The sequence below is a fragment of the Geomonas ferrireducens genome, from assembly GCF_004917065.1.
Classification (GTDB): domain Bacteria; phylum Desulfobacterota; class Desulfuromonadia; order Geobacterales; family Geobacteraceae; genus Geomonas; species Geomonas ferrireducens.
The window spans coordinates 584,620-699,962 of the sequence record NZ_SSYA01000001.1 but is presented as its reverse complement, the minus strand read 5'-3'; the positions used below and the strand labels follow the sequence as shown (position 1 = coordinate 699,962).

At 63.3% G+C, this 115,343-nt stretch carries 88 protein-coding genes, 2 tRNA genes, 1 other RNA gene and 1 riboswitch (2 of these 92 only partly in view); of the genes, 67 read left to right on the top strand and 24 right to left on the bottom strand.

Features of this window, described 5'->3' with window-relative positions; genetic code table 11:
- The 3 genes from E8L22_RS03075 to E8L22_RS03065 form a co-directional block, all read right to left on the bottom strand.
- Nucleotides 1-647, bottom strand: partial view of an MBL fold metallo-hydrolase gene (locus E8L22_RS03075; RefSeq protein ID WP_198420110.1) — the 5' portion only. 433 nt of this gene lie to the left of the window's left edge; the window shows 647 of its 1,080 coding nt (coding positions 1-647); its start codon is at nucleotides 645-647; its stop codon lies off the left edge, out of view.
- A 146-nt stretch (nucleotides 648-793) separates the two neighbouring features.
- Nucleotides 794-1,852, bottom strand: a complete 1,059-nt coding sequence (locus E8L22_RS03070; protein ID WP_136523788.1) for an NAD(P)-dependent alcohol dehydrogenase — start codon at nucleotides 1,850-1,852, stop codon at nucleotides 794-796.
- A 29-nt stretch (nucleotides 1,853-1,881) separates the two neighbouring features.
- Nucleotides 1,882-2,892: an aldo/keto reductase gene (locus tag E8L22_RS03065; RefSeq protein ID WP_136523787.1), complete on the bottom strand. Its 1,011-nt coding sequence runs from the start codon at nucleotides 2,890-2,892 to the stop codon at nucleotides 1,882-1,884.
- Between the two features lie 297 nt (nucleotides 2,893-3,189).
- On the opposite strand from E8L22_RS03065, the gene E8L22_RS03060 reads away from it, so the two are divergent.
- Nucleotides 3,190-4,107, top strand: a complete 918-nt coding sequence (locus E8L22_RS03060) for an AraC family transcriptional regulator (RefSeq protein ID WP_136523786.1) — start codon at nucleotides 3,190-3,192, stop codon at nucleotides 4,105-4,107.
- A 368-nt stretch (nucleotides 4,108-4,475) separates the two neighbouring features.
- Here the strand turns inward: E8L22_RS03060 and E8L22_RS03050 are convergent, their stop codons facing one another.
- From E8L22_RS03050 to trxA, 3 genes are all read right to left on the bottom strand, one after another.
- Nucleotides 4,476-4,670 carry a hypothetical protein gene (locus tag E8L22_RS03050; RefSeq protein ID WP_136523784.1) on the bottom strand — a complete coding sequence of 65 codons (195 nt, stop codon included), beginning with the start codon at nucleotides 4,668-4,670 and terminating at the stop codon, nucleotides 4,476-4,478.
- Nucleotides 4,671-4,888: 218 nt separating this feature from the next.
- A complete protein-coding gene (locus tag E8L22_RS03045) occupies nucleotides 4,889-5,401 on the bottom strand; it encodes a TlpA family protein disulfide reductase (protein ID WP_135868565.1) in 513 nt (170 codons plus the stop codon).
- 15 nt (nucleotides 5,402-5,416) lie between these two features.
- Nucleotides 5,417-5,746: a thioredoxin gene (gene trxA / locus E8L22_RS03040; RefSeq protein ID WP_129128190.1), complete on the bottom strand. Its 330-nt coding sequence runs from the start codon at nucleotides 5,744-5,746 to the stop codon at nucleotides 5,417-5,419.
- A gap of 211 nt (nucleotides 5,747-5,957) precedes the next feature.
- Between trxA and E8L22_RS03035 the strand changes: the two genes are divergently transcribed.
- The 6 genes from E8L22_RS03035 (at nucleotide 5,958) to hemB (ending at nucleotide 12,579) form a co-directional block, all read left to right on the top strand.
- Nucleotides 5,958-6,632, top strand: a complete 675-nt coding sequence (locus E8L22_RS03035; protein ID WP_136523783.1) for a precorrin-2 dehydrogenase/sirohydrochlorin ferrochelatase family protein — start codon at nucleotides 5,958-5,960, stop codon at nucleotides 6,630-6,632.
- Nucleotides 6,629-7,444, top strand: a complete 816-nt coding sequence (gene ccsB / locus E8L22_RS03030; protein WP_136523782.1) for a c-type cytochrome biogenesis protein CcsB — start codon at nucleotides 6,629-6,631, stop codon at nucleotides 7,442-7,444. Before E8L22_RS03035 ends, ccsB begins: the two co-directional genes overlap by 4 nt.
- A gap of 28 nt (nucleotides 7,445-7,472) precedes the next feature.
- Nucleotides 7,473-8,774, top strand: a complete 1,302-nt coding sequence (gene hemA, locus E8L22_RS03025) for a glutamyl-tRNA reductase (protein WP_129128193.1) — start codon at nucleotides 7,473-7,475, stop codon at nucleotides 8,772-8,774.
- Between the two features lie 48 nt (nucleotides 8,775-8,822).
- Nucleotides 8,823-9,779, top strand: coding sequence for a hydroxymethylbilane synthase (hemC, locus tag E8L22_RS03020; RefSeq protein WP_136523781.1), 957 nt, complete (start codon nucleotides 8,823-8,825; stop codon nucleotides 9,777-9,779).
- Between the two features lie 176 nt (nucleotides 9,780-9,955).
- On the top strand, nucleotides 9,956-11,494 hold the full coding sequence (cobA, locus tag E8L22_RS03015) for a uroporphyrinogen-III C-methyltransferase (protein WP_136523780.1): 1,539 nt from the start codon (nucleotides 9,956-9,958) through the stop codon (nucleotides 11,492-11,494).
- Nucleotides 11,495-11,559: 65 nt separating this feature from the next.
- On the top strand, nucleotides 11,560-12,579 hold the full coding sequence (gene hemB, locus E8L22_RS03010; protein ID WP_136523779.1) for a porphobilinogen synthase: 1,020 nt from the start codon (nucleotides 11,560-11,562) through the stop codon (nucleotides 12,577-12,579).
- A gap of 130 nt (nucleotides 12,580-12,709) precedes the next feature.
- On the opposite strand, the gene E8L22_RS03005 is transcribed toward hemB, so the two are convergent.
- Nucleotides 12,710-13,561, bottom strand: a complete 852-nt coding sequence (locus tag E8L22_RS03005; RefSeq protein WP_136523778.1) for a rod shape-determining protein — start codon at nucleotides 13,559-13,561, stop codon at nucleotides 12,710-12,712.
- A 207-nt stretch (nucleotides 13,562-13,768) separates the two neighbouring features.
- Nucleotides 13,769-14,101 (bottom strand): cupin domain-containing protein, encoded by a 333-nt coding sequence (locus E8L22_RS03000; RefSeq protein ID WP_136523777.1) that lies wholly within the window; start codon nucleotides 14,099-14,101, stop codon nucleotides 13,769-13,771.
- Between the two features lie 102 nt (nucleotides 14,102-14,203).
- Between E8L22_RS03000 and E8L22_RS02995 the strand changes: the two genes are divergently transcribed.
- Together E8L22_RS02995 and E8L22_RS02990 are read left to right on the top strand one after the other, a co-directional pair.
- The gene (locus E8L22_RS02995) at nucleotides 14,204-15,283 is read left to right on the top strand and encodes a ribonuclease Z (protein WP_136523776.1); all 1,080 of its coding nucleotides are present in this window, start codon (nucleotides 14,204-14,206) and stop codon (nucleotides 15,281-15,283) included.
- 159 nt (nucleotides 15,284-15,442) lie between these two features.
- Nucleotides 15,443-15,805 carry a translation initiation factor Sui1 gene (locus tag E8L22_RS02990; protein WP_136515666.1) on the top strand — a complete coding sequence of 121 codons (363 nt, stop codon included), beginning with the start codon at nucleotides 15,443-15,445 and terminating at the stop codon, nucleotides 15,803-15,805.
- A 2-nt stretch (nucleotides 15,806-15,807) separates the two neighbouring features.
- On the opposite strand, the gene E8L22_RS02985 is transcribed toward E8L22_RS02990, so the two are convergent.
- Nucleotides 15,808-16,005 carry an RNA-binding S4 domain-containing protein gene (locus tag E8L22_RS02985; protein WP_136523775.1) on the bottom strand — a complete coding sequence of 66 codons (198 nt, stop codon included), beginning with the start codon at nucleotides 16,003-16,005 and terminating at the stop codon, nucleotides 15,808-15,810.
- 95 nt (nucleotides 16,006-16,100) lie between these two features.
- Between E8L22_RS02985 and E8L22_RS02980 the strand changes: the two genes are divergently transcribed.
- The 4 genes from E8L22_RS02980 to E8L22_RS02965 all read left to right on the top strand — a co-directional run bounded on the left by E8L22_RS02980 (nucleotide 16,101) and on the right by E8L22_RS02965 (nucleotide 17,819).
- Nucleotides 16,101-16,664, top strand: coding sequence for an elongation factor P (locus E8L22_RS02980; protein ID WP_135868552.1), 564 nt, complete (start codon nucleotides 16,101-16,103; stop codon nucleotides 16,662-16,664).
- Between the two features lie 223 nt (nucleotides 16,665-16,887).
- A tRNA-Phe gene (locus E8L22_RS02975) sits at nucleotides 16,888-16,963 on the top strand.
- Nucleotides 16,964-17,056: 93 nt separating this feature from the next.
- Nucleotides 17,057-17,494: a nucleotidyltransferase substrate binding protein gene (locus E8L22_RS02970; protein WP_136523774.1), complete on the top strand. Its 438-nt coding sequence runs from the start codon at nucleotides 17,057-17,059 to the stop codon at nucleotides 17,492-17,494.
- Nucleotides 17,487-17,819 carry a nucleotidyltransferase family protein gene (locus tag E8L22_RS02965; RefSeq protein WP_136523773.1) on the top strand — a complete coding sequence of 111 codons (333 nt, stop codon included), beginning with the start codon at nucleotides 17,487-17,489 and terminating at the stop codon, nucleotides 17,817-17,819. The genes E8L22_RS02970 and E8L22_RS02965 overlap by 8 nt, the downstream gene beginning before the upstream one ends.
- Before the next feature lie 30 nt (nucleotides 17,820-17,849).
- Here E8L22_RS02965 and E8L22_RS02960 read toward each other — a convergent pair whose 3' ends face one another.
- Nucleotides 17,850-20,753, bottom strand: a complete 2,904-nt coding sequence (locus tag E8L22_RS02960) for a PAS domain-containing sensor histidine kinase (protein WP_136523772.1) — start codon at nucleotides 20,751-20,753, stop codon at nucleotides 17,850-17,852.
- A 274-nt stretch (nucleotides 20,754-21,027) separates the two neighbouring features.
- Between E8L22_RS02960 and E8L22_RS02955 the strand changes: the two genes are divergently transcribed.
- The 4 genes from E8L22_RS02955 (at nucleotide 21,028) to E8L22_RS02940 (ending at nucleotide 29,468) form a co-directional block, all read left to right on the top strand.
- Complete coding sequence (locus E8L22_RS02955) at nucleotides 21,028-23,187, top strand: hybrid sensor histidine kinase/response regulator (protein WP_136523771.1); 2,160 nt, start codon at nucleotides 21,028-21,030, stop codon at nucleotides 23,185-23,187.
- A gap of 212 nt (nucleotides 23,188-23,399) precedes the next feature.
- A complete protein-coding gene (locus E8L22_RS02950; RefSeq protein WP_136523770.1) occupies nucleotides 23,400-25,916 on the top strand; it encodes an ATP-binding protein in 2,517 nt (838 codons plus the stop codon).
- Nucleotides 25,913-27,175, top strand: a complete 1,263-nt coding sequence (locus tag E8L22_RS02945) for a hybrid sensor histidine kinase/response regulator (protein ID WP_136523769.1) — start codon at nucleotides 25,913-25,915, stop codon at nucleotides 27,173-27,175. Before E8L22_RS02950 ends, E8L22_RS02945 begins: the two co-directional genes overlap by 4 nt.
- A gap of 13 nt (nucleotides 27,176-27,188) precedes the next feature.
- Nucleotides 27,189-29,468, top strand: a complete 2,280-nt coding sequence (locus tag E8L22_RS02940) for a response regulator (RefSeq protein WP_136523768.1) — start codon at nucleotides 27,189-27,191, stop codon at nucleotides 29,466-29,468.
- Nucleotides 29,469-29,541: 73 nt separating this feature from the next.
- Here the strand turns inward: E8L22_RS02940 and E8L22_RS02935 are convergent, their stop codons facing one another.
- Complete coding sequence (locus E8L22_RS02935) at nucleotides 29,542-32,448, bottom strand: hybrid sensor histidine kinase/response regulator (RefSeq protein ID WP_246044531.1); 2,907 nt, start codon at nucleotides 32,446-32,448, stop codon at nucleotides 29,542-29,544.
- Between the two features lie 156 nt (nucleotides 32,449-32,604).
- Here E8L22_RS02935 and E8L22_RS02930 point away from each other — a divergent pair, with 156 nt between their 5' ends.
- A complete protein-coding gene (locus tag E8L22_RS02930; protein ID WP_136523767.1) occupies nucleotides 32,605-34,101 on the top strand; it encodes a hypothetical protein in 1,497 nt (498 codons plus the stop codon).
- On the opposite strand, the gene E8L22_RS02925 is transcribed toward E8L22_RS02930, so the two are convergent.
- The 8 genes from E8L22_RS02925 to E8L22_RS02890 form a co-directional block, all read right to left on the bottom strand.
- Entirely contained in the window at nucleotides 34,073-34,663 is a 591-nt protein-coding gene (locus tag E8L22_RS02925; protein WP_136523766.1) for a DUF4337 domain-containing protein, read from the bottom strand. The genes E8L22_RS02930 and E8L22_RS02925 overlap by 29 nt on opposite strands.
- A gap of 14 nt (nucleotides 34,664-34,677) precedes the next feature.
- Nucleotides 34,678-35,469 carry a PTS sugar transporter subunit IIA gene (locus E8L22_RS02920; protein ID WP_136523765.1) on the bottom strand — a complete coding sequence of 264 codons (792 nt, stop codon included), beginning with the start codon at nucleotides 35,467-35,469 and terminating at the stop codon, nucleotides 34,678-34,680.
- A 2-nt stretch (nucleotides 35,470-35,471) separates the two neighbouring features.
- Nucleotides 35,472-38,153 (bottom strand): magnesium-translocating P-type ATPase, encoded by a 2,682-nt coding sequence (gene mgtA / locus E8L22_RS02915; protein ID WP_136523764.1) that lies wholly within the window; start codon nucleotides 38,151-38,153, stop codon nucleotides 35,472-35,474.
- A 393-nt stretch (nucleotides 38,154-38,546) separates the two neighbouring features.
- A riboswitch (M-box (ykoK) riboswitch) is annotated at nucleotides 38,547-38,716 on the bottom strand.
- 217 nt (nucleotides 38,717-38,933) lie between these two features.
- A complete protein-coding gene (locus tag E8L22_RS02910; protein WP_136523763.1) occupies nucleotides 38,934-41,516 on the bottom strand; it encodes a sigma 54-interacting transcriptional regulator in 2,583 nt (860 codons plus the stop codon).
- 195 nt (nucleotides 41,517-41,711) lie between these two features.
- Complete coding sequence (locus E8L22_RS02905; RefSeq protein ID WP_136523762.1) at nucleotides 41,712-42,947, bottom strand: hypothetical protein; 1,236 nt, start codon at nucleotides 42,945-42,947, stop codon at nucleotides 41,712-41,714.
- Nucleotides 42,944-43,750, bottom strand: a complete 807-nt coding sequence (locus E8L22_RS02900) for an outer membrane lipoprotein-sorting protein (protein WP_136523761.1) — start codon at nucleotides 43,748-43,750, stop codon at nucleotides 42,944-42,946. Before E8L22_RS02900 ends, E8L22_RS02905 begins: the two co-directional genes overlap by 4 nt.
- An 88-nt stretch (nucleotides 43,751-43,838) precedes the next feature.
- The gene (locus tag E8L22_RS02895; RefSeq protein ID WP_136523760.1) at nucleotides 43,839-46,391 is read right to left on the bottom strand and encodes an ABC transporter permease; all 2,553 of its coding nucleotides are present in this window, start codon (nucleotides 46,389-46,391) and stop codon (nucleotides 43,839-43,841) included.
- On the bottom strand, nucleotides 46,388-47,077 hold the full coding sequence (locus tag E8L22_RS02890) for an ABC transporter ATP-binding protein (RefSeq protein ID WP_136523759.1): 690 nt from the start codon (nucleotides 47,075-47,077) through the stop codon (nucleotides 46,388-46,390). The genes E8L22_RS02895 and E8L22_RS02890 overlap by 4 nt, the downstream gene beginning before the upstream one ends.
- A 264-nt stretch (nucleotides 47,078-47,341) precedes the next feature.
- Here E8L22_RS02890 and E8L22_RS02885 point away from each other — a divergent pair, with 264 nt between their 5' ends.
- The 14 genes from E8L22_RS02885 (at nucleotide 47,342) to E8L22_RS02820 (ending at nucleotide 67,978) form a co-directional block, all read left to right on the top strand.
- On the top strand, nucleotides 47,342-47,755 hold the full coding sequence (locus E8L22_RS02885) for a hypothetical protein (RefSeq protein WP_136523758.1): 414 nt from the start codon (nucleotides 47,342-47,344) through the stop codon (nucleotides 47,753-47,755).
- A gap of 85 nt (nucleotides 47,756-47,840) precedes the next feature.
- Nucleotides 47,841-51,443, top strand: coding sequence for a translocation/assembly module TamB domain-containing protein (locus tag E8L22_RS02880; protein ID WP_136523757.1), 3,603 nt, complete (start codon nucleotides 47,841-47,843; stop codon nucleotides 51,441-51,443).
- Between the two features lie 106 nt (nucleotides 51,444-51,549).
- Nucleotides 51,550-52,152: a DUF1318 domain-containing protein gene (locus E8L22_RS02875; protein WP_246044530.1), complete on the top strand. Its 603-nt coding sequence runs from the start codon at nucleotides 51,550-51,552 to the stop codon at nucleotides 52,150-52,152.
- Nucleotides 52,149-60,428, top strand: a complete 8,280-nt coding sequence (locus E8L22_RS02870) for a CHAT domain-containing protein (protein WP_136523755.1) — start codon at nucleotides 52,149-52,151, stop codon at nucleotides 60,426-60,428. The genes E8L22_RS02875 and E8L22_RS02870 overlap by 4 nt, the downstream gene beginning before the upstream one ends.
- 39 nt (nucleotides 60,429-60,467) lie before the next feature.
- The gene (locus tag E8L22_RS02865; RefSeq protein WP_136523754.1) at nucleotides 60,468-60,968 is read left to right on the top strand and encodes an SH3 domain-containing protein; all 501 of its coding nucleotides are present in this window, start codon (nucleotides 60,468-60,470) and stop codon (nucleotides 60,966-60,968) included.
- A gap of 12 nt (nucleotides 60,969-60,980) precedes the next feature.
- The gene (locus tag E8L22_RS02860; protein ID WP_136523753.1) at nucleotides 60,981-61,871 is read left to right on the top strand and encodes a M48 family metalloprotease; all 891 of its coding nucleotides are present in this window, start codon (nucleotides 60,981-60,983) and stop codon (nucleotides 61,869-61,871) included.
- 297 nt (nucleotides 61,872-62,168) lie between these two features.
- Nucleotides 62,169-63,164 carry an ABC transporter substrate-binding protein gene (locus E8L22_RS02855; RefSeq protein WP_136523752.1) on the top strand — a complete coding sequence of 332 codons (996 nt, stop codon included), beginning with the start codon at nucleotides 62,169-62,171 and terminating at the stop codon, nucleotides 63,162-63,164.
- Nucleotides 63,161-65,107, top strand: a complete 1,947-nt coding sequence (locus E8L22_RS02850; protein WP_136515700.1) for a sensor histidine kinase — start codon at nucleotides 63,161-63,163, stop codon at nucleotides 65,105-65,107. Before E8L22_RS02855 ends, E8L22_RS02850 begins: the two co-directional genes overlap by 4 nt.
- A gap of 12 nt (nucleotides 65,108-65,119) precedes the next feature.
- Nucleotides 65,120-65,770 (top strand): response regulator transcription factor, encoded by a 651-nt coding sequence (locus E8L22_RS02845; RefSeq protein ID WP_136515701.1) that lies wholly within the window; start codon nucleotides 65,120-65,122, stop codon nucleotides 65,768-65,770.
- Between the two features lie 108 nt (nucleotides 65,771-65,878).
- Entirely contained in the window at nucleotides 65,879-66,106 is a 228-nt protein-coding gene (locus E8L22_RS02840) for a hypothetical protein (RefSeq protein WP_136523751.1), read from the top strand.
- A gap of 240 nt (nucleotides 66,107-66,346) precedes the next feature.
- On the top strand, nucleotides 66,347-66,526 hold the full coding sequence (locus E8L22_RS02835; RefSeq protein ID WP_129127382.1) for a CsbD family protein: 180 nt from the start codon (nucleotides 66,347-66,349) through the stop codon (nucleotides 66,524-66,526).
- Nucleotides 66,527-66,675: 149 nt separating this feature from the next.
- Nucleotides 66,676-66,867: a Thivi_2564 family membrane protein gene (locus tag E8L22_RS02830; RefSeq protein ID WP_129127381.1), complete on the top strand. Its 192-nt coding sequence runs from the start codon at nucleotides 66,676-66,678 to the stop codon at nucleotides 66,865-66,867.
- Nucleotides 66,868-66,922: 55 nt separating this feature from the next.
- Complete coding sequence (locus E8L22_RS02825) at nucleotides 66,923-67,072, top strand: lmo0937 family membrane protein (RefSeq protein ID WP_136515703.1); 150 nt, start codon at nucleotides 66,923-66,925, stop codon at nucleotides 67,070-67,072.
- 81 nt (nucleotides 67,073-67,153) lie between these two features.
- Nucleotides 67,154-67,978, top strand: coding sequence for a hypothetical protein (locus E8L22_RS02820; RefSeq protein ID WP_246044585.1), 825 nt, complete (start codon nucleotides 67,154-67,156; stop codon nucleotides 67,976-67,978).
- A 73-nt stretch (nucleotides 67,979-68,051) separates the two neighbouring features.
- Here the strand turns inward: E8L22_RS02820 and E8L22_RS02815 are convergent, their stop codons facing one another.
- Nucleotides 68,052-70,628 carry a bifunctional diguanylate cyclase/phosphodiesterase gene (locus E8L22_RS02815; protein ID WP_136523750.1) on the bottom strand — a complete coding sequence of 859 codons (2,577 nt, stop codon included), beginning with the start codon at nucleotides 70,626-70,628 and terminating at the stop codon, nucleotides 68,052-68,054.
- 253 nt (nucleotides 70,629-70,881) lie between these two features.
- Between E8L22_RS02815 and E8L22_RS02810 the strand changes: the two genes are divergently transcribed.
- The 5 genes from E8L22_RS02810 (at nucleotide 70,882) to E8L22_RS02790 (ending at nucleotide 76,682) form a co-directional block, all read left to right on the top strand.
- The gene (locus E8L22_RS02810) at nucleotides 70,882-72,408 is read left to right on the top strand and encodes a mercuric reductase (protein WP_246044528.1); all 1,527 of its coding nucleotides are present in this window, start codon (nucleotides 70,882-70,884) and stop codon (nucleotides 72,406-72,408) included.
- A gap of 64 nt (nucleotides 72,409-72,472) precedes the next feature.
- Complete coding sequence (locus tag E8L22_RS02805; protein ID WP_136523749.1) at nucleotides 72,473-73,156, top strand: TVP38/TMEM64 family protein; 684 nt, start codon at nucleotides 72,473-72,475, stop codon at nucleotides 73,154-73,156.
- A 224-nt stretch (nucleotides 73,157-73,380) separates the two neighbouring features.
- The gene (pdhA, locus tag E8L22_RS02800) at nucleotides 73,381-74,436 is read left to right on the top strand and encodes a pyruvate dehydrogenase (acetyl-transferring) E1 component subunit alpha (RefSeq protein WP_136523748.1); all 1,056 of its coding nucleotides are present in this window, start codon (nucleotides 73,381-73,383) and stop codon (nucleotides 74,434-74,436) included.
- A gap of 1 nt (nucleotide 74,437) precedes the next feature.
- Complete coding sequence (locus tag E8L22_RS02795) at nucleotides 74,438-75,400, top strand: alpha-ketoacid dehydrogenase subunit beta (RefSeq protein WP_136523747.1); 963 nt, start codon at nucleotides 74,438-74,440, stop codon at nucleotides 75,398-75,400.
- A 46-nt stretch (nucleotides 75,401-75,446) separates the two neighbouring features.
- Complete coding sequence (locus E8L22_RS02790; protein WP_136523746.1) at nucleotides 75,447-76,682, top strand: dihydrolipoamide acetyltransferase family protein; 1,236 nt, start codon at nucleotides 75,447-75,449, stop codon at nucleotides 76,680-76,682.
- 59 nt (nucleotides 76,683-76,741) lie between these two features.
- Here E8L22_RS02790 and E8L22_RS02785 read toward each other — a convergent pair whose 3' ends face one another.
- Nucleotides 76,742-77,833, bottom strand: coding sequence for a Glu/Leu/Phe/Val family dehydrogenase (locus tag E8L22_RS02785; RefSeq protein ID WP_136523745.1), 1,092 nt, complete (start codon nucleotides 77,831-77,833; stop codon nucleotides 76,742-76,744).
- Nucleotides 77,834-78,058: 225 nt separating this feature from the next.
- Here E8L22_RS02785 and E8L22_RS02780 point away from each other — a divergent pair, with 225 nt between their 5' ends.
- The 4 genes from E8L22_RS02780 (at nucleotide 78,059) to bfr (ending at nucleotide 81,702) form a co-directional block, all read left to right on the top strand.
- Complete coding sequence (locus E8L22_RS02780; protein WP_136523744.1) at nucleotides 78,059-78,889, top strand: rhomboid family intramembrane serine protease; 831 nt, start codon at nucleotides 78,059-78,061, stop codon at nucleotides 78,887-78,889.
- A 140-nt stretch (nucleotides 78,890-79,029) separates the two neighbouring features.
- Nucleotides 79,030-79,659 (top strand): uracil phosphoribosyltransferase, encoded by a 630-nt coding sequence (upp, locus tag E8L22_RS02775; RefSeq protein ID WP_136523743.1) that lies wholly within the window; start codon nucleotides 79,030-79,032, stop codon nucleotides 79,657-79,659.
- 64 nt (nucleotides 79,660-79,723) lie between these two features.
- On the top strand, nucleotides 79,724-81,001 hold the full coding sequence (locus E8L22_RS02770; protein WP_136523742.1) for a uracil-xanthine permease family protein: 1,278 nt from the start codon (nucleotides 79,724-79,726) through the stop codon (nucleotides 80,999-81,001).
- 233 nt (nucleotides 81,002-81,234) lie between these two features.
- On the top strand, nucleotides 81,235-81,702 hold the full coding sequence (gene bfr, locus E8L22_RS02765) for a bacterioferritin (protein WP_136523741.1): 468 nt from the start codon (nucleotides 81,235-81,237) through the stop codon (nucleotides 81,700-81,702).
- 73 nt (nucleotides 81,703-81,775) lie between these two features.
- On the opposite strand, the gene E8L22_RS02760 is transcribed toward bfr, so the two are convergent.
- Nucleotides 81,776-82,219 (bottom strand): PAS domain-containing protein, encoded by a 444-nt coding sequence (locus E8L22_RS02760; RefSeq protein ID WP_136523740.1) that lies wholly within the window; start codon nucleotides 82,217-82,219, stop codon nucleotides 81,776-81,778.
- Between the two features lie 230 nt (nucleotides 82,220-82,449).
- On the opposite strand from E8L22_RS02760, the gene E8L22_RS02755 reads away from it, so the two are divergent.
- Nucleotides 82,450-84,531: a methyl-accepting chemotaxis protein gene (locus E8L22_RS02755; protein WP_136523739.1), complete on the top strand. Its 2,082-nt coding sequence runs from the start codon at nucleotides 82,450-82,452 to the stop codon at nucleotides 84,529-84,531.
- Nucleotides 84,532-85,172: 641 nt separating this feature from the next.
- Nucleotides 85,173-86,771: an acetyl-CoA hydrolase/transferase C-terminal domain-containing protein gene (locus E8L22_RS02750; protein WP_129127366.1), complete on the top strand. Its 1,599-nt coding sequence runs from the start codon at nucleotides 85,173-85,175 to the stop codon at nucleotides 86,769-86,771.
- A gap of 215 nt (nucleotides 86,772-86,986) precedes the next feature.
- Here the strand turns inward: E8L22_RS02750 and xerC are convergent, their stop codons facing one another.
- On the bottom strand, nucleotides 86,987-87,865 hold the full coding sequence (gene xerC, locus E8L22_RS02745; RefSeq protein ID WP_136523738.1) for a tyrosine recombinase XerC: 879 nt from the start codon (nucleotides 87,863-87,865) through the stop codon (nucleotides 86,987-86,989).
- 60 nt (nucleotides 87,866-87,925) lie between these two features.
- On the opposite strand from xerC, the gene E8L22_RS02740 reads away from it, so the two are divergent.
- From E8L22_RS02740 to E8L22_RS02720, 5 genes are all read left to right on the top strand, one after another.
- Complete coding sequence (locus E8L22_RS02740) at nucleotides 87,926-89,062, top strand: DUF362 domain-containing protein (protein WP_136523737.1); 1,137 nt, start codon at nucleotides 87,926-87,928, stop codon at nucleotides 89,060-89,062.
- 416 nt (nucleotides 89,063-89,478) lie between these two features.
- Nucleotides 89,479-90,966, top strand: a complete 1,488-nt coding sequence (locus E8L22_RS02735) for a lytic transglycosylase domain-containing protein (RefSeq protein WP_136523736.1) — start codon at nucleotides 89,479-89,481, stop codon at nucleotides 90,964-90,966.
- A 66-nt stretch (nucleotides 90,967-91,032) separates the two neighbouring features.
- Entirely contained in the window at nucleotides 91,033-91,761 is a 729-nt protein-coding gene (locus tag E8L22_RS02730; RefSeq protein ID WP_136523735.1) for a tetratricopeptide repeat protein, read from the top strand.
- A gap of 106 nt (nucleotides 91,762-91,867) precedes the next feature.
- Nucleotides 91,868-93,673, top strand: a complete 1,806-nt coding sequence (gene typA, locus E8L22_RS02725) for a translational GTPase TypA (protein WP_136523734.1) — start codon at nucleotides 91,868-91,870, stop codon at nucleotides 93,671-93,673.
- A 68-nt stretch (nucleotides 93,674-93,741) separates the two neighbouring features.
- Nucleotides 93,742-94,530, top strand: coding sequence for an outer membrane protein assembly factor BamD (locus E8L22_RS02720; protein WP_136523733.1), 789 nt, complete (start codon nucleotides 93,742-93,744; stop codon nucleotides 94,528-94,530).
- Between the two features lie 58 nt (nucleotides 94,531-94,588).
- On the opposite strand, the gene E8L22_RS02715 is transcribed toward E8L22_RS02720, so the two are convergent.
- Nucleotides 94,589-95,878, bottom strand: a complete 1,290-nt coding sequence (locus E8L22_RS02715; RefSeq protein ID WP_136523732.1) for a sensor domain-containing diguanylate cyclase — start codon at nucleotides 95,876-95,878, stop codon at nucleotides 94,589-94,591.
- Nucleotides 95,879-96,257: 379 nt separating this feature from the next.
- Between E8L22_RS02715 and E8L22_RS02710 the strand changes: the two genes are divergently transcribed.
- The 19 genes from E8L22_RS02710 to murB all read left to right on the top strand — a co-directional run.
- Complete coding sequence (locus E8L22_RS02710) at nucleotides 96,258-97,409, top strand: THUMP domain-containing class I SAM-dependent RNA methyltransferase (RefSeq protein WP_136523731.1); 1,152 nt, start codon at nucleotides 96,258-96,260, stop codon at nucleotides 97,407-97,409.
- Between the two features lie 48 nt (nucleotides 97,410-97,457).
- Nucleotides 97,458-97,534 (top strand) — tRNA-Ile (locus E8L22_RS02705).
- 120 nt (nucleotides 97,535-97,654) lie between these two features.
- On the top strand, nucleotides 97,655-98,773 hold the full coding sequence (locus tag E8L22_RS02700; protein ID WP_136523730.1) for a Nif3-like dinuclear metal center hexameric protein: 1,119 nt from the start codon (nucleotides 97,655-97,657) through the stop codon (nucleotides 98,771-98,773).
- A gap of 46 nt (nucleotides 98,774-98,819) precedes the next feature.
- Nucleotides 98,820-99,536, top strand: coding sequence for a zinc ribbon domain-containing protein (locus E8L22_RS02695; RefSeq protein WP_136523729.1), 717 nt, complete (start codon nucleotides 98,820-98,822; stop codon nucleotides 99,534-99,536).
- 151 nt (nucleotides 99,537-99,687) lie between these two features.
- An RNA gene (gene rnpB / locus E8L22_RS02690) (RNase P RNA component class A) lies at nucleotides 99,688-100,109 on the top strand.
- Nucleotides 100,110-100,349: 240 nt separating this feature from the next.
- The gene (locus E8L22_RS02685) at nucleotides 100,350-100,844 is read left to right on the top strand and encodes a hypothetical protein (RefSeq protein WP_136523728.1); all 495 of its coding nucleotides are present in this window, start codon (nucleotides 100,350-100,352) and stop codon (nucleotides 100,842-100,844) included.
- Nucleotides 100,845-100,862: 18 nt separating this feature from the next.
- Entirely contained in the window at nucleotides 100,863-101,192 is a 330-nt protein-coding gene (locus tag E8L22_RS02680) for a hypothetical protein (RefSeq protein ID WP_136515724.1), read from the top strand.
- Between the two features lie 274 nt (nucleotides 101,193-101,466).
- Nucleotides 101,467-101,949 carry a division/cell wall cluster transcriptional repressor MraZ gene (mraZ, locus tag E8L22_RS02675; protein WP_136523727.1) on the top strand — a complete coding sequence of 161 codons (483 nt, stop codon included), beginning with the start codon at nucleotides 101,467-101,469 and terminating at the stop codon, nucleotides 101,947-101,949.
- The gene (rsmH, locus tag E8L22_RS02670) at nucleotides 101,950-102,888 is read left to right on the top strand and encodes a 16S rRNA (cytosine(1402)-N(4))-methyltransferase RsmH (protein ID WP_136523726.1); all 939 of its coding nucleotides are present in this window, start codon (nucleotides 101,950-101,952) and stop codon (nucleotides 102,886-102,888) included. It begins immediately after the preceding gene.
- A 16-nt stretch (nucleotides 102,889-102,904) separates the two neighbouring features.
- Nucleotides 102,905-103,240 (top strand): cell division protein FtsL, encoded by a 336-nt coding sequence (ftsL, locus tag E8L22_RS02665; RefSeq protein ID WP_129127351.1) that lies wholly within the window; start codon nucleotides 102,905-102,907, stop codon nucleotides 103,238-103,240.
- Nucleotides 103,237-105,201 carry a penicillin-binding protein gene (locus E8L22_RS02660; RefSeq protein WP_136523725.1) on the top strand — a complete coding sequence of 655 codons (1,965 nt, stop codon included), beginning with the start codon at nucleotides 103,237-103,239 and terminating at the stop codon, nucleotides 105,199-105,201. The genes ftsL and E8L22_RS02660 overlap by 4 nt, the downstream gene beginning before the upstream one ends.
- A gap of 13 nt (nucleotides 105,202-105,214) precedes the next feature.
- Nucleotides 105,215-106,732, top strand: coding sequence for a UDP-N-acetylmuramoyl-L-alanyl-D-glutamate--2,6-diaminopimelate ligase (locus tag E8L22_RS02655; RefSeq protein WP_136523724.1), 1,518 nt, complete (start codon nucleotides 105,215-105,217; stop codon nucleotides 106,730-106,732).
- A 168-nt stretch (nucleotides 106,733-106,900) separates the two neighbouring features.
- Nucleotides 106,901-108,310, top strand: a complete 1,410-nt coding sequence (locus E8L22_RS02650) for a UDP-N-acetylmuramoyl-tripeptide--D-alanyl-D-alanine ligase (RefSeq protein ID WP_136523723.1) — start codon at nucleotides 106,901-106,903, stop codon at nucleotides 108,308-108,310.
- Nucleotides 108,310-109,386, top strand: a complete 1,077-nt coding sequence (gene mraY, locus E8L22_RS02645) for a phospho-N-acetylmuramoyl-pentapeptide-transferase (RefSeq protein ID WP_136523722.1) — start codon at nucleotides 108,310-108,312, stop codon at nucleotides 109,384-109,386. The genes E8L22_RS02650 and mraY overlap by 1 nt, the downstream gene beginning before the upstream one ends.
- A 133-nt stretch (nucleotides 109,387-109,519) precedes the next feature.
- Nucleotides 109,520-110,884 (top strand): UDP-N-acetylmuramoyl-L-alanine--D-glutamate ligase, encoded by a 1,365-nt coding sequence (murD, locus tag E8L22_RS02640; RefSeq protein WP_136523721.1) that lies wholly within the window; start codon nucleotides 109,520-109,522, stop codon nucleotides 110,882-110,884.
- A 20-nt stretch (nucleotides 110,885-110,904) separates the two neighbouring features.
- Nucleotides 110,905-111,984, top strand: a complete 1,080-nt coding sequence (ftsW, locus tag E8L22_RS02635; protein ID WP_198420133.1) for a putative lipid II flippase FtsW — start codon at nucleotides 110,905-110,907, stop codon at nucleotides 111,982-111,984.
- Nucleotides 111,981-113,060 (top strand): undecaprenyldiphospho-muramoylpentapeptide beta-N-acetylglucosaminyltransferase, encoded by a 1,080-nt coding sequence (gene murG / locus E8L22_RS02630; RefSeq protein ID WP_136523719.1) that lies wholly within the window; start codon nucleotides 111,981-111,983, stop codon nucleotides 113,058-113,060. Before ftsW ends, murG begins: the two co-directional genes overlap by 4 nt.
- 179 nt (nucleotides 113,061-113,239) lie before the next feature.
- Complete coding sequence (gene murC, locus E8L22_RS02625; RefSeq protein ID WP_136523718.1) at nucleotides 113,240-114,625, top strand: UDP-N-acetylmuramate--L-alanine ligase; 1,386 nt, start codon at nucleotides 113,240-113,242, stop codon at nucleotides 114,623-114,625.
- Nucleotides 114,622-115,343: the 5' portion of a UDP-N-acetylmuramate dehydrogenase gene (gene murB / locus E8L22_RS02620; protein ID WP_136523717.1), read on the top strand. Its footprint extends 184 nt past the window's final position; only the first 722 of its 906 coding nucleotides appear in the window; it begins with the start codon at nucleotides 114,622-114,624; its stop codon lies off the right edge, out of view. Before murC ends, murB begins: the two co-directional genes overlap by 4 nt.

Genomic DNA, 115,343 nt, shown 5'->3' with positions numbered 1-115,343 from the left:
ATCACCCAGGAACCCCACTGGGTTTTGTTTCTGCCGAAGAGGCCGCGGCCGGAGAAGTGCTGCGAAGGTGTTGCGGCGAAAAGGACGCCGCCGATCTTGATCGACTGCCACCAGTCCAGCTGCCTGATCTTGACGGAGGGGACGCCCCACTCGGTTATGATGTCGCCCACTCCGGGCGGCGTCATGAAGTATTCCGTTTTCTCGGCCAGTGCAACGATGGAGCGCCGGTCCAGGTGGTCGTAGTGATCGTGGGAGATGATCACACCTTTTATCGGGGGGAGCTCTTCGATGCTGATCGGCGGCTTGTGAAACCTGAGCGGCCCGGCGAAGGGAATCGGCGATGCGCGGTCGGAAAATACCGGATCGGTGAGCCAGAACGCGTTCTGAAGCTTCAAAAGAACGGTCGAGTGACCGAGACGGAAGACCGTGTTGTCGGGTGCCGCGAGCAACTGCTCACGGGACATCTTACGGACCGGAATTTCCCCGGTGGGAACGGTGCCGGCGGGCTTGTTGAAGAAGAAGTTCCACATCACCCGGGCGCTTTCAATGAAGCTCCCCGTCGACATCACCGCCGCGTTCTGTTGCGGAGAGTGGTTCGGGCTTTTCTGCCCGGATGCGCTGCTGTCGTTGATAGATGCTGCCGCCATGGCGGTTAGGCCTCCAATACACAATACGGTGAAGACGTATCTTCCCGCCAGGGAGCCGGGATCGGTCCGGGCGGGAAGAAGATGGGGGCGGCGCCGGGGCCATTGGCGGACCCGGCGCCTCACTGCGTGCAGTAACCACATGGGGATTATTCGGATTTGAGGGAGGCCATGTCGATGGAGAAACGGTACTTCACGTCCGACTTCACCAGCCTCTCGTACGCCTCGTTGACCCGCTGGATCGGGATGATCTCCACGTCGGAGGTGATGTTGTGCTTGCCGCAGAAATCGAGCATTTCCTGGGTCTCGGCAAGCCCACCGATCAGCGAACCTGAGACGCTGCGCCTACCGAACAGAAGGGCGAAGGAGGAGAGCGCGAGCGGTTTGTCCGGCGCGCCGACCAGGGTGATGTTCCCTTCAAGTCCGAGCATGTTGATGTACGCGTTCAAGTCATGATCTGCCGCGACGGTGTCCAGGATGAAGTTGAAGGTCCCCGCGTGCTGTTTCATCTGCTCGGCGTCGGTGGAGATGATCACCTCGTCGGCACCCAGGCGCAGCGCATCCTCCTTCTTGCCGGGGGAGGTGGTGAATACCACGACGTGGGCGCCGAAGGCCTTGGCGAACTTGACCCCCATGTGCCCCAGGCCGCCAAGACCGACCACGCCGACCTTTTTCCCCTTGATGTCGCCCCAGCGGTGGATCGGGGAATAGGTGGTGATCCCGGCGCAAAGTAGCGGTGCGACTCCGGCGAGCTCCAGGTTCGCCGGGACGTGCAGTACGAAGTGCTCGTCTACGACGATGCTGTCCGAGTAGCCGCCGTAGGTGACGCCGCCTAGGTGCTTGTCGGGGGAGTTGTAGGTGAAGGTCGCGTTGCCGCAGAACTGCTCGAGGTCCGCCTTGCAACTGGGGCAGGTGTGGTCGGAGTCGACCAGGCAGCCGACGCCCGCGAGGTCTCCGGGTTTGAATTTTGTGACCGCGGAGCCGACCTTGGTTACGCGCCCTACGATCTCGTGTCCCGGAACGCAGGGATAGATGGTGGGCATGACGCTGTTCCACTCGTCGCGCACCGTGTGCAGGTCGGAGTGGCAGATGCCGCAGTAAAGGATTTCGATCTGGACGTCGCGCTCGGTCGGTTCCCGGCGCTGAATGACCGTGGATGCCAGCGGTGCGGTCGCGCTTGCGGCGGAGTAGGCTTTTGCTTTGTACATGGTTTATCCTCCTGTTCTTTCTCTTTGCGTTAGCGGTTGGTCAGCTTTTCCAGCATCTCGGGATAGCGGCCGCCTTCCACGTGGATCTTCGCCGCCGCACCGTTGATTTCACTTAGATCGTCGGCGCTCAGGCTGATTTGGGTGGCGCCGATGTTCTCCTCCAGGCGCTCGAGCTTCGTGGTACCCGGGATTGGGACGATCCACGGTTTCTGTGCCAGCAGCCAGGCGAGGGCGATCTGCGCCGGGGTGGCCTGCTTCTTCGCGGCGATGGTGCCTAGCAGGTCGACCAGCGCCTGGTTCGCCTGGCGTGCTTCCGGCGTGAAGCGGGGGAGGGTGGTGCGGAAGTCGGTGCTGTCGAAGGTGGTGCTCGCATCGATTTTGCCGGTGAGGAACCCCTTGCCGAGCGGGCTGTAGGCGACAAGGCCGATGCCGAGTTCTTCAAGGGTGGGAAGGATCTCCTCCTCGGGGCGCCTCCACCAGAGCGAGTACTCGTTTTGCAGCGCCGCAACCGGCTGTACCGCATGGGCGCGACGGATGGTCTGGACCCCGGCCTCGGAGAGCCCGAAGTACTTAACCTTACCTTCCTGGATCAGTTCCTTCACCGCGCCCGCCACCTCTTCGATGGGGACATCCGGGTCGACGCGGTGCTGGTAGAAGAGGTCGATGGTATCGATCCTGAGCCGCTTCAGCGAGGCCTCAGCAACCTCCCTGATGTGTTCGGGACGGCTGTTCAGCGCGGGCGTCGCCCCCTTCATCCCCCTCGGGTCCTTACCCGGTGCTATGTCGAAGCCGAACTTGGTGGCGATCACCACCTTGTCGCGCAGCGGGGCTAGCGCCTCGCCCACCAGCTCCTCGTTGATGAAGGGGCCGTACACCTCGGCCGTGTCGAAGAAGTCTATGCCGCGCTCCACTGCTGTCCGCAGCAGGGTGATCATCTCCTGTTTGTCCTTCGGGGGGCCGTACGAGAAGCTCATTCCCATGCACCCGAGGCCGAGCGCCGAAACCTCGAGGCCGCTTTTACCCAATTTTCTCTTTTGCATTCGTTTCTCCTTTTGTCGGACTCAAAACCGTCGGGTGCCGGAGGGCGCCCGGCACATCCGCAAATTCTACCGCAGTGCGCGTTATGCTCCATCCCGCAACGCCGGATAATCCCCTTTTGAGGATGATCAGATCCTACTACCGAGAAAGAGAAGGGAGGTAGACCGATCCTGCCTATTTTTTGCCTGATCCTGCGAATGCTGCGAAAAAAGTTGTCAAGCCGGTGGAGGGTGAGTAGTATGCCTTCAGGGGAGTTGCAAGTAAAACGACTGGTTACGCAGGTGATGAGGGGCTGCAAGATGGACACAGCGATCGAGAATTTGAAACTTAATATTGCACGATGGACCGAAGCAGGGGAGCTTTTTGATACTGCGATCCCTGGACTGTCCCTCTTCAAGCGGGAGGAAGTGACCGAGCCGGTGAGCGGCATGTACGAGCCGAGTGTCTGTCTCGTCGTGCAGGGGGCCAAGCGTGTGAAGCTTGGAGAAGAAACCCTCGTTTATGACGCCAGGCATTTCCTGATCACCTCGGTGCATCTCCCCACGGTGGTCCAGGTCATCGAGGCGAGCCCCGAAAAGCCGTATCTCGGGTTGCGGCTGATGCTCGATCTGCGCGAGGTCTCGCAGCTGATGCTCGACAGCAACCTTCCGCAACCGCGCGCGCAGCAGTCGAGTCGCGGCATGGCGGTCGGCGAAGTGACTCATCCTCTCGTCAGCGCCTTTGAACGGCTGGTCGACCTTTTGGAGGATCAAAACGACATCCCCATACTCGCACCGATGATCCAGCGGGAAATCATTTACCGCCTCTTGGTGGGAGACCAGGGGGCACGTCTGCGTCAGATGGCTTCGGCAGGGAGCCAGAGCCGGCAGATCGCGCGGGCCATCGACTGGCTGAAAGGGAACTTCACCACCCCGCTGCGTATCGACGACCTGGCGACACGGGTCAACATGAGCACGTCGACCTTCCACCACCATTTCCGGACCCTGACGGCGATGAGCCCGTTGCAGTACCAGAAGATGCTGCGCCTCAACGAAGCCCGGCGCCTGATGCTTGCCGAGCGTGTCGACGCCACCACTGCCGCATTCACCGTCGGTTACGAGAGCGCCTCCCAGTTCAGCCGGGAGTATGGTCGGCTGTTCGGAGCGCCCCCTTTGCGTGACATTAACCATCTGCGCCGAATGGCTACCGGTGACATTCCAATCTCGGTTTCAGCCTAATCTGCCCAAATTTTGGGAAGAATCACTCGCGTCTCCCAATAAACCACCCCGGTCTCCAGACAAATCGCGCAACTTTTAGGACCATCGTCCGAGTCTTCGGACCAACCACCCAAGTCTTCGGACCAACCGCCCAAGTCTTCGGACCAACCACCCAAGTCTTCGGACCAACCGCCCAAGTCTTCGGACAAACCACCCAAGTCTTCGGACCAACCACCCAAGTCTTCGGACAAACCACCCAGGTCTTCGGACAAACCACCCAAGTCTTCGGACCAACCACTCAAGTTTTCGGACCAACCACTCAAGTTTTTGGACAAACTACCCAGTCTTTCCCCAAATCAGTCAATTCTATTCAAGTCCCTGCAAAAACGTTATTGCTGGTCTTCGACGTTCCACTGTGGAGAGGCGTCCTGCAGAGTTGCTGATCTGTCTTTGGTCACGATAACCAGTTCCACGTCTTCGCCTACATGGGATCTGATCTTCCGGGCTTCATCGCCGCTTTTCAGCTCAAGGATCGTGTGACCTACCTGGTCCAGCCCTATGACACCCTTTGTTCTCAGTTCCATGGCTACCTCCCCTTATCCTGACGTTTCACCGTTCGAGCACCAACGAATCCTGCCATCTGATTAGAAAAAGTCAATGGCGATCCGCGGGACGATTGGGGAGAGAGCTTCGGTAAGGGGAAAGGGAGCGGCAGAATAAAAAAAGAGCGGTCGCCTGTGCTGCGACACTTTGAGGTGTCGCAGCAGACGCCGCTCTTTTCGTTTTTCAGGTCCGGCTTGGCCTATTCGGCGAGAAGCCTTTTTACGGTCTCTTCCAGTCCCCTTGCGGTCTGGTCCGAGAAACCCTGGAACCTTTCCACCACGATGCCCTTTTTGTTGATCACGAACAGGGTGGGGATGGAGCGCAGCCCGTATTCGGTCTGCAGGTCCTCACCGGCAATGGCAACCGGGTAACTGACCTTTCTCTCCGCGATGAAGTTCTTGACGTCACGATCGCTCCCCTCATCGACGCTTACACCGAGTACCTGTAGCCCCTGCTTGCCGTATTTGGCACGCAGCGAGTTCAGGTGCGGGATCGCTTCCTTGCAGGGGATGCACCAGGTAGCGAAGAAATCCATTACCAGGACGTAGCCCTTGTAGTTGTTGAGCGTGATCTGCTGTCCTATGGTGGTGGTCAGCTTGATCGGGGGGGCGGGATCCCCTTTCTGCAAGATGGCTGCTGCAGGCTGGCTGGAGAGCAAAAGCCCTGCGAGTGCCAGGGGGACGGCTTTCATCGCGAACTTCTTGAACAACATCAGCTTTTTCCTTTTTTAGAGAGCTTTCTTGATCAGGGCGTCGAGCTGTGCCTTGGGAATAGCGCCGACAACCTGGTCTACTACCTTGCCGTCTTTGATGAGGATCACGGTGGGGATGCCGCGCACGCCGTATTTGCCGGGTGTCGCCGGGTTGTCGTCCACGTTGACCTTGCCTACTTTGACGCGTCCTTCGTATTCGGACGCTACCGTATCGATGAGGGGCGCGATGGCTTTGCAGGGGGCGCACCAGGTGGCCCAGAAGTCTACCAGTACCGGGATGTCGGACTGCAGTACTTCTTTCTCAAAATTGTCATCGGTAAAGGTTTGTACGTTTTCGCTGGCCATTGACCTTCTCCTTTATTAAAAAAGTGGTTTCTACTATAAATGAGCGGATGAAAAAAGCAAGGAGTAATTGCCCGCGCGGAGAGCGGGAAAGAATACCAGTGAAACCCGCTGCATCGTTCATGTATTCAGCATTGACACTCTTTCCGGTTCGGGCCATATTAGCGCCGGTTGAGGTTGTCATGGCTCTTTATTTCCACACTGGAGAAACATGGTGCGCCACTATCCTATCAACATGAACCTCGAGGGCCGGCTCGTGGTGATCGTAGGCGGCGGCAGGGTGGCGGAACGTAAGGCTAAACGGCTGGTGGGAGCAGGCGCGAAGCTTGTCGTTGTGTCCCCGGTCCTTACCGGGCCGCTTGCCCTTCTTGCCGCAGAGGGAAAGCTGCTGCACCTTTGCCGCGCCTACCAGCCCGGCGACCTGACCGGCGCCGTGCTCACCTTCGCCGCCACCGACGACCCGGGTGTCAACCGCATGGTCGTGGAAGAGGCGCGGGCCCTCAACGCACTTATAGATAGTGTCGATGCGCCGCGTGAAAGCGACTTCGCCACCCCGGCCGTTTTACAACAGGGAGAACTGCTCATAACTGTTTCGACCGGTGGCGCCAGCCCAGCACTGGCACGGCGTATCGTCGAACAGCTTGAGCCTCTCTTCGGTCCTGAATACAGTGAAGCAGTATCTCTTTTAGGAACGGTCCGTGAAAAGCTATTGACTGAAAAGGTGGGGAACGCATACAATGACCCGGTTTTTGCAGCGCTTGCCGCGCTGGATCTACCCGCGCTGATCAGGACCGGGCAGAGAGATGCCATAGACCAGATACTCCAGAAGCTCTCAGCTACCGGGGCCACATCGGGCTCGGTAGGAGCAGGAAAAAAGGACCCTTCATGAACGCCTTGCTCTTCAACAGCACCCTGGTCATCTACGCGGTTGTCACCGCCATCTACCTCCTGTACTTGCTCAAGCCGAAGGATTCGCTGGGCAAAACAGGCCTGTGGCTCACCCTCGCGGGCTTCGTCGTGCACTGCGGCTTCACGGTCAATCGCTACCTCGAGGCCGGGCACACACCGATCACCAACCTGCACGAATCGCTTTCCTTCTTCAGCCTCGCCATCGTCGGCATCTTCATTCTTTTCGAAAGGCGCTACAAGATCAGCATCCTCGGCTCCTTCATGATGCCGCTTGCGCTTTTGGTCATGGCTATCTCCGCCTCGTTCTCCAGCGTCATACCGCCGCTCAACCCGGCGCTTAAGAGCAAGTGGCTCGCCGTTCACACCATCATGGCCTTCCTGGGCTACGCTGCTTTCGCCATCTCCTTCGGCGTCAGCATCATGTACCTGATCCAGTCGCACTTCCTGAAGACGCGCCGACTCGGGCCCATGTTCCAGAAGCTTCCCGCGCTCGACCTTCTTGACGACATCAGCTACCGCTGCCTCACCTTCGGTTTCCCACTGCTCACCTTCGCGATCATCTCCGGCGCCATCTGGGCCGAGACTGCGTGGGGGACTTACTGGAGCTGGGATCCCAAGGAGACCTGGTCGCTCATCACTTGGTTCATCTACGCCGCTCTCTTGCACGGCAGACTGACCACCGGTTGGCGCGGCAGGAAGGCCGCCATGCTCTCCATCTTCGGCTTTGTCATCATGCTCTTCACCTTCCTCGGCGTAAACCTGTTGCTGCCGGGACTGCACAGCTACAAGTAAGGGATTTCCCCAAGGGGCAGGCATTGTTATGAACATTATTGTGGTAGGCCTTTCGCATAAAACTGCCGGCGTTGAAATAAGGGAAAAAATCGCCTTTTCTCCCACCCAGATGGAGAAACCGCTCAAGACCCTCGTAGAGCTGCCGGACATAACCGAGGCGGTGATCGTCTCCACCTGCAACCGCGTCGAGATTTACGCCACCACCCGCGACGTTGCAGGCGGGATGGCGCGCCTGAAGCGTTTCCTTGCTGATTATCACAACTTCCCTCTGGAGACGCTGGAGAAGCACCTCTACAGCTACCACGGTGAGGACGCCACCCGTCACGTGTTCCGCGTCGCCTCGAGCCTCGACTCCATGGTGGTGGGCGAGCCGCAGATCCTCGGGCAGATCAAGACCTCCTATGGTTATGCCGCCGAGTTCAAGAGCTCCGGCATCATCCTGAACCGTTTCCTCCACAAGGCGTTCTCCGTGGCGAAACGCGTGAGGACCGAGACGAAGATCGCCTCCTCCGCCGTTTCCGTCGCCTTTGCCGCAGTGGAACTCGCCAAGAAGATCTTCGGCGAGCTCGGCGACAAGACCGTTCTGCTCATCGGCGCAGGCGAGATGTGCGAGCTGGCTGCGAAACACTTCATCAACGTCGGCGTGCGCGGCGTCATGGTCACCAACCGGACCTACGAGCGCGCCGAGAAACTCGCCGAGGAGTTCGACGCCAAACCGGTCCGTTTCGAAGACCTGATGGATCATCTCCCGAAGGCGGACATCATCCTCTCCTCGACCGGCGCTCCTCACTTCATCATCCGTGAAAACGACATGGAGGAGGTGCTGCGTCGCCGCAAGCATAAGCCGATGTTCTTCATCGACATCGCCGTGCCGCGCGACATCGATCCCAAGGTGAACGACGTAGAGAACTGTTACCTCTACACCGTCGACGACCTGAACGGTGTCGTCGCCACGAACCTGGAGCAGCGCAAAATCGAGGCTGCCAAGGCCGAGGCAATCGTCGAGCAGGAAATCGGCCAGTTCTTCAAGTGGCTCGCCTCCCTCGACGTGACACCGACCATCGTGGCGCTCAGAAGCCATTTCGACGAGATCAGGAAGGCGGAGCTCGCGAAGACCCTGTCGAACTGGAAGGACCTTCCCCCCGGTGCGGAGAAGAAGCTGGAGGCCCTAACCAACGCCATCATGAACAAACTGCTGCACCAGCCGACGAGCACCCTGAAAAGGACCGACCAGGGAAGCCGCAACGACCTCTACGTCGACGCACTGCGCAGCCTGTTCGACCTGCAGACGGAAACGGAGCAGGAGAACCTGATGGAGCTGGAAGACTAACCGGATAAAGAAACAGGCACACATACAGATAAAGGAGAAACGGACAAAATGGCGCTGAAGGAGCTGAGAATAGGAACCCGCGCGAGCCAGCTCGCACTCTGGCAGGCAAACTGGGTGAAGTCCGAGCTGGAAAAACGCTACCCGGACATGACGGTGACCCTGAAGAAGATCAAGACCATCGGCGACAAGATCCTCGACGTACCGCTGGCACAGGTAGGCGGCAAGGGACTCTTCGTGAAGGAGATCGAAGAGGCGATGCTGCGCGGCGAGATCGACATCGCGGTGCACAGCATGAAGGACGTCCCGACCGAGTTCCCGGAAGGGCTCGGCCTTTACTGCATCACCAAGCGTGAGGACCCGCGCGACGCGGTGATCTCCAAAGGCGTCAAGTTCGCCGACCTGCCGCAGGGCGCCCGCATCGGCACCTCCGCGCTCCGTCGCCAGGCGCAGCTCCTGAAGGTCCGTCCGGACCTCGAGATGGTCATCATCCGCGGCAACGTCGAGACCCGTATGAACAAGCTGGAGACCGAGGGGCTTGACGCAGTCATCCTCGCCGCCGCCGGCCTGAACCGTCTCGGCTTCGCCGATCGCGTCACCGAGCTCCTTCCGGCCGACCTCTCCCTGCCCGCCATCGGCCAGGGCGCCCTCGGCATCGAGTGCAACCTCTCCAACGAGGCGGTGAAGGACGCGATTTCCTTCTTCAACGACCCCGACACAAGCCGTGCGGTGCGTGCCGAGCGCGCCCTCCTCTGGCGCTGCGAGGGCGGCTGCCAGGTTCCCATCGCGGCTTACGGCGAAGTGACCGGCGACGAGCTGAAGCTCACCGGCTTCATCGCAAGCGTTGACGGCAAGGTCTCCGTGAAGGGGACCGTGACCGGTCCGGCCGACGACTGCGAGAAGCTGGGCGTGAAACTCGCCGAGCAGCTCCTCAACGAGGGGGGGCACGCCATCCTCGCCGAGGTCTACCAGCGCGAAGTCTCCCGGGAGAAGGAAATCCCGGTATAGAAACCAAAAAGCATTACCACAGAGGGCGCGGAGGTCCACAGAGGACACCGAGGAAAAGCAAACGTTAGACTTTGGTTTTCCTCTGTGACTCTCTGTGACCTCTGTGGTTAACGCTTTCGCTTTTTCGCTCAAGGCTAACGGTTCTACCTTAGCCTTTTGCCTTTTCCTGGTGCGAGATGACCGTTCAAACTACTAACAAAGGCTACGTCTACCTGATCGGCGCGGGGCCGGGCGACCCGGGGCTCATCACGGTCAAGGGACGCGACTGCCTGGCGAAGGCCCAGGTGGTGATGTACGACTACCTGGCCAACGACGAACTGCTGCACTGCGCGCCGAAAGGGGCGGAGCTCATCTACGCTGGGAAGGTCGGCGGCGAGCACAACCGCGAGCAGAGCCAGATCAACGAGATGCTCGTGCAGAAGGCGCTCTCCGGAAAGGTGGTGGCACGTCTCAAGGGTGGCGACTCTTTCATCTTCGGGCGCGGCGGCGAGGAGTGCGAAGCGCTGGTCGAGGCGGGAATCCCGTTCGAGATCGTACCGGGCATCACCGCTGCAGTCGGCGCCACGAGCTACGCCGGCATCCCGCTCACCCACCGCGGCGTCACCACGTCGGTCGCCTTCGTCACCGGTCACGAAAAGAAGGGGAAGGCTTCGTCGGAGATCGACTGGGAAGGGCTTTCGCTCGGAAGCGGCACCGTGGTCTTCTACATGGGGGTCACCAACCTGCCGCACATAGCCCAAAGCCTCATGGATCACGGCCGCGCACCGGAGACACCGGTTGCCCTGATCAGATGGGGAACGCGCCCGGAGCAGGAGGTGCTGGTCGGGACACTCGCCGATATCGCCGAGAAGGCCAGAACTGCGGGGTTCAAGGCGCCCGCCATCACGGTGGTCGGCGAGGTGGTGAGTCTGAGAGAAACGCTGCGCTGGTTCGACAATCGCCCGCTCTTCGGACGCTCGGTCATGGTCACCCGCGGAGCCGATCAGGCAGGTGAGTTCGCCTCGAAGCTGGAGCAGTTGGGAGCCCGGACGCACTGCTGTCCGACCATCGAGATCGTGCCGCCGGAAAGTTACGCGGCGCTCGACGAGGCGATCAGCGCCCTCGACAGCTTTCACTGGATCATCTTCACCTCGTACAACGCGGTCCAATACTTCTTCAACCGGCTCCGCGAGCACGGCTTGGATTCCCGGGCGCTCGGGCGCTGCCGCGTCTGCGCCGTCGGCCCCAAGACCGGCGCCGCCCTGGAGGCGTACGGCATCCGCCCCGACCTGATTCCCGCCGACTACAAGGCGGAGGGAGTCGTGGCGGCGTTTGCCGAGATGGACATGGAAGGGAAGTGGGTCCTTTTCCCGAAAGGGGACCGTGCCCGCGACGTAATTCCGGAAGAGTTGGGACGGCTGGGAGCGCAGGTCATCGCGCCGGTCGCCTACGCGAATCGCACCCCTGTGGAGATCCCGGCCGAGGCGCTTGCCGCCCTCGAGGAGAAGCGCCTGGACTGCGTGAGCTTCACTTCCTCCTCCACGGTGCAGAACCTCGCCGCGATCCTTGGCGAGAACCGTTTCCTGCACCTGATGGAAGGGGTGAAAGTCGCCTCCATCGGCCCCATCACCTCCAAGACCTGCCGTGACCTGGGGCTTGAAGTGCACATGGAGCCGGCAGAGTACACGCTCGACGCGCTCGCCCGGGAGATGGTCTCCTATTTCCGGCAGAGCTAAGAAGTATTTCCCGCATCACTTGATGAGTAACAGAAACGCAACGCAGACACGCAAAGGAGAGACCTATGTTCTACCCGTTGTACAGAGCGAGAAGGATTCGGGGCAAGGAAGTTTTCAGAAACATGGTCCGTGAGACCTCCGTCTCCGCCAACGACCTCATATACCCGATGTTTTCTGCCTTCGGCAAGGGGATCAAGAAGGAGATCTCCTCCATGCCCGGCATCTACCAGCAGTCCATCGAGAACATCGTTGAGGAGGCCCAGGAGGTGTACGAGCTGGGCGTTCCGGCGGTGATCCTGTTCGGCATTCCCGAGCAAAAGGATGCCATGGGTAGCGACGCCTACTCCGATACCGGCATCATCCAGGAGACCATCCGCGCCATCAAGAAAGAGGTCCCGAAGCTTGCCGTCATCACTGACGTCTGCATGTGCGAGTACACCGACCACGGGCACTGCGGCGTGATCAAAAACGGCGACGTGGACAACGACGAGACCCTCGAGCTTCTGGCACGTGAGGCGCTCTCCCACGCCAGGGCAGGCGCCGACATGGTCGCCCCCTCCGACATGATGGACGGCCGTGTGGCCGCGATCCGCGAGGCGCTCGACAACAACGGCTACAACAATATCCCGCTGATGAGCTACGCGGTGAAATATGCCTCCGGCTACTACGGCCCGTTCCGCGAGGCCGCCGAGTCCACCCCGCAGTTCGGTGACCGCCGTTCCTACCAGATGGACCCGGCGAACCGTCTCGAGGCGATCCGCGAGGCGCGCATGGACGTGGAGGAAGGGGCCGACATCCTGATGGTCAAGCCCGGCCTTCCCTACCTCGACATCGTGCGCGAGGTGAGAAACGAGTTCAACCTCCCGACCGCCGTGTACAACGTTTCCGGCGAGTACAGCATGGTGAAGGCCGCCGCCAACATGGGGTGGATCGACGAGGACCGCGTCGTCATGGAGACCATGATGTCCTTCAAACGCGCCGGCGCCGACCTGATCCTGACTTACCACTCGAAAGAGGTGGCGAAGCTCCTGAAGAAAGGGTACGAGGCGGACCTGCGCGAGCGTTGCGGTTGCGGCTGCAAGTAAAGAGCGGGCCGCGCTCTTTGCCGACCTGAAAAACAAAAGCCCCTGCCGGGATCCGGCAGGGGCTTTTTTGTTCCTGTAATACGAGATTTTTAGCGGATACCGGACGGGACGAGGGGAGGCTGGGCGGGTGCTACTTCCACCGGTTCAGCATGACGACGACCGGGAGGATGGCGCGCGCACCCTCGACTACTGCGCGACGCGGATTTCTTGCACGGGTGATGTTGACGCCGGTGCGGTCTTCGAGCAGCCTGCGCACCCCGGGGATGAGCGCGCCGCCGCCGGTAAGGCAGATGCCGCCGTAGATGATGTCGCATCCGTATTCGTCGGGCAGGTCCCTCAGGAAGGAGTCGACGCCATCGGCGATTTCTTCCAGGACCGGCTTGACGGCAGCCGCGACCGCCATGCTTCCCAAGACATCCTCAGGTGCCTTGATGCCGCAGTCGCGCAGGAGCAGGTCAGCCGCGTCCTCGCTCATGCAATGGCGGGCTGCGATGGCCTCACGCATCCGGCAGCACCCGCCCCTTAGGGCGTAGCTTGCGACGAGCCTTCCGGAGCGGATCACCGCGCAATCGGTTACCCCCTCCCCGATGTCGACCACCATCTGGGCATAGGGAGATGAGACGTCCAGGCCGGCTCCGACCGCGGCGGCTAACGGTTCCGGAATTATGGACACCGAGGCCGCGCCCGCCTTCATGATGCACTCCTCCAGCAGCCCCCTTTCTTGCTCGCTCGCGTCAGTCGGGGCGCAGCCGAGGATGCTCGGCTTGACGATGCCGAAGACCCGGCGGCATTCCAGGATGGGGTGCAGGATTCGGTATGCGGCGTCGCCGTCCACGACGACCCCGTTGCGCAGCGCCTTGGTGGCGCCGATTTTTGAAGGGAGCTCGAAGAGCTGTGAGTTACCGGTGGCGATACGAGTGGTTGCCGTTCCGACATCAAGGGCGACGTGCTGCCGCCACTGCTCGACATTGAAAAAAACCATAATCCCGCTCCGACAAATTGCTGTTGCTGCAACGAATCGGAGCATAGCCCATGGTTGAAAAAGGGTCAAACAAAAGCGTTACAACAGAGGTCACTGAGGTCCACAGAAGGCACAGAGGAAAAACAGAAACGTTTTGTCTTTACCCTGGATTCCCTCTGCGTGGGCCGTGGCCTTTCCTCCGTGGCCTCTGTGATCCGCTTTTAGATTTTAAGCCCTGATCATCACCAAAAGCATCTTGAAGCGTTTCACCGCGCGCAGCGAGTGCGGTCTGTTCGCCGGCATGATGATGATTTCTCCGGCCGTCACGTTGTGGGCCTTCCCGTCTATGTTGATTTCCGCTTCGCCGTCGATCACCTGCACGAAGGCATCGTAGGGAGCGGTGTGTTCACTCAGCCCTTCACCAGCATCGAAGGCGAAGGCGGTGATGGTGCCTACCGGCTTGTCTATGACCGTCCTGCTGACTACCGCGCCGTCCTGATAGCCCGCCAGATTCGCCAGATTCAATGCCTCGCCTAGTGCCACGCCTTTTTTCTCTGCCATGTCGTTACTCCTTGTCAGTGATGTGCGTTCTTGATAGGAACTGTAACCCGCAGAGAGTGTGTTGCAATTGATGCAGGTCAATCTAATGGTAAAATTCTGCGCATGCCGAAACCGTTCCGCTACCTCGAACCGACCTTCTTCGCCGGTCTCTTTGATGATCCGCTGCTCCTGGTCCGGGTGAGACCAACCGGGCGCGCCATTCTCTTCGACTGCGGCAAGATGCATCATCTCGCCAAAAGGGTTTACACCTCCATCGATGCCATCTTCATAAGCCACGCCCACATGGACCACTTCATGGGGATGGACAGCGTCATCCGCCACAGCCACGCCTCGCCCCGCACCATCGACGTCTTCGGTCCGGCAGGGCTCTCAAGCCGTATGGCAAGCAAGTTCGCCTGCTACGACTGGAACCTCGCCGACACCTTCTGGGGAAACTTCAGGGTGAACGAGGTGGATGGAAACGGGCGCGTCAGCAGCACGCTCTACCGCGGGGCAGAGGCCTTCGCGGCGAGCAGGGAAGGGGAGCGCAACGGGATCCTCTATGAGAACCGGCACCTCAAGGTAACCTCGACGCAATGCGAGCACCGCATTCCGGTAATGGCCTATCGTGTGGACGAGGGGGCCGCCTTCGTGGTCGATGAAGCACGTATGGCAGCGGAAGGGGTGGTGAGGGGAAACTGGCTGAAGGAGATGGAGCGCTTGTTTCGCGACGGGGCGATGGAGGGCCAGCGCATCAGTTACCTGCATGGAGGTGACGGCGGGGTGGAAGAGAGGTGGGAGCCCGATGCTGCGTCACTGTACCGGCGTATCCGGAAGATCGAGGAGCCGGCCAGCATCGGTTACTGCACCGACATCGGCTACTCCAAGGACAACTTGGAGCAGTTGGCCGGGCTTCTGGAGGGGGTGACACTGCTGGTATGCGAGTGCGCCTTCCTTGCATCGCAGCAACAAAAGGCGCAGTTGTCGCGGCACCTCTGCACCACCGAATTCAACATGCTCTTGGACCGGTTGCGCCCGAGGTACGTGCTCCCCATGCATTTCTCGAAGACGAACCAGCGTGGCAGCGAGCCGCTCTACCAGGAGATCGAACCGCCGGCCGGGACCACCGTATTGAAGATCCCCGACCGGCTCACGCCGCGCCCCATCATGGAGAGCGAGGTGCCCAGGCCGGTGGAGATTTAAAAGCAAAAGGCTTTAACGCAAAGACGCAAAGCCGCCAAGGCGCAAAGGAAAGATTTGGGGGGGGAAACCTTCCTTTTGGTTCTCTCTTGGCGTCTTTGCGTTAAAGCCTTTGTTTTTCTTGTCTTGAATCTGCCGCGCCTTTTCTGCTACAAACGACGCATGAAAAAGACCAGCTCGAATGACGCCCCGGTAGTCTACTCATCCGAATTCGGCCGCATGTGCCCCGGCTGCGGCAAGCCCGCCAAATCCTGCATCTGCAAGAAGTCCGCAGCACCCGCCGGCGACGGCACCGTGCGGCTCAGGCGGGAGACCAAGGGGCGCGGCGGCAAGACTGTCATCGTCATCACCGGACTTCCTCTCGACGCCGCGGCGCTCACCACACTGGCCGCTGAACTGAAGAAGCGCTGCGGCTGCGGCGGTACCGCGAAAGACGGCGTGATCGAGATCCAGGGCGACCATGCCGAGGTACTTCTTGCCGAACTCCTGAAACGCGGCTACAAGGCAAAGCGCGCCGGGGGATGAGGCTACTCCACGAGGAAGCTTTTTCCCCCAAGCTCCACCTTGTCGCCTGGACGCAGTTTCCTGCCGCGGCGCAGTTCCACTTCGCCGTTCACCGATACCATCCCCTCGCCTATGATGATCTTCGCCTCGCCGCCCGAGCAAACCGCATCCACCGCCTTCAGAAAACTGTCCAGCTTTATAAACTCAGTATCTATCTTCACTCTGCCTCCATTTAACTGTCACTGCCGCCTTATGGCGCGGTTGAACTTATCACAGAATTCTGCTAAAAAGGGACATTTCGTAAAGGAGATTGAGCATGTATACCACTAACGACTTCAAGAAGGGCCTCGTCATCAAGCTTGACGGCGCCCCCTGCGTACTCCTCGATGTTGCCTTCCAGTCCCCCTCCGCCCGCGGCGCCAACACCATGGTGAAGACCAAGTACCGCAACCTGCTCACCGCGCAGGTGCTCGAAAAGACCTTCCGTTCCGGCGACAAGGTCGACGAGGCGGACTTCGAGCGTCACAAGGGGCAGTTCCTCTACGCCGACGGCGGCCGCGGCGTCTTCATGGACCTCGAAAACTACGAGCAGTTCGAGATGGAAGAAGACAACTTCGAAGCCATCGCCCCCTTCCTTCTGGACGGTACCGAAGTGCAGCTCGGCATCTTTCAGGAGCGCATGGTGAGCGTCGACCTCCCCATGGTCGTCGAACTCATCGTCACCGAGACCGCCCCCGCGCTGAAGAACGCCACCGCCACGGCACAGACCAAGGAAGCGCTCCTCGAGACCGGCCTGCGTCTGCAGGTGCCGCCGTACCTCGAAACCGGCGAGAAAATCAAAGTGGATACCCGCGACGGTCGTTTCATCTCCCGCGCCTAGCGTCATTTGCGGTCGGTTTCAGCTGGAGCCCGTCTCCCGCGTCCCCTAGCCCACCCGTAGAGCTTCAGTCCGCAGGCGGGAGGGGATAGGGTGAGGAAGGGACGTTTCTCTTTGTCAGCAAAGCGGCTGTGTGTCTGAAGTGAAGGACATTGAAGACTGGCTGTAAAAATTAGAAGAAAAGGGTTGACACAATCGGCGATTCAAAGTATAAAGTTGGTCTCTTGCCCAGATAGCTCAGTCGGTAGAGCAGAGGATTGAAAATCCTCGTGTCGGCGGTTCGATTCCGTCTCTGGGCACCACCCAAAAATAAAGAAGGTCAGCTAGGAATAGCTGACCTCTTTTTTTACAAACTCTATGGGAGCTCATCCTCCCAGCTTCGATCCGGAGGTGCCATGTACCTCAACACCGATCACTTTGCTCGCTGCATCAAGACCCTCGAAACATCCCTGACCCTCCTCGGCAAATCCGACCCTGAAAGCATCGACTACGAGATTTTTCGAAACGCAGTGGTGAAAGGTTTCGAACTGACTCTTGAGACGGGTGGAAAACTCCTGCGTAAGGCTCTGAAGGCGTTCACCGGCAGCCCAAGGGAAGTCGATGCCCTCACCTACAAAGATGTGCTGCGGCACGCAGCCAAGCACGGCCTGCTCGATACAGACACTGTGGCACGCTGGTTCATCTATCGCGACAACAGAAACAGCACCGCCCATGACTACGGCGTCGGTTTCGCCGAAGATACTCTTAAGCTGCTGCCGGGATTCCTCACGGATGCCCGCGCTCTGGAGGCAACCTTGCGTGAGCGATTGGGAAACGGCGGGCACGATGCTTGATATTCGCCCGGAATGGCTGGAGATCGTACGCGAGCTTCTTGCCGTTCATGTCCCCGATGCGGAAGTATGGGCCTACGGCAGCCGGGTCCAGGGGACGTCCCACGACGGGAGCGATCTCGACCTGGTGGTCAGGAATCCTTTGGAGATCGGGACGCCGCAAGCCGACCTTTATTCCCTGCGGGAGGCGCTCCGCGAAAGCGGGCTACCGATACTGGTCGACGTCTTGGACTGGGCTCGCATTCCCGAGAGCTTTCAGCGTGAGATAGCGCGCGGCGAGAAGGTTGTCCTGCAGAGGCCTCCGGTAACCGCGTCACAGCGTCCTTAGTTTGAATCTCGTCATCCGGACCTGTCACCGCTAGCAGGGAAACTCGATCCTGAATTCCGCACCGTCTTCGGTGTTCCGTACGCTGAGCCGCCCGCCCGCGCCCTTCTCGATGATGTTCCTGGACATGTAGAGCCCGATCCCGGTTCCCTTTTCCGGCCCTTTCGTCGTGAAGTACGGCTCGAAGATGCGCGGCAATATCTCCTCAGGAATGCCCCCGGCGTTATCCGCGACAGTGACCACAGAAATCCCCCCATCCCTGAAAATGCGGATCGATATCCGCGGCGTTGCCACCCCCCGCTCCTTGAGCGCTTCCGTAGCGTTGTTCACCAGATTCATGATGACGTGGGAGAACTCGTTTCGGTGCCCGGTCACGACGAGCTTGTCCACCTCCTCGATACGCAGATCGACGCTCAACGCTTTAAGAGGCGCTTCCAGAAGTTTCACCGTGGCGTCCACGGCGGAATTTACATCAAACGGCTGCGGCTCTTTTTCCTCTTTCAGAAAATCCTTGAAGTCATTGATGGTGTTCGACATGTGCTGGATGAGCGCCATCACCCTGTCGACCTCCCCCTTCAGGAACTCGCCGCTGAACTGCCCCAATTCGTAGGTCAGCTGCAACTGCTGGACGACGAGCCCGAGGACATTCAACGGCTGCCGCCACTGGTGGGCGATGTTGGCCAGCATCTCCCCCATGGTCGCCAGCCGGCTCTGCCGAACGAGGAGCTGCTCCTTTTCCCGTAAGTCTTCCACAGCGGCAAGGCGCTGGTCGGTTTCCCGCTGCAGCGCAAGGTACGCCTGCTCCAGCTCCGCCGTCCGCTCTCTTACCCGCAGCTCGAGTTCGTCCTTCGCCTTGCGCAGGGCCTCCTCCGCTTCTTTCCGGCGTGTGATGTCCTCGATGATCGCCACTTCGAATTTTGGCCTGCCGCCGAAATCGCGCACCAACGACAGGGTGAGCCGCGCCCATACCTGGTCCCCCGTTTTGTGGATGAAGCGCTTCTCCACGCTGTAGCTGTCCAACTCGCCCGCTGCCATCTTCCTGAACGGCGCAAGGTCAAGGTCCAGGTCCTCAGGGTGAGTGATGTCGGGCCAGGGAATCGTCAGCATCTCCTCGCGGCTGTAGCCCAACATGTTGCAGAATGCCGCATTGACATCGATCCAGCGCGCATCTTCAAAGGAGACCCGTCCCATCCCGACCGCCGCCTGCTCGAAGACGGCACGGAACTTCTCCTCACTCTCCCGAAGGGCGGTCTCTATCCGCTTGCGCACCGTTATTTCCTGGTTTACCGCGACGGCCCCGGTGATCTCGCCTTTGTCATTCCTGATGGGGACCGCGGAAAGAAGGATGACCTTTCGGCTGCCGTCAAACGCTTCAATCTCCACTTCTTCGTTGAGGATGGTCTCCCCTTTCAGGATGGCCCGCGCGCCTCCCCACTCTTCTGCGGCAATCGCTTCTCCGGAATCGGTCCGCCACCCCTTGTACCTTTCGTATCCGGCGATCCCGACCTTTGGCGCGCCGCCCCATATCTCTTCAGCAGCCCTGTTGGCATGCAGGATGTCGCCGCTCGCGGTAATCACCCATACCCCGACGGGAAGCGTCTCAAGCACGGTGCTCAGCAGTTCCTCGCTTTCCCTGAGCGCCTCCTGGGCCTGCCTTTTGATGGTAATGTCCCGAATCGTCAGGACTCCCATGTGCAGTTTTCCTTGCGTATTACGGATCGCCGTACCCCGATAGCTGTAGATCCTCTGCCATGTCCGCTCCCGATGCCTTACCAAAAGCTCGACGTCGTGCAGCTCCTCGCCCCTCATAATCCGACGAACCGGCCACTGTTCCAGAGGCAGGAGTTCCCCTTCCATCGTTCTCAGCTCAATGGTTCGGACCGCGCTCTCGAAGGTCTTGATTTCGTCCGACTCTTCTTCGAAGTCGTACATCTCCAGGGCCCGGCGGTTCCAGTAGAGCCCCGCGGTCTCCACGTCGATGACGATGAGTCCCTCCGCCATGTTGTCGATGATGTCCCGCAGCTTTTCCTCGCTTTGGCGCAGCGCTTCGCGGGTCTTCTGGCCTTCCACCGCCTGCACATGGATCTCCGCGCGTTTTCCTATTTGGTAGACGATCACCGAGAAGATGACGATCCAGGAGAGCATGAGGAGGCTTATGCTGAAGGTGATGCTGTAGAGGCCGTAAGCCTCGCCGGTGAGGACGAGCCACCCGAGCAGGATGGGGAGGGTAACCGCCGGCAGCAGCAGGGCTCGCGATACGAAGCCGCCTGGCGTGGGTGACGTGAATACCGCCATGAACGCATCTCGCGGCCTTGCGAGGAGAAGCCCGATACCGAGGAGAATGAGCGATAAGGTCGTAGGCCAGGCGATGCCGGTCACGCGCGGGGCCGCATAGAGCCCTTCGACGTGGTAAAGGTACCCGAGAAACCCCATCAGACCCAGCAGGCAAAGGACGCCCCCCAGCAACTGGGCCACCTGGGTCGCCACCCTTTTTCCTTGCAGCAGCAAAAAGATGCCGATGCCGCAGAGGGTGAATGCGGTGGCACCGGGGGGACCCATCCGGTTCGGGTGCAGGACCCCCAGTGCACCCGGCTGTTCATACGCCACGAGTTGGTCGATGCCGAAATCGACGTCGAGGAGGTGCTCGAGCAGGGTGAGCGCAGCGATCACCGCTGCGGGTGCCGCCAGGACGGCCGCCAAACTCCTGGCGCCCCTTGGCCCTTCCGCAACTACGGCAACGGCAAGGCCGCAGAGAAGGAGGCACAACGAGGCGTTCGTCTTCATCACGAAATGGTGCAAACCGCTTGAGGTAAGGAGGCCGGAGAGCCAGAAGACGAGATGTATCGCTCCGATCACGGCCGCGACGATGCCGCTTAGGGCCGCGCCGCGTCGCAGGTGTTGTTCCGTAGGCTGTAAGTGGTTGAGGTAGGGGGCCATGAAGCCTCATGTCCGCGGAGATTGGAATTAAAAAACCTTACTCAATATAGCAGTCCTTTCCCGGAGTGCAGCTAAATCAGTCAAAGGTTTTGCGCCCCGACGCCGACCCGTCACATGTTTTATCTCTGTGTGCTTTCTTGAGCCGGATCGACATACTACAGAGCGCATGTTTTACCCGAGAATTTTAATTCCAGCTATTGCCATACTGACAAAATGAAGCAAACTGTCTGGAACATATACGGAACCAATATCATAGGAGCTGACATCCGCCTCCATGTTAATGGCAAAGGGAAAAGCTAAGACTGACACAGCACTCGGCAGATCGGTCAATGTTCTGAAACGGCACCTGTTCGCCGGGGTGGTGGTGCTGAACATAGTCGTTGCCGGGATGGTCTCGTTCGCCTTGATGAAAAGCCGCGACGTGTACACGGAGCGGGCAAGCGTCACGACGCAGAACCTTGCCCGGGTGCTCGACGAGAACATCTCCGGCATCTTCTCCAAGATAGACATATCGTTGCAGGCGGTCTGCGACGAGTACGAACGGCAGCTCGGGGCCGGGCGGGTGGATTCCGCTGCCCTCAGCCGCTTCATAGTTCGGCAGCAGGCCCGGCTCCCGGAACTGGTTTCGCTCCGAGCTAGCGATGTGGCGGGGGTCGCTTTATACGGTCCCAATGTCACGCCGGCAACCACGAAAAGCCTCGCCCATCGCGACTACTTCATATACCTGCGCCAGACCCCCGACGCGGGGCTCGTCATCTCCAAGCCGCTCATCGGCGGCATCTCCGGTAAATGGATGATCGTCCTTGCCCGGCGCGTGAACGCTCCGGACGGCTCCTTCGCAGGGCTTGCCTATGCCGGGGTGTCCCTCGACTACCTGTCCCATACTTTCTCCAAGCTCAATATCGGCAAACAGGGGCTGTTGTCGCTGGTGGCGTCGGACTTGAGCGTCGTGGCGCGCTACCCCAAATTGAACCGCTCCCCCGGCGGCTCCGAGATCAAGGTCACTTCCAACCGGTTCAGGTCGCTGCTCGCCAAGGGGGAGAGCATGGGGACCTACCGCACGAAGAGCAGCGTGGACGGGGTGGAGCGGGTCTTCTCCTTCCGAAAGATCGCGCTACCGCAGCCGCTCTACGTCTTCGTCGCCATGTCCACGGCCGATTACCTTGCCAACTGGTACAACGACCTCTATCGCGGGGTCCTCTTCGTGCTTGTCTTCATGATCATGACGACGACGCTCACGCAGGTTTTCAACCGCGAGTGGGACCGCAGCAGGGAGGCGGAGCAGGCGCTGAAGGCGATGGAGGACGAGCGGCTCAAGATGGAGAAACTGGAATCCCTCGGCATCTTAGCCGGCGGCATCGCGCATGATTTCAACAACATCCTGACCGGCATCATGGGTAACCTCTCCTTTGCGAGGATGCAACTGGAGCCGGAGCACCGCTCCCAGCCCCTTTTAGAGGCGGCGGAGCGCGCGTCGCTGCGTGCGGGAGACCTTGCCAAGCAACTGCTCACCTTCGCACGCGGCGGAGCGCCGGTCCGGGCGGTCACCTCGGTGGGCGTGCTGGTGGACGAGGCCGTCTCGCTCACCCTGAGCGGTTCCAACGTGAAAGGGATCGTCGACGTCCCGGCGGCGCTGAGCGCCGTGGAGGCCGATGCGGGACAGATGTGCCAGGCTTTCAGCAACATCATCATGAACGCCGTGCAGGCGATGCCCGAGGGGGGGCTGCTCGTCATCACCGCCCGCGACCACCTTCTCGAGGCGAACAACTGGCAGAAGCTCCCGCCCGGGCCGTACGTGAGCATCGCGTTCTCCGATGAGGGGGGCGGCATCCCGCAGGAGGACCTCCAGAAGGTTTTCGATCCCTACTTCACCACCAAACCGCAGGGGAAGGGGCTGGGGCTCGCCTCGGTCTACTCCATCGTCAAAAGGCACGGCGGCAGCGTGAGCGTCGATTCTCAAAAAGGCGATGGTACGACCTTCACCGTCTATCTGCCCTCGTTGGGGGCGAGCGGTGAGGAACAAGCACCCGAGGTGACGCGCGTCAGCCAGGTGCCTCCCGCCGCGCTTTCCCTGCTGGTGATGGACGACGAGGAGGTGATCCGGCAGTTGGCGGCGGGGATGCTAGGGCATCTAGGGCACCGGGTGGTGACCTGCGCCGACGGCGGCGACGCGGTGGAATTGTACCGGGCGGCGCTGCAGGAGGGGGCTCCCTTCTCTGCGGTGCTGGTGGACCTCACCATACCCGGTGGGATGGGGGGGAAGGACGCGGCGCAGCAGATCCTCTCCCTCGATCCGAAAGCGCGCCTGGTCGTGATGAGCGGCTACTCCAACGACCCGGTCATGGCGAACTTCCGCGACTACGGTTTCTTGAAGGCCCTGCACAAGCCTTTCGACGCGCAGGCGATGGCGTCAGTGCTGGAGTCCCTGCTTTAAATCGGTCACGGTAAGGGAAATCGAATTCTTACCTGCGTTTATCGCAATAGCTACTTCATTGTATTGTCTCGAGGATTGCACTATATTAACGGCTCTTTAAGAGAGGCTGCGGAACTGTGTTGTCACAGGAAGTACTGTCAAAATAGCTGCCCGCCCGACGCGTGGGCCGTCATGCGGCAGACTTCGGAACCTGTGCTGCTATGAGGTTACCCATGAACTCGAAGGGATCCTGGCATGACCAGGGACACCTGCCTTCATCCTTTGCCCGCTTCTTCATCTTCGTTTTCCCGCTCCTTATCTTCAGTCTCGTCTTGCTGTTGTCTTGCCTTGTCCCTACCGCCGTCCTCGCCTCTTCCAGAACCGTCTCCGTCGGCATCTACGATAACCCCCCGAAGATTTTCGTCTCGGCCGCCGGTAAGCCTGCGGGGATCTTCGTCGACATCATCGAGCACATAGCCGCAAGGGAGGGGTGGCAGCTTAAGTACGTGACCGGGTCTTGGAGCCAAGGGCTCGAGCGCCTGCAAAAAGGCGAAATAGACCTGATGCCGGATGTCGCATACACGGCGGAGCGCGAGAAGGTCTATTCCTTCAACAAGGTAGCCGTCCTTTCCGGTTGGTCGCAGGTCTATGCCCGCAAGGGAAGCGGCATCCAGTCGATACTGGACCTGAACGGCAAGCGCGTGGCGGGCCTTGAGAAGACCATCCAGCTGGAAACCCTGGACCGGCAGGCGAAGAGCTTCGGCTTGAAGATCACCCAGGTGCCGGTCTCGAACTACAAGACGGAATTCGAGATGATCGCCTCGGGCAAGGTCGATGCCGGGGTCACCAACCGCTATTACGGGTTGATGTTCGCCAGGAAATCGGGATTGGAGGATACCCCGATCATGTTCGACCCGGCCCCTTACTGCTTCGCGGCCCGAAAGGACGCCGCAGGGCCGCTGCAGCTTTTGGAGGTCATCGACGGCCACCTGACCGCGATGAAAAAGGATCCGCAGTCCGCGTACTACGCCACGCTGAAGCGGTGGACCTCGGAAGAGGTGCACTTCAACCTCCCGGCCTGGCTGCCGCTCCTCGGAGGGGTGCTGGGCGCCGCACTGATCATGAGCCTGGTTGGCGGGGTCGTCCTGAAACAGCAGGTGAACGTACGGACCAGGGAGCTGCAACAGATCAACCGGGAGATGGAGCAGCGCATCGACGAGCGTACCAGTTCGTTGCGGCAGGCGAACCAGCAGCTGTGTAACGCCCTGGACGAACTGGCCCTTGCCAAGGAGGGGGCCGAGGCGGCCAACCGCGCGAAGTCGCTGTTCCTCGCCAACATGAGCCATGAAATCAGAACTCCGCTGAACGCGGTACTCGGGTTCAGCCAGATCGTCCTGCACGACCCCAACCTCTCGCCGGCGAACCGGCGCAACCTAAAGACGGTCAACCGCTCCGGCGAGCACCTCCTGGCCCTGATCAACGACGTGCTCGATATGGCCAAGATCGAATCGGGGCGCATGAGCGTTGAGGCGCTCCCTTTCGATCTGCCCGGAGTGCTGCAGGATGTGGTGGAGGTTTTCTCTCCCAAGGCGGCTTCCAAGGAGTTGCAGCTCATGCTCGACGTACATCCGGATACGCCGCGCTACGTGCTTGGGGATGCGGGGAAGCTGCGCCAGATCGTCATCAACCTGGTGGGAAACGCGGTGAAGTTCACCGACCAGGGGTGGGTCGCGCTGCGCACGCGGGGGGGCATGCGTGACGGCCGCCAGTTCGTGGAAGTGGAGGTGGAAGATACCGGACCCGGCGTGGCTCCGGAGGACATCCAGCACGTCTTCGGCCTCTTCGAGCAGGCGGACGTCGGCCGGAGGACCCAGGGAGGGACCGGGCTCGGACTCCCGATCAGCCGCGAGTACGCACGGCTCATGGGAGGGGAGTTGTCGGTTTCCAGCGAAGCGGGGCACGGCGCATGTTTCCGCGTGACCCTTCCCGTGGTCGAGGCGGAGCAGGCGCCCGCTCCGGTGCCTGCCGGGCAGCCGCGCCGGGTGCTGCGCCTGAAGCCGGGAAAGCGGACCTGGCTGCTTTTAGTGGTGGACGACCGCGAAACGAACCGGGAGATCCTGGTGAAGATGCTCACCCCGGCGGGGTTCAGCGTCATCGAGGCGAAGGACGGGCAAAGCGGCATCGAAGCGTTCGCCTCCCATACGCCGGACCTCGTTTTCATGGACGTGGTGATGCCGGTCATGGACGGGCGCGAGGCGACCAGGCGCATACGCGCCCTGCCCGAGGGGAAGGACGTCCCCATCATAGCCGTTTCGGCCAGCGTCTTCGAGGAGCAGTTGCGGGAAGTCATGGCGGCGGGGGTCGACGATTTCCTGCGCAAGCCGTTTCGCGAGGAGGAGCTTTTCGAGAAGGTGGGCCGGCTGCTTCCGGTCGAGTTCGAGTATGAAGACGAGGAGGGCGCCCCGGTCGCAAGCGGGGAAGGCGTCTTGTCGGATGCGGGGATGGCCGAGGCGGTGGCGCTCCTTCCCAATGAGGTGCGCTCCGAACTGATCGCCGCGGCGCGGGAGCTGGACCGCGGGCGCATCCTTTCCCTGCTTGGATGCATCAGCGAGAGCGCGCCCGGGGTGGCCGACCGCCTGCGCGACCATGCTGAAGGGTACCGTTTCGATCTGATCGAGGAGGTGCTCCTGCAAACGCCGGGGCAGGTCGGGGAACCTGCGGTTTCGGGTAGAGAGGCGGACACGGTATGACGGAAAAAACGGCAATGATCCTGATCGTCGACGACACCCCGGCCAACCTGCAGCTGCTGGAATCGATCCTGAAGGAGAAGGGGTACGAGGTGCGGGGGGCCATCAACGGTTCCATGGCCCTCAAGGCGGCGCGGCTGCAGCCCCCGGACTTGGTCATGCTCGACATAAACATGCCGGAGATGAACGGTTTCGAGGTCTGCCGCGCGTTGAAAGGGGACCCGGCACTCGCCTCCATCCCGGTGATCTTCGTCTCCGCCGCGGTGGAGACTGCGGACAAGCTGCGTGCCTTCGACGAGGGGGGCGTTGATTACGTGACCAAGCCGTTCCAGGCGCAGGAAGTGCTCGCCCGGGTGGAGACCCATCTCGAGCTCTCCCGGGTGCGTGGAGAGCTGCAAAGGCAAAATGCCGAACTCGCGCGGACTCTGGAGAACCTGACCCGCGCCCAGGTGCACCTGGTGCAGTCGGAGAAGATGGCGGCCCTGGGGCTTCTGACCGCGGGGGTCGCACACGAACTCAACAACCCCCTTAACTTCATCGCCGCCAGCGTACAGGGGCTGAAAAAGACCGTGGCGCCGATCGACGAGCTGATGGCGCTCTGCCAGGCCCTACCGGGCGGGGTATGCGATGAGGTGACCGGCCGCATCGAGACGTGGTGCCGGGACAACGAGCTTGGTGAACTGCGCGAGAGCATGAATGAGCTCGTGAACAACGCCTGTTATGGCGCGAACCGGGCCGCCGAGATCGTGAGCAGCCTGAGGATCTTCTCCCGTATGGATGAGGCGGAGCGAAAGAGCGTGAACCTGCACGAGTGCCTCGACGCCGCCCTGCTGCTTTTGCACGGCTCCTACAAGGACCGCATCCGCATCGAACGGCACTACGACGATCTCCCCCCCTGGCTGTGCCAGCCCGGCAGGCTGAACCAGGTGTTCATGAATTTGCTGGCAAACGCCGTTGACGCGATCCTTGCCAAACCGGAAAAAGTTGACGAGACCATCCGCGTCAGCACCCGGATGGAGGAGCGCGACGGACGTTGCTGCGCCGTGGTGGAGATCGCGGACAGCGGGACAGGCATGACGGACGCAGTGCTGACGCACCTGTTCGAACCGTTCTTCACCACCAAGGAAGTCGGCAAGGGGGTCGGCCTCGGGCTTTCCATCTCGCACGGCATCGTCCGCGACCACCAGGGCGTCATCGAGGTGGAGAGCCGCGCCGGGCAGGGGAGCGCATTCCGCGTGATCCTGCCGCAGCTCGAAACCTGAGAAAGGAGCCGCCATGAGCGAAAAACCTCCTGCAGCCAAACCGAGACTCCTCTACGTCGACGACGAACGGCCGAATCTCGTGGCGCTGCGTGCTCTTTTGCGCGACACCTACGAGGTGTTCATCGCCGAGACCACCGACGAGGCGTTCGCGCTCCTTTCCGGGCACGACATCCCCCTTGTGGTTTCCGACCAGCGCATGCCAGGCATGACGGGGACCGAGTTCCTGGAGAAGGTCGCGGCGGCCTATCCGGACTGCATCCGCATGATCCTCACCGGGTATTCGGACATCGACGCCGTCATCAACGCCATCAACCGCAGCCAGATCTACTACTACTTCAAGAAGCCGTGGAACGAGACCGAGATCCGCCTGACGCTCTCCAACGCGCTGGAATCGATCATGACGCAGCGCCGGCTGGTGGAGAGCGAGCGGCGCTTCCGGAGCACCTTCGAGCAGGCGGGGCTTGGGCTTGCACACCTCGAACTGGAGGGGCGCATACTGCGGGCCAACGGCAAACTGCAGGAATTCCTGGGGGCAACGGAAGCGGAGCTCCTGGGAGCGCAACTGAGCGACTGGTTGCCCGGGTTCGACCCGGCCGAGCCGCTCGGCCACCCCGGGCAGCTCGTGGTCCGGGAGGCCCCGGTGGCGACGCCGCAGGGGGAGCGCTGGAGCCGGCTCACCTCCTCGGTTTCGCTCGACGGTCATGGAAAGCCGGATTACCTGATCACCCTCGTCGACGACCTCACGGAGCGCCGGCAGACCGAGGAGCTGGTACAGAAGCTGTATCACGTCGTGGAGCAGAGCCCGCTTTCCATCCGCATCACGGCGAAGAACGGGGTCGTCGAGTTCGTGAACCCGAGCTTCACACGGATGAGCGGCTATACGGCGGAGGAGATGGTAGGGAAGCAGGCGGACATCCTGCTGTCGGAGCAGGCGCAGGAGGCGGACCACCAGACCCTCTGGGATTGCATCACCTCGGGGACGGTCTGGCAGGGAGAGATGCCGAGCCGCACCAGGGACGGCCGGCTTCTCTGGACGCGCGTCACCGTTTCGCCGGTCCGCACCAGGGACGGGGTCGTCACCCACTACGTGACCATCAAGGAAGACATAACGGAGCGGCACCGGCTGGAGGAGCAGCTGCTGCAATCGCAGAAGATGGAGGCGATCGGGCAGCTCGCAGGGGGCGTGGCCCACGATTTCAACAACATCCTCATGGTCATCATGGGGTACGGCGCCATGCTGAAAGGGGACAGCCTCCTCGCTCCCGAGCAGAAGGAGAAGGTCGAACACATCCTCGAGTACGCCGACCGGGCCGCCCAGCTCACCTCAAGCCTGCTCGCCTTCAGCCGCAAGCAGGTGATGAGGCTGCAGCCTGCCAACCTGAACGACATCATCCTGCAGGTGCAGAAGTTCCTGGCGCGGGTCATCGGGGAGGATGTCCAGCTCAGATCGTCGGTAAACGCGGAGCCGCTGCCGGTCAGGGTCGACAGCGGCCAGATCGACCAGGTCCTGATGAACCTGGTCACCAACGCCCGTGACGCCATGCCGGGGGGCGGCGTGGTCACCATCGAGACCCACCGGCAGATGATCGAGGAGAGCGGAACATCGGCCGGTGAGCACCCCGCGCCCGGTCCTTACGCGGTCGTTTCCGTCTCGGACACCGGGGCCGGGATGGACGAGACGACGAGGACCAGGATCTTCGAGCCCTTCTTCACCACCAAGGAGCCCGGCAAGGGGACCGGCCTCGGCATGTCCATCGTGTACGGCATCATCAAGCAGCATAACGGTTTCATCAACGTGTACAGCGAACCGGGAGTAGGGACCACCTTCAGGATCTACCTGCCGCTGTACCGGATCGGAGGGGCTGCCGAGGAAAGCGCCGCGGAGCCGGATGCTCCCGGACGGGGAACGGAAACGATCATGGTCGTGGAGGACGAGCCCTCGCTGCGTCAGCTCCTGGACAGCATCCTGACCGGCCACGGGTATCGGGTCATCCTGGCGCAGGACGGGGAGGATGCCATCGAGAAGTTTCAGGGGGCGCCGCCGGGAACCATCGCGCTTGTGCTTATGGACCTCATCATGCCCAGGATGAACGGCAAGGAGGCCTGTGAGGAGATCAGGAAGGTCGACCCGGCGATGCGCGTGGCGTTCACGAGCGGCTACACCAGGGAGTTCATCGACATCCGCGACGCCCTGGCCGAGGAGACCGAGCTCATCATGAAACCGGTTCAGCCTACGGAGTTGCTGCGGAAGGTACGGGACATCCTCGACCGTTCGACGACACCGGCCGCATGAAGGTTTCGGGTGGGCTCCCTCCCGGAGGCACTGCACCCAGCAGCTGCCGTGGAAAGACTAAGGGGCGCCGGGCTCAACGTGCCAGCAACTGGGCGATCTTTTCGTGGAGCTGCCGGGAGTCGAGCGGCTTCGAGATGTAGTGCATCCCTTCCTCCACGATGCCGCGCTGGGCGACGATGTCGGCGGTGTAGCCGGACATGAAGAGCACCCTCATCCCGGGCCGGATCCCCCTGATGCGCTCGGCCATCTCTCTGCCGTTCATCCCCGGCATCACCACGTCGGTCAGGACCATGTCGATCTCACCCCCCTGCGCGCAGATGTCGATGGCGCTTTCCGGCGTCCCCGCCTGGATCACCGTGTATCCCATCTCCTCGAGCATCATGGTCGTGGTGCAAAGGAGCATCTCCTCGTCCTCGACGAGCAGGATGGTGCCGCTGCCGCTTTTCGGCAGGGCGGCATCGACCTCCTCCTCGCGCGCCTCCTCGTGGTGACGCGGCAGGTAGATGTTGAACACGGTGCCCTGTCCCGGCTCGCTGTAGACGTTGATGAAGCCGTTGTTCTGGGTGACGATGCCGTACACCGTGGCGAGCCCGAGTCCTGTGCCGACCCCCACCCCCTTCGTCGTGAAGAACGGCTCGAAGATGTGCTCCCGCGTCTCCCGGTCCATCCCGGTGCCGGTGTCGCTCACGGTGACCTTCACGTAGTCGCCGGGGACGCAGCCGGCGTGGTGGCGGCAGTAATCCGCGTTGAGGCGGATGTTGGCGGTATCGATGTTCAGGTTGCCGCCGTCGGGCATGGCGTCCCGGGAATTCGCCGAGAGGTTCATGAGGATCTGGTCGAACTGCGAGGGATCGATGAGGACGGTCCAAAGCGGCGTCGCGGGCTTGAAGGTGAGCTTCACGTCCTCGCCGATCAGGCGGCAGAGCATGCTCTCCGCGGCGAGGACCTGGCTGTTCAGGTTCACCGCCTTGGGGGAAACGATCTCCTTGCGCGAGAAGGCGAGCAACTGCCGCGTGATCTCGCTGGAGCGCTGCGCCGCCTTCAGGATGTGTTCGAGGAACTTCTGCTCCGGCGCGTCGTCGGGGATGCGGTGCCGGCAAAGCTCCGCGGCGCCGATGATGACGCCGAGCATGTTGTTGAAGTCGTGGGCGACGCCGCCGGCGAGTCTTCCGACCGACTCCATCTTCTGGGACTGTCTTAGCTGCTCCTCGAGCCTCTTGTGCTCGGTCACGTCCCGCCAGATGCAGTAGTAGACCCGGCGGTCCTGGATGTTGACGATCTGCGCGTTGACCTCGACGTTTCTGAGCTCACCGCTCTTGGTGCGCTGCACCGTCTCGAAACTCCCACGCCCCTCCCTGACGATCTCCGCTATCCGCTCGCGCGTCTCCTCCTGCGTCTCCTGGGCCTCAACGTCGAAGATGGTGAGCTCCGCGAACTCCTCGCGGCTGTATCCCAACTGCCTGCAAACCGCGCCGTTGAAGTTGAGAAAACGCGCCGTCTCCGGGTCGATGATGACGATGCCGTCGGGAGATTGCTCGAGGAGGACCCGGTTCAGCTTCGACTCCTCCTCGATGACCCGCTCCATTTTCTTGCGATCGGTGATGTCGGTGATGACGGCGATGCGGCTGGTGCGCCCCTTGTAGACGATATCGTGCGAGGTGACCACGATGGGGAAGACCGAGCCGTCCTTTCTGCGGTGGTGCCACTCCCCCACGTAGGTGTGCCCGGTGAGCTTTGCCGCGACATCGCTGATCCTGCTTTTCTCGTAATCCGGGTAGAGGTCGGTCAGGTGGAGTGCCAGCGCCTCCTCGCGCGCGTAGCCGTAGGCGATGACGAACGCCTCGTTCACCGCGACCATCTCCATGCTCCCGCGCTCGTAGATCAGCATGGGAGCCGGGTTGTGCTCGAAGAGGTCGCGGTATCTCTGCTCGCTCGCGCGCAGTTCGGCCTCGGTTTCCTTGCGGGCCGCCTCCTCCTTGAAGATCAGCATGGCGCGGACGATGAAGCCGGAGACGGCGATGCCCGCCGCCAGAAGGAAAGCGAGCAGCGCGATCAGGCGGTTGCGGTACGAGGTAAGGGAGGCGAGGATCTCCTTTTCCGACGAGGTGACCGCGATGGACCAGAAGGTGTTTCCAAGCGCCACCGGGTAGTAGACCGCGAGCTGTTTCGTCGGCTTGCTCTCCCGCGCGTCCACTCTTGCCGTGTAGCTCCCCGTACCGGGGCGCCCCTTCAGCATCTCGCGCGCCATGGCTTGACGGGAAGGGGACTCTTTGGCGTTCTCGAAAACGCTCCTGCCACTGTGCCCGGGCACGGGGCAGTACAGCTCGGTTCCGTCGCGGCTGACCACCCAGGTGTACCCGGTCTTGCCGATCCTGATCACGTCGAAGTAGCGGTGCGCGAGGTTCTGGAAGTTGATGACGATGGCGATGCTCCCCTTGAAGCGTGTCCCGTCGAAAACCGGGACATGGAGGGCTACCGCGTCGTATCCCTGCACCGCCCGGAATACGTCGCTCACAACCGGCTGGTGCGTTCGCAAAAGTTCGCGGATATGCTTTTGATCCGCGATGTTTTTCCCTTCGGCTTCCCGCTGCGGAACGGTGAAGAGAATGACCCCGTTTTCGTCCACGCGGGTGAAAGATCGGATCTGCTCCTTGTGGGCGTCGTAGAAGAACTCCATCTGCTGCCGCCCGGGAGCGTCGAGAACGGCGATCTCCTTCATCCGTGCCAGGGAACCGAGGATGCCGGTCCAGGTGGCGAAATATTCCTCGATACCCTGGGCCGCCTGTCTGGCGTGGATCATCTGCTCGTCATGCAGCCTGGAGATGGCCGCATCTTTCGCCTTGTCATAGGAGAGTGTGAAGATGAGCCCGCACACGATTGTGGCGACAACGACCAGCAGGGCGAGCGCCCTTTTCTGTATGAACCTCTGCATCATAGTGAAGACCATGGCCGCCGCATGGGCGGGGTATGTGCGGTGCACAGCTACATCACTCTTATCGACCGTTGCACGGGAAACTGTGAGGGAAAAAACGAACCGGAGGGGGAGCCGGCACTGGTTTAACGCAGTGCCATTGCAAAAGCGAGTGCCGCAGATACAATTCGTTGGTGCTTTTTAATACACCAAAGGGAGGCGCCCATGAAAAGCTACCAGGAGATCGCCGCCTTTGTCGTCGCGGCTGCCACCGCCTTTTTCTACCTGCTGTGGTTCTTCCTCCCCCCCGTCCGCCTGGTCTGGCGCTGCCTCTCCACCGAGGAAAACCTCCCCGTGATGAACACGCTGAAGGCCTGCTGGGACTCCGCCTGGCCCTTCAAACCGGCAATGTTCAGAAGGCAGATGCGGCTTTGGCTGGAGCTCAGGCTTTTGCACCCGAAGCCGTGCAAGGAGCCCGCCTGGTACCTCGACGCGAAGACCAAGAGGTACCAGCTGCAGTTCGACGATGAGGCCTACCGACGCGAGCTTGCCGAGTGGCGGCGGGCGAACCGGGCCAAGTTCGGCGCCTTGAAGATCAAGGAGCGCGAGCCGGTGATCGAGGTGGTGGATGTCTTCAGGTTGAACGATGAAAGCACCAAGAACGGGATCAAGCAGTACCTGCTCGCCGTGTCGCAACTGCGCCTATCGCTCGACGAGGAGGCCTCCTTTCTCTGCAGCGTGAAGATCGAGCACGGCTTTCTTCTGCCTTTGAACCTCTTGGCCGGGCTCATGTCGCGCTTCTCCGACGACTGGGACCCCATCATCTCCTCGTACGACCGTATGTCGCACCGCGGCTTTTCGGCGCAGCAGATGACCATTTTCAACCTCTGGCTCTTGTGGGGACCGAGCGTCCCGATCTGCAGTTGCGAGCAGTGGCAGGGTCCCATCACGCTGCAGTACGGCTTCGGCGACGAGAACAACTCGGTGCGCGTGAGGGTGAGGGACGAGAGGAAGGACCAGCTTCTCTCCGACCTGAGAAAGGCGGCAGCACAAACAGGGGCGGCACACCCGGCCCTGCATGCGAGCGTAACCGGCAAGCTCTGGCCCCCGAGCAGCTTTTTCCAGGGGGAGATCTGCGGAGCGCAGCAGGAGCTTTTGAACACGGACCGCGAGGCCTTCATCCTTGAGTACGAGGGGCACAGCGTGGTGGGAAACCCGGCGAGCTCGCGGCTCTTCTACACCGCGTACGTATGGGCGCTCTTCGTGGTGGGGCGGGAGCAAAAACCGGGGACGGCGCAGGTGCGCAGCGAGCCGTGGCTGCACGTGATCCCCTTCTTCGAGCACGGCAACATCGTCGACGAGTCGTGCTACGAGATGGCGAAGCTGCAGCTCGCGCAAAAGGTGCTCGAATACGTGAGGGCGAGCGGCCACATCGAGGCGGACCCGAGCCTCGCCCCGCTAAGGCTCTGGTACGTGACCGCCCTGGACGACTCCGGCTGCGGGCGCGGCATCGAGGTCCGGCCGCGGGGCAAAAGCATCAAGGCGACGCTCGAGGAATTGCTGGCGGAGAGTGAGCACCGCCCGCTCAGGAAGCGGATCATCACCGACGACGCGTCCTACGCGGCACTACTGTCGGGGTGCCACCTCTCCAAGGTAGTGTCGGAGCTCTTCGCCGCGATCGAGGGGGACGGAGCTAGGAGAGGGCGCGCACCAGCGCGGTAGGATGCAGCGGCAGGCCGGCCAAGCCTGCGACACCCATGACGATCCCGAACCCCGCCAAGGCGAGCGCCAGGTACAGGAGCTTTTTCTTCCCGGTGAGCGAGGCGATGGCGAGCATGGCGAGCGATACCGCGAGTGTCGCGTCGGAGAGGTCGAACTGGTCGTCCCGGTAGTTCAAGTCGTCGTACTGCTTGCCGAGTCCGTTCGCCCGGGCGGCGAGCTTTTCCTCTTCACCCTTGTAGCGCGCGATGTTGTCGCCGTACTCCTTCTTCTGCCGCTCGAGCGCGGGAGAGCTCTCCCGCGGCGCCAGCGCGCTTATCGCCGTCACCTGGTTCAGCCCGAGCTCGGCAAGGTGCTGTTTGAGCTTCTTCGCCTGGTATTCGTTCCAGGTGTCCACCTGGTCCGATTTAGCCTGCAGCATTGCCTGGACGATGTTGTCGTCCTTCACCTTGGACACCGCCATGAAGACCGAGATGATGGCGACCGCCACGGCGACCTTGTTGTTGAGCGCGTTTTTCTCCTCTGACGAGTCGAGGCGCTGCTGCAGATCGTTTGCTTCCGTCATGGCAACCCTCCCGTTTACTTCCCGCCCGAAGTCCTCAATGCCAGGCAATCGATGAGCAGGCGCTCGCCGGTGAAGGAGGCGTCCTTGCGCTTGACGATGCGCCAGCCGCCGACGTTGAAGGAGCTGTGCGCCGTCACCTCCTCGGCGAGCCCGGGATGCCCCTCAAGGAGCTCAACGAGCGCCTGGTCGTGTCCGAGCACCACCGGGGAGAGCCGGGCGCCCACGAGGATGGTGACGGGCTCGACGAGCAGGTTCGCGAGGTCCTGGGGGACCGGCTCAACGGCGGCCGCTTTCCCCTGCAGGCGGATCATCCTGGCGCGGGAGTCGGGGCCGACCGTCCCCCTCGTGGTGCTGATCAGGTCGAGCAGGTGGTCGCGGATGTCGTTCAGGCTGTCGGCCGCGTTCAGCCGCTCGATCTCCGGGTAGATCTCGAGCGCCTTCGCCAGGAGGGAGATCTCGCGCAGGTAGTTGCTGCGCTGGTTCTCAGGGACGAGGTACATGGCGATCACCTTCACCGGTTTCCCGTCCGGCGTGCCGTAGTCGATCCCCTTGGGACTCCAGCCGACGACGCAGATCAGGTCCTCGTCGAAGGGAACGCGGGCGTCGGGGCAGGCCCACCCCTTGCCGAGGGCGGTCTTCGAGGCCGCCTCCTTGGCGAGGATGAGCCCGGCCACGTCGGTGTCGGCGGGAAGCGACGGCACCGCCTCCAGTATGTGGGCGAGGAAGCGGAGCGCGTCCTCCTTGTCGTAATCGTCGGGGATCTCGAGGAGACGCCCTTCCTGTAGTGCGTCGAGCAGGCTGTCCATGATCAGTCACCTCCAAAGCGTTTGAAGAACCAGGTCTTCACGAAGTGGGTAAGGATGGAATAGGTCAAAAGGAACGCGACGATATAGACCCAGTACACCGGCGGCAACGGCACGAGGCTCAGCGCCCCCGCGAAGGGGGAGTAGGGGAGCCAGGCGCCGATCCCCATGATCGCCAGCGTGGTGAGGGTCATCGGAAGCGAGGCCGAGCTGCCGAAGAACGGTATGCGCCGGGTCCTTATGATGTGCACGATCAGGGTCTGGGTGAGCAGCGACTCCACGAACCAGCCGGTCTGGAAGAGCCGCGCAAGCCCGTCCTGCTGCAGCGCGGTGACGCCGGGGGCGTTGTAGGCGGCGCAGCCGAAGACATACCACATGAGCGCGAAGGTCGCGTAGTCGAAGAGCGAGCTTATGGGGCCTATGCAGAACATGAAGCGCTTGATGTTGCCGATGTTCCACTTAAGCGGCTTCGCCACCAGTTCCTCGTCGACCCGGTCGGTCGGTATCCCGGTCTGGGAGAAGTCGTAGAGGAGGTTGTTGGCGAGGATCTGCACCGGCAGCATCGGGAGGAAGGGGAGCAGGTAGCTCGCCCCGATCACCGAGAACATGTTGCCGAAGTTGGAGGAGGACCCCATCCGGATGTACTTGATGATGTTCGCGAAGACGCGGCGCCCTTCCATGATCCCCTCTTCGAGGACGAGAAGGCTCTTCTCCAGGAGCACGATGTCGGCGGTCTCCTTGGCGACGTCGACCCCGGAGTCGACCGAGATGCCGACGTCGGCGGCCTTCAGCGCCGGGGCGTCGTTGATGCCGTCCCCCAAAAAGCCGACCACGTGGCCGCTGTCGCGCAGGCTGCGCACGATCTGTTCCTTCTGGGCCGGGGAGAGCTTCACGAAGACGTCCACCTCGCGGACCACCCGCGCGAACTCCTCGTCGTCCAGGCGCGCGAGCTCCGCACCGGTCAGCATCCCCTCCGCCTTCAGTCCCACGTTGCTGCAGACCTTCTTCGTCACGAGCCCGTTGTCGCCGGTGAGCACCTTCACGCGCACACCCGCCTCCTGCAAGAGGGCGAGCGCCTCGCTCGCCTGCGCCTTCGGGGGATCGAAGAAGGCGATGAACCCCAAGAGGATCATGCGCGACTCGTCCTTCACCTCGAACTGGGTCTTCTCGCGCGGGAACTCGCGGTAGGCGATGGCGAGTACGCGGAAACCGTCGCGGTTGTGCCTTTCCACCTCCTCGAAGAGGTTGTCCCGGATCATGTCGAAGAGGGGGAAGACCTCCTCGCCGATCTGGTAGTGGCTGCAGCACTCGTAGATCTCCTCCACCGCCCCCTTGCAGATGAGCACGTGGTCACCCTCGAAGTCGACGACGACCGACATGCGGCGGCGCTGGAAGTCGAAGGGGAGCTCGTCCACCAGGCGGCAGAGCTGGACGTTCATCTCGGTGTGGTCGAGGATGGCGCGGTCGATCAGGTTTCTAAGCCCCGTCTGGTAGTGGCTGTTCAGGTAGGCGTAGGTGAGGACGTCTTCGCTGGTGCGACCGGTCAGGTCGACGTACTTCTCGAGGACGACCTGGTCCTGGGTCAGCGTGCCGGTCTTGTCGGTGCAGAGGATGTCGATGGCGCCGAAATTCTGGATCGAGGGGAGCCGCTTGATGATCACCTTCTTGGCCGCCATGGTGAGCGCGCCCTTGGCGAGGTTCACCGTGACGATCATCGGGAGCATCTCGGGGGTGAGGCCGACGGCGATGGAGAGGCCGAAAAGGAGGGCATCGACCCAGTTCCCCTTGGTCATGCCGACGATCATGAAGACCGCCGCGGTCATCACCAGCATGAAGCGGATCATGAGCCAGGTGAAGGAGCGGGTCCCCTTGTCGAAGCTCGTATCCTCCGGCTTTTCGGCAAGCGAGGCGGAGATGGAGCCGAAGAGGGTCCTGACGCCTGTGTTGACGACGACGGCGCGCGCCGAGCCGCTGTTCACGCTGGAGCCCAAGTAGCAGGCGTTCGGGAGTTCCCAGGCGGAGAGCCCGGTATCGTGCTCCTTGTCGACCATGGCGCTTTTTTCCACCGGCATCGACTCGCCGGTGAGCGCGGACTGGCTCACGAAGAAGTCCTTGGCGGAGAGGAGCCTCACGTCGGCGGGGATGATGGAGCCCGCCATGAGGAGCACGATGTCGCCTGGGACCACGTCGCTTATGCGGATCTCGGTCTCCTCGCCGTCACGCAGCACGAGGGTACGCGACTGGACCCTCTTGCCGAGCGCCTCGACCGCCTGGCCGGAGCGGCGGTCCAGGATGAAGGATAGTCCGACGCTCAAGATGATCATGGCGCTCACGATGAGGGCCGACTTGGTCTCGCCGACGATGCCGGAGATGATGGCGATGATGAGGAGCTGGATTACGAGCGGGCTCTTGCAGCGCTCGAGGAGGTCGGCGAGCACGGTGAGGCGTCTTGCGTGGGCGAGTTCGTTGGCGCCGTACTCGTCGAGGCGTTTTTCGGCCTCCTCGGCGGAGAGCCCCTCCTTCGCCTTCGTGTCGAGCTCTTTCAGCGCGTCGCGCACCGAGATGGAGCAGAGCTCCACCAGGCGGCGCTCGCTTTCCCCTTGCGACGCCGTTTTGTGCGCCTGATGGCGCTGGGCGGGCGTCTGCTTTGTCGAACGCCCTCCCGGTATATTGGAAACGATGAACATCCTGCCTTCTCCTGTACGGCAACCTTGCGTGCGGCCAAAGCGTACCACATCCGCAGCCGGACGGACCGGTGCTGCGACGGCGCGTGTGACCGCAATACGACGCCGGATGCGCCACGGGCGTAGAGCGCCCTGCGTAAGCCGGTCGGTGCTTGCATCAAAAGGGAGTTCGTGTGGAAGACTCCCCGCTGCTTATCGAGTCCCGTTCCTGGGGGCGGAACCGGATCAAAGCGGGCAGGGAAGGAGGAAGGCTTTGAAGGGGGTTATCGCCGCGGGAACGGGATGGGTAACGGATATTCGCTACTATGACTGTCCAATGTGAAAAACCACCACCTTTCTGTGTGATGTGCGGAAACGAAAAAAGGCCACGGGAGAACCCGGGCCTGAATGTGCCTCACGGTTCCCCACTCGTCGGTTTTCGGCAGTGCACAACGTAGGTCGCAAGGGACCAGCTACCTTAAGTAGAGCCTTAATCCGGCAATACCTGGTCTACCCATTGGCGTCTTTCGACGTTTCCGGGCAGTAGCCTGTGTTTGTGCAAACGCCTCATCTTAACGAGGAACCCTGTCTGTTTATACCCTGTCGGAAAAATTGTCAACCCGTTATCGTCGGAAATGGCGACAGTTACCGCCTTTCACCCCAGAGGGGTCCGGTTGCAGCCCGTGTCCACTATCGCTGAGAACGGTGGCCTTAAAGCTCCCCCCTTTGCGAAGGGGGGAACGTGACGCCATGCTCACCGCTTCGAAACATTGCCTGAAGAACCTCGGGGGAGGGCTGGAAGCGCTAGAGGATCACCACGAAAACCGTCGCCGCAGCGACGATCAGGAAGCGGTGACCGGCGAGAGCGCCGCCGGGGAGACCGTCCTGGCGCTGCAGCTTGCCGAGGATCTTGAGTGAGAAGAGCGCCGCGAGCACGATGAGCGGGTAGATGAGCAGGCGCAGCGTGCCGAACTCGGGGGTGAGCCGCGCTGCGTCGAGCCGGCCGTCGAGCCCTATGGCGTCGATCATGAGCGGCACGAGCGCAGCACCTCCCTCAACCAGGGCGCGGAAGAAGATGAGGAAGAGCCCGGCCGCGGCAAGCGGCAGGTAGGCGAGGCCGCTCGTGGTGAAGACCTGGCGCCACCCAGTCCCGCGCACTGTCGCCGAGGCGAGCATGGTGAGGAGGGTGAAGCCGGCCACGATGGTGAGGGCGACCAGGTAATCGGTGACGCTCCAGAGGGTGCGCGAGAAGATCTCGATGTGGCGGCCTGCGACGAGCGGAGTTCCCTTGGCGGCGATGACCACGCCGACCAGGGTGGTGCTGAAGAAGGCCTCGCGCAGGCCGCGCCGGGCGCGGTTGAACCCGCCCCAGGTCGGGTTTCTGAGGTCTAGCTGCATGGAGTGGTGCGGGCAGCTCCTCACGCAGTTCAGGCAGAGGACGCAATGGTCCGAGCTGTCGACCCCGGAAGGGTGGAGCCCCATGGGGCAACCCTTTTCCTTGATGCAGTCGTCGACCCGGCAGCGGCTCAGGCAGACGTTGTGGTTACTGTGCATCTCGAGCGGCGAGATGCGCGAGACGAGGCTCACGATGCGCCCGAGCGGACAGAGGAACTTGCACCAGCCGCGGCGCCCGATGACGAGGTCGGCGCTCACCGTGGCGCCGAGGATGCCGAAAAGCAGAAGCCCGGTCGCCCCGGCGTAGGTGAACATACCGGTCGCCTGCTCGGCCAGAAGGATCAGCACGAGCGCGACGAAGGAGAGGGTGGGGCCCCAGCGGCGCAGCCAGGGGGCCGGGTCGCGCACCACCCGGCTCGACACCCCGATATACTCGCCGATCGCCTCCATGGGGCAGAAGCTGCACCAGCCGCGGGCGAAGAGAAAGGCGGTCACGAGAAGTGCCGGCCATCCTATGGTCCAGGCGGCGAGGTTCGCGGCGTTGTTCAGGCGGGGCCCGAAGAGGGTGTAGAGCGTCACCGCCAGAAAGAGCGGCACGGTGACGTAGCGCAAAAGGCGCGGGAAGCGCGGGTTGCGCGCGAGGCGCTCCACCGCCGGGAGGGTAAGGAGGTCGAAGTGGCCGTCCCCGAAGGGGTGCCCCTGCAGGGAGATGTGCTCGGGGTGGATCTCGTCGTCGTTGCACACCACCACGGCGCGCGAGACGACCTGGTACAGCTCGCTCGCGTTCAGGGGCCAGTCGTGGTCCACCAGGCGGTTCAGCGCGTCCTGGGAGAGGCGGCGCACGTTTTTGTGGTGCTTCGCGTTGAGGGACTTGAGGAGGCTCCTCGCGATGACCGGGATGTCCTTCTTGCGCTCCCTTAGCGGCGCCAACTCAAGTGTTTCCCCCGACAGCTTCTTGAAGAGGACCGCGTTGAACTTGCCGCTGTCGACCATGGGGGCGAGCGGCTTGCCGCTCGTCGCGATGATGCGCACCTGGGCGCTTCTAAGCTTCGTCTCGCCGCGGCGCGTGAAGTGGCCGGATTCCATGAACTCGACCAGTTCCTCCTGCACCGCCGGGGTGAGACAGTCGATGTTTCTGAGGATCATGTCGCCGCCGGCGGCAAGCTCGATCATGCCGCGCCGCACCCGGCGCGCGTACATCGTCCCCTCCGGGGCGTGGCCGAAGAGCGCGGCCTCCTGGGCGAGACCGAGCAGGAGCGAGCTCTGTGCCGCCGACTCGCTTGCGGCGCATTCCTCCCCCAGAACCGGCGGCGGCGCGGCGCAGTCGAGGAAGAGTACGGGGCGGTTGTCGTCGCTGTGGAAATGGATCAGGCGGGCGGCCAGGTCCTTCCAGGTGCCGGGCTCGCCGAGGATGAGGACGTGGCTCCTGGTGCCGGCCAGGTGCTCGAGGCGCTTGTTGAGCAGGCGTACCCAGGGGGAGATGCCGGGGAACTCCCCGAACTCCGGGAGGAGCTGCCAGCCGATGATGTTGGTGATCACCTCGCGGTGCTCGCTCTCCTCGCGCTGGTGGCGGTGCGCCCAGCTCCCGAGCTGCGCCGCGAGGATGCGGCTCATGTTGGCGTAGAGTATCGGCATGCGCTCGAGGAGCTCCTCGAAGTCCTGCCGGGTGAGCCGTGCCGCCTGCACCTCGGTGATGGCGCGCACGTCGGCGGAGCGCTTCTCGTCGGTCAGGATGGCGCGTTCGCCGATCACGTTGCCGATCCCAAGTTCGGTGAGGTTCAGGATCTGCCCTGAGCGGTCCAAAAGCTCCACCCGGATGCGCCCCGAGAGGATCACGTAGAGCTCCATCGCCGGCTCGTTCCTTGCGAGGATGATCGCGTCCGCGGCGAACTGGCGCAACTCGAGGCGCCCGGCCACCTGCCGGAGGTCGTCCGGGGCGAGGCAGTTAAAGAGACGGATCCCGGAAATGGTTTCGCAACTGATGGTGCCCATCGCTCTCCTGCTCCGGCAGAAGGATGTCGCGGACAGCGCGAAAGGATGCGCCGCGGCGCGGGGAGCTGCCGGAGAGGGTTCGATGGTAGCTTAAAAGGTGGGGGGCTGTCTAAAACGTATACCGCCCGCGGTGTTGCAGACGCGTATACATCCGGGGAGCTTTCCGGCGGAGTAGGGTCTAGGGGGGCGTGCGGGTCACCAGCTGCGGCGGACGGCGGCGACGAGACGGCGCGCGTCGTGCAGGGCGCCGAGCGCACCCTGGCGTGAGCCATACGGGAGATCGCCTCCGACGGTGACCTTCCAGGTGTCGGTGACGTTGTAGGCGACCTCACCCTTCAGGATGCCGTCGCCGCGCTCGAGGCCGCAGTCCCAGACCGCCTTCCACGCGCCCCACTCCTCGGTGCGGTTCCAGGCGACGATGAGGGCGGGGAGGGTGCCCCGGTCGAAGAGCAGGGTGGGGTCGACGGGCGGATCGATGGCGTTGCCGGCCAGGGTGACCAGAAGCGTACCGTCGCCGAAGCCCCGCTCGAGGCTCAAGGTGGCGATGACGGCGTCGCCCAGTTCGGCGTCGCCCGAGAAAAGGGCGGCCAACTCCCCCCGCAGGACATAGGGACCGGCGACCCTGGAGACCTCGACCCCGGCCGCGTGCTCGCGCGGATAGCGCCGGGTGACCGTCACCACCGGGACCGGCCCGTCCTGCAGGGCAGGGTCCGCGGTGAAGCGAAGGATCGGTGCCGGTCGCACGCCGGTCCTTGCCCAGACGCCGAGGTCCCAGTCGCCGTGCGTGGCGAGGAGGCGCAGCGCGGCAAAACCGGGTAGGGGAGGCGCGTCGTCCGCCTCGCGCAGAACCGTCCCATGCGGGAGGGCGCCGGAGGCGATGGGGGCGTTACGGCTTCCAAGCGGTGGGATGCGCCACGGCGTGGTCACCGGCACCAGCACGGCCTGGTAGCGGAGGTTCTCCTCCTGCCCGCTTGCGCGCACCCCCCAGAGCGGTAGCTTCTCGTCGGCGAAAGGGTCGGTCAGGTCGCGGGGGAGAAAGGCGTCGGCCGGAGAGTAGCCGTCTGTCTTGCCCCAGCCGAGCTGGAAGCGCCCGAGCTCGAGGTCGTGCGAGGAGGCGAGCGGGACGCGCAGCCAGAGCTCTGGGATGCTCAAGGGGGGACGCCTCAACTTCCGGTCCGCCGGGTCGAAGACAAGCGGGCTCGTCTGCGGCGAGGTGAGCCACTCCGCGCGCAGGGACGCGGTGAGCTGGCTCTCGGCTAGGCGCTCTTCCCACTTGCCGTAGACGGTGCCCCAGCCGGCCGCGTAGGGATCACCCGGCGAGCGCTCGCTGTAGGCCATACCCTTCAACTCGGCATAGCCGGAAAACCCTTCGGCGAGAGCGGCGCAGGGGAGAACGAGCAGGAAGAAAAGAAGGAGTGCGAAGACCCTCAATCGCCCCCCTCGCGGGTCAGGTTCTGCAGCGTGAAGCGGCTCGCGGGCTGCGGCCGGTTGAAGGAGATCTGCTTGAGGGTCACCGTGGTGCGGCTTCCCTTTTTCAGGTCGGTCATCTCCATGCGCGCCGCTATCCAGTGCCCCTCGACGTTCTTGATATCGGAGAGGATCAGGCGCTTCGCCGGCTGGCTCTCCCCCTTGCGGTAGAGGTCCTCGCGCACCAGGTAGAGGATGTCCTTTCTCAGGTAGAGGGTGAGCTTCTGGTAGATGGACTTGCTCCCCTTCTCGAGCGGGATCGCCTTGATCACATAGCAGGGGTGCCCCTCCACGGTTTCCTCACCCTCCAGTGACACCTTGTATTTCTCGTGGTCGAACTCCTCCATGTCCTCGTAGTTGAAGTCGGTCCCGACGAAGGAGGCGTCGCGGTCCTGGGGGGCGATCCTGCGTTCGCGCTTCATGGAGGGTAGGTAGAGCCACTGGTCCGGGTTGTCCGAGCCTGCGCGCGGCAGGGAGAGAAAGCCGACCCCCTTCACCTCGGGGGGATCGGTAAAGCGGATCAGGTTCTTCGAGTCCCCGGCGTACCCCTGCCGGTAGCTGTTCCACCCCTTCTTCCGGACCTTCCCCTCCTTGTTCACCACGGTGAGGTCGCCCGAGTACTGCTGGGTCTTGGTGCGGTGCCGGCTTTCCGAATCTCTTAAAAGGGCGCGCGCGTCCGGCGCGGCGAGGGCTGCGGCTGGATAAAAAGGGATGATCACAACGGCTACGGCCAACCAGAGAAGCTGTTTGATGTTTTTTAGGGTCATCGTGCGGAATCCTCCAGTAATTCGATGTATTCATCATCTTCTCCTCCCCCCGGAGGGGGGAGGTTGGGAGGGCCGGGGAGGGGCCGCCCTACTCGTACCCGACCGCCTCGGTCACCTTGACCGTTGCGGCCTGTCGTGCGGGGATCCCGGCGGCGAGGAAGGACACCAGCGGCAAAAGGACAAGGAGCTGCCCGAGCACCTCCCACGGGTAGTGGTGCGGCATGGCCCAGCCGGTGAAGGCCCGCGCCACCGGTCCCTCCATGAAGGAGGCGAAGAGGTTCCCGGCCGGGAGGGCGACGACGAGCCCGACCAGGGCGAGCACCAGCGCCTCCAGCACCACGCTGCGCGCGATCTGGCCGGGGAGCGCCCCCAGCGCCTTCAGGATGCCGATCTCGCGCGTGCGCTCCGCCACCGAGATGAGAAGCGATGTGACGATGCCTAAGAAGGCGACCCCGAGGGCGAGGAAGACGGTGATGCGCATGACGGCGTAGAAGGCGTCGATCGCCTTGCCGATCTCCTCCTTGAACTCGCGCTGGGTCGAGATGAGCGCCGGGTAGCGGCCGGAGAGCCGCGCGCGGATCGTGTCGCGCACCTTGCCGGGATCGGTGCCGGGGGTGACCGAGACGTCGTAGATGTCGACGCGGTCGTCCTGCCAGTGCTTCAAAAACACGTTGCGGTCCAGGAAGACCGCCCCCTGGTCGGAGCTGTAGTCCCTTATCACCGCGGCGATGGGGAAGCGCATCACGCCCCCCGGGGTCGTGAGCTCGACGGTGTCACCCTTGCCCAGGCCGAAGCGGTCGTAGAAATTCTCGGTGACCGCGCACATCCCCCGGTTGATGAGGCCGTCGCGCAGCCCGGCGAGATCCCCCTGGGCGAACTCGTAGCGCACCCTTTTGGTGAGGGTATCCATCTCCACCGACCCCACCAGGATCTGCCTCCCGCGAAACTGCGGTCTTATCGCCCGGTAGCTTTCCACGGTGCGTACCCCGGGGAGGGAGAGGATCTCGTCCTTCAGTTTTCCGGGGTAGAGAAAGTCGGGGCGCGAGAAGTTCGCCGAGGCGCGCACGAAGAGATCGCAGGTGAGGATGTCGTCCATCCAGCGCTCGATGGTGAGCCGCGTCGATCCCATGTAGCCCCCCAGGCCGAGTACGAAGGTGAGCGAGAGGGCCATGGCCATGATGGTGCCCGCACTGCGGCGCGGGTTCCCCAAAAGGGCGTCGCACGAGAGCGGTCCGGCGGAGGGAAAAAGGCGCCCAAGCGGCGGGGCGAGGGCGAGGAGGATCCCCCGCGAGACCGGGCCGATCAGAAGCACGAGCCCCACGCCGCCCAGAAGGAGCACCGAAAGCACGAGTCCGTCTCCCTTCATGACCCGGCTCAGGGCTAGTCCCGCTGCGGCCGCGACCAAGAGCACACCGAAAACGAGCCTCGGGGTCGCCCTACGCTGGACCCGCGCCTGGAAACTCCCTTTGGCGAAGGCCTCCGTGGGGGAGATGCGCGAGGCGGCGAGGGCTGGCCCCCAGGCCCCGGCGAGCGAGGCGATGAGCCCAAGCAGCATGGAGTGGAACACGACCGCCGGGGTGAGGTGCACGATGCCGGAGCCGCTGATGCCGTACACCATCTCGGTGCTCTGCCCCATGCTCACGAGGAGCGCCTGCGAGAATGCGGTCCCGGCGACGCAGCCGATCGCCCCGCCGGCAAGGCCGATGATGAGGGCCTCGACCAGGAACAGGAGCTGCACCTGGCGCGGCGTGGCGCCCAGGGCGCGCAGGGTGCCGATGTCGCGCCGCCTGCGGTTCACCGCGACGTTGAAGGCGTTGAAGATGAGGAAGATGCCGATGGAGAGGGCGAAGGCGCTGGAGACGTTGAACCCGGCGGTGAAGTTCGCCACGAGGCGCTCCATCTGCTCGCCGCGCCGGGCCGGGGTTTCCACCCGGTACGCCGGGCCGAGCGCCTTTTTGAGCATCTCGGTCCCTTGCGCCACGGTCACCCCCTCGGCCAGCCGGACGTCGATGCGGTCGAAGCGGCGCCCACGGCCGAAGAGCTCCTGCGCGGCGTAGACGTCCACCACCATGAGGTTGCCGCCGAAGGCCTGTGCGAACCCCTTCGGGCTCATGAGGCCGCGCGCGGTGACTTTCCTCGTGCCGGTCGGGACCCTGACCGCCAGCGTCCCCCCGGTGGTGAGGCCGGCACGTTTGGCGAAGTCGCGGGTGAAAAGGGCGGAGTCGGGCTGGGCCAGGAACAGGAGCGGGTCGTCGAGGTCGGCGTCGTCACCCTCGAAGCCGTAGTCGCGCATCTCCCGGTCGCCCAAGAGGTCGACGCCGATCACCATGAGACTGCCGAGCTCCCCTTTTTCCGGGACCACGATCTGTTCTATCACCGGGGAGGTGGCGCGGACACCGGGGAGGTTTCTGAGCTGCTCCTGCACCCCCTCGGGGACGCCCCCCTCCATGGTGACCTGCAGGTGCGCCTTCCCGGCGACCCGGTCCACGGTGGAACCGATCCCGGCGACGAGGGCGTCCTGTGCGGTCCTGATTGAGCTGAAGGTGGTGACGCCGACCACCACGCCCAAAAGGGTGAGGACGGTCTTCGCTAGGTGGCGGCGGGCATAGGAAAGGGAGAGGTGGCGCAGCAGGTATCTCATCGGGTGACTCCCGGGACCGCGCCGTCCTCCTCGACGCGTCCGTCCCGCAGCAGGATGAGGCGGTCGCAGGCGGAGGCGGCGTCGCGGTCGTGGGTCACCATGACGATGGTGGTGCCGCGCCGGGCGTGGATGGAGCGGAGCAGGGCGAGGATCTCCCTGCCGCGGGCGCTGTCCAGGTTGCCGGTCGGCTCATCGGCGAGCAGAAGCGGAGCCTCGGTGACCAGGGCGCGGGCGATGGCGACGCGCTGGCGCTCGCCGCCGGAGAGTTCGTCCGGGAGGTGGTCGCCCCGCTTTTCCAGGCCGACCTCGGCCAGGGCGCGCTCGACCCTGAGTTCCGCCTCCTTCGCCCCCATGCCGGCCAGCCTCAGGGGTAGCGCCACGTTTTGCCGCACCCTGAGCGTCGGCATCAGATGGTAGGCCTGGAAGATGTACGAGACGTGCGTGCGCCTGAAGAGCGAGCGCCCTTTTTCGCTTTCCAGGGCAAGGTCACTCCCCGCCACCAGCACCTGTCCGGAGGTCGGCACGTCGAGCCCCCCCATCAGGTTCAAAAGGGTCGATTTCCCCGACCCAGACGGCCCCATGATGGCAACCATCTCCCCAGCGGCGATGGAGAAGGAGACCCCCGCCAGCGCCGTCACCATCGATTTGCCCTCGTAAGACTTCACCACGTCGCGAAGCTGCAACACGAAAGGTTCCTCCTTGGATGAGGCTTGCCTGTTCTGTTTACGGAACGCCCACTTTAGCAGAAGTGGGGCGACGGTCAAAGAAATTATGAACGGACTCTCAAGTTTAGGCGCAGCTGACACTGGCCAATGAGGCGAATATAATCGAGGTCCCGTTGTCTGTCATAGCTGCCGTGCTAGACTTTTTATCACCCCAAAGTAGCAAAGCGGCAGACAGCGAATCGGAGCCGCTGATTGAGTTGAAGACTTCCATGAACTGGAGGCCTCATGCCTGAATCAGGGAAGATCCGTTTATGGCTGGCAGCACTGCTCGCTGTTGCTTTGGGTGCCTTCCTCTTCTTGCGCATGGGGGAGGCGAACATCGACCACCTGACCAGCGCCAGCGGCATCCTCACCATGCAGGAGTGCATCGCCTGTCACTCTGAAGGGTCGACGCATCCGGTGGCCATATGTCTCGATGACCACTGTCTCTACACCAACGACCATTCCCTCATGCACCGCTACCCCCCGCTTGGCAAAGAGATGGAGTACGCGTCGGCCGCCGAGGTCCTTGCCGCGGGATGCATTCTCGAGGACGGCAAGATCACCTGCCTCTCCTGCCATGATCTCACGCAACCCGCGCCACACCTGATACGGGCGGGCGACCAGCTCTGCGGCATCTGCCACAGGCTGCTGCGCTGAGGGCCGCGCCGTTTGACTTTAAAAGTTGGAGATGATAAGAGAAATTGCCTCGCAACTTCCGCTGGACCTCCCGGGACCCTGACCGATGCGCCCTCGTCTCCTCGCCTACATCAGCACAATCCGCCTCAGACGCGTACTCCTTGTCGGGAGTGCAGTGGCACTGGCCGGACTCCTCCTTTTGGCGCTGCTCCTGGTGTCCCTGCCGACCCTCATCTCCACCTCCCCGGTGCAATCACTGCTGAGACTCGGTATCTCGAAGGCCCTCAAACGTCCCATATCCTGGGATGATCTCACCGCTTCCTGGTCCCGCGGCATCGCGATCTCCGGCCTTAACCTCGGTGAAGGGCCGCCCCCGCTGCTGCATGCCGCACTCAAAGAGCTGAAGATCGTTCCCGGCCTTTCCCGCGAGGAGAGCTCCGGGCGCTGGCGCGTGAGCCTGGAGGTGAAGCTCGCGAAGCTCGATGCGGACCTCGCCCCTGGGCCGCAAAAGCCTAAGGAGAAGCTGCCGGACCCGCTCACGCGGATCGCGGAAGGGGTGCAGAAGTTCCACACCATGGAGTGGCCGCTCCCGGTCGAGGTGCGGGCGATGGTCGAGGCGGCCCCGATGACGCTGCGTTACGCCGATCCGGAGTCCAAGCGCGAGCTCCTCATGAATAACTTCGCCTTCGGGCTCGCGGTCCCCTCGCTTTCCACGCTGCCGGTCACGGCGTCGCTCACCGGAGAGGTGGCTGTCGACGGCGGCAAAGCCCAGCCGGTTCGCCTCAAGGTGCGGGTCGCCGATCTCGTTACCGCGGCGCATCGCATCAAGCCGTCCCGGGCGCTGTTCGCGGTGCAGGCGGGCCTTCCCGGCGCCGATTTCGACGTGAAAGGGGGCGTGTCGCGCCCGGAAGGGCTGAAGGCGCGGCTGCAGCTCTCCCTTGCCGAGGTGATGAAACTGGCGGCGCCTTTGGCGAAGAAGCCTCTGCCGGAGCTTGGAGGAGCCCTCCAGGTGGCCCTCGATGGGGAGACCGATCAGGCGGGGGACCTGCGCCTGGCACTGGCGCTCGACGGCGAGCGCCTGTCCGTAAGCAAGCTCCCGGGGAAAAGGGGGAAGGTGGCGCCCCTCGACCTTCGCTTGCGCCAGAAGCTGAAGAGTGATCACAAAAGGCAGCAGGTGACCTTCAGCGAGGGAAGCCTCGCGAGCCCGGGATTGCTCACCGCCTCCTGGAGTGCCGTCGTCGACCGTCCCACCGAGAAGTCCCGCGCCGTTTCCGTCGAGCTTTCCGGGGTGCGCCTCGAGCTTTCCCGCGCCGCCGCACTCGCCGCACCTTTCCTCGGGAAGGCTCTGCCGCTCAAGGATCTGACCGGGAACGCGACACTTGCGAAGCTTACCGCGCGCTTCAAGGGGCCGGAGAACGACGGCGAGGTGGCGGTGTCCGGGCTGGCTCTGGCCCTGCCGCGGCTTTCTCTGAAGCGCCCCGCCGGTGCGGTGCAGGGGGAGAAAATCGTGCTTTCCCTCGACCGGGCCGTTCTGCCGCTTAAAAAGATGACGCCGGTGCGGGCGACTGCAGAACTATCCCTTTCGGCTGCAACACTCGAGGCGGCGGGGAAGAAGCTTCTGCGTGCGCAGGGGGTGCGGGGGCGGGTGGCCCTGAACCTCTCCGGCATCGACCTTAAGGGAAAGCGCGCCGTCGCCGACGCCACCCAGAGCCTGGGCATCGAGCGGCTGGCCGTTGGGGAGGACCTGGCGTTCGAGAAGCTGCGCGAGGAGGTCTCGCTCAAGGGGCGCGTGCTTTCCGGCGGCGCCGTGGACGCGTCGCTTCCGCTTTTAAATCTTGAGGCCGCGTCGCTGCGGGCGCGCCAGGGGGCGCGGGTCGTGACGCTGCGTCCCTTCGCTGCGCGTCTCGCCGCGGAAGGGGTGCATCTGCCGGCCAAGGGTAAGGGGAGCCCGACGGTGGCGCAGGCGCACTTCACCCTGGCCGCGTCCGACGCGCTTACCCTCACCGCCCAAGGGGCGCTCACCGGAGAGGGGAGGCAGCTCGCGGCGACCAAGGGAGAGGCGCACATCGACCTGCGCCGCCTCATGCCGGTTGCCGCCCCCTTCCTCCCCGCCGGCTTCGACGCTGCCGGGCTCGCCTCCGCCGCGTGGGACCTCTCCCTGCCGCTGCCGTTGGCGCAGGCTCCCGCGGAGACGAACCCGCTGCGCAAGGCGAAGGGGGGCGTCGCCCTGCTGGAGCGCGGCGAGCTGACCGTGAAGCTGAACGACATGGACCTGAAGCTTCCAGCCGCCCAGGGAGGGTACCGGATCAAGGGGTTAAGCACGGCGCCGCAGCTGCGCTTTTCCGTGCCGCGCGCCGATCTTCCCCTCGCCATTGATGGCGGGGTGCGCTTCGCCGCACTAGAGGGGCTTACCGGCGCGGCGGCGACGCTCCCTTTGCAATCCGGTGCGCTCAAGCTGCAGGGGGAGCTTTCCGGTTGGAAGGAGCTTCGCCTGACCGAGGAGCTGACCGTGGCGTCGCTCGGCCTTTCCCAGGTGGCCGAACTCACCGTTGGGCGCCTCGACGCCCTCATGGATGAGCGCGAGTTGAAGCTCGACACGGCGACCCTTTTGAAGCGCCTCGACGCCACCATGTTCGCCCACCTGGAGGGGAACTTCCCCCCCGAGGCGAAGCAGGTCATCGCTGGATGGCGCCTAGCCGGCAACGTCGCCGCAGGCGCGCGCGTCGATCTGACCGCGGCCAAGGAGCTCAAGGTGCGCGGCTACGGCAAGTGCCGCGACTTGGGTGTTGCCGACGGCAAGGGGGTGGGGGCGGACGGCATGCGTGCCGACCTCGTGCTCGACCGGACCTATGCGCTGGCGCAAGGAAAGGGGGAGTCGTGGGAGCCGCTCTCCACAGCACTCGTGCGTCCCGCTCCGGTTGCCCCGTTCGCCGTGGCGAACTCCGATCTCGCGAACCGGATCTACCAGGACCTGCGCGGCGAAAGCAGCGGTCCGCGTAAGATCGGCGTCCGCAGCGCCTCCTTCAGGTCCGGCGCCCTGCCGCTTGCCGCGAGCGCCCTGGAGGCCGACCTCCTCCTGGAGCCCGAATCGCTCGGCCTCTCCTTCTTCCAGGCCGAGTTCGCCGGGGGGACGGTGCGCGCCCGGGGCATGATAGACCTCACCGGAGCGACCCCGGTGCTTTCCACCTACTGCAACTTCTCGCGCCTCGATCCGGTGCTTCTCTTCCCGGCTGCCGGGTCCCTTCGTCCCGGAGGCGAGGGAGAGCTGACCGGCGAGTTGAGCCTTTCCGCGCCGCTTGCCACCGAGAAGAGGGCGCTTCTGGAAGGGATGCGTATGAACCTGAACCTGCGCCGCTTCAGCTCTCGGGTCTTGGACCGCGCCCTTTTCGCCGTCGACCCGTACCAGAGAAACGAGAAGATCGTGGCGCAGCGAAAGGCGCTCAAGATGGCCGATCTGAAGGGGCTCCGGGTGAGCGCCGTGGACGGCGCCCTCGACTGCGAAGGGGAGCTTGCCGTGAAGGGGGTGGACGTTGCCATCCCGAGGATCGACCGTCTGCGTCTTTCCGAGCTCCCGATAGACAACGAGCTGAAAAGCCTGATCCAGGCGATAAGGAGCTCCCAACTGCTCCTCGACCTGGTCCGCTCCGACACCCTTGTCGTCGACGAGAAGGGGAAGCTGTCCCTGAAAAGGAGAAAACATGCGGAATGAAACACGTTCTACGTTCTGCGATCTACGTTCTACGTTGAAACCTTCGCTGCTTTCGAACAAGTCGCCGTGGCATCCCCGCCCCCAAAGGGGGAGGGGCGTCTTCTCGTTGTCAATTGTCCATCGTCAATTGTCCATCGGACTTGCCCTCGCCCTTCTTCTTGCTTCCGGCTGCACCCTCGCCAAAGTCGACGTGAACGTGGTGAGCGAGCGGACCTCGCTGGAGAACCAGGTGCTCGGTACCTACAACGCCCTCTCCGATGACGTGCTGCTCGTCGCCTCGGTGCGCGGTGTCTCGCCGACCGGGAAGGTGGAAACGCCCCCGAAACACTCCCCGGAACAGCAGGAGGCGGCGCAGGCCCTGGAAACCATCGCCTTCCACGCCGATGACGTGGACACCCTTAAGCGGCTCGGCTGGGTAGGGGAGAACTTGGATGGGACGCTGACCCCCTTCGCACGCGAGGTTCCGGAAAAGGCCCCCGCCGACCTGAAGGCGTTCGCGGCGCGCTACAGCGAGGGTGAGTTCCGCCAGGTGGTCGGCGAGGTGAACCGCTCCCGCGAGTTGCTGATGAACCGGGTGGTGCGCACCAACGAGAACTTCACCGCGGGCGACCTCCCGGCGATCCGCAAGGTCTTCGCCCGGATCAACCGTCAGAACAGCGCACCGGGGACCAGGGTGCAGCAGGACGACGGGGCGTGGGGCGCCCGATGAAGGCGTCGGCAAGAAAAACAGCCCTCTTCCTGGCCTTAGCCTCGCTCCTTGCCGCGGGCGTCGCGGAAGCGGTGCCGCTCGGTGAGGAACTCTTAGCCCCCGCGGCACCCCGCCCGGCTCCGCGTTCGCGGCCGGAAACGGCGCCTGCCGCCGCGCTCTACACGCCGCAGTCGGTGCTCTATGCCACGCGTTCCCTGGACGGCAAGTGGATGGCGACGGTGGAAAAAGGTGACGCGGGGTACGAGCTCTGGTTGCACCCGGCCGGCGCCACGGAAAAGCTGCCGCGCCTTCTGCGCAAGAGCCCGGTGCGCTTAGCCGCCCCCGCCTTCGACGCCGGCGCGACCCGGCTTGCCTTCACCGACGAGCGCGACGACCTGAAGGGGGACGTCTGGCTTCTGGACCTCACCCGGCCGGACGCCGAACCGGTGCGCCTGACCGGTAACGACGCCGGCGAGGACGCCCCCTCCTTCGCAAGGGACGGGAACGTTCTCTTCTACCAGCGTGAGCTCCCCGGTTCCGGGCGCCGCGAGATCGTCCGCTTCGACCTCACCTCCGGCAGGGGGGAGACCATCCCCATAGGCATCGACGCCGCCTTCGCGGTCCCCTCGCCGGACGGCGGGCGCCTAGCCTTCGTCTCGCGGGAAAAGGACCCCGGCGGCGACCTCTGGCTCTGGGACCTGCGCGCCCGGCGCCTGAGCCCGCTCACCGCCGGGGGGGAGCGCGACCTCTACCCCGCCTGGCAGGACGACGACACCATCCTCTTCACCCGCTTCGCCCCTCCCGCCGGGGACTCCGCCACCGGACCGGAAGGGGGCGCCGTCTTCCGGCTGCAACTAAAGCGTGCCGGTGAGGGGGGGCTCCCCGCCGCCTTCCCCCTCACCTCGGGCCTTCTCTCCACCGTTGCGCCGGTTCCCGCCCCTGACTCCGTGCTCTTCGTCGCCGGAGGGGCAGCCGGGGGACAGGTGGTGTCGCTTCCCCTTTCCGGCGAAATCCCGGACCGGCCCGACCTCGCCTCCCAGTGGGACCTCGCGCGCCTGATCCTCGAGCGCCAGCCCGCCGATCCGGCGACGGCAAGGCTCGCCCTCTTGCGCGTCCTGGCGCGGGAGGATAAGCCCACCCGCGAGGGAGCGCTCGCCTCGCTGGCGCTTGCCGGGCTCATGGAAGAGGCGAAGGATTATCCGGGCGCCCTGGAGCGCTACCACGAGGCGTCGCGTCGCTACGCCGCGTTCCCGGCCGAGGCCGCTCTCGCGCAGGTGGCAGGGGTGCGGCTGCGGGCCGCCCTGCGCTGCGAGGAGGTCGTAGTGGCCGGGAGGCGCAGCGAGGTGATCGCCGAGGCGCAGCGTGAGATGGTCGCCGCGGCCGGGAACAAGGGGCGCGACGCTGCGGCGCGGGCGCTCATCGATGCCGCGCGCCTGCAGGCCGAGTATGGCTCCGGCGCGGGGGACCAGTTGGCCGCCATAGCACTCCTCGAAAAGGCCGCCGCCGACCCCGCCGTGGACGAGGCGCTCCGGGGGGAAGCTGCCTACCGCCGCGCCCGTCTCCTCTCGGCAATCGAGGGAGGGGAGGGGTCAGTTGCCGCGCTCGTCGAAGTGGCCAAGCGTTACGACCGGCAGGAGCGCTGGGCCGAGGCGGCCATTGCCGGCATCCTGGACCAGCTGACCGCGGGTTCGACCGAGCCGCGTGAGCGTCTGGCGGCCTTGGCCGAGCAGTACCGCACCACCCTGCCGCGCCTCGCCATGGGCGCCTGGAACCGAAGCGGCGATCTTGCCTACCGCGGCGGCGACTGGGTGCGTGCGAAGGACGCCTACCGCACCGTGCTGGAGCAGTTCCCGCCGCTTGCGACGCCGACGGCGGCGGCCCGTTTCGCGCTCGCCGAGATCCTGTATCGCGAGGAACGCTTCGGCGAGGCGACCGCCCTGTACGAGAAGGAAATGGCGCTGCACCCCGAGGACGCGCCGCTCTACCAGTTGGCCCGTGCCGCCTACATCAGAAAGAGCCTCGCCGCCGGGGAGAGCCTGTACCGCCTGGGCGAGATCGCCGCGGCCCGCGCCGCCTTCCTCGACCTGATCCGCTACGATGGGCGCAGCCTCGAGGCACACCGCGGTTACGTGAAGTCGGTCGCCGCCCAGGGGCAGGCCCCGGAGCTCCTGGCGCTCTACCGAGAGATGCTGAAGAAGTACCCGGACGACCCGGTGCTCCTCTACGCTGCCGGGCTCTGCCTCACCTACCTCCCCGGCAAGGATGCGCTCAAGGAGGGAGACCGTCTCATCGCGCGCTCCGCCGAGCGCCTTCCCGGCTCCGAGTACCCCTTCCAGACCCGCGGCTACATCGCAGAGGTGCTCGAGACGGTGCAAGGAGAGGCGGGAGGGCTCGAGCGCGCCCTGAACCTCTACCGAAGGGCGAAGCTTTTGAACCGTCCCGAGGTGAACCCGGAGAACGCCGCCAACCTCTCCTTGAACATTGGCAACGTCGCCTTCTTGCTCGGGAGGAACGCAACGGCATGGAGCTTCTACCGCCAGCGCTTAGGCTCCAAGGTACCCTTCGACAACCCGGAGACCGAGCTTCTCTTCCACGAGCGCTACGCCGCGGCCGCGTTCCAGGTGGGTGAGAAGGACGCTGCCATCGAAGGGTACGGCCGTGCGCTTTCCCTTGCCCAGTCTCGGCTCGATCCGGCGCGGGCGCTCGAGCAGTTCGGCCGCCTGACGCGCCGGGCGAACGAGCGTCTCTTCGCCGGGGAAAAGCTCTCTCCTGAGCGGGAGCATTTGCTTGCCCGGCAGCGCGAGATCAACGCGGAACTGGAATTTCTCGGCGCGGAGCGCGTGGAGCCTCCGCCGTCCCCCGCGTGGGAGCGCTTCGAGGAGGCGTTGAAAAAGCTGCTCTCCCGTGAAAAGGAGTTGGTCGCCGCAGCCGGCGCCGGTACCCCGCAGGGGGAGAAGTACGTTCTGGAACTTACTGCCATGGCGGCCGCCGTGGAACGCGAGCTCGCCGCCGTGCCGCGCCTGGTGGAGACGCAGGCGAAACTAAGCGATCGGCTGGGGCTTGCGCTCTTCGACGCCGAGCGCTTCAAGGAGGCGGCGGAGCGATTCGATGTCGCCTACCGCCTGAACCGCGACCTGGGCAGGACGGCGAACCTGGCCGCGAACCGCCGTTCCGCGAGCATCGCTCTCTACCGCCAGGCCGAGAGCGCCTCGGGCGGCGACAGGCGTCAGCTCCTCGACCTCGCCCGGGACGGCTTCAACGAGGTGCTGACGCTACTGGACCGCTACCCCTCTGCGAAGAAAGCGGCGCCGAAGCGAGGCGGCGGGCTGATCAAGGTGGGCGCCGACGTCGCCCTGAACAAGGGTGACGCCACCGAGGCCGCCTTCGGTTTCTCTACCGAGCAGGAGCGGCGTCTCGCGCAGAGCTATCTCGCCCGCATCGCCTCCGAGCTTGGCGATAACCAAGCTGCGGCGCGGCTCTTCAAGGAGCTTCTCGGCCGCTACCCCGTTCGGGTCGATCAGCTCACCGAGGGGGACCTCTTTGGCGTCGGGCTCCTGAGCCACCGTGCCGCCCAGCTCGACTACGCGCGCGGCGACCGCGCCGGGGCCGCGGAAGGTTTCCGGAAAGGGACCGAGATCGCGCTTCGAAGCAGCAACGCTGTCGGCGCCATGTTGAACCTGGTGAACTGGGGGATGCTCATCCCGGCCGACGCCGCGCCGGAGACAGTGGCCGAGTTCCTGGCGGCGCAGGCCCGCGTCTCCGCCCTTGCCGACTCCTACCGCGGCGCCCTTCCCGCCGATGCTTTGGCGCGCTACGGCAACGACTCCGCCGCCCTCCTGGCACGTCTCGCCTCCGGCCGTCCCGATGACGGCAGCCGTCAGGCCCTCGTCTACCGCGCCATCGGGATGTGGGACCGCGTGCTGCGGCTGTCGCCGTCCCCCGTGTCCCCCGTCTTGTCCCCCGTAGCGGGTTCACCCGCGAAGGGGGAAGCCGGTTCTTCGGCGAATAGCACCTTGGGCCTCGCGGCGAGCCTGAACCGTGCGGCGGCGCTCTCCTCGCTCGGCCTCCCTGACGCGGCGGCTGCCGGTTACCGCGATGCTCTCGCCGAGGCGCGCACCGCCGGTAACGGTGCCATGGCCTGGCGTGCGCTCGCGGGACTTGGCGACTTCGACGAGGCGCTGAAACTCCTCGACCGGCTCCCCCCCACGCAATACGACCTGCACTTAGGCGAGCTCACTGAGCGCTTCGCCCCCCGCATCGAGGCGCTGACCGCGAAGGACCCGGAACAGGGCTTCGCCCTCGTTGAGCGCCTCTCCGAGCTGGAGCGGGTCCAGATTCTCGGGAAAAGCCTCCTCGGCATGGACGACCCCGCCGTGCTCGCCCTCCTGCAAAGGGCCGCACCGCACCTCTTCGAGCTGGACCGGGTTCGCGCCGAGCTTGCTGGCCCGGCGCCGGCGGACCCCGCGTACCTTAAGCTGCGCGCCGAGCAGGAACAGGCGGTTCTCGACGCCATGCTCGGCAAGGAGTTGGGGCTACTTCCCCCTTACTACGCCGCGGCTGGTCCCGCCGCCCTGCGTCTCGCCGCCTCGGCGGCAGCCCTTCCGGGGGGCGAGAAGGAAGAGGGCTTCCGGGCCCGCCTCGCCTCCTTCCGCAAGGGGTGCGCCTCCGGAAAGGCGCCGCGTCTTTGTCGGGCGCTCACACCGCAGCCCGCCGAGGCGATCGACGTCCTGGAACGGCTCCCGGGCCGGAGCGTGCTCCGCCTGGTGGCGCTTCCCGGCGACCGCTTCCTCCTCTTCACCTTGGGTGGCAAGGATGGTGTCCGCGCCGAAACCGTGACGCGCGCCGCAGCCGCCTCGCGCCTGAACGATCCTGCGCTCGTCGCCATCTACGAGGAGCCCGGCGCCTTCGCCGACGCTCGCGTCCTCACCTGGGGGGTGAGTGCCAGCCAGCTCTTGCAGAGCATAGAGCAGCGCAGGCCGCTCAGGACGCAGGTGCTCGACCCGGCCGGGGTATGGCCGTCGCTTCCCCCCTTCACAAAGCTTCCTCCCGACGGGTTGCCGGAGCGGCTGCCCGACGCCCACACACTGACCCTCCCCGGCGCCGCAGGGCTTCTCCCGACGGTACCCGCCCGTCCCGGCGGGGGAGGGGGGCTCGATCCCCTCTTCGAGGACGCCACTGGGGCGCGCCGCGACCTTCTCGCGCTGGCTGCGGGCGAGTCGGTCTCGCTGATAGTCGCTCCGCGCGGGGGGAGGGACGAAGCCTATTATCTCGGGCAGCTCGCTTCGCTCGCCGGGGTGCCGAGCCTGCTTCTTTCCGAAGGGAGCGGTGCCGATCTCTCCCCCTTCGCGAAAAGCTACGCGGACGCCTCGCTCGCCACGGCGCGGCGTGAACTCCCTCCGGGTTGGCTCCTGATCGGCGACTGGGGTGGCAACGCCGCCGAGAGCGCGCAGCTCGCCAAGAAGCAGTTCAACGACGTGGTGAAGCGCGCGGTGACGGCGCACAACGAGGGGCGCTACGCGCAGGCCCTGGCGCTTTTCGACAACGCGCTCGTCGTGGCGGACGCGACCCCGGAGCTTGCCAAACAGCGCGCTCCCCTGCACCGCCATGCGCGTGAGAGCGCCTTCGGCGCCGGGCTCACCGAACGCGCCGTCCTACACGCGGATGCCCTGGTGAAACGCCTGGCGAAGGAAAAGCCGTACTCCGCCGAGCACGCCGATGCGCTCTTCAGGCTGGGTCTTCTGCAGGGACGCCTGGAGCGCTTCTCCGAGGCAGCCGCATCGCTCAAGGAGGGTGTCTCCATCTTCGCCGAACTGGGGCTGGCGAAAGAACAGGCCGCGGCGCTCTCCGATTTCGGCGCGGTGATGGAGAACGCGGTGGACTACCCGGCGGCCCGTTCGCTTTTCGAGGAGGCCGCGGGGCTGAACGCCCAGTTGAAGGACGAACTGAACCTGGCCGACCAGTACCGGAACCTCGGGCGTATCCTCGACCTGCGCCTGAACCAGTTCGCCGCCGCCGAGCGCTACTACGCGAAGGCCCAGGAACTCTACGCGAAAAACGGCAACCGGGCGCTGGAAGCCGAGACCATCCTGGAGCGGGGGCGCTGCCGTCGCCTGCTCGGGAACTTCGCGGATGCGGACCTCCTCTACCGCGAGGCGCTCGCAAAGGTGGGTGACGCCGCGCTCAAGACCCGTATGAGGATCGTCTTGGAGCAGGGGAACAACGCCTGGTTCCAGGGGCGCTACCAGGACGCCTTCGATATGCGTGAACAGGTGGAGCGGGCCGCGCAGAGGGAAAACTGGCCCCTGGAAGAGGTGATGGCGAAGAACACCGGCGGCCTCATCTGGTGGACCCTGGGGGACTCAAGGCGGGCGCTTGTGGAACTCAAACAGGCGCTGGATCTCACCGGCAAGTTGGAGGCGCGCCGGGACGAGAGGGCGACCACGCTGAACAACATAGGGCTCGTGCGGCGCGAGTCGGGAGACTACCAGGGGGCGCTTCAGACTCTTGGTGAGGCGCTTGCCATCGACCGCGTCCTAGGCTCGCGCTGGGCCATCGCCTATGACCTGAGAAACCTGGGACAAACCCGCCTCCGGATGGGAGACCCTGCCGGGGCGCTGAAGCTCCTCGACGAAGCGGCGACGCTTGCCGACGGCACCGGCGACCGGGTGAACCAGGCGAAGATCCACCTCTCCCTCGGGGACGCCCGGGCCAAAAGCGGTATGAAAGGCGAGGCGCAGGGGAGCTACAAGAAGGCGCTCGAGCTCGCCGACCTCATGCTGCTGCGCGAGGTGCGCTGGCGCGCCCTTCTGGGGCTCGCCCGTCTGAAAGAGGGTGCCGGGGACCGGGAAGGTGCCGTCTCCTCCTACCGCGACGCGCTAGCCACCATCGAGGAGCTCCGTGCCGAGATCAAACTGGACCAGCTGAAGGACGGCTTCCTCGCCGACAAGATGGACGTTTACCAGGGGCTGGTCGGACTCCTGGTGGAAATGGGGCGCGACGATGAGGCCTTCGCCGTCGCCGAGCGCTCCCGCGCCAGGAACCTGATCGACATCCTCGGTCGCCAGCGCCTCTCGCTTGCCGGCGGCGCCGACCGCGATCTCTACGAGCGTCAGAACCGGCTGCGCGAGCAGATCGTCGAGCAGGAGCAGTTGGCGCAGCAGGCGGCGAACCCGGCGGAGCGCGCCATGTACCAGGCGGCACTCGAGCGGCTGCGCGGCTCCTACCATGACCTTCTGATCGACATAGAACGGCGCCGACCGGAACTGTTGTCGCTCGTCAAGGTGGCGCCGGTCACCGTGCCGGAGGTGCGCTCGCTCTTGGAGCCGGGGGTGACCCTGCTCTCCTACTACCAGCTCCCGGACCGGCTCCTGTGCTGGCGTCTGGAGCGGGAGGGAAGCCGCCTCTTCGTCCTCCCGGTCCCGGCCGCCGAGCTTTCCGGGAAGATCGCCACCTACCGGCGCATGCTGCAGAACCTGGAGCCCTTGGAGGAGAACTCCCGGGAACTCTACCGGCTGCTCCTCTCCGCCCCCCTGTCCGGCGTGGCGCAGGGGAACACGGTCGGGATCGTGCCGCACGGCAGCCTCCACTACCTCTCCTTCGCGACCCTCTACGACGGGCGCGATTACCTGGTGGACCGGCATAACCTGTTCCATCTCCCGGCCGCCTCGGTGTACCGCAACACCCTGGCCCGGCGCCAGGCGGCGAAGAACCTGCGCATCTTAGCCATCGGCAACCCCGACCTGGGGAACGCCTCACTCGACCTCCCGTTTGCCGAGAAGGAGGCCGGGACGCTGCGCTGGAACTACGCCGACGTGACCATGCTGACCCGCGAGCGCGCCACCGAGAGTTGGGTGCGTGAGAATATCTCACGGTTCGGTATCATTCACCTCGCCTCGCACGGCGAGTTCGACCCGGTGAACCCGCTCTTCTCCTCGATCAGGCTCGCCAAGGACGCTGGAAACGATGGCAGGCTGCAGGCCGAGGAGGTGTTCGGGCTCGACATCAAGGCGGACCTCGTGGTCCTCTCCGCCTGCCAGACCGGCCTGGGCGACGTGAAGAGCGGCGACGACGTGATCGGCATGAACCGCGCCTTCATCTTCGCCGGGACCCACGCCCTGGTCTCGAGCCTGTGGCGCGTTTCCGACGTATCGAGCGCCATCCTGATGAAGCAGTTCTACCGGGACTACGCCGGCACCGACAAGGCGCAGGCGCTCGGTCTCGCCATGCAGCACGTGAGAAAGCGCTACCCGCACCCCGGCTACTGGGGGGCGTTCGTACTAACGGGTGATTACAAGTAACGAAGCGCCGGAGCCATTCCGGCCATAACGGAGGTGACCATGAAGAAAACGGTTTTCGCCGCCCTCTTGATGCTGGCGGCGGCCACGGCGTTCGGCGCCGAGAAGCGCTGGGTGGTAAGCGAAGGGACCACGTTGAAGAGCGAGCAGTCGGTAAGTGCTGCGAACCTGGCGGACCTGCCGGTGGGGGCTGAGCTCACCCTGGTCGAGGACGGGGGGCGTTGGCTCAAGGTGCAAACCGCCGACGGCAAGGAAGGGTGGGTTTACGCGGGGCGGGTCGCCGACGCGGCACCGGTCGCCGAGGTGGGGGGAGGCGACGGCCTTTTAGGTGGCACCATGCAGCAAAGCCAGATCAACACGGCGAAGTCGGACAGCGCCCGCAGCATCCGCGGCCTTTCCCCGGAGACTGCCGCATACGCGAAACAGCACGGTACGCCGGAAGGGCTCAAGAAGGAGCTGGACCGGATCCTCGCCCGCAAGGTTTCCGACAAAGAAGTTAAGACCTTCCTCAAGGAAGGAAAAATCGGCGAGTACGCCCGCTAAAGGAGGATGCCCATGAAAAGACTGATCGTTTCCCTTGCGGCTCTCTCCTGCCTCGCCGCGCTACCGGCCCACGCCGGATGGCAGGACAAGCTGAACAACCTGATGAACCCCGAGTCCAAGGAGGGGAAAATCCTCTCCGGTGCTACCCAGGTGCTCTCCTCGTCGCAGGAGATGACCTACCAGACCGAGTGCACCGTCGGCGAGAGCCTTGCGCTTGACAGCATGCAGCGCTTCGGCAAGCCGGTGAACAACGAGGCGTTGCAGAAATACGTGAACCTGGTCGGCAACGCCGTGGCGCGCAACAGCCGCCGCTCCACCATCCCGTACCGTTTCGTGGTGCTGGACAGCCCGGTGCAAAATGCCTTCGCCGCCCCCGGCGGCATCGTCTTCATCAGCCGAGGCCTTTTGAACATCTTGGACAACGAGGCGGAGCTTGCCGCGGTCCTCGCCCACGAGGTGGGGCATGTGGCGGAGAAGCACGCCCTGAAAAGCATCCGGCGCGCCCAGTTCCTGCAGGGGGCGGCGAGCATCACCGCCGCGACCATGAAGGGGAGCAAGGGGCAGCAGTTCGAGTCGATGATCGGCGACATGCAGTCGACCCTCTTCGACAAGGGTCTCGACCAGGGGATGGAGTTCGAGGCGGACCAGGCGGCCCTGGAGACCACCTACCGGACCGGCTACGATCCCTCCGCCATGACGACAGTGCTGGAAAAGCTCAAGCGCCAGGAGGCGACCGCGACGAAGAACGGCTCCTGGTTCTCGACCCACCCGCCGCTGGACGAGCGCCTGGCGCGGGTGGCCGCCGGGCTTAAGAAGTACCCGGACCGGGCGTCGCTTGCCAAGCTGCCGACGCGTTTCGCGAAGTTCGCCAAGGGGGGGAAGGCTTCCAAAACGACAAAGTGACGGTCGACTGTCAAAGTTTATGAGAACATGCTTTGATACCGGCAACACCAAAGAGAAGGGCAGGCCTTGGCCTGCCCTTTTTTCATTCTGCGGCGCTATTTTATGCAATTTGCTGTATTTGGTGCGGGGAGTGCTAAAATTAATTGCACTTTGTTAGCTACTCGTCATATTATTCACCGGTACTTTGCCGGGCTTTGACATGGATAAGGCCGTGCAGACACATTGCGGCCGCGTCCTGTGAAAGAACGGAGCGACCTCCCTGCAGCCGTGTAAGCATGCGCCGATCATGAGGAGTGGATACTGAGAGTTGCGCTGATACTGATACTGTGTCTGCTAGTTTCAGGTTGCAAAGGTCAGCGTGCGCAAGAAGCCGGCCCGCCCATTCCCTTGCGCCTCGCTTGGGCCAACTTGCACGATTGTTCGCTGGTGCAGCTTGCCGCTGCCAAGGGGTTCTTCAAAGATGCGGGGCTCGCCGTCCAAGTGCAGCCTTGCGGCTACGGCAAGGCGGCGTTGCAGGCGGTGCTGGATGGGAAGGCCGACCTCGCCACCGTCGCCGAAACTCCGCTCATGTTTGCCGTTCTTGGTGGGCAGAAACTCTCCGTGATCGGCAGCATCTATACCTCGAACAAGAAAAACGGCATCGTCGCACGCAGGAAAAGCGGCATCTCCGCCCCCGGAGATTTGAAGAACAAGCGCATCGCCTTCACGCAGGGAACCACCTCCCACATATTTCTCTCCTCTTTCCTGACCGCCAACCACTTGGCCATGGATGAGGTGAGGCTGGTTGACTTGCCGCCGGAACAGATGCAGGAAGCCCTTCTTTCTGGGAGGGTGGACGCAGTTTCCACCTGGGACCCCACCGGCAAGATCATCGCCGAGAGGATGGGGGCCGACGGGGTGGTGTTGAACGACCCTCACATCTATACGGAAACCTTCGTTATTGCAGGGCACGCCTCGTTTGTGAACGGCAACCAGGAGGCGATGCGGCGCATGTTGCGTGCCCTGCTCCGGGCCGAAGAGTTCGCGTTGCGTCACCCGCAGGAGGCTCAGGCGATCGTCTTTGCGGACCTCAAGCTTCCACCGGCACTGGTTGCCGAATTGTGGGAGGAAGGCTCGTGCACCGTCGCCCTGGACCACGCCCTGCTCCTGGCTCTCGAGGAGGAAACCCGCTGGGCGGCGAAGCACCGCCTGGCGCGCAACGTCAGGATGCCGAACTTCCTGGAAGTCATTGATCCGCGCCCGCTGCTGTCGGTGAAACCGGAAGCCGTGGACCCGCAGGTGCTAAGACCGTGACCTTTGCCCGCAGGCTCAAAGTAAGCGCGCTCCTGTCCCTCACGCTGTTGCTGATCGTGGCCTCTCTGCTTGCGTGGACGAGCAGAGAGCTGCACCTGGCCGGGGAGAAGCACGCCCTGGCCGACCGTATCCAATCGGTGGTGTTCCAGCGTGCCACGCTGCGCGATGAGTACTTCCTGTACGGTGTAGAGCGGGCGAGGCTGCAGTGGTTCTCGCTCACGGAGAAGACCGCGCACCTGGCAGGTGTGGGGCATACGGAGTTCGGCGACCGGCCGTCGCGTGAGGCGCTGGAACGGGTGATGCGCGAACTGGCTGAATCGCAGCTCATATCGCAGCGCCTTGTAGAGCGGATGCGCGGGGTTGCCGGGGTAGATCCTGCCTACGTGCACCACGACGAGTTCGCGAGCCGTCTGTACAGTCAGATCATGCTCAAGGATTCGGCGCTGCAGCAGGAAGCGGTGAGCCTGCAGAAGTCGGCACGCGAGAGGTTCGAGCAGGCGACGAACCGGATGATCACCCTGACCCTGGTGCTGGTGTTCCTTATGGCGCTCGGGACCATTGTGAATTCCATTTATCTGAACGCCGTGCTGCACCGCCGCATGATGGCGGTCAAGGAGGCCGCCGACCAGGTCGCCGCGGGGAACCTGGACCACCGCATCTCGGCGGAGGGGACCGACGAGCTGGCCGAGATGAGCCGGGTCTTCAACAACGTGACGCAGCAGGTGCAGGACTACACCAAGGCGCTGCACGACAGCGAGCAGCGCTACCGGATGCAGTTGCAGGAACTGGCCAACGTCTACACGCACACCCCGGTCGGCCTTTTCGTCGTGGACCGGGACCTCAGGTTCCTGCGCCTTAACGAGCGCCTGGCGGAGATGAACTGCAAGAGCATCTGCGAGCACGTGGGGCGCACCATCGACGAGGTGCTCGCGCCGGAGATCACCACCCAGCTCAAGGAAATCTGGCGGCCGGTGCTTGAGGGTGGCGAGTGTATCCGGAACGTCGAGTTGCACGGAAGGGCAGATGCTTCCCAAAAGCAGCCGCGCCACTGGCTGGCCAACTACCAGCCGATTCTCTCCACGGGAGGGGAGGTGACCGGTCTTATGGGGGTCGTGCTGGACATTACGGAACGCAAAGCGGCCGAAGAGGTGATGGCCGGGGCGCGCCAGCAGCTCGAGGAAGAGGTGCATCAGCGCACCGCGAAACTGCAGCTCACCAACAAACACCTGCTGCAAGAGATAAAGATCAGGAAGAAGATCGAGGTCGAACTCCTCACCCAACAGCAAAAACTCCAGGATATGGCGCTCGATCTCGCCATGGCCGAGGAACGGGAGCGCGACCGGATCGCAAGCGAGCTGCACGACCAAGTGGGGCAGCGGCTCATCCTGGCGAAGATCAAGCTCGACGCCCTCGCGAGCAGCGTGCCGACTGGGGAGTGCGAGTCCGAGGCCGACGGGATCGGGGGGCTAATCGAGCAGACCCTGCAGGACATCAGGTCGCTCACCTTCCAACTGAGACCCCCGCTTCTGGCGAGCGCCGGGCTCGAAGCTGCGCTGCGCTGGCTGGGCGAGGAACTCTACGCCGACTTCGGGTTGCAGGTCGAATTCAGCGATGACGGCAAGGAGAAGCCCCTGCGCTACGAGATCCGCTCGACGGTGTTCCAGGCGGTCAGGGAGCTGATGCTCAACGTCGCCAAGCATGCCGGGACCATGCAGTGCCGCGTGGCGGTCCTGCGCTCCAACGGCTTCCTCGTGGTCCAGGTGGACGACGACGGCATCGGGCTGAATGGGGACGCGGTCGCAAAGGGTGCTACCAGAGAAGGGGGCTTCGGGCTTTTGAACGTAAGGCAGAAAATAGAACATTTGGGCGGGGCCTTTTCCATCGTGGGCAAGGCTGCCGGTGGGACCCTGGCCACGGTAACGGTGCCGCTTGACGGTTTTTAGAGGAGGAGACAAATGAAGATGAAGATTTTGATCGCCGATGACCATGCCATCGTCCGGCAGGGGCTGCGCGCATTGATCGACAAGGAAGAGGATATGATGGTGAGCGCGGAAGCCGGGACCGGCGCCGAGGCGATCGGCCTGACGCGCAAGGAGCGCCCCGACGTCATTGTGATGGACATATCCATGCCGGACGTGAACGGCATCGATGCCACGCGCAGCATCATGGCCGAGTTCCCAGAGGTGAAGGTGCTGGCGCTCTCCATGGAGTCCGACCGCCGTTTCGTGGTGGAGGTCCTTAAGGCGGGTGCGAACGGCTATGTCCTGAAGGATGCGGCCTTCGCCGAGCTGGCGAGCGCGATTAGGGCCGTCGCCGCCGGGGAGACCTACCTCCCCCCGAGGGTGACCACCCTCCTCATCAAGGAGTACTTGCAGCGCATCCCGGACGAGGTGCCTGCTACCTATGAGAACCTCTCCGCGCGCGAAAGGGAGATCCTGCAACTGATAGCCAACGGCAGCAACGCCAAGGAGATCGCCTTCGCCTTCGGCGTAAGTGTCAAGACCGTCGAGAACCAGCGGCACAGCATCATGAAGAAGCTGGACCTCTTCAGCATAGCGGAACTCACCAAGTACGCGGTAAGGCAGGGGCTGACCTCGTTGAAGTGATGTGAGTACTGGCATCCTTCTCTGCTTATTGACCTATTTATTTGTGCGGGCGCTTCCCTTAATACTGGCTTTGTCATGGCTTAGTTACCACTGTGCCAGGAGTGAAGCATGCCCGATCAGGAACAAGAAAAGGAAAAGGACGAAAGCCAGGCTACCGATGCCGAGGCTTTGGAGGAGTGCCGCACAACTTGCCGCACCAATGCGCTCGTTGACAGCTTCTCCATCTGTCTTGTGAAGAACCGTTTCTGTGAGCATGCGCTCGCCTTCGGACATCAGTTCCTGTGCCGTCACCCGCACCACGCCAAATTCACCGTTTCCCCAAAAAAGAAGAAGTAACCTCCCCCCGTCTTCCCTTTCAAGAAAGAGCCGGCACTGCCGGCTGCTCCGCTTTTCACCCCTTGTTCCCGCTTGACAGCAAAAGTCGGCACTATACACTTTGTCGGGTTTGATTGGTGCTATTTAATGATGTCTTTGCGCGATTCCACAGCCGCCGGCGCGTCGATCGCCAGCAGAGCGACCGCAGTCACTGATTAGCCAGCATCTTCCGGCCAAGAGGTATCGCTCAGGAGGTACACCATGAAAGCAAGCACGAAAGACCAGAGCAAAGGAAAACTGCAGGAACTGAAGGGTCAAGCAAAGGAAACGGTCGGTAAGACCACCCGTAATGTCTCCATGGAACATCAAGGCAGGGGGGAGAAGATAACCGGCAAGATTCAGAAAGACGTCGGTAAGGCGGAGAAGGATCTGGAGAAATAGCGCCACACCTGGCCTGCCACCGGGTGGAAACAGTGCCGGGGCGCTGGCCGCCGCTCTCCAGGCGGCGGTGGCTGCGGTCGCTCTGCTGGCGATCTGGGATGCCCTGCAAAGGGCGAAGGTCAGCCGGACCGAAAGAGGAGGTGTTCGTCATGCCCTTGGTGCACGTGCTGCTCGTTCTCATCGTGGTCGGCGTCCTGCTGTGGCTCGTCAATACCTTCATCCCCATGGCAGGCTCGATCAAGTCCATTCTCAACGCCGTCGTTGTCATCGTCGTGGTCCTTTGGCTTTTGAACGTGTTCGGCCTGATGGAAAATCTCACCAGGCTTAGGGTCGGGAAGTAACAGCGGCTGACGCCCCTTGATAGGGCGGGCCGGAAGCTTTCCGGCGGAGGTGGGCATGCTCAAGGCAATCATCGTGGTATTGCTCGTTGTGTGGCTGATCGGTCTGGTGACCCACTATACCTTCGGCGGATACCTCCATCTGCTGCTTGGGATTGCCGGGATACTTGTTATACTGAACCTGATCCAGAAACAACGGCCACTGTGACTGTTTTAACTACCGTCATCGACATCCATTGAGCCGGGTCAACCCGGCCTTTTTTTGAAAGGAGGACAAACCGTGAAACGCATGTCAGCAGCAGTAGCAATTCTTCTCCTCGCAGCCCTGCCGGCCTTTGCCGCCGACAAACCCGCCCCGGCCTACGCGGATATGCCCCAGATGAAAGATGCGGTGCCCGGGTCGCCGGGCTACATCATGAAAGGCTCCATGCGGCGGGAGATGACGCGTACTCCGGAGCACCTGCTCATGATGGCCTACCACAGGAACGTGGCCAACTTCGCTCAGCTGCTCTATGCAGCCGCCGATGCGGGGGCGCCAGTGGCACCGCAGCTCGCGCGGGTTGCCGTCGCGGAGATGCGGCGCAGCGTGGAAGAGATGGAAAAGTACCGCGCCGGAATGCAGCTTCCGCCGCAGCGGCAGAAGATGATGGAACAGCACCTGATCGACGTGAAGATGCACCTGAGGGCGTTGGAGGATCTGGTGCGCGCCGACCGTATCGATGCGGCCCAGGTGAAGAGCCATCTCGAACCGCTCCTGGCCGGGTACCGCCAGGCCGGTTGCGGCCTGATGCCGGGACGCTCCCCTCAGGGGATGGGGCCGCGTGGTGGTGCCCCCGGCATGCACGGCATGATGATGGAAAGGATGCTGGATAGGGCGAAGGAGCAGGACGAGGACCTCGAGGAGCTCCTGCTGGAGCTCGATCAGGCTCCCGCCGACAAGAAGCTCGACCTCGTGGTGGAGACGGTCAAGAGGATGGCGCAGCAACGTGCCGAGATGACCGAGGAGATGGAGCGTAACCACGAGGAGATGATGAGGATGCTTCAGCCGGGCGCCCCTGCCATGAATGGGAGCGATGACGAAGAAGATAGCGGGGGCGAAGAGGACGAGGATTAGGCCGGTACCGATCAGGTGTGCCGGAAGGATAAAAAGAGGCCGGCGGGGATCACCCTGCCGGCCTCTTGACTTTTCAATGCTGCTTCATCTGTTCCCGGCCGCGCGGGTTGTGGAGGAAGTTCGCGTTCTGCTTCAGAAGCGCCGTCATCTTAGGTACCGGCAGCGGGCGGCTGAAGTAGTACCCCTGCGCCTCTTCGCTCCCCTCGGCCTGCAGCCAGGCGAGCTGTGAAGCGTTTTCGACCCCCTCCGCGATCACCTTGAGCTGCATGCTGCGACCGATCGAAATCACGGCGCGTACGACGGCGGCGTTGTCCTGGTCCCGTGCGATGTTCCGTATGAAGGACTGGTCGATCTTCAGCTTGTCCACAGGAAGCTTCTTAAGATAGCTGAGGCTCGAGTAGCCGATGCCGAAGTCGTCTATGGAGAGCTGCAGCCCGAGCGCCTTCATCGCCGCCATGCTCCCGAGGACCCGTTGCGGGTCGCTCATGATGGTCGCCTCGGTGAGCTCGAGTTCCAGGCATTCCGGCGGGATGCCGGTCTCCAGAAGGGATGCCTCGACGGTCTCCTCGAAGTCGCGGTGCTGGAAGAAGCTCGCCGAGAGGTTGACCGCCGCGGAGATCTTGTCGATCCCCTGTTGCTGCCACTGCTGGATCTGACGGCAGACTGTCGGGATGATCCACTTGCTGATCTGATGTAAAAGGCCGCTCTCCTCGGCGATGGTGATGAACTCCTCGGGCATGATGAGGCCGCGCACCGGGTGCTGCCAACGGATCAGCGCCTCCATTCCGCTGAAGTGCCCGGTCACCAGGTCCACCTTCGGCTGGTAGTGCAGCACGAACTCCTCATGCTCGAGCGCCCGGCGCAGCTCCGCCTCCACGGCGAACCGCTCGTGGGCCATCTGGTTCAGGCGCGGGGTGAAGAACTGGAAATTGTTCCCACCCGTTTTCTTGGCGTGGTACATGGCTATGTCGGCGTGCTTCAAAAGGGCGAGGTAGTCCTTGCCGTCCTCCGGGAAGATGCTGATGCCGATGCTAGGGGTGACCATGATGTTGGTCCCCTGCAGCGGGAACCCTGCGTTGATGATCTTCTCGGCGACCAGCGTGGTTTCGGTGACGCCGCAGTCCCAAAGCACGACGACGAACTCGTCCCCCCCAAGCCGCGCAACCACGTCGCAGGAGCGGGTGCAGTCGCTTAGTTTTCGCGCCACGGTCTGCAGCAGCCGGTCCCCAACGTCGTGCCCCATCGAGTCGTTGATCTGCTTGAACCCGTCGATGTCGAGAAACAAAAGTGCCACGTTGCGCCTGTTCCTCAGCGCGACCGAGATGACCTGCTCGATCTTAGCGTAGAGGGTGCTGCGGTTGGGTAGCTTTGTGAGCGGGTCGTGGTGCGCCAGGAAAAAGATGTTCTCCTCTGCCCTTTTGATGTCGGTGATGTCCAGGATGAAGCCGTCCAGACGCGAGATGCTGACCTTTTCCCCTCTCCTGGCCCGCTGCACGGCGCAGTTGTTCAGGATCCAGCGCACCGAGCCGTCCTTGTGCACGATGCGGTGCCTGATCGGTTCCTGGTCCTCGCCGGCGAAGATGCTGTTCAGGAACTGCACCACCTGGTTTCGGTCTTCCTCGTGGATCATGGTGAACCACAAAAGCGGGTCCTTGTAGTACTCCTCGGGGGTGTAGCCTGTGATGTCGAGGCACTTGGGGCTGTGGTAGACCGACTTGATGTCGCCGTTTTCGAAGCGGACGCTGTAGACGTACTCGTTTATGTTGCTTACGATGGTGCGGCACTGCTCCTCGCTCTTGAGCAGAGCATCCTCCGCATTCTTCCTGATGGTGATGTCGCGGATATTGAACTGCAGCACGGTGGTCTCGTTGACGCGGTAGCTGTTGCTGATCACCTCGACCGCGATGCTGCGCCCGTCGTAGGTTTCCAGGTGCTGGTCGATGTTGTGCATGAAATCGTTGTAGTGCAGCATGGCGAACTCGGTCTGGTTCGCGGCGATGGCGCTCAGGGAGGGGACGTTCCACAGCTTGTGCCCGACGAGTTGCTCCCTGCCGCACCCGAGCATGCGGATCATGGAGGGGTTCACGTCGGTGATCTCGCCGCTGGCCGCATCAACGATCATGATGCCGTCCTTGGCGGCCTCGAACAGCCCGCGGTAGCGCGCCTCGGAAACTTCGAGCGCCTCGGCGGCCCGCCTGCTCTCCGTGATGTCCACAAGGGCCAGCCGGTACTCCCACCCTTCGCGGCAGGAACGCGCCTCGATGCGCACCCGCGGCGCCTGGGCGCCCTCCACGAGGAGGCTCACCTCGCAGCTTGCCCGGGCGTCTGCACCGGAGAGCCTGCTTAAAAGGGAAGCGATGGTAGGGCGCGAGGAGTCGTCGACCAGGTCCTCGAAGCTGCGACCCAGAAGGGTTTCCCTCTCCGTGCGAAGGAGGTCGGCGCTCGTCTGGTTCGTGCCGCGGATCACGCCGAAGCGGTCCAGGGTGAAGTGGGCGATGGGGGTGGACTCGTAGAGGTCGTTGTAAAGCTCCAATTCGGCGGCGAGCGCCTTGCGGGGAAGGTGGTTCGCCTTGAAACTCATCCTTTTCGCCTCTTTTCTGCTGTCGTAACTGGTCCCGGAGCTGTTGGTGTCTGAATCTGCACCGCTCATGGGTTCCTCCGTGCTCTCAGCCCCGGGGGGCTTTAGCTTACGCTGCAGATCAGCGATGTCGTCACACTCGCTGGCAGCAGGGTGGGAAAAGGCTCCTTGTATAACTTCGTCATTCTGAGGAAAATGATAAGGTAATTATGGTAAAACTGCACCGGGAATTATCGAAGCGAAGCTTCATGCGAAGCGGCACATTGTTTCGGTTTTACCGGGAGTTCCTGCAGGGGAGGGCGCTGAGCCAGCGAGGGGAAACGGTATGAGCACGCGTCACGGGATGGAACCCGATACAGAGGAAAATCGTCTGCTCGCTGACAACGTACATCCAGCGGACTGGGTGAACCCCGAGCCTGCCGGGCGCTACAACCTGGTCGTCATAGGCGCCGGCACCGCCGGTCTCGTCTGCGCCGCGGGTGCGGCCGCTTTGGGGGGAAAGGTAGCCCTGATCGAGCGCGGTTTCATGGGTGGAGACTGCCTGAACGTCGGCTGCGTACCCTCGAAAGCGTTCCTTAAGGCGGCGCGCGCCGTCTTCGACGCCCGCAGCGGCGCGCCCTTCGGCGTGACCGGGGGGGAGGGGACGGCAGGGAACTTCGGCGCGGCCATGGAGCGACTGCGCAGGCTGAGGGCGGGGCTCAGCGGGCACGACTCCGCCAGGCGCTTTCGGGACGAGCTGGGCGTCGATGTCTTCTTCGGGGCGGGGCGCTTCACCGGGCCCGACCGCATCGAGGTCGCCGGCGCGACGCTTTCCTTCGCGAGAGCCGCCGTCTGCACCGGTGCCAGGGCCGCGGCCCCGGCCATACACGGCCTCACCGAGGTGGGATACCTCACCAACGAGACCGTCTTCTCGCTCACCGAAATGCCGCGGCGGCTGGCGGTGATCGGGGGCGGCCCGATCGGCTGCGAGCTCGCCCAGGGCTTTGCCCGCTTCGGTGCGCGGGTCCATCTCATAGAGCACGGCGGGCGGCTCCTCGCGCGCGACGAGGCCGACGCCTCCTCACTGATGCTCCGGGCTTTCCTGCGCGAAGGAATCGAGGTGCACCTTGAGACCGGGGTCACATCGGTCGAGGCACGGGCGAACGGGAAGATCCTGCATCTGGAGCGTGCGGGGCGGCCCTTCGAGCTCGAGGTGGACGCCATCCTGGTCGGCGCCGGGCGCGCCCCCAACGTCGAGGGGCTTGGGCTCGATCTTGCCGGGGTTGGCTATGACCGTGAGGGGGTGCGGGTGGACGACACGCTGCGCACCTCCAACCCGCGCATCTACGCCGCCGGGGACGTCTGCTCCCGCCTCAGGTTCACCCACACGGCGGATGCCCAGGCGCGCATCGTCATCGCAAACGCGCTCTTCATGGGAAGGCGCCGCAACTCCGCCCTTACCGTCCCGTGGTGCACCTACACCGATCCGGAGGTGGCGCACGTGGGGGTAACCGAGGCGGACGCCCTTGCTCGCGGCGTGGCGATCGACACCCTCACTGTCCCGCTTTCCGATGTGGACCGGGCGGTTTTGGACGGCGAAGAGGAAGGGTTCGCACGGGTGCACCTGAAGAAGGGGAGCGACGCCATCCTCGGCGCGACCATCGTGGCGAGGCACGCCGGGGAGATGATCGGCGAGGTCACCCTCGCCATCTCCTCCGGTCTGGGGCTTACCGCCATCGGCAACACCATCCACCCCTATCCCACCCAGGCCGAGGTGCTCAAAAAGCTCGCCGACCTCCACCAGCGCCGCCGGCTCACCCCATTCGTACAGAGGCTTCTGCGCGCCTGGCTCTCCTGGCGAAGAAAATGGTAACCCCCGGCGCGGTTTATATGCTAGAAATCGCATATTGCCAAGCCGAATGGGAGCCGAATTTCACATGAACCCGAAAAAGATCCTCATCGTTCTCACCGCGTGCGTGGCGGTGGCCCTTTTCTTTTATTTCGACCTGCAGCGCTTACTGACCCTCGAGGCTCTCAAGGCGAACCGCCAATTGCTGGCGGACTACTATGCCTCCCATACCGTCGGCGCCGTCGCACTTTTCATGGCGATCTACATCCTGCAGACCGCGTTCTCGCTTCCCGGCGCTGCGGTGCTGTCGCTTGCCGCAGGCGCCGTCTTCGGCCCGCTGGCCGGTACGGTGTACGCCGTGGCGGCGGCCACCATCGGGGCGACGCTCGCCTTTCTCGCCACGCGCTACCTGCTGCGCGACGCGATCCTTTCCCGTTTCGGTGCGCGTCTGGAGGGGATAAATCGCGAACTCGAGGAGCGCGGCTGGAACTACCTTTTGTTTCTGCGTCTTGTGCCGCTCTTTCCCTTCTTTCTGATCAACTTGGCCGCCGGGCTCACCAGGCTCCCCTTGCGGGTCTTCGTGCTCGGCACCTTCATAGGCATCATCCCTGGCGGCTTCGTCTTCGTGAACGCCGGGGCGAGCCTTGCCACCATCAACTCCCTCTCCGACGTCGCATCCCCCCGCGTGCTCGGCTCTTTCGCCCTCTTGGGGCTTTTTGCGCTGCTGCCGGTGCTCTACGGCAGGATCACGCGGGGAAAGAGCGTGCGATGACCCCCCTCCGCCCCGTTGGGGCTACGGGGGGCAGGCTCCCCCTCCGCCCCTTCGCATAAAGCTACCCCCTTCGCATAAAGCTACGGGGGGGCAGGCTCTCCCTTCGGCTCCCACTTAGAAGAAATGCTACGCCCCCCCTTTCCCCTGCCGACTTTTGACATCCCCCAAGTGTCCGTTTACACTCTCATACTCGTCGGGCTCCAATTTTAATAAGAGAGTGGATCATGCCGTTAGAGTCGATCGGAAAATTCGAGACGAAGCGCCTTGGCGTGCTGAACGAGCGCGGGGAAGCGGACCCGGATCTCATGCCGCAATTATCGGAAGAGGAGATCCGGCGCATGTACGAGTTCATGCTGCTCGCCCGCGTCTTCGACGAACGCGCCGTCGCGCTGCAGCGGGAGGGGCGCATCGGCACCTATCCCCCCATTCTCGGGCAGGAGGCGGCCCAGGTGGGAAGCGCCTTCGCCCTTTCTCCGGGCGACTGGGTCTTTCCCTCCTTCCGCGAGATGGGGGCGCACCTCACCCTCGGCTTTCCCATAGCTCAGCTCCTGCAATACTGGGGCGGTGACGAGCGCGCCCAGAAAGCCCCCGACGGGCTGAATATCTTTCCCTTCTGTGTCGCGGTGGCAAGCCAGATACCCCATGCTGTCGGCGCCGCCCTCGCCGTCCGCTACCGCCGCGACCCGGCGGTGGTAGTCACCTACTTCGGCGACGGCGCGACCTCGAAGGGAGACTTCCACGAAGGGATGAACATGGCAGGGGTCTTCAACCTCCCCATGGTCTTCATCTGCCAGAACAACCAGTGGGCCATCTCGGTGCCGCTCAGAACGCAAACCGCCACCACCTCCCTCGCCCAGAAGGCGGTCGCTTACGGTTTCGAAGGGGTGCAGGTGGACGGCAACGACGTCTTTGCCGTGTACCGGGCGACGCGCGAGGCGGTGGAGAAGGCGAGGGGAGGGGGCGGCCCCACCTTCATCGAATGCCTCACTTACCGCATGGCCGACCACACAACCGCCGACGATGCCGGTCGCTACCGTCCGCCCGAGGAGGTGGCGCTCTGGCGCGAACGCGACCCGATAACGAGGCTCGAACGCTTCCTCGAGGCGCGCGGGGCGTGGACGCCGCAGCGGCGGGTCGAGGCGACGGAAAAAGCGGCGCGTATCATCGACGATGCGATCCGGGAGATGGAGAATGTGCTTTCTCCGGCCCCGGCGGAGCTTTTCGACGGCGTGCTCGCCGCGCTCACCCCGCGCCAGGCCGAGCAGAAAAAGGGACTTTGACATGGCGCAACTGAAGATGGTGCAGGCGATAAACCAGGCGCTCGCCTACGAGATGGAGCGCGACGACCGGGTGGTCCTTTTAGGCGAGGACGTGGGGCGCGACGGCGGGGTCTTCCGGGTGACCGAGGGGCTCCTGGAGCGTTTCGGCTCCGAGCGCGTCCTGGATACGCCGCTTTGCGAGTCGGGAATCATGGGGGCGGCCATCGGCATGGCTGCTTACGGTCTGTGCCCGGTGCCGGAAATACAGTTCATGGGGTTCACCTACTCCGCCTTCGAACAGCTCTTCGCCCACGCCGCGCGCATCCGTTCCCGCTCCCGCGGCCGGTTCACCTGTCCCCTCGTGGTACGCACCCCCTATGGAGGCGGCATCAAGGCACCCGAGCTGCACGAGGAGAGCACCGAGGCGCTCTTTTGCCAGGTGCCGGGACTTAAGGTGGTCGTCCCCTCCGGCCCCTACATGGCCAAAGGGCTCTTGTTGTCGGCACTGCGCGACCCCGACCCCGTGCTCTTTCTGGAGCCGACCAGGCTTTACCGCCTGATCCGCGAGGAGGTGCCGGAAGGGGAATACGTGGTGGAGCTTGGGAAGGCGCGGGTGGCGCGGGCCGGTGGCGCGGTCACCGTGGTCGCGTGGGGGAGCATGCTCGAGCGGGTGCTGAAAGCGGTGGATGGCTACGACGCCGAAGTGCTGGATCTCCTCACCCTGAGCCCCTTCGATATCGGGGCGGTGCTCGCCTCGGTGCGAAAGACCGGGCGACTCGTTATCGTGCACGAGGCGGCGAAGAGTTGCGGTTTCGGCGCCGAGATCGCGGCCACCGTGGCCGAGGAGGCGATCTTGCACCTGCGGGGCCCCATCCTCCGGGTCACCGCGCCCGACGTCCCGGTTCCGCTGGCGAAGCTGATCGATCACTACCTACCCGGTCCTAAGCAGATCAGGGCGGCGTTAGACCAAGTGCTTCAATACTGATTCATTCCTCAGGAGCATTCAGGGACGGCAACGACAAGGAGAGAGCATGTCTTTCGATTTCAAACTTCCGGATTTGGGCGAGGGGATCACCGAGGTGGAACTGCGCCGCTGGCTGGTCTCGGCAGGTGACACGGTTCGTGAACACCAGCCACTGTTGGAGGTGGAGACCGACAAGGCGGTGGTCGAGGTCCCGTCGCCCCGGGAAGGTGTCGTCGAGCGCCTGCACCGGAAGGAAGGTGAGACGGTTCAGGTCGGGGAGGTACTTCTCTCCATAGCTGAAGGCAAGCCCGAGCTGCAGCAGCAACCCACACAGCCGCAACAGCAGTCCCCACAGCGCCCGGCATCGGTTGGCATCGTGGGCTCGCTTCCCGAGGCCGAGGAAGAGCCTGCCGAGGCAGCCAGAGAGGCTGCTCCTTCCGCCTCACCGGCTTCCGTCGAGGTGCTCGCCACCCCCATGGTGCGCAGGATGGCGCGGGAGCGCGGCATCGATCTTGGAACCATCAAGGGGAGTGGGCCGCGCGGCTGCATAAGGCCCGAGGACCTGGAGACGGTCGCTGCCGCCGCGCCTAGTGGGGCGGGGCCGGAGGAGCGGGTACCGCTGCGCGGACTGCGCCGGACCATCGCCCGAAACGTGACCGCCTCGCAGCGGACCACCGCTTTCGTGACCAGCATGGAGGAGGTGGACATCACCGAGATCTTTGAGATGCGGACGCGGGAGCAGGGAGAGGTGGAATCCCGCGGCACGCACCTTACCTTTCTTCCCTTCTTCATCAAGGCGGTGCAGCACGCCCTTAAGGAACATCCCCTCCTGAACGCCTCGATCGATGACGAGACTCAGGAGCTGGTCCTAAAACGGCACTACCATTTCGGTCTCGCGGTGGATACCCCCGAAGGACTCATGGTCCCGGTGATCCGGGACGTGGACAAAAAGAGCATCGTCGAGCTCGCCCAGGCGGTTCAGGAGCTGGGGCGCAAGGCGCGCGAGCGGAGCATAACGCTTGAGGAACTGAAGGGGAGCAGCTTCACCATCACCAACTACGGGCATTTCGGCGGCACCTTCGCGACACCCATCATCAACTGGCCCGACGTCGCCATCATGGGGTTCGGCCGCATCGTGGAACGCCCCTGGGTGCACCGCGGGGAGATCACCATCAGGAAGATCCTTCCCTTGTCACTCACCTTCGATCACCGCGCCACCGACGGGGCCGACGCCGCCCGTTTTCTCGGCAAGGTGCTCCGGTACCTGGAAGACCCCGCTCTTTTGTTTCTCGACTGCGGTTAGGAGCGATTACTGGGGGGCACCGACATCCCGAAGCGGGACGTGTAACCTCCACTCTTCTTTCAGTAGTCCCGGTAACTCATTGCCCGCCTCACCCGCTCTCGCGCCAGCAGATCGGCCGCCGTGCGGGGCAGGACCTTATCTCCCGCCGCCCTTTCGAGGGTAAGCCTCGTATTCCTCCTGATCCGCTCGCTTATTGCGGTGAAGGCATCCTGCTCGCTCCTGCCGGCGTACTCCATGGCCGCCATGATTACCCCTCCGGCATTGGCGATGAAGTCCGGCAGTACCAGGACGCCGCGAGCCTGCAGCTCCCTTTCTGCTTCTGGTGTTGCCGGGATGTTGGCCCCTTCCAGGACGAGACGGGCCTGGATCTTCCCGACGTTTCCCGCGTGGATCACGTCGGGGGTGGCCGCCGGCACCAAGATGTCGCAGGGGACGGCGAATATCCCGTCGCGCGGTAGCGCCTCACCCTTGCCGCAGTCGGCTACGCTCCCCCCTTGCCGCTTCACCTCGGTGAGCGCGGCGTGATCGAACCCCGCAGGGTGGTATACCCCGCCCCTCGAGTCCGATACCGCCACCAGAACCGCCCCCTTCTCGGCCAGGAACCGGGCGGCCGCCTTGCCCACGCTGCCGAAACCCTCGATTGCGACCCGTGCCCCCTCGAGATCGAACCCCGCGAAGCCCGCGGCCACCTCGGCACATTCGGCGATGCCGAACCCGGTGGCGCCGAGCCGGTCCAACGGGAGTCCGCCGATCTCTTCGGGCAGCCCGACCGAGCGACCCGTCTCGTCGCGTATCCAAGCCATGGCCGTCTCGTCGCACCCCATGTCGGGGCCGGGTATGTAGTCCGCGATGTCCCTGATCATCCGGGCGAAGACGCGGAAGATCCTTTCCTTGTCCGGGGCAGCGGGGGAAGCCAGGATACCGGCCTTGGCCCCGCCGTGCGGCAGTCCCGCCGCTGCATTCTTCAGGGTCATGGTCCGGGCCAGGCGGCGCACCTCGTCGAGGCTCACCGTAGGCGACATGCGGACGCCTCCCACCGCGGGGCCTAGTGCCGTGTTGTCGACGACCACGAAGGCCCGTAGCTCCTCCTTGGGAGAGTAGAGCTGGATGACACGGCAGGGGCCGAATTCGTCGCATGCTGTTTCTGTCATAGCGCACCTCGTAGGATATCGGACGGGCATGTGATGGAGGAAGAAGTGACGCTGATAATCTATCACGTGCGGCGGACGGCGCAACGACGCTGGCGCGTGTTGTCATATCGGAAACGACCCCTTGGATCTGTCACTTTCTGTTCCTGCCGCGACCTTCGCTCTGTGGTTGTTTTATTCAGTGAAAATGGTACAGTGAGGCGCAATCTTACTCAGAGGTCCCCGGGAATGGCCCACCCCTCCATAACCTGCCCGAACTGCGGGCAACCCACCGACGCCCGTTACGGCTCATGCCTTTGGTGCGGCGCCGCCCTCTCCCGTCCGGGAGGCGCGGTGCGTCGGGTGCTGTCTGGCGCTTCCGGTCCCGGTTCTGTCATCAACGGCATCATCGCGGCGAACGTCGTCTTCTACCTCCTGTCGCTTTTCCTGAGTAAAAGAACCGGCCTCGAGGGAGGGCTCTTCGGCTTTCTCTCCCCGGACCAGAACAGCCTGTTCCTTTTGGGGGCAACCGGTACCGTTCCGGTTTTCGAGATGGGACGCCTCTGGACCCTCATCTCCGCCAGTTACCTCCACGGCGGTCTTTTGCACATCCTCTTCAACATGATGGCGTTAAGACAGATCGGCCCCTGGGTGAGCGCCGAGTTCGGCACGAGCCGCATGTTCGTCATCTACACGCTAAGCGGCGTCGCCGGCTACGTGGCCTCCTGCTTTGCCGGTATTCCCTTCACCATCGGGGCCTCCGCCTCGGTCTGCGGTCTCATCGGAGCACTCTTTTATTTCGGCAAGAGCCGTGGCGGCAACTACGGCGCCGCGGTCTCCCGCGAGGTGAGCGGCTGGCTCATAAGCCTCGTCGTGTTCGGCCTCATCATGCCGGGCATCAACAACTGGGGCCACGGCGGCGGCATCGTGGGGGGCATCGTCGCCGCGAAGATACTTGGGTACCGCGAGCGGAGCCGGGAAAGCGCCGCCCACCACGCCATCGCCATCGCCTGCCTTATCGCGACCCTTGCCGTTCTCGCCTGGGCCGCCTTCCTCTCCCTCGCCTACCGCTTCCTCTAGCCCGTCCTTCCACCCAGTCGGCGACAGCCGTTTATCGTCGCTTGATCTGCCGTGTCGATTGGATCTGTCTAATGCGTAACTGCTTGTTTGCATGGATAAAATCCGGTATGGTATGACCAAATTTTTCGACGGGAGAGGCTATGAGCGTCCACGAAGTAAACCACCCCCTGGTGAAGCACAAGATTGGCCTGATGCGCGAGAGCGGCATCAGCACGAAGAAGTTCCGGGAACTCACCTCCGAGATCGCCTGCCTGCTCGCCTACGAGGCCACGAGAGACTTTCAGCTGGAGCCGCGGACCATTACCGGTTGGGACGGCAGTAAGTTCGAGATCCAGCAGATCAAGGGGAAGAAGGTCACCGTGGTCCCCATCCTGCGCGCCGGCATCGGTATGCTGGACGGCGTGCTCGACATGATCCCCAACGCCAAGGTGAGCGTGGTGGGACTCGCCAGGAACGAGGAAACCCTGGAGGCGCACACCTACTTCGAACGCTTCGTGACTAAACTCGACGAGCGCCTCGCCCTCATCATCGACCCGATGCTCGCCACCGGCGGCTCGATGGCGGCGACCATCGAGATGCTCAAGAAGAACGGCTGCCTCCAGATCCGCGTGCTCTGCCTCGTCGCCGCACCCGAGGGGCTGAAAAAGATCGCCGATGCGTACCCCGAGATCGACATCTACGTGGCGGCCATCGACGAGCGCCTGAACGAGCACGGCTACATCCTCCCCGGGCTCGGCGACGCCGGGGACAAGATCTTCGGCACCAAGTAGCACCCCTGCTGTCATCGAGCGGGGGTATCCCCTCCGTATCTTCCATTCCAAGTGAGGTTTTTGCATGTCCGAAGTAAAAGAACCGGTCTGGCGCCAGGCGCTTTCCGGAGCGCAGATCCTTTTTGTCGCCTTTGGCGCGCTGGTGCTCGTGCCGATCCTTACCGGCCTCAACCCCAGCATGGCGCTTCTGGGCGCCGGGGTCGGCACTATCATCTTCCAGCTCTGCACCGGGCGTGAGGTCCCCATCTTCCTCGGTTCTTCCTTCGCCTTCATCGCGCCGATCATCTACAGCGTGCAGACCTGGGGGCTTCCCGCCACCATGGGTGGGCTCTTCGCCGCGGGCTTTCTCTATCTTGCTTTCTCGGCCGCCATTTACCTGCGCGGCGCGGAATTCATCCACCGCATCATGCCGCCGGTGGTGGTCGGCCCGATCATCATGATCATCGGCCTTGGCCTTGCCAACGTCGCGGTCAACATGGCCATGGGCAAGACCGGCGACGGCAGCGCCGTTCTCGTCGACTATGACACTGCGCTCTTGGTCGCAGGCGTCTCGCTTCTCACCACCGCCCTCGTCGCCGTGCGCGCCCGCGGTATCTTCCGGCTGCTGCCGGTTCTCTCCGGCGTAGCGGTAGGGTACGTCCTTTCCATCTTCCTGGGGCTCGTCGACTTCGCCAAGGTCGCGGCGGCCCCCTGGATCCAGGTCCCCACCTTCGTGACGCCGCAGTGGAACTGGTCCGCCGTCCTCTTCATGGTGCCGGTCGCCCTCGCGCCAGCCATCGAGCACGTGGGAGACATCGTCGCCATCGGCGCGGTCACCGGCAAGGACTACACCGTAAAGCCGGGCCTGCACCGCACCATGCTGGGCGACGGCCTCGCGGTCTGCACCGCGGCCCTCGTAGGCGGCCCCCCGGTCACCACCTACGCCGAGGTTACCGGCGCCGTCATGATCACCCGCTGCTACAACCCGGTCATCATGACCTGGGCCGCAGGCTTCGCCGTCGTGATGGCCTTCTTCGGAAAGTTCAACGCCATCCTGCAGTCGATCCCGGCACCGGTCATGGGGGGCATCATGATGCTGTTGTTCGGCTCCATCGCCTCGGTCGGTCTCAACACCCTCATCCACGCCCAAGTCGACATGCACCGCCCGCGCAACCTGATCATCGTCTCGCTCGTGCTGGTCTTCGGCATCGGCGGGCTGTCCATCAATGTGGCCGGTCAGCACCTGCACGGTGTGAGCCTCTGCGGCATAGCGGCCATCCTGCTGAACCTGCTCCTGCCGAAAGGTGAGGCGGTCCCCATGGGGGGCGACGCCGACGAGGAGGAGCCGGAGACCGCGGTCTAGGCTTCCGGAAAATGTGTAACTGCGAGCGCCGGTCCCTGCATGAGGGGCCGGCGCTTTTTTTGCGCCGCATTCCCCTTTTCCCGTGCGTCATCAGGAGATTGCCAACGCCGCGAGGCCGGGTATACTCTCAGTCGCTTGAATTAGGATAAACTAATTTGGTGGCCGGCGCGCCTTTCCGCCGGAAGGAAGCGGACCCGGCGTCAGCCGGGCCTCATCAAAAAAGGAGGTCGTCTATGAAGGGGAACGAAAGGGTGATCGAACAGTTGAACGTGCGCCTGGCCGAGGAGCTCACCGCCACCAACCAGTACATGGTGCACGCGGAGATGTGCGAAAACTGGGGCTACAAGCGGCTCCATGCCGCGATCCGTGAGCGCGCCATCAACGAGATGAAGCATGCCGAGAAGCTGATCGAGAGGATCCTCTTTCTGGAGGGACGGCCGATCGTGAGCCGGCTCGACCCGATCCACATCGGCGGCGAGATCCCGAAGATGCACCAGTTCGACCACGCCCTGGAGGAAACGGCGATCCGCGGGTACAACGAGAGCATCAAGCTCGCCGTAGAGCTTGGCGACAACGGGACGCGGGAACTGCTGCAGTCGATCCTGGACCAAGAGGAGAGCCATATCGACGACATCGAGGCGCAACTGGACCAGATCGCCCAGATGGGGGTGCAGAACTACCTGGTGGATCAGGTGGGATGATTTCACGCGGGGGTAGCGCAGCGGGAGGGGGCGCCTGGAAGAGTCCAGGCGCCCTTTTTCATGCGAAGCAGCGTCAGGCCGGCGTCGCCCCCTTTTCCAGCTCGGCGAGCCGCCCCCGGAGCGCCTTTTCCTTCTGCCATCGCGCCGATACGTCGCGCATCACCGCCACGGTTCCGGCGATATTCCCCTCGGCATCCCTGATGATGGTCATGGAGAATTCGGTCGAGATGCGGGTGCCGTCCTTGCGCAGCGCGGGGGCGGCCAGGAGCTCTTTCGCATAGCGCGTGGAACCGGTTTCCATGACCCGGAAATATCCCTCCCAATGCCGCGCGCGCTGGTTCTCCGGGATGAAGATGTCGAGCGACTGCCCGATGGCTTCCTCAGCGCTGAAGCCGAGCATCTCCTCCGCTCCCTTGTTCCAGAGCCTGATCACCCCTTCCCTGTCTGAAAATATGATTGCATCGTTGCAATTCTGAACCAGCTGCCGGTGCAGTTCCTGATCGCCAAGCTGTGTCATGTCGACCTCCGTGGTAGTAAGACTTTCAGCCATACTAGCATACCCAAGCCTACCGTCGTTTTGACTTGAATCAAACAGACGAACCTTTTGCCGCATAAAAAGAAACCATTGGAGAACCTTCAGTTTGAATATTAAATATCAGTAATATTGAATACGCACCCTAAAGTACCGTGATCATCGTCCGATAGAATCCTCACCGACAGCGAACGCTGTTCTGTCCGGGAGGAGCAATGTTCACTAACAAACTAATACACAAGATTCTGGCGATCATTGGGATCAACCTGCTGGTAGGGATCACCATTGTCGGCTGCCTGGCGATCTGGCTCCAGTACAGCTCCAGCATGAAGCTGCAGGAGAAGAACAGCCGGACCATGTCCGCCGTTATCGTGGACGAGATTTCGGCCTTCATGATGAAGGACGACGCGAAGTCGGTGAAGAACCTCGCCAAGGTCGCCAAGGAGCAGAACTTCGGCTTCGACATCAAGATCTTCGACAAGGACGGCAAGGATTCCGAGACCGGAGCGATCAACAAGGACGTCACCCGAAGCCTCGCCGACGGGAAGCCGGTTGAAATCAGAGAGTCGACCGGGGGGATCCACACCCTGAGGATGGCGGTTCCCCTCCGTAACGAAGAGCGCTGCAAGCAGTGCCACGACGCGGGGGACAAGTACCTCGGCGCGGTGCAGCTCACCTCCTCGCTCGAGGACGGCTACCGCAGCGCCATAAAGATGATCACCATACTGGTTGCCGCAGGCTGCCTCTTCTTCGTCTGCATGATGCTCTGCATGTACGTCTTCTTCCAGAAAACAGTCATGCGCGACCTGCTCTTCTTCTCCGACAAGCTGAAAGATATAGCCCAGGGGGAAGGGGACCTCACCAAGGAGATCCCGGTCCGTTCGAACGACGAGATCGGCGACCTCGCCCGGCACATAAACCACCTCGTCAACAAACTGCGCGAAACGATCACGGTTCTTTACGAACTGGCCGAGCACATCTCTATCTCGCTTTGCCACGTCTCGAGCCGTGCCAGGAACACCGTGGCGTCGTCGGCCGAGCAGAAGGACCGCTCGGAGTCGGTGGCGGTCGCCACGGAGGAGATGGCGGCGACCCTAAACGTGGTGGCCGGGAACACCCATCAGGCGGCAGGCTTCTCCTCCGAGGTGGACGAGGCGGCAAGTCAGGGGATGGGCGTCGTGGACGGGGCGTGCAACTCCATCGTCCTCGTGAGGGAGAACGTGACCCAGACCCTCGACACGGTAGGGAGGCTGGAGGCCTCCTCCGCGCAGATCGGCGACATCATAAACCTCATCGAGGACATCGCGGACCAGACCAAGCTCCTCGCGTTGAACGCTGCCATAGAGGCGGCGCGGGCCGGTGAACATGGCCGCGGGTTCGCGGTGGTCGCCGACGAGGTCAAGATGCTCTCGGAGAAGACGGCAACGTCGACGAAGGAGATCGCCAAGATCATCACAAACATCCAGTCCGAAAGCCGCGAGGCGGCAAGGTCGATCGCCGAGGAACAGGAGCGGGTCGAGGACGGGGTGGCGAAGTCCATGGCAGCCAAGGAGTGCCTGGAGCGGATCCTTGGGCTCGCCGGGGAGACGGCGCAGCTCATCAACCAGATCGCCTCGGCGACCGAGGAGCAAAGCGCCACCACCAACGAGATCGCCGAAAAGATCCACGGTGTTTCAGGGTCGGCGTCGGCGGTGCACAAGGACATGCTGGAGAGCGACAAGGCGTTCACGGAGCTCACCCGTGTTGCCGAACAGATCTTCTCGACGGTAGGGAAATTCAGCGTCGGCAACAGGCACGACGAGATGAAGCGCATGGCGGCGGAACTCAGGGACAGCTTCATCGCGGTCATCGGCGAGGGAGTCGCCGCAGGGAGGATCAGCATGACCGACCTGTTCGACCGTAACTACAAGCCGATACCGAACACCACACCGCAGAAGTTCGCCACGGCGTTCGACGGCTTCTTCGATCGTTACATCTCGCCGGTGCAGGAGGCGATCCTCGGCCGCAAGGAATCCATCTTCTTCGCCATCTGCGTGGACGACCACGGCTACGTGGCGAGCCACAACCTGCGCTACTCCAAGCCGCTCACCGGGGACGCGGAAGTGGACAAGGTGAACAACCGGACCAAGCGCATCTTCGACGACAAGACCGGCCTCAAGGCGGCGCAGAACACCGAGCCGTTCCTGCTGCAGACCTACATGAGGGACACCGGCGAGATCATGAACGACATCTCGACCCCCATCATCCTGAACAACCGCCATTGGGGTGCCGTGCGCATCGGTTACCGCGCCGAATAAGGTCCAATCTCACTCCTTGATTCCATTCACAGGCCGTCTCCGGTGCATCGGGGCGGCCTGTCGCTTTTCACACCTCCCTTCGTTTGTTTTATTTTGGCGTAAGACGCGCTCCCGCTACCTCCCATCGCTTTGCCCGCTTCGCAGCCCGTTTTCATGGCGAGACTACCCTCTACTTTTTCCTGCGCCATAGCTGCCGCCGTAACGCACAACTCAGCCTAGTGGGCAGAATAGAAAGAGAAATCAGCGTCAAGACTTGAGGTCGCGTCACTCTTCAAATATCGACCACGGCGCGGGCAAACTCTCCGTCATACGCCGTGTTTGTTGTGCTTTCAGAGGCGAAACGATTTTTTATTGTTGACGTGAACGGCAACTTGAGATTAGATTGCATACTGTATACAATGCTTCTTGTGGGTACGTATCGATCGAACGAACGTTCGAAGATCTAAAATAGAGTTATACGGGTTTTTAGTTGACTCGCTGGGCCCTCTTGAGTAGAATCCGGTTCTACTTTTCCGGGGGAAAAGGCAAAAGCGCCGCTGGATAAGGAGCTTGCGCGGTGGCGAACTTGATTGCAACACCTTGTTATCTGTCAGCATTCAGCTGATTTAGTTGTAGACAACAAAACAAAACAGGAGGCAGATATGTCCGAGTACGGCACACTTCAAGACCGGGTACAATGCAAACAACTTTTGAACAAGGTCATGGCTCCCGAGCAGACCATTGAGTTCTTCAAGAACGGGATGAACCTTGGCTGGTCCGGCTTCACCCCGGCAGGCTACCCGAAAGTGGTGCCCATCGCCCTGGCTGACCACGTAGAGAAGAACAACCTGCAGGGCAAGCTGAAGTTCAACCTCTTCATCGGCGCTTCCGTCGGTGCGGAAACCGAAGACCGTTGGGCGACTCTGGACATGATCGACCGCCGCTGGCCGTACCAGACCGGCAAAAACATCGCAGCGGGCATCAACGCCGGCCGCATCCGCATGGGCGACAAGCACCTCTCCCTGTTCGCACAGGACCTGGGCTACGGCTTCTACACCAAGGACTCCGAGAGCGGCAAGCTTGACCTCGCCATCATCGAGGTTTCCGCCATCAAGGAAGACGGCTCCCTGGTTCCGACCTCTTCCTGCGGCGTCATCCCCGAGATCCTGATGATCTGCGACAAGATCATCCTGGAGGTGAACACCGGACAGCCATCCTTCGAAGGCATCCATGACCTCCTGACCCCGCTCACCCCGCCGAACCGCCAGATCTTCGGCATCACCCATGCCGGCGAGAGGATCGGTTCCACCTCGATCCCCTGCGATCCGAGCAAGGTCGTGGCCGTGGTCGAGTCCAAGCTGCGTGACCAGGGACGTGCCTTCGCCGAGCAGGACGACACCTCCGAGGCGATCGCGAACCACATCATCGACTTCTTCACCACCGAGGTGAAGGCGGGCCGTCTGCCGAAGAACCTGCTCCCGATCCAGTCGGGCGTCGGCTCCATCGCCAACGCCGTCATCGGCGGCCTGGCCAAGGGCCCCTTCAAGAACCTGACCGTCTACACCGAGGTACTCCAGGACACCATGCTTGACCTGTTCGACTCCGGCAAGCTCGACGCGGCCTCCTCCTGCTCGCTGTCTCTCTCGGCCAGCCCGGGCTTCCCGCGCTTCTTCGAGAACATGGACAAGTACTTCGACAAGATCACCCTGCGTCCGCTCTCGATCTCCAACGCACCTGAGCCGATCCGCCGTCTGGGTTGCATAGCCATGAACACCCCGGTCGAGATCGACATCTTCGCACACGCCAACTCCACCCTGGTCGGCGGTACCCGTATGATCAACGGCCTGGGCGGCTCCGGCGACTTCTTGAGGAACGGCTTCCTGAAGATGATGCACACCCCGTCTTCCCGTCCGAGCAAGACCGACCCGACCGGTATCTCATGCGTCGTGCCGCACTGCTCGCACATCGACCACACCGAGCACGACCTCGACTGCGTCATCACCGAGCAGGGTCTCGCCGACCTGCGCGGCCTCGCTCCGAAAGAGCGTGCCCGTCGCATCATCGAGAAGTGTGCCCACCCGGATTACAAGGCACAGCTCACCGAGTACCTCAACATCGCCGAGAAGGATTGCCTCGCGAGGAAGGTCGGCCACGAGCCGCAGCTTTGGGATCGCGCCTTCAAGATGCACCTCAACCTCGAGAAGAACGGCACCATGAAGCTGAAGAACTGGGACGTGAAGATCGACCTCTGCGAGGACTAAGAGTCCGCGGCAGATCGTTACCGCAGCAAGAGCGCCCCGCCGGGAAACCGGCGGGGCGTTTTTTTATTAGTTCGCCAAGCCCGCCAAGCCCGACTAGTCCGACTAGTCCGACTGGGGCGGCTGGGGCGGCTGGGGCGGCTGGGCGGTGGGCGGCTGGGCGGCTGGGGGGCTGGGGGGCTGGGGGGCTGGGGGGATGTGTAGAGGGGGGCGAGAAACTAGGAGCGTGCCTTCGGGTGGGCCTTGTCGTAGACCTCCATCAGCTTGTCGATGCTGACGTGGGTGTACTTTTGGGTGGTGGAGAGCGAGGCGTGTCCTAACAGCTCCTGGATCGCCCGCAGGTCGGCGCCCCCTTCGAGGAGATGGGTGGCGAAAGTGTGGCGCAGCGTGTGGGGGGAGACCTTGCGCATGGTGGCGATCAGCAGCATGTGGGCGTCGACGATGCGCGCTACGCTCCTTCTCGTCAGACGGCCGCCGCGGGCGTTCAGGATGAGCGGCTCGGAAGGTTGCGGGTTGCCGCGCTCCTCGAGGTAGGCGGTGAGCGCTTCCCGGGCGCAGGACCCGACCGGCACGATGCGCTCCTTCCCCCCCTTGCCCAGCACCCGTACCAGCGCCCCGGGAAGGTCCAGGTCGCCGACGTTCATCCCGGTGAGTTCGCTCACCCTGAGCCCGCAGGAGTAGAGCGTCTCCAGTACGGCACGGTCCCGGAGCGAGAGGACGTCCGCTCCGCGCGGTGCCTCGACGAGCGCCTCGACCTGGTCGATGTTCAGGTGAAAGGGGAGGCGCTTTTCCTTCTTCGGCGTACTGACCAACTCGGCGGGGTTTTTCTCCACCTGCCCCTCGCGCAAAAGGTAACGGAAGAGGGCCCTGATGGCGGAGAGCTTTCTGCCGATGGAACTCTTCGCGTGCCCCTTGTGCAGATGGGCGAGGTAGCGCCGGATGGCGAGGTGATTCACCTCCGCGAGGGAAAAGGTGCCGTGCGGATCTAGGAAAAGGGCGAACTGGTGGAGGTCGCTTCGGTAGGCGGCGAGGGTGTGCTGCGAGACGTTGCGCTCGTTTTCGAGGTAGCTGCAGAATTGCTCGATGGCCCGTTTCATGGTATGGGAATCTACCTCAGTGCGGTGGAACTTTACAACAGCTTTTGACGGGGAGGGGGCATGTACCAGGTGTCGCTGCAAAGGGTGGCGCGGTATGAACGGGAAGAGGTGGAAGAAGGACTCGCGCGCCTGCTCGAACCGTTAGGGGGGATGGAGCGTTACGTGAAGCCGGGCGAGCGGGTACTGATCAAGCCGAACCTCCTCTCGGCGAAGCCCCCTGAGGCGGCGGTCACCACCCACCCCGAGGTGCTGCGCGCCGTCATCCTCGCCGTGCAGCATGCAGGCGGCATCGCGCTCGTCGGTGATTCACCCGGCGTGGGAAGCGGCAGGCGCGTCGCCGAGCGCTCCGGCATGATGCGCGTCATCGAGGAGACCGGGGCGGAGTTCGTTCCCTTCGAGGAAAGCGCGACGGTCGGCGGAACGGGGACCTTCCGGGAGTTCGAACTCGCCCGCCCCTACCTCGAAGCGGACCGCCTGATCAACCTCCCGAAGCTGAAGACGCACGAGATGATGACCATGACCTGCTGCGTGAAGAACCTTTTCGGCGCCGTGGTCGGGACCCGGAAGGCGGCCTGGCACCTGAAGGCGGGGGCGGACAAGGAACTCTTCGCGCGGATGCTTATCGAGGTATATATGCTGCGCGAGCCGGACCTGAACATCGTCGACGCGGTGGTGGCGATGGAGGGGGACGGGCCGGGTAGCGGGGACCCCTGCGAGGTGGGGCTTTTGATGGCGGGGGACAACGCGGTGGCCGTGGACCAGGTCGCCGCCGAGGTTGCGGGGATCCCGAAGAAGCTCCTCTACCTGGAGAGCGCCGCGCGCAACATGGGGCTCCCGGGATCCAAGCGGGAGGAGGTCGCCGTCACCGGTGCGGACCCCGCGACTGCGCTCGCGCGCCCCTTGCGCCTTCCCCATCTCTCCGACGTCCAGTTCGGCCTGCCCCGGTTTTTGAAAAACCGGCTGCGTCACCAGTTCACCTCGCGGCCCGAGGTGGCGCCTGAGAAGTGCGAACTCTGCGGCATCTGCGTCAAGGCGTGCCCCCCGGAGGCGATCCGGGTGCAGGGGGGACGGCTGCGCTTTGACTACCAGCGCTGCATCCGCTGTTTCTGCTGCCGAGAACTCTGCCCCCATGCCGCGCTCACCTTGAAAGACGGCTTCCTCCTTCGGCTCATGAAGAAGTCGGGGCGCTCCCTCTAGGGGGCGGGTTGACAGGGGAGGGGGGCACCATTATATTTTTGCCATCCTCCGGGATGCACACAGCGAGGGATGCAAATCCAACAGGGAAAAGGAGATCACGCATATGTGGACCAATTTCTACATGATCCGTCCGGTGACCCACTGCAAGGAAGGCTGCCCTAGTTGGCCCGCCGGGTAAAAGCGGCGGGCGGATCGCACACGGAAAAGCCCCCCGGTAATCACACGGGGGGCTTTTTGTTTGCCCGGCCTTCATCCCGCCGCGCTAAACACTAGGCTCCCCGGCCCGATATGCAGTGGCGGGGAGGGCGCCCCTTCCTGCAAAGCCGCCAAAGGTGCCCTTTGGATTGACAAGTGTGGAGAATTCCGCTATTCTGCGCACCTGTGCGTACGCCCGCTACCCCAGCTAAAGGTATTGAATGATTAAAGTCACCCTGCTCATACTCGCACTTTTGTTGCCTTGCACCGCCCTTGCGGCACCCGCGCTACCGGCGCCGGGTTCCGGGCGTGCGGAACTTCAGACGCAGCAACTCGCCTCCGCCGACCTCGCCCTTTCCAAGGGGCTCGGCCTCACCGCCGCCGATTTCCAGGATGATGACGATCTTACCGATGACCCGGACGACTTCGAGCTGAAGCTCCCCGAGATGGAGCTGCCGGATTCCGACATCCCCCTTACCTTCAATTCCAAGGTCGAATATTTCACCCGTTACTTCCAGGGACCCGGTCGGGGCGCCTTCGCCAAGTGGCTTTCCAGGAGCGAGCGCTACATCCCGATGATGAAGACGGTGCTCAAGAAGGAGGGGCTTCCCGAGGACCTGGTCTACCTTGCCATGATCGAAAGCGGCTTCCTGCCGCACGCGGTCTCCGTGGCGGCCGCGGTGGGCCCCTGGCAGTTCATGCCGGCCACCGGCAAGCGTTATTCCCTGCGCATCGACTACTGGATGGACGAAAGGCGCGACCCCCTGAAGGCGACCGTCGCCGCGGCGCTCTATCTGAAAGAACTTTACGCCCTCTTCAACAACGACTGGTACCTCGCCGCAGCCGGGTACAACGCGGGCGAGAACAAGATCCTGCGCGCCATCAACATGTACAACACCCGGGACTTCTGGGAAATCTCCAAGGGGAGCTACCTGGCCCGGGAGACCAAGGACTACGTGCCGAAGCTTCTGGCCGCCGCGATCATCGCCAAGGAGCCGGCGAAATACGGTTTCGCCGACGTCGCCTATCTCCCCCCCATCGACTTCGACCAGGTTTCCGTCCCCACGCGCACCGACCTCGACGTGATGTCCAAGGTCTGCAACGTGCCGATGCAGAACCTCCGGGAGCTGAACCCGGAACTGCGCCGCGGCACCACGCCGCCGGACTACCCGGGGTACCTTCTGAAGGTCCCAAAGGGGAGCGGCGCCACCTGCCAGGAGGCGTACGCCAAGATCCCCGAGGGGGAGCGCTTTGTCGAGCGCGTGAAGAACGTCCAGTACCGGGCGAAGAAGCGCGACACCCTGGATTCCATAGCAAAACGCTTCAAGACCACGCCGCAGGCCATCGCCGAGCTGAACAACCTGGGCAAGAAGAAACTCAAGTTGCACGGCAAGGTGCTGACCGTGCCGGTGCAGCTGGCCTCGGCCGACGTTGCCTCCCATGCCGCGAAGCCGCCCCATGTCGAGGCTAAGGCTGAAGTAAAGGCCGAGGCGAAGGCCGAGCTCAAGGCCGAGGTGAAGGAAGTCCACAAGTACTACACCGTGAAAAAGGGAGACACCCTGACCTCGCTCGCCAGGAGGTTCAACGTCACGGCCCGCCTGCTCTCGGCCTGGAACAACCTGAAGACCAGGGTCGCCCTCAAGCCGGGCAAGCGCATCATCGTGGCCAAGTACCAGAAGAAGGGGAGCCTGGCCAAGGACGAGGGATAGGCCCAGTCCGTCGCACTGCAGCACCTACAACCACCTGACCCGCACCACGAAAGGATAAATCAGCCGATGTACAACCTTCTCATTTCCGCAGGCGCAGCTGTCGCAGTTTTCCTCATCGTTTCCCTCGCCGCCGGCTTCCAGTACTGGTGGGCCGCGCTTTTGGGCGCCATGATCGTCTTCACCGCCTGCTTCGTCCTCATCGCCCGCAGCGTGACGAAAAAGCTCGAGGTTCTCATGGAGGGGGCCATGAAGGATATCCAGGCGCAGCGCTTCGAGAAGGGTATTCGCGACCTGAAGTCCGCCCTGCGCTACGCGAAGTGGCAGATCTACGTGGAGAGCCAGATCAACTCCTCCATCGGCATGGTCTACTTCGTGCGCCGCGAGTTCGCCACCGCGTTCCCGTACCTGGAGAAAGGGTTCTTCAAAAACTGGGTCACCATGGGGATGCTCGGCGTCACCTACATGAAGCGCAACAAGCACGACAAGATGAAGGAGACCTTCGACAAGGCGATCATGGCGACCCCCAAGGAGTCGCTCCTCTACGCCCTCTACGCCTACTGCTTGAACGAGATCGGCGAGAACGTGAAGGCGTGCGAGATCGCCGCCAAGGGCTTGTCGAAGCTCCCCGGCGACGAGAACCTGAAGCTCAACCTGGAGCTTCTGCGCGAAGGTAAGAAGATGAAGATGAAGGGGTACGGCGAGATGTGGCTTCAGTTCCACCTGGAGAGCCTGGCCGCGATCCAGAAACAGCAGATGGCCGCCATGGGCGGCCGGCGCCGTATCATCAGAAAATAGCTTGTAAAGATATCCGAAAAATGCAATATTGGGCTGTTTTTTTAAGACGGGCTTCTCTGCTCGTCTTTTTATTTGTGACGAGCCAAAGATAAAGGAGCAGTAAAACATGCAGGAGAAGATCAGAAACATCGCCATCATCGCCCACGTCGACCACGGCAAGACCACCCTCGTGGACGCCATGCTGAAACAGTCCGGGGTGTTCAGGGAGAATGAGGCGATCACCGAGCGCGTGATGGATTCCAACGACCTGGAGAAGGAGCGCGGCATCACCATCCTCGCCAAGAACCTCTCCATCCACCACGGCGACTACAAGATCAACATCGTCGACACTCCGGGCCATGCCGACTTCGGCGGCGAGGTTGAGCGTGTACTGAAGATGGTCGACTCCGTGCTGCTTCTGGTGGACGCCCTCGACGGGCCGATGCCGCAGACCCGCTTCGTACTGAAGAAATCCCTCGACCTCGGCCTCAAGCCGATCGTCGTCATCAACAAGGTCGACCGCCCTGGCGCGCGTCCTGCCGAGGTCGTCGACATGGTGTTCGACCTCTTCTGCGAACTGCAGGCCTCCGACGCCCAGCTCGACTTCGCAATCTGCTACACGAGCGCCAAGATGGGTTACGCGATGCGCGAGATGGAGCATCCCTCCGACAACATGGAGCCGCTCTTCGAGCTCATCAAGGACAACGTTCATCCCCCCGAGGGGAACCCGGACGCACCCTTCCAGCTCCTCGTCACCAACATCGACTACAACGACTACATCGGGCGCATCGCCACCGGCAAGATCTTCAACGGCAAGGTGGCCTCCGGTGAAACCGTCGCCCTCATCAAGCGCGACGGCACCATCTCCAAGGGGCGCGTCACCAAGCTTCTGGGTTACGAAGGGCTGAAACAGGTTGAAATCGCGGAGGCCTTCACCGGCGACATCGTCACCATCGCGGGCTTCACCGAGGTGGGGATCGGCGAGACCCTCGCCGCTGCCGACAACCCGATGCCGCTTCCCTACGTGGCGATCGACGAGCCGACCCTCTCCATGAACTTCATCGTCAACTCCTCCCCCTTCGCCGGCCGCGAGGGTAAGCTGGTGACCTCGAGGAACATCCGCGAGCGTCTGGACCGCGAGCTTAGGACCAACGTCTCGCTGAGGGTCGCCAACACCGCGAACGCAGACACCTTCCAGGTCTCCGGGCGCGGCGAGCTGCACCTCTCCATCCTGATCGAGAACATGCGCCGCGAAGGCTTCGAGATGGCGGTCTCCAAGCCCGAGGTCATCATGCGCATGGTGGAGGGCGTGAGGCACGAGCCGATGGAATACCTCGTGGTGGACGTCCCCTCCGAGTACCAAGGTGCCATCATCGAAAGGATGGGTCCCAGGAAGGGCGAGATGGTCTCCATGAACCCGATGGGGGAGACGGTGCGCCTCGAATTCATCGTCCCCGCTCGCGGCCTGATCGGCATCAGGGGCGAGTTCCTGACCGAGACCCGCGGCACCGCTGTGATCACCCATACCTTCCACAACTACGCCCCCTACAAGGGTGAGATCCCGGGCCGCAAGAACGGCGTCCTCATCGCCATGGAGCAGGGTGAGACCACGGCCTACTCGCTCGACGCGCTGCAGCCGCGCGGCATCCTCTTCCTCGGTGCGGGTGTCGAGGTGTACGGCGGCATGATCATCGGGCAGCACGCGAAAGACAACGACCTCGAGGTCAACCCCTGCAAGGGTAAGAAGCTCACCAACGTGCGCGCCTCCGGCAGCGACGATGCCATCAAGCTCACGCCGCCGCGCAACCTCACCCTGGAGCAGGCGCTGGAGTTCATCGACGAGGACGAACTGGTAGAGGTGACCCCTGTCTCCATCCGCCTGAGGAAAAAGGAACTCGATCCCACCAAGCGCAAGCGCGCCGGCAGGGCCTGATCCAAGCACCCCCGCAGCCGGACCACGGCTGCGGGGCTTTCACGAATTCACCGACCGGAGGAGACACCATGCACTCTCGTTCCCTGCGTTACCTGGGCCTTTTCGCCGCGCTCTCCCTGATCAGTGCCTGCGCCTCGACCCCGGCGCCGGTGAAGACGCCCGAGACCTACTTCAAGGAAGGGGAGACCGCTTACGCGTCCCGCAACTACGAGGAGGCCATCAACCAGTTCAAGAAGGTGAAGGAGAGCTACAGCTCCCCCGAGCTTTCGGCAAAGGCCGAGCTGAAGATCGCCGACGCCCACTTCGAAAACGGCGCGTTCATCGAGGCTGCCGCGGCCTACGAAGACTTCCGCAAGCTCCATCCCGGCAACGAGAAGGCGCCCTACGCGCTGTTCCGGCTAGCCCTCAGCAACTACAACGAGATCACCGGGATCGACACCGACCAGACCGCCGTGAAGAACGCGGTGCACTACTTCCAGGAGTTCCTGGCCCAGTACCCCGCTTCCGAGTACGTGCCGCAGGCCAAGGAGAAGCTGGCCGACTGCCGTGCGAAGCAGCTTGCCTACGAGAACTACGTCGGGAATTTCTACGTGAGGACGAAGAAGTACGCCTCGGCGATCAAGCGTCTCAACGAGGCGCTGCAGCGTTTCTCCGGAGAGCCGGGGCTGGCCGACACCTTGGTCAACCTCGAGCAGGCGTACCGGAAATCGGGAGATACGGCGAAGGCGGAGGAGATACAGAAACGTCTTGACACCGAGTACCCCGCGCGGCTGCGCGAGGCGAAGGGGGCAGGGAAGTCGAGTAAGGGTGACCGGGGCGAAGAGCTCCCCATGATCATCTTCAAGGACGCGAAGTAAGAAGGGAGATGAGGCGCGCCTTCCGTGCGGAGGGCGCACCCTGTTTCTGGGCGCCGGCTCAGGCCACCAACTGGTGCTGCTTGTTGCCGGCACCGCCATTTTTGCGCCCTTTTTTCTGGCGGTACATCCTCTGGTCGGCGAGGCGCCATGACGCCATGAGTTCATCGCCGTTTTGTGCGGTGGCAGCACCAATGGAGAGGCTGAGCGGATGCGGAGCGTGCCCTTCGTTACTCTGGGCCAGCTGCTGCTGGAGCCGCTCCATAGCCTCGCGCAGGGCCGTCTCATCGGTGTTCGGGAGCAGGGCCGCGAACTCGTCGCCCCCAACACGCGCCACCACATCCTCGCGCCGGAAGGCGTTTTTCAGCACCTCGGCGGCGTGTTTCAGGAGTTCGTCCCCGGCCGCGTGCCCCTGCTGGTCGTTGGTCTCCTTGAGACGGTCGACGTCGGCCATGACGATGCTCACCGGGAACTTCCTCCCTTTCTTCAGCCGCTCCAGTTCTTCATCGAAATAGGCGCGGTTGTAGATGCCAGTCAGGATGTCGTGACTGCTCAGGTAACGCAGCTTCAGCTCGGCCTGTTTTCTTTCCGAGATGTCGAGGAGCGCCCCGACCACACCACCGGAGCTGGTTCCCGGCTTTTTGAAGCTTGCACTGTAGAAGATGACGTCCCGGTGCTCGCCGTCGGCGCAGGTGATGGTCCCTTCGAAGCTGCGCGGGCCGCTTCCTGCTTCGGCGGCCTCCTCGCCCCTGTTGTACAGGGCGGCCAGGTCCGGCGGGAGGATGTCGTAGATGCTCTTGTTGACGTTTTCACCCCGCTTGATGCCGATCTGCTCCTCGAAGGCCTTGTTGCAGCCGAGGTAGAGGCCGTTGGGGTCGTTGTAGAAGATCGGGGTGGGTAGGGTATCGATGAGGACCTGGATGAAGTCCAGCTTCTCCTTCAGCTCCTCCTCGTGACGCCGGCTCTGCTGGCGCAGGGCCGCTTCCGCTATCGAGCGCTGCACCGCCGGGACCAGGCGGGTCAGGTTCCCCTTGAGCACGAAGTCGTCGGCGCCGGCGCGGATGGCGGCAGCGGCGGCCTCCTCCCCGACCTTCCCGGAGATCATCAGGAAGGGGATGTCGGAGCCCTTTTCCTTGAGGATCTGCAGCGCCTGCAGCCCGGAAAAGCCGGGCATGACGTAGTCGCAAACGACCACGTCCCAGGACGCACTCTCGAGGGCCTCGATGAGTCCTTGCGCGTTGTCCACGCGCCGGGAGTGCACGTCGAAGCCTCCCTGCTCGAGCTGTATCACGATTAGCTGGGCGTCGTCCGGTGCGTCTTCTACGATCAGGACCCTGAGCAGTCTCTTCATAACCTTTTTCTCCGATAAAACAGGGGATTGGGTCGCCGGGCACCCTGGAAGTGTAAACTATGGCGGCGCAAAGGCAAGTCCCGTGCCGGATGGTGAGAACGTCCCCATGTGAGCGGGAAGGTGGGCGTCGCGCGCTCTGCGCGCTGCTCATGAAGATCGCATCGGCAGGAACGGTCGCGACTAAAGAAATTAATTTTTTATCATTATTTTTGTGTGACGCAACCTCTCACGGTAATTAATTTTGCGCGGGGTCATCGTCGCCGCAGGTGGTTGCCCGGAAAGTCCCAATGAGAAGATCTGCCGCCGCGGTCGTCACGCGGATCGAGGCCACGCCGTTTCTCATTATGGCGGCAGGCGACCGTTTCTAAAGGAGCAGGTGATGAAGCATTTTTTTTTCGCTACTACGGCGAAGGGGGTTGAAGAAGCCCTAGGAGGCGAGCTCGTCCGCCTGGGTCTCCCCGATGTGCGTGTCGAGAGCGGCGGCGTCAGTTTCGGCGGCGGCATGGAGGGGGCCTACCGGGCGAACCTCTGGCTGCGTACGGCAAGCCGGGTCCTCATGACCCTGGCGGAATTCCCCTGCCAGACACCCGAGGAGCTCTACCGCGGCGTGCGCTCCCTCCCGTGGGAACGCTTCCTGACCCCCGCCCAGACCCTCGCCGTCGACTGCAACCTCAGGGACTCGACGATGACCCACTCCGGGTTCGTGGCGCTGAAGACCAAGGACGCCATCGTCGATGCGCAGAGGGAGAGCTTCGGCAGCCGTCCAAGCGTCGACACCAAGGATCCCGACCTGCGCGTCAACGTCCGGCTTTTCAAGGACCGCTGCACGGTGAGCCTCGACCTTTCCGGGGAGCCGCTGGATCGTCGCGGCTACCGGCTGGATCGGCACGAGGCGCCGCTGAAGGAGAACCTGGCCGCCGCCCTCGTCGAACTCTCCGGCTGGGACGGCAGCACCCCGTTCGTCGATCCGATGTGCGGGACCGGCACCATCGCCATCGAGGCGGCCATGAAGGCGCTCCGCATCCCGCCGGGGCTGAACCGCCGTTTCGGTTTTGAGCGTTGGCAGGGGTTCGACCGTGCGGCCTGGCGCGCCATAGTGGACGAGGCGAAAAACAGCATCCTGGAGCGGCTCCCGGCGCCGATCCAGGCGAGCGACCTCTCCCACTCCGCGGTCAACATGGCAATCCAGAACGCGCGGCGCGCCGGGGTGCTCGAACATCTCACCCTGGGACAGCTCCCCATGGCGGAGCTGTCGCCCCCTCCCGGCCCGGGCGTGCTGATCATGAACCCGCCCTACGGCAAGAGGCTCGGCGAGCAGGAGGCGCTGCGTCCCCTGTACCGTGAGATCGGCGACACGCTGAAGAAACGCTGCCAGGGGTACACCGCCTACCTCTTCACCGGGAACCTCGACCTCGCCAAGGGGGTCGGACTCAAGGCATCGCGGCGGATGGTGCTGTACAACGGGCCGATCGAGTGCCGGCTTCTAAAGTATGAGATGTACGAGGGGAGTGCCCCACTGTCATTAAAATAGAAGCTTGACACGCTAATCCTTTTACTATATGTTTTAATTTCGCTTTTCGGGCCTATAGCTCAGTTGGTTAGAGCTACCGGCTCATAACCGGTCGGTCCCAGGTTCGAGTCCTGGTGGGCCCACCACCTTACAAATTAGGATGATGTGGGGATGCCCTTAAAGCACCTGGTCAGACGAAAAAATACACTTCAAGTGGGGAGAAAGAGTGCACACCAAGCGGTTGCACTCTTTTTCTTTTGAGCGCGATGATAACTCCGAAAGTTTCAGATCTTGTTGGAATTACAGGCAAAATTGCTCCAGCGCACTTCGCGGAATCCTGGGACAACGTAGGCCTGCAGCTGGGGGACCCGGTCTCCCAGGTTTCCCGGATCATGGTGGCGCTGGATCCCGGTCGCCCCGCCATCGAAGCAGCCATCGAAGCCCGCTGCCCGCTCCTCATCACGCATCACCCTTTCATCTTCTCCCCTCTGAAAAAGATCACGGCGGCCGACGAAACCGGTCGTCTCACCATGCTGGCCCTCAAGAACGACCTCTCCATCATCTCCCTGCACACGAACCTCGACATCGCCCAAGGGGGCGTCAACGATCTCCTCGCCGCCCGTCTCGGCATCGTAGGGGCGCAGCCGCTCAAGATCACGGGAGTCGAGGAGCACGCGAAGATGGTGCTGTTCGTGCCGAAAGGTTTCGAGGATAAGCTGCTGCAGGCGCTTGCCCCGTTCATGCCCCTTGTCGGAAACTACCGCGACTGCTCGTACCAGAGCGAGGGGGCCGGGCGCTTCACCCCGCTTGACGGGGCGAACCCCTACGTAGGGGAGGTGGGGGCGGGACACGTCGAGCCGGAGAGCCGTCTCGAGTTCCTGATCATGAAGGATAAGATAAGCGCCGCCGTGGCCGCGCTGAAGAAGGCGCACCCCTACGAGGAGCCGGCATACGACCTGTATCCGGTGCTGAACCAGGGAGCGCCGCGGGGACTTGGGCGCATCGGAACCCTTCCCGAGCCGGTTGAGGCGGGAGTGTTCGCGGGCTTCGTGCGGGAGCGTCTCGGCGCCGCCGGCGTCCGCCTGGTGGGGGAAGCCGGGCGGCAGGTGAAGAAGGTCGCCGTCTGCGGCGGGTCCGGCGTTTCGCTGCTGCACGAAGCGGCGCGCAAGGGAGCCGACATCCTGGTGACCGGCGACGTCAAGTATCACGAGGCGCGCGAGGCCGAGGCGCTCGGCGTGGCGCTGCTCGACGCGGGACATTTCGCCACCGAGCGGATCATGGTCGAGGGATTTGCCGCGCAGTTGAGGGGGGCGCTTGCCGCGCGTCGCCTGGAGGCAGAGGTAATCGAGTACCAAGGAGAGCGGGAGCCTTTCGCGTTTTACTGAAGGCGTCGCTCTTTAGCACATAAAAAGGTAGTTGGGGAGGCGGAATTTGCGTAACAAACTGAAGGCGTTATACGAACTGCAGGAGATCGACCTGAGGATCGACGGGCTGGACGGGGAGAAGGCCCAGCTTTTGAGCGAGGCGCAGGCCCTTGAGGCGAAGCTGGCCGAGGCACGCGAGAAGATCGCAGCCAAGCGCGAGGAGGTACAGGCGCTTGAGGAGGAGAAGGGGGCGCTCGACGCCAACCTTGCCTCCGAGAACGAGAACATCACCCGTTCCGAGACGCACCTCAAGGAGATCAAGACGCAGAAGGAGTACCAGGCGGTCTCCAAGGAAATCTCCACCGCTAAAAAGCAGATCACCGAGCTCGAAGAGCAGATCCTTCAGAAGATCAACGCCATCGACGAGACAAACGGTGAGATAACCAAGCGCGAGGCCGAACTGGTCGAGCTGGAGGGGAACGTCGCCACACAGCAGGCTGAGCTGCAGCAGAAGGTCGAGGCGCTCGAGGGGGGCATCTCCAAGGACGTAGTCGTCCGCGAGGCGACCGTGAAGGTACTCCCGGCGAACGTGATGAAGCGTTACAGCAAGCTGCGCGACCAGCGCAAGGGTGTGGCCGTGGTTGAGGCCAAGGAAGGTAACTGCATGGGGTGCAACATGCATCTTCCGCCGCAGCTCTACAACACCCTGTTCCGTGCTGACGACGTCATCACCTGTCCGCACTGCCAGCGCATCCTCATCATGAAGCAGGAAGTGCAGGACTAGAAACCCGTTCGGCGTTCAACGTTCAACGTTCGATGGGGATCTGTACCTTGTTCGTCGGGGGAGGCGCGGCGTCGTCACCCAAGTGATGATCAAGGGGGAGAGTCCGGCGAACGTTGAACGCAGAACGTTGAACGGAATAAAGATTTTGGCCGGAGCAGACCAGATGGCCGCTGTCCACCGTAGCTTCGGCGAAGGTGGAGGGAGGAAAGTCCGGGCTCCACAGGGCATGGTGCTGGATAACGTCCAGCGGGGGCAACCCCAGGGATAGTGCCACAGAGAGAAGTCCGCCATCTGAAACCATAGCTTAAGGGGGCTAGCCCCCCGAAGCCTTGGCGAAGGGGGGTAAGGGTGAAAGGGTGAGGTAAGAGCTCACCGGGTTCGGCGGCGACGTCGGATGCCAGGTAAACCCCACCAGGAGCAAGACCAAATAGGGAAGCGTTAAGGGCGGCCCGTCCGTGCTTCCGGGTTGGTTGCTTGAGGGCGCCGGCAACGGTGCTCCTAGATGAATGACCATCGCCCGTCTCCGGGTAACCGGTTGCGGGAACAGAACCCGGCTTACGGGCTGCTCCGGCCAAAAAAACCTAAAAAACGTTCTACGTTCAGCGTTCTACGTTCTACGTGAAAACCAACGACATCGGGCTTGCTCCTTGTGTTGATGCCATTTTTGCGGTGCGTGGACCTAGAGGTGAAAACGTAGAACGTAGAACGTAGAACCTAGAACGTAGAACCTAGAACGTAGAACATTCAGTTAAAGAAGCAGGGCCTTCCGCACCGTCGGACGGCTTTTTTTATATTCAGGGGAAGAGGTTCAAGGTGAGCTGCTGGAACGATGAGTGGCAGGAGAGGGTAGGTAGCGTGACGGCGGCCTTCGAGCGCCTCCCCGACGCCGAACGCAAGACCATGAAGGGGCTCGCCCGCGGCATGGTGGCACACAAGGAGGCGATGCAGAGAATCGTCGCCCAGGTCGACGCCGCCGGCTCCTGCGCCGGATGCGGCGGGGCCTGCTGCGTCAGCGGCAGGTACCACTTCGGCGCCGCCGACCTCCTCGTCTACCTCGCCACGAAGCGCCCCCTCTTCGCTCCGCGCTTCGAAAACGGCCTATGCCCCTTCCTGGGCGAGGGACAGTGCCTGATCCCGGCGGGATACCGCCCCTTCAACTGCATCACCTTCAACTGCGACCTGATCGAGGAACGGCTGTCGCAGGAGGAGGTTGCCCGCTTCTACGGCATGGAGCGGGAACTCAAAAAACTCTACACGGAGATCCGTTCCCTGTTCCCGACACGGAGCATGGACGGCCCTCTGCTTTAGCCAAGAGAAGGAGAAGAAATGGCGACAACCATCAACGACATCGTGCTCGCGCACATCGAGAACAAGCCGGCCTTTTACGCGCGCATCGAAGACATCGTCCAGGACGTCAAACCGGGGTGGTGGCAGGTGAAACTCCTGGTGCTCACCGTGCCGCTCCAGGTCTACACCTGGATACTCGACGAAAGCCAGGTGAACGGCGCCCCCTTCACCATGTCCGGTACGCCGATCATGCTTGAAAAAATCGTCTCCCCGGAGCCTCCGGAAAAACCGCTCGACCCCGTGGAAAAGGGGGGGGGCGAGAAAAAGGGGAACGTGGTCTCCCTCTTCGACAGGAAAAAGAACCAGTAATGCCGCACCATTCCGGGCGGGGCCATAACGGCCCCGCCCGATGCGTTTCTCCCTCCGTCTCTTCCGTACGCCCTTTAATGGAACCGGGTTCACGCCGACTTCTTACCACTTCTTCCCACCACTTCTTACCCCACCCGTTAAACCATCGGAAAACCTCCCAAAAATTCCCTATTTGTCTCTAATTTTGCCTTGACATAGGTCCTTGCCTCCCGTATAGTTCGTGCACGAAAGTGGTATGTAGTGGTATAAAGTGGCAACAAGTGCCGGGGAAACCATGTTCAGAGGAAAGTTCGACACAACCATCGACGCCAAGGGGCGCACCAGCATTCCCGCGAAATTCCGCGAGGTTCTGGTGGAGGCCTTCGGCGACGAGCGCTTTTTCCTCACCAAGTCGAGCCCGGTTCGACTCGGCGAGGGGCAGGTGTGCTACGGACTGACCATCTACCCCTACCGCGAATTCCTCGCCCTTGAGGAGCGGCTCAAAAACGGGGCCGGCCTCGGGCTCTCCGTCGAGGCGCTCGCCGCTGTGCGCCGCACCATCCTGGTCCCGGCGGTCGAATGCACCGCGGACAAGCTCGGGCGCATCCTGGTTCCCAACGACCTGAGAAAGACCGCGCAGTTGGAGCGCGAACTTCACTTCGTCGGCATGCAGAACAAGGTCGACATCTACAGCCAGTCCGTCTGGGCACAGGTGTGCGCGAAGGACGAACAGAACTTCCCGGTCGATTCGGCCGCGCTCGCGGAGCTCGGCCTCTAGATGCCGGATTTTCATCACATATCGGTCCTCCCGGAGGAGGTGCTCGGGCTCCTCGAACCGAAAACCGGGGGGGTGTACGTGGACGGGACCCTCGGTGGCGCAGGCCACGCCGGACTCATCCTCACCGCGAGCTCCCCGGAGGGGAGGCTCATCGGCTTCGACCGGGACGCCGAGGCGATCGCGGTGGCCAGGGAGCGCCTCTCCCAGTTCGGCGACCGGGTCAGCATCTTCCAGAGGAACTTCTCCTCCATCGCCGCCACCCTGGCCGAGATCGGGGTGGATGCCATCGACGGTTTCGTGCTCGACCTCGGGGTCTCCAGCCATCAGCTCGACAAGGACGAGCGTGGTTTCAGCTTCCAGACCGACGCCCCGCTTGACATGCGCATGGACCGCAGCTCCGGCCCGAGCGCGGCGGACCTGGTGAACACCCTCCCCGAGGGGGAGCTGAACCGCATCATCGCCGAGTACGGCGAGGAGCGCTGGGCGAAGCGGATCGCCTCCTTCATCGTGAAGGCACGCGAGGAGAACCCGATCGAGACCACGCTGCAGTTGGTCGACATCATCAAGGGGGCCATCCCGAAGGCGAAGTGGGAGGAACGGCTGCACCCGGCGACGAGGACCTTCCAGGGGCTGCGCATCGCGGTGAACGAGGAGTTGAAGAGCCTTGAGGACGGCCTTGCCGACCTTTTGAGGCTCCTGAAAAAGGGTGGACGCGGTGCGGTGATCTCCTTCCATTCGCTGGAGGACCGCATCGTCAAGGAAGCGTTCCGGGGCGCGAGTGCCGGTTGCACCTGCCCGAAGGAGCTCCCGATCTGCATCTGCAGCCGCACACCGCAGTACCGGCTGCTGAGCAAAAAGGCTATCAAGGCGGGGGACGAGGAACTGAAGGCGAACCCGCGGTCCCGCAGCGCACGCCTTAGAGGCATCGAGAAGATTTAAAGAAGAGGGTAGATCTATGGCACAGAGCAAAGTCGCCTACGGCAAAGTCGCCGCACCGGCACGTCCCGGGGTTGCGGTAAGGGAAAACTGGATCAGCTTCCGTTACCTCACGGGGGTCATGGTCCTGCTTACCCTGGTTTCCATCTTCCACGTCTGGTCCAGGGTAGAGGTGATCGACCTGAACCTGAGGATCGGGGAGGCGAACCGGCAGTTCAGGGAACAGCAGCAGGAGAACAAGCGTCTGAGGGTCGAGGTCGCCTCGCTTAAGGCGCCGGCCCGCATCGAGGCGCTCGCCAAGGGTGAGCTCGGTATGGCGCTCCCCAACGACCAGCAGGTGGTCCTGGTCAAGTGATCGAGAAGCGGGAGAAATGGGCAAGGGTCCGCATGCGTTTCGTGGCCCTGCTGTTCGTGATCGTTTTCATCATCGCTGCAGGACGCGCCTTCTACCTGCAGGTTTTGAACAACGACCGCCTGGTGAAGCTTGCCGAGAAGCAGCACCAGAGGATCGTGGCGCTCACCCCGAGCCGGGGCGGCATCTACGACCGCAACAACGCCCCCTTCGCCGTCTCCATAGAGATGGACTCCTGCTACGCCGAGACCCGCAACATGGAGAATATCCCGGAGGCGGCGGCGCAGTTGGCAAGTGTCCTCGGGTGCGACAGGGGCGAGCTCGAGGCGAAGCTGAAAGGTGCCAAGAACTTCGTCTGGATCGCGCGCCGCATGGCCCCGGAACAGGCGAAGAAGGTGAGGGAGCTCGAGCTCGACGGGGTCGGCTTCGTAAAGGAGAACCGGCGCTTCTACCCGAACTCAGGGGTGGCAGCCCATGTGATAGGCTTCACCGGTGTCGACCCGGCCGGCCTGGAAGGGATCGAGAAGAAGTACGACAACGTCATCCTAGGTAACACCGGCTTCCTCGTCACCGAACGCGACGCGCTCGGCCGGGACATCGCCCTCAAGAAGGGGAGCGAGGGGAAAAGCGGCTCCAAAGGGAGCAACGTAGTCCTCACCCTGGACAAGAACATCCAGTACATAGCGGAGAAGGAACTCGTCAAGACAATCGAGAAAAACGGCGCCAAGGCCGGAATCGCGATCGTCATGGAACCGGACACGGGGCGCATCCTGGCCATGGCCAACTACCCCACCTTCAACCCGAACAACATCGCGGCACTGACCCACGAGTCGGTCCGCAACCGCGCCATCGCGGACAGCTTCGAGCCCGGGTCGACCTTCAAGATCTTCCTGGTGGCGGCAGCCCTCGAGGCGGGGGTGATCAGGCCCGGCGACAGTTTCAATTGCGAGAACGGCTCCTGCAACATGTACGGCAGGACCATCCACGACACGCACAAGTACGGCGCGCTGAACGTGTCGCAGGTCCTTAAATACTCGAGCAACATCGGCGCCGCCAAGATCGGCCAGAGGCTCGGCTCGCAGCGCCTGTTCACCGCGCTCACCGGTTTCGGGTTCGGCGAGAAGAGCAGCGTCGACCTCCCGGGGGAGGTGTCGGGGATGCTCCGGCCGCAGGACAAGTGGTACGGCATCGACCTCGCCACCATCTCCTTCGGTCAGGGGGTGACGGCAACGGCATTGCAGCTGACCGCGGCGGTATCCGCGGTGGCTAACGGCGGCAACCTCATGAAGCCGTACCTCGTGGACCGGATCGTGGACGACGAGGGTGTCGTGCTGCAGCAGTTCGGTCCGCAGTTGAAAAGAAGGGTGATCTCGCCCGCGACGGCGAAAACCGTGGCCGGCATGCTGGAAGGCGTCGTCGCCGAGGGGGGGACCGGTACCGGTGCCGCGGTGGACGGCTACCGTGTCGCGGGGAAGACCGGTACGGCACAGAAGGTGGAAGGGCGCAGCTACTCGGCAAAAAAGCGCATCGGCTCCTTCATAGGGTTCGTTCCGGTGGACAAACCCCGTCTGGCCATCATGGTGATGGTGGACGAGCCGACCGCCAACGTGTACGGCGGTGTGGTCGCCGCTCCGGCTTTCAGCGCCATCGCGCAGCAGACCCTCTGCTACCTGAACGTCCCGCCGGACAAGAACGTGAAGAAGAAGCCGGCGACGGTGCCCGAGAAGATGTCCCCGCAGGTGGAGCAGGCCGCGGTGGAGGGTGGCGCCATCGAGGGGGGGGACGCCGGGGCCATGCCGAACTTCCGCGGCATGAGCATGCGGCAGGTGCTCAGGGTGATGGAGCAGCGCGGACTCAACGTAAAATTGCAGGGAAGCGGCCGGGCGGTGGAGCAGAACCCGCCACCGGGCGCCCGCATCACCACGCAGGATCAGGTCTGGGTGCGCTTCGTGCCGTCGGCCTGACCATGGGGGGAGCATGAAACTGAAAGAATTGCTGGCCTGTGTTCCGGGAGCCAAGGTGACCGGGGACGACGCCATGGAGATAACGTCGCTTTGCTACGACTCGCGACAGGTGGCGCCGGGCGCCGCCTTCTTCGCCCTGCGCGGGGTGAAGAGCGACGGGACGGAGTTCGTGGAAGCCGCTGTAAAAGGGGGGGCGGTCGCAATAATTGCGGACCGCCCCTGCGCCGTTGCCGGGGTCGTGTGCGTCGAGGTCCCGGATGCCCGCCGCGCCATGAGCCTCATGGCCGCGATTTTCTACGGTACCCCGACCGGGGGCATCCCGGTCGTCGGCATCACCGGCACCAACGGCAAGACCACCACTACCTACCTCGTGGAAGGGATCATGGCTGAGGCGGGGATCCCTGCGGCCGTCCTCGGCACCATCAGCTACCGCTTCGGCGCGACCGACATCCCGGCACCGAACACCACGCCGGAGTCGGTCGACCTGCAAAAGATCCTGCGCGACCTGGTGGACCAGGGGGCGAAGGGGGCGGTGATGGAGGTCTCTTCCCATTCGCTGGAGCAGCACCGCGCCGACGGCTGCATCTTCGACGTCGCCATCTTCACCAACCTGACCCGCGACCACCTGGACTACCACCTCGACATGGAGTCCTACTACAAAAGCAAGCTGCGCCTCTTCACAGACCTCCTCGCCCCGAGCGCGCACAAGCCGCTCAGGCGCGCCGTGGTGAACCTGGACGACCCCTATGGTCCCAGGATCGCCGCCGAGGCGACCGCGCCGGTCCTTACCTACTCGGTGAACGGCCCGGCCGACCTCTCCGTTGCCGAGGTGGATTTTTCGGTGCACGGCATCCGCTGTCGCCTCCAGTCGCCGGTGGGAGAGATCAACATCGAGTCCGACCTCCTGGGGCGCTTCAACCTGTACAACATCCTGGGCGCGGTCGGGGCGGGTCTTGCCCTTGGCATCCCGAAAGAAGCGATCGAGGCGGGAATTCGCGCACACAAGAAGGTGCCTGGGCGCCTCGAGCGGGTCCCCAACGATCAGGGGATCATCGTGCTCGTCGATTACGCCCACACCGGCGACGCCCTGGAGAACGTCCTTTCCACCATCTCGGAACTGAAGACGGACCGGATCATCACCATCTTCGGATGCGGCGGCGACCGCGACAAGGGGAAGCGCCCGGTGATGGGGGAGATCGCGGCACGCTATAGCGACTTGGCCGTAGTCACCTCGGACAACCCGCGCACCGAGGACCCGGCGGCCATCCTCGTCGACGTGAGGGCCGGGATCACGCCTTTGCACCTTAAGGAGTACAGCCTCGAGGAGTTGGAGGGGGGCTTCCGCGAGAAGGGGTTTGCCACCATCGAATCCAGGCGCACCGCGGTGCGCGCCGCGATCCTCGCGGCAAACCCCGGCGACATCGTTCTTCTGGCCGGCAAGGGGCACGAGGATTACCAGATCGTCGGGACGGAAAAGTTCCACTTCGACGACCGGGAGGAGGCCGCAGCTGCACTGCGGCTCAGGAAGTAGCAGGAGCAAAAAAAGGTTCCCTTTTCCCTTATTTTGCGGCACATTAGTCGTTTTCCCGCGCCAGGGAAAGCAGTTCGCGGTGCAGGAAGCGTAAGCTCTGAGGACCATTGGAAAAGGGGCGAATCAAGGGCGCATGACGCCCGGCAGCAAAAGGAAACCAGGATCCGGATGTCGATATTCACGCTGTATGAAATAGCCGAGGCAACCGGCGGCAGGCTGATCGGGGAGGGGGGCATGGACGTCTCCTCCGTCTCCACTGACTCGCGCAAGGTCGCTCCCGGGGAACTGTTCGTGCCGCTCGTAGGAGAGCGCTTCGACGGTCATGACTTCATAAATCCCGCCGCCGCCCGCGGCGTCACCGCTTTCCTCGCCTCCGAGGCGTGGCTTGCCGCCCACCCGCTTCCCGCCGGTTGCAGCGCGGTTGCCGTCAAGGACACCCTGCGCGCCCTGGGCGACATGGCAGCCTTTCACCGGCGCCGCTTTGATCTCAAGGTGGTCGCGGTTACCGGCAGTAACGGCAAGACGACCACCAAGGAGATGCTCGCCCGCATCCTCGCCCAGACCGGCCCTGGCCTTAGGACCGAGGGGAACCTGAACAACCTGATCGGCCTTCCGCTCACCCTGTTCCGCTTGACCGGCCGTGAACGCTGGGCCGTGGTCGAGATCGGCATGAGCGAGTTCGGCGAGATCGACCGCCTGGCCGAGATCGCCGACCCGCAGGTGGGGATCATCACCAACGCCTTCCCCGCGCACCTGGAGACCCTGGGGAGCGTCGAGGGGGTGGCGAAGGCCAAGGGTGAGCTTTTCCAGCGTTTGAAGCCCGGTAGCGTCGCGGTGTACAACGTCGACGATCCCCTCGTCTCTGCCTGCCCGACCCATCTCAACGTCACCCGGCTCACCTTCGGCCTCAGGGGGGCGGAGGTCTCCTCCGCCGAGATCAAGAGCCTCGGGAAGTTTGGGGAAAGCTTCACCCTGAGGCTCCCCGACGCGGAGCTGCCGGTGACCCTGAAGGCCTTCGGTCGCCACAACATCTACAACGCGCTTGCCGCGGCCGCTGCGGCGCACGCGCTCGGCGTCCCGGGCGAGGTGATCTGCCGGGGGCTCGAGGAGTTCACCCCCTACGACAAGCGTTTCCAGCTCGAGGATGTGGCCGGCGTCACCTTGATCGACGACAGCTACAACGCGAACCCCGCCTCCATGGCGGCGGCACTCACCACTCTGCATGAGCTGGCTGCGGGGGGACGGTGCGCCGCAGTGCTGGGCGACATGCTGGAACTTGGGCTCGGCACCGAGGCGGCGCATCGCGAGTTGGGCGCCAAGGCCGCGGCGGCAGTGGAGCGCCTTTATCTGCTGGGCGAGCTTGCCGCCGAGATCAAGAAGGGTGCCCTCGAGGCCGGTCTCCCGGCCGAGCGCATCGTGCATGCGCAAAGCCACGAGGAAATTGCCGGGGAGCTTCTCAGCTGGCTCGAGCCCGGCGACTGCGTCCTTTTCAAGGGGAGCCGCGGTATGAAGATGGAAAAGGTGGCGGCAGCGGTAAAACAGGCGCTGGCACCCACGACGCAAGGGGGGCATGACTGATGCTTTACCATCTGCTGTATCCGCTCGCCACGGACTACAAGCTTTTCAACGTTTTTAAATACCTGACCTTCCGCACCATCTACGCCATGATCACCGCGCTGGTGCTTTCCTTCATCGTGGGGCCTTGGGTGGTCAGAAAACTCGAAGGGCTGCAGGCGCGCCAGGTGATCCGCACCGACGGTCCCGAGTCGCACCTGAAGAAGCAGGGGACCCCCACCATGGGCGGGGTGTTGATCCTCGTCTGTATCGTCGTCCCGACGCTGTTGTGGGCCGACCTCACCAACATCTTCATCTGGCTCACCCTGCTGATCCTGGGCGGCTACGGCGTGCTCGGCTTCGTCGACGACTACAAGAAGGTCGTCGAGAAAAACCCGAAAGGGCTGTCGCCGCGCCAGAAGATGTTCTGGCAGGTGATCCTCGCAGGCGGCGTCGGCATCTTCCTCTACTACCTCCCCGGGTTCTCCACCGAAGTCTACTTCCCGTTCTTCAAGAGGCTTCACCCGGAACTGGGCATCCTGTACATCCCTTTCGTCACCCTGGTCATCGTCGGTGCGAGTAATGCGGTGAACCTGACCGACGGACTCGACGGCCTTGCCATCGGTCCAGTCGCAATCAACGCGGCCACCTATCTCCTCTTCTGCTACATCGCGGGTAACGCGCGGCTTTCCGGCTACCTGCAGATCCCGTACGTGCCGGGGGCAGGGGAACTCGCCGTTCTTTGCGGCGCAATGGTAGGCGCGGGGCTTGGCTTCCTTTGGTACAACGCCTATCCCGCCGAGGTCTTCATGGGGGATGTGGGCTCGCTCTCCCTGGGCGGCGCGCTCGGCACCCTGGCCGTCCTCACGAAGCAGGAGATCCTCCTCGTCATCGTCGGGGGGGTCTTCGTGGTAGAGGCGCTGTCGGTCATCTTCCAGGTGGGGTCGTACAAGTACCGCGGCAAGAGGATCTTCCGGATGGCCCCGATACACCACCACTTCGAGCTGAAGGGGGTCGCCGAGCCGAAGATCATCGTCAGGTTCTGGATCATCACCATCATCCTCGCGCTGGTCGCCATCTCGACCCTGAAGATGCGCTAGCCGCGACCGCGTTCTTCGAAGAGTTCTGAGGAACGTAGAAAAATAACAACGAAGGAATGCACCGGCCCTCGCGTTCCCCCCTTTGCGAAGGGGGGACAGGGGGGATTTGGTTTCCGGAGATAAAGAAGGACATATGGATTTAAAGGACAAGAAAATACTGGTGGTAGGTCTCGCGAAGACCGGTGTCGCCGTGACCCGTTTCCTGGCCGAGGCCGGGGCGCAGGTGACCATCACCGACATGCGCGACGACGAGGCCTTGAAAGACGTCCTCGCCGAGCTCGCCGACCTCGATCTTTGCCTGGAGCTCGGGCGTCACATCCCCTACAGCTTCCTGATGGCCGACCTGGTTGTCGTCTCCCCCGGCGTCCCGATGGACATCAAGCCGCTCGAGATGGCACGTGCCCAGAGGCGCCGCGTGGTCTCCGAGGTGGAGCTCGCCTCCTGGTTCATCAAGGCCCCGATGGTCGCCATCACCGGGACCAACGGCAAGACCACCACGACCACGCTGACCGGCGAGATCTTCAAGGGGTGCGGCTTCGACACCTTCGTCGGTGGGAACATCGGCAACCCGCTCATCGAACTTGCCATGAGCGGCGCCGAAGTGGATCGCGTCGTGGTCGAACTCTCCTCCTTCCAACTCGAGGGGATCGAGAGCTTCCGCCCGCACGTCGCCGTCCTTTTGAACCTGACCGAAGACCACCTGGACCGCTATCACAGCTTCCAGGAGTACATCGACGCGAAGCTGCGCATCTTCGAGAACCAGGGCGCCGACGACTATGCCGTCCTGAACATGGACGACCCGCTGGTCGCGGCATGCGCCGGGAAACTGAAGGCGAAACTCTTCCCGATGAGCCGCTTCCACGAACTCGAGGAAGGGATCAGCTACCGCGACGGCTTCATCACCTTCGCCCACAACGGCAAGGTGCTCCGCTTCGGCACCGAAGGGTTCCGCCTGAAGGGTGTGCACAACCTCGACAACATCATGGCGGCCATGGCCTCAACGCTCCTCATGCGCTGCGACGGCGACTGCGCCTACCAGACCGTGAAGAACTTCAAGGGGCTGCCGCACCGCATGGAGTTCGTCGAGGAAGTGAACGGCGTCGCCTACTACGAGGACAGCAAGGGAACCAACGTCGGGAGCGTCGTGAAGTCGCTTGAGAGCTTCGACTCCGGCATCACCCTGATCGCCGGCGGCAAGGACAAGGGAGGCTCCTACGAGCCGCTCGCGAAGCTCGTCTCGGAGCGGGTCAGCCACCTGGTGCTGATCGGCGAGGCGAAGGAGCGTATGAAGGAAGCGCTCGGCCACCTGACCGACACCCGCTTCGCCGATACCCTGGAGGAGGCGGTGGACATGGCGCACAGGCTGACCGAGCCCGGCGGCGTGGTGCTCTTCTCGCCCGCCTGTTCCAGTTTCGACATGTTCAAGAATTACGAGGAGCGCGCCGAACGCTTCAAAGCGGCGGTACGCGCGGCTAAAAAGGAGGAGTCCGGGGCGTGAAGAAGCTGGAGGGGTACGACATGATCGTGCTTATGATGGCGGTGATCCTCACCTGTTTCGGTGTGGTCATGGTCTACTCCGCGTCTTCCGTTATGGCGGCCAAGAGGTTTCACGACGGCTTCTTCTTCCTGAAAAGGCAGTCCCTCTACGCGCTGATCGGCTTCATCGGCATGGGGCTCGCCATGCACGTCGACTACCACGTCTGGAAGAAGTACGCCGTGCCGCTCTTTCTCGGCACCTTCGTGCTTCTCCTTCTGGTGTTCGTGCCGGGGATCGGCGGCACCGCCAAGGGTGCGTCGCGCTGGATCCGGCTTCCGGGTTTCAACTTCCAGCCCTCGGAGCTCGCCAAGGTGGCGCTCATCATGTACATGGCGTACTCGCTGGAGAAGCGCCAGGACAAGCTGAAGCAGTTCGCTGCCGGTTTTCTTCCCTACATGCTGATCCTGGGGATGTTCATCGTGGTACTGCTCGCGCAGCACGACATGGGTGCCGCGCTCACCATGTTCGCGGTCGCCATCATGATGCTCTTCGCCGCGGGAACCAAGGTGCAGTACATCCTCGGGATGGGGCTCGTAGCACTTCCCGGCGTCTGCTACCTCGTCTTCACCAAGGCGTACCGGATGCGGCGCATCACCGCCTTTCTCGACCCCTGGCAGGACCCGACCGACGCCGGCTTCCAGATCATCCAGAGCTGGCTCGCCCTCGGCACCGGCGGCTTCTTCGGGCAGGGGCTCGGCGAAGGAAAACAAAAACTCTTCTACCTTCCCGAGGCGCACACCGACTTCATCCTTTCCGTGCTCGGCGAGGAGATGGGGTTCATCGGCGTGATCGTGATCGCGTCGATGTTCCTTTTGCTGGTGCAAAGAAGCATTCGGGTAGCCATCGCCGCCGAAGACAGCTTCGGGCGTTTTCTCGCCTTCGGCATCTCGGTGCTTTTGGGACTTGAGGCGTTCATCAACATGGCAGTCGTTACCGGCCTTCTCCCGACCAAGGGGATTGCGCTGCCGTTTTTAAGTTACGGCGGCAGTTCGCTGATCATCACGCTCTGCGCGGTCGGCGTTCTCCTTAACGTTTCCACCAGGACAAGGGGGACGGTATGAGGCTGATCATTGCAGGAGGCGGCACCGGGGGGCATCTCTTCCCGGGGATAGCGGTGGCAGAGGAATTCCTCTCCCGCAGTCCGGAGAACGAGGTCCTCTTCGTCGGGACCGAGCGCGGCATCGAGGCGCGCCTTCTGCCGAAGCTAGGCTACAAACTGGAGCTCATCTCCGCAAGCGGCATGAAGGGGATGGGGACCGTCAAGAAGCTCATGAGCGCCGGGCGCCTGCTCTACGGCTACTCGCAGTCCAGAAAGATCCTGAAGGAGTTCCGCCCCGATCTGGTGCTGGGGGTGGGAGGTTACGCGTCGGCCCCGATCCTTCTCGCCGCTAAGGGGATGGGGATCAGGCGTTTCATCCACGAGCAAAACGCGTTTCCGGGGCTCACCAACAAGGTTCTGAGTCGCGTAGTGGACGGCATCTTCATCTCCATGGAGGAGGCGGCCGGGTTCTTCCCGAAGGGGATCACCCAGATGACCGGCAACCCGATCCGCAAGGAGATCCTCTGGGGCTTTCAGGAGCAGCGGGAGCGCGAGGCCGGCAACGTGTTCAGCATCCTCGTTTTCGGCGGCAGCGCGGGAGCGCAGCGGATCAACAGCGCCATGCTGGAGGCGCTTCCCTTCCTCGAGTCGGTGAAGCACAAGCTGCGCATCACGCACCAGACCGGAGACAAGGACGTCGCGCGGGTGCGCGAGGGGTACCAGGGCCAGGGCGTCCAGGCGCAGGTACTCTCCTTCATCGACAACATGTCCGCGGCCTACGGTGCCGCCGACCTGGTCATCTGCCGGGCCGGGGCCACCACCATCGCCGAGGTGACCGCCTGCGGCAAGGGGTGCGTTTTCATCCCATACCCGTACGCAGCCGATGACCACCAGAGGAAGAACGCCGAGTCGCTGGTGCACAAAGGCGCCGGGCGCATGATCGTCGAAGAGGACCTTTCCGGCGAGCGGCTCGCCGCCGAGATAAGCGATCTCATGGAGCACCCGGAAAAGGTGGCCGAGCTGGAGAAGAACGCCCGCTCCCTGGCACAGTTAGACGCCGCCCAGGCGATCGTCGCGGCCATGACGGGGAGAGGCTAGAACCCGTTCAGCGTTCTGCGTTCAACGTTCGAGACTGGATGTCCCTCCGGCAAAGGATGTCGAAGCGGCATCACTTTAAATGACCAGGTTAAGATCAGGCCGTCAGCAGGCGGCCGAACGAAGCAAATGAATAAGGCGAACGTTGAACGCTGAACGTTGAACGGCCTTAAGGAGTTTCTGTGTACGGAAAGATAGAGAGGATACATTTCGTCGGCATCGGCGGCATCGGCATGAGCGGCATCGCCGAGGTGCTCTTGAACCTGGGTTACAAGGTCTCCGGCTCCGACCTGAGAAGCTCGGACACGACGCAGCGCCTTGAGAGCCTTGGCGGCGAGATCTTCATCGGCCATGCGGCCGAGAACGTGGCCCAGGCGGACGTCGTGGTCATCTCGAGCGCGGTGCACGAGGACAACCCCGAGGTAATCGAGGCGCACCTCAAACTGATCCCGGTCATCCCCCGCGCGGAGATGCTCGCGGAGCTGATGCGCATGAAGTACGGCATCGCAGTGGCCGGCACCCACGGCAAGACCACCACCACCTCGATGGTGGCGACGCTCCTCTCCAAGGGGGGGATCGACCCGACCATGGTGATCGGCGGCAGGCTCAACTCGCTCGGTAGCAACGCGCGCCTCGGGCAGGGACAGTTCCTGGTCGCCGAGGCGGACGAGTCCGACGGCTCCTTCCTGCTCCTCTCCCCGACCATCGCCGTCGTCACCAACATCGACGCCGATCACCTCGACTTCTACAGCGGCATCGAGGAGATCAAGGACACCTTCGTCGAGTTCATCAACAAGATCCCCTTCTACGGGCTCGCGGTCCTCTGCCTCGATAACGGCAACATCGCCGACGTCCTGCCGCGCGTGAAGAAACGCTTCACGAGCTACGGCCTGTCGGCCCAGGCCGATTTCCGCGCCACCGACGTCCGCCTCTCCGGGTTCTCCACGAGCTTCGTGGCACACCACAAGGGGGTGAGGCTCGGGGAGATCACCTATTCGATGCCCGGCGCGCACAACGTGCTGAACGCGCTCGCATCCATCGCGGTCGCCATGGAACTGGACATCCCGTTCGAGACCATTCAGGAAGGGTTCAAGGCCTTCGGTGGGGTCGGGCGCCGCTTCTCGCTCAAGGGCGAGGTGAACTCAATCAAGGTGGTCGACGACTACGGCCATCACCCGACCGAGATCCGAGCTACGCTCGCCGCGGCCAAGGCAGGCTTTGCGGAGAACCGTCTGGTGGTCGTATTCCAGCCGCACCGCTACTCGCGCACGAAGGAGCTCTTCGAGGACTTCGTCAAGGCGTTCCACGATGCCGACGTCCTGATCCTCACCGACATCTACGCTGCCGGCGAGGCCCCGATAGAGGGGGTGACCGCCGAGGCGCTTGCAGCGCGCGTGAGGCGTCACGGCCAGAAGGACGTCACCTGGATCTCGGATCGCGACAAGCTCTGTACGCACTTGGAAGGCGTCCTCGCACCGGGCGACATTCTGCTCACCTTGGGCGCCGGCAACGTCTGGCAGATAGGTGAGGCGATGCTGGAGCGTCTGAAGGCAACGGGGGACAAGTGACCTGGTCGCGCGCCGATCTGGAGCGGGTGGCGGAAAGGGTCCGAGGCGGCGCCCTGTGGGACGAGCCGATGTCCCGCCACAGCTCGCTCAGGGTGGGCGGACCGGCCGACCTCTTCCTAGAGCCCGCCGATCAGGATGATCTGAAAACGGCAGTGGAGGCGCTCCAGGGACTTGGGATCCCTTCCATGGTGGTTGGCGGCGGTTACAACCTGCTCGTGCGCGACGGGGGCATAAGGGGGTGTGTCATCTCCCTGAAACGCCTCGACACCATGACCCAGATGCCCGGAGCCCGACTCGATGCGGGTGCCGGCGTCACCAACCAGGCCCTTACCCGCTTCGCTGCGGAGAACTGCCTGGGAGGAATCGAGTTTCTTTGCGGCATCCCCGGGAGTTTCGGCGGTGCGCTCACCATGAACGCCGGTGCACACGGCAGCGAGACCTTCCTGCGGGTCGAGTACCTGACCACGATGCGCGGCGGCGAGGTCCTGGTGAGAAAAGGGAGCGAGGTGAGGTACGGCTACCGCTTCCTGAAGCTGGAGCCGGGTGAGATCGTCCTCGGGGCGAGGCTCAGGCTGGAGCCGGAAGAGCGCCGCCTGATCGAGGCCCGCATGCAGGAGTACAACGCGAAGCGCGGCGGACAGCGCGTCGGCTTTCCCAACGCGGGCTCCTTCTTCAAGAACCCTCCCGGCGAAAGCGCCTGGCGTCTCATCGATCAGGC

Bases quoted from the DNA above. Each gene is read 5' to 3' on its own strand.
- E8L22_RS03070 (WP_136523788.1), bottom strand. From the start codon at position 1,852: ATGTACAAAGCAAAAGCCTACTCCGCCGCAAGCGCGACCGCACCGCTG.
- E8L22_RS03065 (WP_136523787.1), bottom strand. From the start codon at position 2,892: ATGCAAAAGAGAAAATTGGGTAAAAGCGGCCTCGAGGTTTCGGCGCTC.
- E8L22_RS03060 (WP_136523786.1), top strand. From the start codon at position 3,190: ATGGACACAGCGATCGAGAATTTGAAACTTAATATTGCACGATGGACC.
- E8L22_RS03050 (WP_136523784.1), bottom strand. From the start codon at position 4,670: ATGGAACTGAGAACAAAGGGTGTCATAGGGCTGGACCAGGTAGGTCAC.
- E8L22_RS03045 (WP_135868565.1), bottom strand. From the start codon at position 5,401: ATGTTGTTCAAGAAGTTCGCGATGAAAGCCGTCCCCCTGGCACTCGCA.
- trxA (WP_129128190.1), bottom strand. From the start codon at position 5,746: ATGGCCAGCGAAAACGTACAAACCTTTACCGATGACAATTTTGAGAAA.
- ccsB (WP_136523782.1), top strand. From the start codon at position 6,629: ATGAACGCCTTGCTCTTCAACAGCACCCTGGTCATCTACGCGGTTGTC.
- hemA (WP_129128193.1), top strand. From the start codon at position 7,473: ATGAACATTATTGTGGTAGGCCTTTCGCATAAAACTGCCGGCGTTGAA.
- hemC (WP_136523781.1), top strand. From the start codon at position 8,823: ATGGCGCTGAAGGAGCTGAGAATAGGAACCCGCGCGAGCCAGCTCGCA.
- cobA (WP_136523780.1), top strand. From the start codon at position 9,956: ATGACCGTTCAAACTACTAACAAAGGCTACGTCTACCTGATCGGCGCG.
- hemB (WP_136523779.1), top strand. From the start codon at position 11,560: ATGTTCTACCCGTTGTACAGAGCGAGAAGGATTCGGGGCAAGGAAGTT.
- E8L22_RS03005 (WP_136523778.1), bottom strand. From the start codon at position 13,561: ATGGTTTTTTTCAATGTCGAGCAGTGGCGGCAGCACGTCGCCCTTGAT.
- E8L22_RS03000 (WP_136523777.1), bottom strand. From the start codon at position 14,101: ATGGCAGAGAAAAAAGGCGTGGCACTAGGCGAGGCATTGAATCTGGCG.
- E8L22_RS02995 (WP_136523776.1), top strand. From the start codon at position 14,204: ATGCCGAAACCGTTCCGCTACCTCGAACCGACCTTCTTCGCCGGTCTC.
- E8L22_RS02990 (WP_136515666.1), top strand. From the start codon at position 15,443: ATGAAAAAGACCAGCTCGAATGACGCCCCGGTAGTCTACTCATCCGAA.
- E8L22_RS02980 (WP_135868552.1), top strand. From the start codon at position 16,101: ATGTATACCACTAACGACTTCAAGAAGGGCCTCGTCATCAAGCTTGAC.
- E8L22_RS02970 (WP_136523774.1), top strand. From the start codon at position 17,057: ATGTACCTCAACACCGATCACTTTGCTCGCTGCATCAAGACCCTCGAA.
- E8L22_RS02965 (WP_136523773.1), top strand. From the start codon at position 17,487: ATGCTTGATATTCGCCCGGAATGGCTGGAGATCGTACGCGAGCTTCTT.
- E8L22_RS02960 (WP_136523772.1), bottom strand. From the start codon at position 20,753: ATGGCCCCCTACCTCAACCACTTACAGCCTACGGAACAACACCTGCGA.
- E8L22_RS02955 (WP_136523771.1), top strand. From the start codon at position 21,028: ATGTTAATGGCAAAGGGAAAAGCTAAGACTGACACAGCACTCGGCAGA.
- E8L22_RS02950 (WP_136523770.1), top strand. From the start codon at position 23,400: ATGAACTCGAAGGGATCCTGGCATGACCAGGGACACCTGCCTTCATCC.
- E8L22_RS02945 (WP_136523769.1), top strand. From the start codon at position 25,913: ATGACGGAAAAAACGGCAATGATCCTGATCGTCGACGACACCCCGGCC.
- E8L22_RS02940 (WP_136523768.1), top strand. From the start codon at position 27,189: ATGAGCGAAAAACCTCCTGCAGCCAAACCGAGACTCCTCTACGTCGAC.
- E8L22_RS02930 (WP_136523767.1), top strand. From the start codon at position 32,605: ATGAAAAGCTACCAGGAGATCGCCGCCTTTGTCGTCGCGGCTGCCACC.
- E8L22_RS02925 (WP_136523766.1), bottom strand. From the start codon at position 34,663: ATGACGGAAGCAAACGATCTGCAGCAGCGCCTCGACTCGTCAGAGGAG.
- E8L22_RS02920 (WP_136523765.1), bottom strand. From the start codon at position 35,469: ATGGACAGCCTGCTCGACGCACTACAGGAAGGGCGTCTCCTCGAGATC.
- mgtA (WP_136523764.1), bottom strand. From the start codon at position 38,153: ATGTTCATCGTTTCCAATATACCGGGAGGGCGTTCGACAAAGCAGACG.
- E8L22_RS02910 (WP_136523763.1), bottom strand. From the start codon at position 41,516: ATGGGCACCATCAGTTGCGAAACCATTTCCGGGATCCGTCTCTTTAAC.
- E8L22_RS02900 (WP_136523761.1), bottom strand. From the start codon at position 43,750: ATGACCCTAAAAAACATCAAACAGCTTCTCTGGTTGGCCGTAGCCGTT.
- E8L22_RS02895 (WP_136523760.1), bottom strand. From the start codon at position 46,391: ATGAGATACCTGCTGCGCCACCTCTCCCTTTCCTATGCCCGCCGCCAC.
- E8L22_RS02885 (WP_136523758.1), top strand. From the start codon at position 47,342: ATGCCTGAATCAGGGAAGATCCGTTTATGGCTGGCAGCACTGCTCGCT.
- E8L22_RS02880 (WP_136523757.1), top strand. From the start codon at position 47,841: ATGCGCCCTCGTCTCCTCGCCTACATCAGCACAATCCGCCTCAGACGC.
- E8L22_RS02870 (WP_136523755.1), top strand. From the start codon at position 52,149: ATGAAGGCGTCGGCAAGAAAAACAGCCCTCTTCCTGGCCTTAGCCTCG.
- E8L22_RS02865 (WP_136523754.1), top strand. From the start codon at position 60,468: ATGAAGAAAACGGTTTTCGCCGCCCTCTTGATGCTGGCGGCGGCCACG.
- E8L22_RS02860 (WP_136523753.1), top strand. From the start codon at position 60,981: ATGAAAAGACTGATCGTTTCCCTTGCGGCTCTCTCCTGCCTCGCCGCG.
- E8L22_RS02845 (WP_136515701.1), top strand. From the start codon at position 65,120: ATGAAGATGAAGATTTTGATCGCCGATGACCATGCCATCGTCCGGCAG.
- E8L22_RS02840 (WP_136523751.1), top strand. From the start codon at position 65,879: ATGCCCGATCAGGAACAAGAAAAGGAAAAGGACGAAAGCCAGGCTACC.
- E8L22_RS02835 (WP_129127382.1), top strand. From the start codon at position 66,347: ATGAAAGCAAGCACGAAAGACCAGAGCAAAGGAAAACTGCAGGAACTG.
- E8L22_RS02830 (WP_129127381.1), top strand. From the start codon at position 66,676: ATGCCCTTGGTGCACGTGCTGCTCGTTCTCATCGTGGTCGGCGTCCTG.
- E8L22_RS02825 (WP_136515703.1), top strand. From the start codon at position 66,923: ATGCTCAAGGCAATCATCGTGGTATTGCTCGTTGTGTGGCTGATCGGT.
- E8L22_RS02820 (WP_246044585.1), top strand. From the start codon at position 67,154: ATGTCAGCAGCAGTAGCAATTCTTCTCCTCGCAGCCCTGCCGGCCTTT.
- E8L22_RS02815 (WP_136523750.1), bottom strand. From the start codon at position 70,628: ATGAGCGGTGCAGATTCAGACACCAACAGCTCCGGGACCAGTTACGAC.
- E8L22_RS02810 (WP_246044528.1), top strand. From the start codon at position 70,882: ATGAGCACGCGTCACGGGATGGAACCCGATACAGAGGAAAATCGTCTG.
- E8L22_RS02805 (WP_136523749.1), top strand. From the start codon at position 72,473: ATGAACCCGAAAAAGATCCTCATCGTTCTCACCGCGTGCGTGGCGGTG.
- pdhA (WP_136523748.1), top strand. From the start codon at position 73,381: ATGCCGTTAGAGTCGATCGGAAAATTCGAGACGAAGCGCCTTGGCGTG.
- E8L22_RS02795 (WP_136523747.1), top strand. From the start codon at position 74,438: ATGGCGCAACTGAAGATGGTGCAGGCGATAAACCAGGCGCTCGCCTAC.
- E8L22_RS02790 (WP_136523746.1), top strand. From the start codon at position 75,447: ATGTCTTTCGATTTCAAACTTCCGGATTTGGGCGAGGGGATCACCGAG.
- E8L22_RS02785 (WP_136523745.1), bottom strand. From the start codon at position 77,833: ATGACAGAAACAGCATGCGACGAATTCGGCCCCTGCCGTGTCATCCAG.
- E8L22_RS02780 (WP_136523744.1), top strand. From the start codon at position 78,059: ATGGCCCACCCCTCCATAACCTGCCCGAACTGCGGGCAACCCACCGAC.
- upp (WP_136523743.1), top strand. From the start codon at position 79,030: ATGAGCGTCCACGAAGTAAACCACCCCCTGGTGAAGCACAAGATTGGC.
- E8L22_RS02770 (WP_136523742.1), top strand. From the start codon at position 79,724: ATGTCCGAAGTAAAAGAACCGGTCTGGCGCCAGGCGCTTTCCGGAGCG.
- bfr (WP_136523741.1), top strand. From the start codon at position 81,235: ATGAAGGGGAACGAAAGGGTGATCGAACAGTTGAACGTGCGCCTGGCC.
- E8L22_RS02760 (WP_136523740.1), bottom strand. From the start codon at position 82,219: ATGACACAGCTTGGCGATCAGGAACTGCACCGGCAGCTGGTTCAGAAT.
- E8L22_RS02755 (WP_136523739.1), top strand. From the start codon at position 82,450: ATGTTCACTAACAAACTAATACACAAGATTCTGGCGATCATTGGGATC.
- E8L22_RS02750 (WP_129127366.1), top strand. From the start codon at position 85,173: ATGTCCGAGTACGGCACACTTCAAGACCGGGTACAATGCAAACAACTT.
- xerC (WP_136523738.1), bottom strand. From the start codon at position 87,865: ATGAAACGGGCCATCGAGCAATTCTGCAGCTACCTCGAAAACGAGCGC.
- E8L22_RS02740 (WP_136523737.1), top strand. From the start codon at position 87,926: ATGTACCAGGTGTCGCTGCAAAGGGTGGCGCGGTATGAACGGGAAGAG.
- E8L22_RS02735 (WP_136523736.1), top strand. From the start codon at position 89,479: ATGATTAAAGTCACCCTGCTCATACTCGCACTTTTGTTGCCTTGCACC.
- E8L22_RS02730 (WP_136523735.1), top strand. From the start codon at position 91,033: ATGTACAACCTTCTCATTTCCGCAGGCGCAGCTGTCGCAGTTTTCCTC.
- typA (WP_136523734.1), top strand. From the start codon at position 91,868: ATGCAGGAGAAGATCAGAAACATCGCCATCATCGCCCACGTCGACCAC.
- E8L22_RS02720 (WP_136523733.1), top strand. From the start codon at position 93,742: ATGCACTCTCGTTCCCTGCGTTACCTGGGCCTTTTCGCCGCGCTCTCC.
- E8L22_RS02715 (WP_136523732.1), bottom strand. From the start codon at position 95,878: ATGAAGAGACTGCTCAGGGTCCTGATCGTAGAAGACGCACCGGACGAC.
- E8L22_RS02710 (WP_136523731.1), top strand. From the start codon at position 96,258: ATGAAGCATTTTTTTTTCGCTACTACGGCGAAGGGGGTTGAAGAAGCC.
- E8L22_RS02700 (WP_136523730.1), top strand. From the start codon at position 97,655: ATGATAACTCCGAAAGTTTCAGATCTTGTTGGAATTACAGGCAAAATT.
- E8L22_RS02680 (WP_136515724.1), top strand. From the start codon at position 100,863: ATGGCGACAACCATCAACGACATCGTGCTCGCGCACATCGAGAACAAG.
- mraZ (WP_136523727.1), top strand. From the start codon at position 101,467: ATGTTCAGAGGAAAGTTCGACACAACCATCGACGCCAAGGGGCGCACC.
- rsmH (WP_136523726.1), top strand. From the start codon at position 101,950: ATGCCGGATTTTCATCACATATCGGTCCTCCCGGAGGAGGTGCTCGGG.
- ftsL (WP_129127351.1), top strand. From the start codon at position 102,905: ATGGCACAGAGCAAAGTCGCCTACGGCAAAGTCGCCGCACCGGCACGT.
- E8L22_RS02655 (WP_136523724.1), top strand. From the start codon at position 105,215: ATGAAACTGAAAGAATTGCTGGCCTGTGTTCCGGGAGCCAAGGTGACC.
- E8L22_RS02650 (WP_136523723.1), top strand. From the start codon at position 106,901: ATGTCGATATTCACGCTGTATGAAATAGCCGAGGCAACCGGCGGCAGG.
- mraY (WP_136523722.1), top strand. From the start codon at position 108,310: ATGCTTTACCATCTGCTGTATCCGCTCGCCACGGACTACAAGCTTTTC.
- murD (WP_136523721.1), top strand. From the start codon at position 109,520: ATGGATTTAAAGGACAAGAAAATACTGGTGGTAGGTCTCGCGAAGACC.
- ftsW (WP_198420133.1), top strand. From the start codon at position 110,905: ATGATCGTGCTTATGATGGCGGTGATCCTCACCTGTTTCGGTGTGGTC.
- murG (WP_136523719.1), top strand. From the start codon at position 111,981: ATGAGGCTGATCATTGCAGGAGGCGGCACCGGGGGGCATCTCTTCCCG.